This is a genomic window from Calothrix sp. NIES-2100, assembly GCF_963875285.1.
Classification (GTDB): domain Bacteria; phylum Cyanobacteriota; class Cyanobacteriia; order Cyanobacteriales; family Nostocaceae; genus Aulosira.
In genome coordinates this window covers 9,753,219-9,868,561 of record NZ_CAWNLA010000001.1, presented here as the reverse complement: position 1 = coordinate 9,868,561, position 115,343 = coordinate 9,753,219, and the positions used below count along the sequence as shown (strand labels likewise).

96 protein-coding genes and 1 pseudogene (2 of these 97 cut by a window edge) are annotated in these 115,343 nt (G+C 39.9%); 45 read left to right on the top strand and 52 right to left on the bottom strand.

The genetic code is table 11. The features are described 5' to 3' along the window. The 3 genes from AACU32_RS40180 to AACU32_RS40170 all read left to right on the top strand — a co-directional run. A protein-coding gene (locus AACU32_RS40180; RefSeq protein WP_096607764.1) for a hypothetical protein crosses the window boundary here: on the top strand, positions 1 to 1,138 show its 3' portion. Its footprint begins 1,061 nt before the window's first position; the window shows 1,138 of its 2,199 coding nt (coding positions 1,062–2,199); its start codon lies beyond the left edge, outside the window; the stop codon is at positions 1,136 to 1,138. A gap of 12 nt (positions 1,139 to 1,150) precedes the next feature. Further along, positions 1,151 to 3,397: a COG1470 family protein gene (locus AACU32_RS40175; protein WP_096607763.1), complete on the top strand. Its 2,247-nt coding sequence runs from the start codon at positions 1,151 to 1,153 to the stop codon at positions 3,395 to 3,397. Positions 3,398 to 3,465: 68 nt separating this feature from the next. Further along, positions 3,466 to 4,416 (top strand): c-type heme family protein, encoded by a 951-nt coding sequence (locus AACU32_RS40170; RefSeq protein WP_096607762.1) that lies wholly within the window; start codon positions 3,466 to 3,468, stop codon positions 4,414 to 4,416. A gap of 167 nt (positions 4,417 to 4,583) precedes the next feature. On the opposite strand, the gene AACU32_RS40165 is transcribed toward AACU32_RS40170, so the two are convergent. From AACU32_RS40165 to AACU32_RS40125, 9 genes are all read right to left on the bottom strand, one after another. Continuing rightward, the gene (locus tag AACU32_RS40165) at positions 4,584 to 6,344 is read right to left on the bottom strand and encodes a serine/threonine protein kinase (protein ID WP_096607761.1); all 1,761 of its coding nucleotides are present in this window, start codon (positions 6,342 to 6,344) and stop codon (positions 4,584 to 4,586) included. A gap of 357 nt (positions 6,345 to 6,701) precedes the next feature. Next, a complete protein-coding gene (locus tag AACU32_RS40160) occupies positions 6,702 to 8,354 on the bottom strand; it encodes a methylglyoxal synthase (RefSeq protein WP_339378653.1) in 1,653 nt (550 codons plus the stop codon). 48 nt (positions 8,355 to 8,402) lie between these two features. After that, positions 8,403 to 8,555 (bottom strand): DUF6760 family protein, encoded by a 153-nt coding sequence (locus AACU32_RS40155; protein ID WP_339378735.1) that lies wholly within the window; start codon positions 8,553 to 8,555, stop codon positions 8,403 to 8,405. Beyond that, positions 8,552 to 8,932 carry a hypothetical protein gene (locus AACU32_RS40150; RefSeq protein ID WP_096608383.1) on the bottom strand — a complete coding sequence of 127 codons (381 nt, stop codon included), beginning with the start codon at positions 8,930 to 8,932 and terminating at the stop codon, positions 8,552 to 8,554. The genes AACU32_RS40155 and AACU32_RS40150 overlap by 4 nt, the downstream gene beginning before the upstream one ends. A 13-nt stretch (positions 8,933 to 8,945) precedes the next feature. After that, positions 8,946 to 9,293 (bottom strand): hypothetical protein, encoded by a 348-nt coding sequence (locus AACU32_RS40145; protein ID WP_096607759.1) that lies wholly within the window; start codon positions 9,291 to 9,293, stop codon positions 8,946 to 8,948. Between the two features lie 99 nt (positions 9,294 to 9,392). After that, positions 9,393 to 9,920 carry a phage tail protein gene (locus AACU32_RS40140; RefSeq protein ID WP_096607758.1) on the bottom strand — a complete coding sequence of 176 codons (528 nt, stop codon included), beginning with the start codon at positions 9,918 to 9,920 and terminating at the stop codon, positions 9,393 to 9,395. Between the two features lie 82 nt (positions 9,921 to 10,002). Next, positions 10,003 to 10,485 carry a phage tail protein gene (locus AACU32_RS40135; protein WP_096607757.1) on the bottom strand — a complete coding sequence of 161 codons (483 nt, stop codon included), beginning with the start codon at positions 10,483 to 10,485 and terminating at the stop codon, positions 10,003 to 10,005. A 109-nt stretch (positions 10,486 to 10,594) separates the two neighbouring features. After that, on the bottom strand, positions 10,595 to 12,271 hold the full coding sequence (locus AACU32_RS40130) for a phage tail sheath family protein (protein ID WP_096607756.1): 1,677 nt from the start codon (positions 12,269 to 12,271) through the stop codon (positions 10,595 to 10,597). Between the two features lie 160 nt (positions 12,272 to 12,431). Then, a complete protein-coding gene (locus AACU32_RS40125) occupies positions 12,432 to 13,280 on the bottom strand; it encodes a Pvc16 family protein (protein WP_096607755.1) in 849 nt (282 codons plus the stop codon). A 470-nt stretch (positions 13,281 to 13,750) separates the two neighbouring features. Here AACU32_RS40125 and AACU32_RS40120 point away from each other — a divergent pair, with 470 nt between their 5' ends. The 14 genes from AACU32_RS40120 (at position 13,751) to AACU32_RS40055 (ending at position 31,220) form a co-directional block, all read left to right on the top strand. Then, positions 13,751 to 14,893 (top strand): sensor histidine kinase, encoded by a 1,143-nt coding sequence (locus AACU32_RS40120; protein WP_096607754.1) that lies wholly within the window; start codon positions 13,751 to 13,753, stop codon positions 14,891 to 14,893. Positions 14,894 to 14,908: 15 nt separating this feature from the next. Then, on the top strand, positions 14,909 to 15,589 hold the full coding sequence (locus AACU32_RS40115) for a response regulator (RefSeq protein WP_096607753.1): 681 nt from the start codon (positions 14,909 to 14,911) through the stop codon (positions 15,587 to 15,589). Positions 15,590 to 15,646: 57 nt separating this feature from the next. Next, positions 15,647 to 17,764 (top strand): substrate-binding domain-containing protein, encoded by a 2,118-nt coding sequence (locus AACU32_RS40110; RefSeq protein ID WP_096607752.1) that lies wholly within the window; start codon positions 15,647 to 15,649, stop codon positions 17,762 to 17,764. Then, positions 17,742 to 18,356 carry an FHA domain-containing protein gene (locus tag AACU32_RS40105; protein WP_096607751.1) on the top strand — a complete coding sequence of 205 codons (615 nt, stop codon included), beginning with the start codon at positions 17,742 to 17,744 and terminating at the stop codon, positions 18,354 to 18,356. Before AACU32_RS40110 ends, AACU32_RS40105 begins: the two co-directional genes overlap by 23 nt. A 198-nt stretch (positions 18,357 to 18,554) precedes the next feature. After that, positions 18,555 to 18,716, top strand: a complete 162-nt coding sequence (locus tag AACU32_RS40100) for a hypothetical protein (protein WP_339378652.1) — start codon at positions 18,555 to 18,557, stop codon at positions 18,714 to 18,716. 53 nt (positions 18,717 to 18,769) lie between these two features. Beyond that, positions 18,770 to 19,243 (top strand): phage tail protein, encoded by a 474-nt coding sequence (locus tag AACU32_RS40095; RefSeq protein ID WP_339378651.1) that lies wholly within the window; start codon positions 18,770 to 18,772, stop codon positions 19,241 to 19,243. 212 nt (positions 19,244 to 19,455) lie between these two features. Continuing rightward, positions 19,456 to 22,704, top strand: a complete 3,249-nt coding sequence (locus tag AACU32_RS40090; RefSeq protein WP_339378650.1) for a hypothetical protein — start codon at positions 19,456 to 19,458, stop codon at positions 22,702 to 22,704. A gap of 34 nt (positions 22,705 to 22,738) precedes the next feature. Next, entirely contained in the window at positions 22,739 to 23,314 is a 576-nt protein-coding gene (locus tag AACU32_RS40085; RefSeq protein ID WP_096607748.1) for a CIS tube protein, read from the top strand. Between the two features lie 32 nt (positions 23,315 to 23,346). After that, entirely contained in the window at positions 23,347 to 25,338 is a 1,992-nt protein-coding gene (locus AACU32_RS40080) for a VgrG-related protein (RefSeq protein ID WP_096607747.1), read from the top strand. A 12-nt stretch (positions 25,339 to 25,350) separates the two neighbouring features. Further along, on the top strand, positions 25,351 to 26,031 hold the full coding sequence (locus AACU32_RS40075) for a DUF4142 domain-containing protein (RefSeq protein WP_096607746.1): 681 nt from the start codon (positions 25,351 to 25,353) through the stop codon (positions 26,029 to 26,031). Between the two features lie 44 nt (positions 26,032 to 26,075). Further along, positions 26,076 to 26,498, top strand: coding sequence for a GPW/gp25 family protein (locus AACU32_RS40070; RefSeq protein WP_339378649.1), 423 nt, complete (start codon positions 26,076 to 26,078; stop codon positions 26,496 to 26,498). 2 nt (positions 26,499 to 26,500) lie between these two features. Further along, on the top strand, positions 26,501 to 28,723 hold the full coding sequence (locus AACU32_RS40065) for a putative baseplate assembly protein (protein ID WP_096607745.1): 2,223 nt from the start codon (positions 26,501 to 26,503) through the stop codon (positions 28,721 to 28,723). 186 nt (positions 28,724 to 28,909) lie between these two features. After that, positions 28,910 to 29,953: a phage tail protein gene (locus AACU32_RS40060; RefSeq protein WP_096607744.1), complete on the top strand. Its 1,044-nt coding sequence runs from the start codon at positions 28,910 to 28,912 to the stop codon at positions 29,951 to 29,953. 64 nt (positions 29,954 to 30,017) lie between these two features. Beyond that, on the top strand, positions 30,018 to 31,220 hold the full coding sequence (locus AACU32_RS40055) for a DUF4159 domain-containing protein (RefSeq protein ID WP_096607743.1): 1,203 nt from the start codon (positions 30,018 to 30,020) through the stop codon (positions 31,218 to 31,220). Positions 31,221 to 31,477: 257 nt separating this feature from the next. Here AACU32_RS40055 and AACU32_RS40050 read toward each other — a convergent pair whose 3' ends face one another. The 4 genes from AACU32_RS40050 to AACU32_RS40035 form a co-directional block, all read right to left on the bottom strand. Then, positions 31,478 to 31,717, bottom strand: coding sequence for a DUF7219 family protein (locus AACU32_RS40050; protein WP_096607742.1), 240 nt, complete (start codon positions 31,715 to 31,717; stop codon positions 31,478 to 31,480). Between the two features lie 164 nt (positions 31,718 to 31,881). After that, on the bottom strand, positions 31,882 to 33,528 hold the full coding sequence (locus AACU32_RS40045; RefSeq protein WP_096607741.1) for an NB-ARC domain-containing protein: 1,647 nt from the start codon (positions 33,526 to 33,528) through the stop codon (positions 31,882 to 31,884). Between the two features lie 92 nt (positions 33,529 to 33,620). Beyond that, complete coding sequence (locus AACU32_RS40040) at positions 33,621 to 33,887, bottom strand: Mo-dependent nitrogenase C-terminal domain-containing protein (RefSeq protein ID WP_445223247.1); 267 nt, start codon at positions 33,885 to 33,887, stop codon at positions 33,621 to 33,623. Positions 33,888 to 34,058: 171 nt separating this feature from the next. Then, positions 34,059 to 36,503, bottom strand: a complete 2,445-nt coding sequence (locus AACU32_RS40035; protein WP_339378648.1) for a two-partner secretion domain-containing protein — start codon at positions 36,501 to 36,503, stop codon at positions 34,059 to 34,061. A 182-nt stretch (positions 36,504 to 36,685) separates the two neighbouring features. Between AACU32_RS40035 and AACU32_RS40030 the strand changes: the two genes are divergently transcribed. After that, positions 36,686 to 39,406, top strand: coding sequence for a CHAT domain-containing protein (locus AACU32_RS40030; RefSeq protein WP_339378647.1), 2,721 nt, complete (start codon positions 36,686 to 36,688; stop codon positions 39,404 to 39,406). 85 nt (positions 39,407 to 39,491) lie between these two features. Here AACU32_RS40030 and AACU32_RS40025 read toward each other — a convergent pair whose 3' ends face one another. The 15 genes from AACU32_RS40025 to AACU32_RS39955 form a co-directional block, all read right to left on the bottom strand. Next, on the bottom strand, positions 39,492 to 40,247 hold the full coding sequence (locus tag AACU32_RS40025; RefSeq protein WP_096607737.1) for a DUF928 domain-containing protein: 756 nt from the start codon (positions 40,245 to 40,247) through the stop codon (positions 39,492 to 39,494). A 5-nt stretch (positions 40,248 to 40,252) separates the two neighbouring features. After that, complete coding sequence (locus tag AACU32_RS40020; RefSeq protein WP_096607736.1) at positions 40,253 to 42,208, bottom strand: sensor histidine kinase; 1,956 nt, start codon at positions 42,206 to 42,208, stop codon at positions 40,253 to 40,255. 138 nt (positions 42,209 to 42,346) lie between these two features. Next, entirely contained in the window at positions 42,347 to 43,018 is a 672-nt protein-coding gene (locus AACU32_RS40015; protein ID WP_096607735.1) for a response regulator transcription factor, read from the bottom strand. 158 nt (positions 43,019 to 43,176) lie between these two features. Further along, positions 43,177 to 46,269 carry an ATP-binding protein gene (locus tag AACU32_RS40010; protein WP_096607734.1) on the bottom strand — a complete coding sequence of 1,031 codons (3,093 nt, stop codon included), beginning with the start codon at positions 46,267 to 46,269 and terminating at the stop codon, positions 43,177 to 43,179. An 8-nt stretch (positions 46,270 to 46,277) separates the two neighbouring features. Then, the gene (locus tag AACU32_RS40005) at positions 46,278 to 49,922 is read right to left on the bottom strand and encodes an NB-ARC domain-containing protein (RefSeq protein WP_096607733.1); all 3,645 of its coding nucleotides are present in this window, start codon (positions 49,920 to 49,922) and stop codon (positions 46,278 to 46,280) included. A 285-nt stretch (positions 49,923 to 50,207) separates the two neighbouring features. Then, positions 50,208 to 50,591 carry a DUF1634 domain-containing protein gene (locus AACU32_RS40000; RefSeq protein WP_096607732.1) on the bottom strand — a complete coding sequence of 128 codons (384 nt, stop codon included), beginning with the start codon at positions 50,589 to 50,591 and terminating at the stop codon, positions 50,208 to 50,210. Between the two features lies 1 nt (position 50,592). Next, a complete protein-coding gene (locus AACU32_RS39995) occupies positions 50,593 to 51,429 on the bottom strand; it encodes a sulfite exporter TauE/SafE family protein (RefSeq protein WP_096607731.1) in 837 nt (278 codons plus the stop codon). 194 nt (positions 51,430 to 51,623) lie between these two features. Continuing rightward, entirely contained in the window at positions 51,624 to 53,363 is a 1,740-nt protein-coding gene (locus tag AACU32_RS39990; protein ID WP_096607730.1) for an ABC transporter permease, read from the bottom strand. Positions 53,364 to 53,550: 187 nt separating this feature from the next. After that, the gene (locus AACU32_RS39985; protein ID WP_096607729.1) at positions 53,551 to 54,876 is read right to left on the bottom strand and encodes an ABC transporter ATP-binding protein; all 1,326 of its coding nucleotides are present in this window, start codon (positions 54,874 to 54,876) and stop codon (positions 53,551 to 53,553) included. Between the two features lie 72 nt (positions 54,877 to 54,948). Beyond that, positions 54,949 to 55,329 carry a sulfite exporter TauE/SafE family protein gene (locus tag AACU32_RS39980; RefSeq protein ID WP_445223211.1) on the bottom strand — a complete coding sequence of 127 codons (381 nt, stop codon included), beginning with the start codon at positions 55,327 to 55,329 and terminating at the stop codon, positions 54,949 to 54,951. Positions 55,330 to 55,368: 39 nt separating this feature from the next. Further along, on the bottom strand, positions 55,369 to 56,367 hold the full coding sequence (locus tag AACU32_RS39975; RefSeq protein ID WP_096607727.1) for an RpoD/SigA family RNA polymerase sigma factor: 999 nt from the start codon (positions 56,365 to 56,367) through the stop codon (positions 55,369 to 55,371). Between the two features lie 204 nt (positions 56,368 to 56,571). Then, complete coding sequence (gene lepB / locus AACU32_RS39970; protein WP_096607726.1) at positions 56,572 to 57,165, bottom strand: signal peptidase I; 594 nt, start codon at positions 57,163 to 57,165, stop codon at positions 56,572 to 56,574. 22 nt (positions 57,166 to 57,187) lie between these two features. Continuing rightward, complete coding sequence (locus AACU32_RS39965; protein ID WP_096607725.1) at positions 57,188 to 57,688, bottom strand: DUF3172 domain-containing protein; 501 nt, start codon at positions 57,686 to 57,688, stop codon at positions 57,188 to 57,190. Positions 57,689 to 57,734: 46 nt separating this feature from the next. Then, positions 57,735 to 58,493 (bottom strand): hypothetical protein, encoded by a 759-nt coding sequence (locus tag AACU32_RS39960; RefSeq protein ID WP_096607724.1) that lies wholly within the window; start codon positions 58,491 to 58,493, stop codon positions 57,735 to 57,737. Between the two features lie 54 nt (positions 58,494 to 58,547). After that, complete coding sequence (locus AACU32_RS39955) at positions 58,548 to 59,825, bottom strand: HhoA/HhoB/HtrA family serine endopeptidase (RefSeq protein WP_096607723.1); 1,278 nt, start codon at positions 59,823 to 59,825, stop codon at positions 58,548 to 58,550. Between the two features lie 545 nt (positions 59,826 to 60,370). On the opposite strand from AACU32_RS39955, the gene AACU32_RS39950 reads away from it, so the two are divergent. Continuing rightward, entirely contained in the window at positions 60,371 to 61,444 is a 1,074-nt protein-coding gene (locus AACU32_RS39950; protein WP_096607722.1) for a hybrid sensor histidine kinase/response regulator, read from the top strand. 226 nt (positions 61,445 to 61,670) lie between these two features. Beyond that, complete coding sequence (locus AACU32_RS39945; protein WP_096607721.1) at positions 61,671 to 62,153, top strand: hypothetical protein; 483 nt, start codon at positions 61,671 to 61,673, stop codon at positions 62,151 to 62,153. A 411-nt stretch (positions 62,154 to 62,564) separates the two neighbouring features. Here the strand turns inward: AACU32_RS39945 and AACU32_RS39940 are convergent, their stop codons facing one another. From AACU32_RS39940 to AACU32_RS39920, 5 genes are all read right to left on the bottom strand, one after another. Next, on the bottom strand, positions 62,565 to 63,245 hold the full coding sequence (locus tag AACU32_RS39940; RefSeq protein WP_096607719.1) for a TMEM175 family protein: 681 nt from the start codon (positions 63,243 to 63,245) through the stop codon (positions 62,565 to 62,567). A 99-nt stretch (positions 63,246 to 63,344) separates the two neighbouring features. Then, positions 63,345 to 64,466, bottom strand: a complete 1,122-nt coding sequence (locus AACU32_RS39935) for a 1-aminocyclopropane-1-carboxylate deaminase/D-cysteine desulfhydrase (RefSeq protein ID WP_096607718.1) — start codon at positions 64,464 to 64,466, stop codon at positions 63,345 to 63,347. Positions 64,467 to 64,510: 44 nt separating this feature from the next. Beyond that, positions 64,511 to 67,624 (bottom strand): efflux RND transporter permease subunit, encoded by a 3,114-nt coding sequence (locus AACU32_RS39930; RefSeq protein ID WP_096607717.1) that lies wholly within the window; start codon positions 67,622 to 67,624, stop codon positions 64,511 to 64,513. A gap of 120 nt (positions 67,625 to 67,744) precedes the next feature. Then, positions 67,745 to 68,275, bottom strand: coding sequence for an acylphosphatase (locus tag AACU32_RS39925; RefSeq protein ID WP_096607716.1), 531 nt, complete (start codon positions 68,273 to 68,275; stop codon positions 67,745 to 67,747). 18 nt (positions 68,276 to 68,293) lie between these two features. Continuing rightward, positions 68,294 to 69,610, bottom strand: coding sequence for an efflux RND transporter periplasmic adaptor subunit (locus tag AACU32_RS39920; protein WP_096607715.1), 1,317 nt, complete (start codon positions 69,608 to 69,610; stop codon positions 68,294 to 68,296). Positions 69,611 to 69,921: 311 nt separating this feature from the next. Between AACU32_RS39920 and AACU32_RS39915 the strand changes: the two genes are divergently transcribed. Both AACU32_RS39915 and AACU32_RS39910 read left to right on the top strand, forming a co-directional pair. Further along, the gene (locus tag AACU32_RS39915) at positions 69,922 to 70,134 is read left to right on the top strand and encodes a hypothetical protein (protein ID WP_096607714.1); all 213 of its coding nucleotides are present in this window, start codon (positions 69,922 to 69,924) and stop codon (positions 70,132 to 70,134) included. A 380-nt stretch (positions 70,135 to 70,514) separates the two neighbouring features. Next, entirely contained in the window at positions 70,515 to 71,915 is a 1,401-nt protein-coding gene (locus AACU32_RS39910; protein ID WP_096607713.1) for an eCIS core domain-containing protein, read from the top strand. Positions 71,916 to 72,129: 214 nt separating this feature from the next. On the opposite strand, the gene AACU32_RS39905 is transcribed toward AACU32_RS39910, so the two are convergent. The 10 genes from AACU32_RS39905 to AACU32_RS39860 all read right to left on the bottom strand — a co-directional run bounded on the left by AACU32_RS39905 (position 72,130) and on the right by AACU32_RS39860 (position 80,478). After that, positions 72,130 to 73,716 carry a DHA2 family efflux MFS transporter permease subunit gene (locus tag AACU32_RS39905; protein ID WP_096607712.1) on the bottom strand — a complete coding sequence of 529 codons (1,587 nt, stop codon included), beginning with the start codon at positions 73,714 to 73,716 and terminating at the stop codon, positions 72,130 to 72,132. Between the two features lie 184 nt (positions 73,717 to 73,900). Continuing rightward, positions 73,901 to 75,169: a DPP IV N-terminal domain-containing protein gene (locus AACU32_RS39900; protein WP_096607711.1), complete on the bottom strand. Its 1,269-nt coding sequence runs from the start codon at positions 75,167 to 75,169 to the stop codon at positions 73,901 to 73,903. 189 nt (positions 75,170 to 75,358) lie between these two features. Next, complete coding sequence (locus tag AACU32_RS39895) at positions 75,359 to 75,805, bottom strand: peptidoglycan-binding domain-containing protein (RefSeq protein ID WP_096607710.1); 447 nt, start codon at positions 75,803 to 75,805, stop codon at positions 75,359 to 75,361. 312 nt (positions 75,806 to 76,117) lie between these two features. Then, positions 76,118 to 76,549 (bottom strand): hypothetical protein, encoded by a 432-nt coding sequence (locus AACU32_RS39890; RefSeq protein ID WP_096607709.1) that lies wholly within the window; start codon positions 76,547 to 76,549, stop codon positions 76,118 to 76,120. 112 nt (positions 76,550 to 76,661) lie between these two features. Further along, on the bottom strand, positions 76,662 to 77,405 hold the full coding sequence (locus AACU32_RS39885) for a hypothetical protein (RefSeq protein WP_096607708.1): 744 nt from the start codon (positions 77,403 to 77,405) through the stop codon (positions 76,662 to 76,664). Positions 77,406 to 77,491: 86 nt separating this feature from the next. Then, positions 77,492 to 77,794, bottom strand: coding sequence for a Mo-dependent nitrogenase C-terminal domain-containing protein (locus AACU32_RS39880; RefSeq protein WP_096607707.1), 303 nt, complete (start codon positions 77,792 to 77,794; stop codon positions 77,492 to 77,494). Between the two features lie 222 nt (positions 77,795 to 78,016). After that, positions 78,017 to 78,565, bottom strand: coding sequence for an outer membrane beta-barrel protein (locus AACU32_RS39875; RefSeq protein ID WP_096607706.1), 549 nt, complete (start codon positions 78,563 to 78,565; stop codon positions 78,017 to 78,019). A 388-nt stretch (positions 78,566 to 78,953) separates the two neighbouring features. Then, the gene (locus AACU32_RS39870; protein WP_096607705.1) at positions 78,954 to 79,451 is read right to left on the bottom strand and encodes a cupin domain-containing protein; all 498 of its coding nucleotides are present in this window, start codon (positions 79,449 to 79,451) and stop codon (positions 78,954 to 78,956) included. Between the two features lie 136 nt (positions 79,452 to 79,587). Then, complete coding sequence (locus tag AACU32_RS39865) at positions 79,588 to 80,034, bottom strand: hypothetical protein (protein WP_096607704.1); 447 nt, start codon at positions 80,032 to 80,034, stop codon at positions 79,588 to 79,590. Positions 80,035 to 80,202: 168 nt separating this feature from the next. Further along, positions 80,203 to 80,478 (bottom strand): peptidoglycan-binding domain-containing protein, encoded by a 276-nt coding sequence (locus tag AACU32_RS39860; RefSeq protein ID WP_096607703.1) that lies wholly within the window; start codon positions 80,476 to 80,478, stop codon positions 80,203 to 80,205. Between the two features lie 295 nt (positions 80,479 to 80,773). Here AACU32_RS39860 and AACU32_RS39855 point away from each other — a divergent pair. From AACU32_RS39855 to AACU32_RS39830, 6 genes and pseudogenes are all read left to right on the top strand, one after another. Next, positions 80,774 to 81,956: pseudogene (locus AACU32_RS39855) on the top strand (ISH3 family transposase). A gap of 133 nt (positions 81,957 to 82,089) precedes the next feature. Then, positions 82,090 to 82,722 (top strand): glutathione transferase, encoded by a 633-nt coding sequence (gene yfcF / locus AACU32_RS39850; protein ID WP_096607702.1) that lies wholly within the window; start codon positions 82,090 to 82,092, stop codon positions 82,720 to 82,722. Positions 82,723 to 82,796: 74 nt separating this feature from the next. Then, complete coding sequence (locus AACU32_RS39845) at positions 82,797 to 83,279, top strand: hypothetical protein (RefSeq protein WP_339378646.1); 483 nt, start codon at positions 82,797 to 82,799, stop codon at positions 83,277 to 83,279. A 47-nt stretch (positions 83,280 to 83,326) separates the two neighbouring features. Beyond that, on the top strand, positions 83,327 to 83,959 hold the full coding sequence (locus tag AACU32_RS39840) for an ABC transporter permease subunit (RefSeq protein ID WP_339378645.1): 633 nt from the start codon (positions 83,327 to 83,329) through the stop codon (positions 83,957 to 83,959). Between the two features lie 21 nt (positions 83,960 to 83,980). Next, positions 83,981 to 84,247, top strand: a complete 267-nt coding sequence (locus AACU32_RS39835; protein ID WP_096607700.1) for a hypothetical protein — start codon at positions 83,981 to 83,983, stop codon at positions 84,245 to 84,247. Positions 84,248 to 84,309: 62 nt separating this feature from the next. Beyond that, the gene (locus AACU32_RS39830; RefSeq protein ID WP_096607699.1) at positions 84,310 to 84,789 is read left to right on the top strand and encodes a cupin domain-containing protein; all 480 of its coding nucleotides are present in this window, start codon (positions 84,310 to 84,312) and stop codon (positions 84,787 to 84,789) included. An 830-nt stretch (positions 84,790 to 85,619) separates the two neighbouring features. Here AACU32_RS39830 and AACU32_RS39825 read toward each other — a convergent pair. The 4 genes from AACU32_RS39825 to AACU32_RS39810 all read right to left on the bottom strand — a co-directional run bounded on the left by AACU32_RS39825 (position 85,620) and on the right by AACU32_RS39810 (position 89,458). After that, positions 85,620 to 86,411, bottom strand: a complete 792-nt coding sequence (locus tag AACU32_RS39825; RefSeq protein WP_096607698.1) for a pentapeptide repeat-containing protein — start codon at positions 86,409 to 86,411, stop codon at positions 85,620 to 85,622. Positions 86,412 to 86,421: 10 nt separating this feature from the next. After that, positions 86,422 to 87,063, bottom strand: a complete 642-nt coding sequence (locus tag AACU32_RS39820; RefSeq protein ID WP_096607697.1) for a hypothetical protein — start codon at positions 87,061 to 87,063, stop codon at positions 86,422 to 86,424. 105 nt (positions 87,064 to 87,168) lie between these two features. After that, a complete protein-coding gene (locus AACU32_RS39815) occupies positions 87,169 to 87,474 on the bottom strand; it encodes a hypothetical protein (protein WP_339378644.1) in 306 nt (101 codons plus the stop codon). A 634-nt stretch (positions 87,475 to 88,108) separates the two neighbouring features. Then, positions 88,109 to 89,458: a glutamine synthetase family protein gene (locus AACU32_RS39810; RefSeq protein WP_096607695.1), complete on the bottom strand. Its 1,350-nt coding sequence runs from the start codon at positions 89,456 to 89,458 to the stop codon at positions 88,109 to 88,111. A gap of 276 nt (positions 89,459 to 89,734) precedes the next feature. Between AACU32_RS39810 and AACU32_RS39805 the strand changes: the two genes are divergently transcribed. From AACU32_RS39805 to AACU32_RS39785, 5 genes are all read left to right on the top strand, one after another. Beyond that, on the top strand, positions 89,735 to 90,385 hold the full coding sequence (locus AACU32_RS39805; protein ID WP_096607694.1) for a transaldolase family protein: 651 nt from the start codon (positions 89,735 to 89,737) through the stop codon (positions 90,383 to 90,385). Between the two features lie 85 nt (positions 90,386 to 90,470). Continuing rightward, positions 90,471 to 90,677: an antitoxin family protein gene (locus tag AACU32_RS39800; RefSeq protein WP_096607693.1), complete on the top strand. Its 207-nt coding sequence runs from the start codon at positions 90,471 to 90,473 to the stop codon at positions 90,675 to 90,677. Positions 90,678 to 90,693: 16 nt separating this feature from the next. Further along, entirely contained in the window at positions 90,694 to 91,119 is a 426-nt protein-coding gene (locus AACU32_RS39795; protein WP_096607692.1) for a type II toxin-antitoxin system VapC family toxin, read from the top strand. Between the two features lie 328 nt (positions 91,120 to 91,447). Next, on the top strand, positions 91,448 to 92,566 hold the full coding sequence (locus AACU32_RS39790; RefSeq protein WP_096607691.1) for a tetratricopeptide repeat protein: 1,119 nt from the start codon (positions 91,448 to 91,450) through the stop codon (positions 92,564 to 92,566). 288 nt (positions 92,567 to 92,854) lie between these two features. Further along, positions 92,855 to 94,216 carry an NAD(P)/FAD-dependent oxidoreductase gene (locus tag AACU32_RS39785; RefSeq protein ID WP_096607690.1) on the top strand — a complete coding sequence of 454 codons (1,362 nt, stop codon included), beginning with the start codon at positions 92,855 to 92,857 and terminating at the stop codon, positions 94,214 to 94,216. A gap of 363 nt (positions 94,217 to 94,579) precedes the next feature. Here AACU32_RS39785 and AACU32_RS39780 read toward each other — a convergent pair whose 3' ends face one another. Further along, positions 94,580 to 95,713 (bottom strand): hybrid sensor histidine kinase/response regulator, encoded by a 1,134-nt coding sequence (locus tag AACU32_RS39780; protein ID WP_096607689.1) that lies wholly within the window; start codon positions 95,711 to 95,713, stop codon positions 94,580 to 94,582. An 858-nt stretch (positions 95,714 to 96,571) separates the two neighbouring features. Here AACU32_RS39780 and AACU32_RS39775 point away from each other — a divergent pair. The 5 genes from AACU32_RS39775 (at position 96,572) to AACU32_RS39755 (ending at position 103,877) form a co-directional block, all read left to right on the top strand. Continuing rightward, positions 96,572 to 97,858 carry an FAD-binding oxidoreductase gene (locus tag AACU32_RS39775; RefSeq protein WP_096607688.1) on the top strand — a complete coding sequence of 429 codons (1,287 nt, stop codon included), beginning with the start codon at positions 96,572 to 96,574 and terminating at the stop codon, positions 97,856 to 97,858. A gap of 217 nt (positions 97,859 to 98,075) precedes the next feature. Continuing rightward, positions 98,076 to 99,431, top strand: a complete 1,356-nt coding sequence (locus AACU32_RS39770) for a heterodisulfide reductase-related iron-sulfur binding cluster (RefSeq protein WP_096608381.1) — start codon at positions 98,076 to 98,078, stop codon at positions 99,429 to 99,431. Positions 99,432 to 99,854: 423 nt separating this feature from the next. After that, positions 99,855 to 100,898 carry a type I glyceraldehyde-3-phosphate dehydrogenase gene (gene gap / locus AACU32_RS39765; protein ID WP_096607687.1) on the top strand — a complete coding sequence of 348 codons (1,044 nt, stop codon included), beginning with the start codon at positions 99,855 to 99,857 and terminating at the stop codon, positions 100,896 to 100,898. A gap of 285 nt (positions 100,899 to 101,183) precedes the next feature. After that, positions 101,184 to 102,614: a pyruvate kinase gene (gene pyk, locus AACU32_RS39760; RefSeq protein ID WP_096607686.1), complete on the top strand. Its 1,431-nt coding sequence runs from the start codon at positions 101,184 to 101,186 to the stop codon at positions 102,612 to 102,614. Positions 102,615 to 102,869: 255 nt separating this feature from the next. Further along, positions 102,870 to 103,877: a transaldolase gene (locus AACU32_RS39755; protein WP_096607685.1), complete on the top strand. Its 1,008-nt coding sequence runs from the start codon at positions 102,870 to 102,872 to the stop codon at positions 103,875 to 103,877. Between the two features lie 246 nt (positions 103,878 to 104,123). On the opposite strand, the gene AACU32_RS39750 is transcribed toward AACU32_RS39755, so the two are convergent. Next, the gene (locus AACU32_RS39750) at positions 104,124 to 104,525 is read right to left on the bottom strand and encodes a DUF4278 domain-containing protein (RefSeq protein ID WP_096607684.1); all 402 of its coding nucleotides are present in this window, start codon (positions 104,523 to 104,525) and stop codon (positions 104,124 to 104,126) included. Between the two features lie 336 nt (positions 104,526 to 104,861). Further along, positions 104,862 to 105,746, bottom strand: a complete 885-nt coding sequence (locus AACU32_RS39745; RefSeq protein ID WP_096607683.1) for a hypothetical protein — start codon at positions 105,744 to 105,746, stop codon at positions 104,862 to 104,864. A gap of 134 nt (positions 105,747 to 105,880) precedes the next feature. Between AACU32_RS39745 and AACU32_RS39740 the strand changes: the two genes are divergently transcribed. The 3 genes from AACU32_RS39740 (at position 105,881) to AACU32_RS39730 (ending at position 108,645) form a co-directional block, all read left to right on the top strand. Continuing rightward, complete coding sequence (locus tag AACU32_RS39740) at positions 105,881 to 106,795, top strand: metallophosphoesterase family protein (protein WP_096607682.1); 915 nt, start codon at positions 105,881 to 105,883, stop codon at positions 106,793 to 106,795. Between the two features lie 574 nt (positions 106,796 to 107,369). Then, positions 107,370 to 108,347 (top strand): sodium-dependent bicarbonate transport family permease, encoded by a 978-nt coding sequence (locus AACU32_RS39735; RefSeq protein WP_096607681.1) that lies wholly within the window; start codon positions 107,370 to 107,372, stop codon positions 108,345 to 108,347. Between the two features lie 4 nt (positions 108,348 to 108,351). Continuing rightward, positions 108,352 to 108,645 (top strand): P-II family nitrogen regulator, encoded by a 294-nt coding sequence (locus tag AACU32_RS39730; RefSeq protein ID WP_096607680.1) that lies wholly within the window; start codon positions 108,352 to 108,354, stop codon positions 108,643 to 108,645. A gap of 138 nt (positions 108,646 to 108,783) precedes the next feature. Here the strand turns inward: AACU32_RS39730 and AACU32_RS39725 are convergent, their stop codons facing one another. Both AACU32_RS39725 and AACU32_RS39720 read right to left on the bottom strand, forming a co-directional pair. After that, entirely contained in the window at positions 108,784 to 108,942 is a 159-nt protein-coding gene (locus AACU32_RS39725; protein ID WP_339378643.1) for a hypothetical protein, read from the bottom strand. A 1,434-nt stretch (positions 108,943 to 110,376) separates the two neighbouring features. Beyond that, complete coding sequence (locus AACU32_RS39720) at positions 110,377 to 110,868, bottom strand: orange carotenoid protein N-terminal domain-containing protein (RefSeq protein ID WP_096607678.1); 492 nt, start codon at positions 110,866 to 110,868, stop codon at positions 110,377 to 110,379. A 434-nt stretch (positions 110,869 to 111,302) separates the two neighbouring features. Here AACU32_RS39720 and AACU32_RS39715 point away from each other — a divergent pair, with 434 nt between their 5' ends. The 4 genes from AACU32_RS39715 to AACU32_RS39700 all read left to right on the top strand — a co-directional run. Next, the gene (locus AACU32_RS39715; protein WP_096607677.1) at positions 111,303 to 112,847 is read left to right on the top strand and encodes an FAD-dependent oxidoreductase; all 1,545 of its coding nucleotides are present in this window, start codon (positions 111,303 to 111,305) and stop codon (positions 112,845 to 112,847) included. 90 nt (positions 112,848 to 112,937) lie between these two features. Further along, positions 112,938 to 113,642 carry an actin-binding WH2 domain-containing protein gene (locus AACU32_RS39710; protein WP_096607676.1) on the top strand — a complete coding sequence of 235 codons (705 nt, stop codon included), beginning with the start codon at positions 112,938 to 112,940 and terminating at the stop codon, positions 113,640 to 113,642. A 49-nt stretch (positions 113,643 to 113,691) separates the two neighbouring features. Next, complete coding sequence (locus AACU32_RS39705) at positions 113,692 to 114,399, top strand: actin-binding WH2 domain-containing protein (RefSeq protein ID WP_096607675.1); 708 nt, start codon at positions 113,692 to 113,694, stop codon at positions 114,397 to 114,399. Positions 114,400 to 114,688: 289 nt separating this feature from the next. Then, positions 114,689 to 115,343: the 5' end (the start) of an adenylate/guanylate cyclase domain-containing protein gene (locus AACU32_RS39700; RefSeq protein WP_339378642.1), read on the top strand. Its footprint extends 1,751 nt past the window's final position; the window shows 655 of its 2,406 coding nt (coding positions 1–655); it begins with the start codon at positions 114,689 to 114,691; the stop codon falls past the right edge of the window.

The window sequence follows — 115,343 nt, the reverse complement described above, 5'->3', positions numbered from 1 at the left end:
ATTGTGGTTACTTTTGACTTTATTAGCATTATTGGCAGCACTGTTAGCACTTCTGCTCATCCCTGAACCTATTGGACATACTGATATCGTGAACTCTGTTCGCTTTAGCGGCGATGCTTTCTCGGTGGTAAGTGGCTCAGACGACTGTACAATCCGTATTTGGTCAGTTGATGGCAACCGTATAGACCCCAAAGGAATGGCGATCGCTCCTAATGTTGTTGGTTGTAATGGAAAAAAACCAAATCCTCGGGGTTTGTTGGCAATTATTGGTAAACCAGTGAGAACCTTACGATTCATGCCAAAAGATGACGATCGCATTGCGGCTGGTTTAGAAGATGGCGAGATCCAATTTTGGAATGTGCGGACACGCGATCGCGAAAATATTCTGCACGATCCCAACGATCAAACAAGCGATCGCGTTTTTGCTTTGGTTTTTACCGAAAATTCTCTTAACTTATTTAGTGGTCATGGTAGCGGTAAACTCAGGCTGTGGAAAAGACCAGGGCCAGGTACTAACTTTGCATCTAACCCCGAAATTACTGATTTAGGCAAAGACCTGAAATATCCAATACGCGCTTTAGCTTTGAGCGAAGATGAAAATCTTTTGGTGACAGCGGGCAATTTTAAGCGTGTGATTTTAATGAACCCGAACAATCTTGAAGCGAACCAAAGACAACTTTCAACACCAGAGTTAAATGGTGGAGATGGAGACTACATCTGGAGTGTAGATTTTGCTCCAGGTTCCCATATACTAGCAACTTCCGACTCTGATGGTTTTATTTCCTTATGGGATTTAGACAAGTGTCAGACAAATTCACCGCAGACTCAGTCTACAACTAATCTCACTCAACAGCAGTGTCAACTACGCGATCGCTGGCGTGCTACGAAACTTTCAGTACGAAGTATTGCATTCACCATCGATGGTAGCAAACTCATCAGTGCTGGCGACGATGGCAAAATACTCCTTTGGCCGTTAACTAGCGATCAAAAACTAGATCGGACAAAAGCACCCAACGGTGAGGAGATTTATAGAGGTTTTTCTCAAATCAATACTATTGATGTCACTAAAGATGTCCAAGGAACCATAGTTGTCAGTGGTGATGATGCTTTTCGAGTCCAACTTCACCGCTCAACATAAAGGGTCAATAATATGCAAAAGCTCAGTCCTCTTTCAGTGATTATAGACCCACCAGGTATACAATTCGGAATGCCTGGAGAAATCGTTGCAGTCTATGTTGTTGTTAGCAATCAAAGTTCTCAAGGTGCTGTCATTGATGTATTTTTTGATGAAGCCTCCGACACTTTACAGCAGTGGTGTTCTTCTCCTAGAGAACGTTTAGCTTTGGGGCCACAACAAAATAGTGAATTAACCTTTGAGTTTGAAATTCCCATTGATGCTCTACCGGGAACTTATGATTACACCCTAGTCGTAGATGCTCCAGAGCATTTTCCCGAAGATACACCGATACAGTTCCCGCGCCAACTGAAAGTGATGCTAAAAGAGCATACTGCGGTTCGGGTTAACGACCCCACATTTTCCCTAAAACCTGCCACAAATCCTAGAAATCCAGCCATCATTAAACCTAAAGAACCTTTGCAAATAGAAGTGAAGGTTGATAACCGTTCAGATAGAGTTGACCGCTTCCGCCTCACCTGTCCAGATTTAGAAGACCAATGGTACACAATACGTTACGCCGCTACAGGGGTGGAAGGCCCTGGTTTACTATCCGGCTCCAGTGGACTAGAACTAAATCCCAATTCCCAAGAACGTATTTTGGTACAATTTCATCCACCTACAGATACTTTTGCAGGTAATTACTCGCCCACAATTCGCTTATATTCTGCAAACTCTCCTAACTTAGTCCTGCTTGATTTGGTATATATCCAAATTCCTCCAGTACATAAATTAAATGTGGAACTGATTACCTTACGCGGAAAAGTCAGCAATAGTTCTGGTGAATATCAAATCAAATTGACTAATCAAGGTAACACACCGCGAGAATTAAAAATTAGTATAAAAAGCCGAGAAGAAGAACAATTATTTAAATTCAAATGTGAGCCTTCTAAAATAAGATTATTACCTAATAAAAGCTTTAACGTTCATCTCACAGTAAATCCCAAACCTTGGTGGCGAAGACCACTTTTTGGAGCCGGACTTCCACTCAACTTTGTCGTCGTTATTCAAGATAAAGAAGAAATACCTCTACCAGATAAATTACCTGAAGGAACTTTAATTTGGAATGCTCGCCCTTGGTGGCAATTTATTCCCATAATTTTAACGATTTTAGGATGTTTAGGAGAGTTAGCTTTTTTAGTATGGTTATTATTCTTCAAACCTCCAACACCGCCAAAATTAATTTATTTTATATCAGATAGCGTCAATTACATTCAAGGTGACGAAGTACGTCTTGATTGGCAAATTCGTAACTATGAGCAAATTTCTAAAATAGAAATCGATAATACTGGGCCAGTACCTAGCGCACCGCAAAATTTTAATTTTGACAAAGGTATTCCTCCTAAGCTTAAGGAAGAATGCCAAACACAACACAGAATATTATCTTGTTTCAACTACGATACAGGCGTTACACAACCAGGTGATTATACTTTTAACCTACAAGTTTTTGCTCGCGGTCAAGACAAAGCTGCTACTACTGGAAATATTAAAGTTTCAATCAAGGAAAAACCAGATCCTACCATTATCAATTTTCAGCTAGATAAAAGCCAATATATGTCAGGCAATGCCATGAATTTAAGCTGGCAAATTCAAAATTATCAGCAACTATCGCAATTACAAGTTGTCAGCAAAGCAGAGAATGGAACCGAAACTGTTTTAGCAAGCTATACACCTAATCAACTGAAGAAATTATGTCAGCCAGGCAATCAAACTCTCTCTTGTCAAAATGTTCCTTTAAATACTCCCGAACCTGGACAATACACATTTGAATTAAAAGCTTTTTCCTCGAATCCTGGTAAGCAACCTAACACTCAAACAGCCCAGTCTACGATTAATATTTTACCCAAACCACTGAAGATTATCTCTTTCACAATTAACGGTAGCCAGGAACCAAATATAGTTCTTCAGCCTAACCAACCTGTAACTATACAGTGGAAAGTAGAAGGTCAAGATGCTAGCGTTCAACTCGATCCCTTTGGTAATGTCCCCCTTTCAGGTTCAAAAGTGCTGACAGCTAATCAAGCTTTCCCTTCCTCAATTCAACTGTTAGCAACTGATAAGTTTGGTAATAAAGATTCCAGAGGATTTTCTATCAAAGTTAATAATTCTACTCCTGGTTCTGGTTCTAATGGTCTGCCAGTGCCGTTAACACCGAATGTCAATACAAATGGTGCCCCTGCTCCACTAGTACCATTAACACCCAATGTGAATAACAAACGTTAGTAATTTAAGTTAACTTAACGTTCTGATAATTATTGACCAACCACTTTTTATTGAATTAAGTGAATAATATGCTAAACAATCATAAATTAGTTAATCAATTCAAATTACTTTTAGATAACCTGAAGCTAGCTAATAAGTTCACTTTTCTTTTAATGCTAGTTTTTCTGGGAAGTATTGTTATTAGTGGTGCTGTTTTATCCAATATACTCAACCAGAGAGCACAGGCATCTGTAATTACTCAAGCAGATAACTTCTTGCAATCAATGAATTCTGTTAGAAACTACACTACAAACAATATTATTCCTCTGTTGGAATCTAAATTAGATACCAGTCCAGTCTTTATCCCAGAAACAGTAGCATCTTTTTCTGCCAGGGCAGTATTTGAAAATATTCGCATAAATCCCCAATATGAAGACTTTATTTACAAAGAAGCTGCCATTAATCCAACTAATAAGCAGGACTTAGCTGATAGTTTTGAAACACAGCTAATTAATCAATTTAGTAAAGATCCAGACAATTCAATGTCTTCAGGCTTTCGCTCTCTTCCTAAAGGTAGGGCCTTTTACATTGCTAGACGGCTAAATTTAGACGATTCCAGTTGCCTACAATGCCACTCAACTCCAGATAAAGCTCCTAAGAGTCAATTAGCTATTTATGGAGACAAAAATGGTTTTGGCTGGGAACTTAATAAGACTATTTTTGCTCAAATGATTTATGTGCCTGCTGAGAGAATTCTTCGGACTGCTAATCATTACTGGTGGCTAGCAATGGGAGTACAAGCTGCTATATTTGCTTTAGTAATCATCGTTATTAATCTTTTACTGAAGAAAGCGGTGATTAAACCAATTACGAAAATATCCAAGCTGGCTCAAGCAGTTAGTACGGGCAAACTGAATTCTGATTTTGAACAAAAGTCTAATGATGAAATTGGTACACTTGCAGCATCATTTAATAGAATGAAATCCAGCTTAGAAATAGCAATGAGAATTATCGATCAAAAAAATAATACTAAGCCGTAATTTGTACTTTAGGCTTAATTAACAAGTTTTGATGTCGAAACTTATCATAAAGTATAGCAATTACAATAATATTTGCGACACATCAATTATTTGCTAGGGGCGCACAGATATACGCTCCTAGTTATTTGTTAAATTCTTAATAACAATACATATTTAAAGTTTATTAATTATTTGAACATTTGCCGAGAAAATTTATCGGCTTTCTTGATATCAGGAATTTCTCTAGCTAACAAACTCACCAGTTGCTCTGGAGAAATTTGTGGATGAGATGTTAAAACAGCTTGGATAAGTGAACCAGCTATGGGGCCAACAACTTCTGCTAAATTTTCTTCGCATTTACGTAAAAAGCTACTATTAATCGCTGGATTATCCCAGATATATGGATGAGTTGACCAGCTTTGAGTAGGGTTAGAAGCTTTTTGGCTCCAGGCTATTGCTTTTTTCTCAAACTCATTTCGTTGTTTGGGAGAAAGATAAAGAATGAGATTTTCTAAAAGTTCTTGAGTACTATGCGATCGCGGTTTAATCTCTCGGATTAAAGTAGTAGCTATAGGGCCTATAACTTCTGCCAGAATCTCACTGATTGAGTCCGGCTCTAGTGCTAAAATCTCTTTGGCAATGTCCTGCTCAACTGGTCTTAGTGGTCGCCTTACAGTGTTTTCATCAGATTCTACTCTAGCTGGTAATGATTGCTGAATCGTACCATCGTTAAATTCTTGTTTAGCAACCAAAGGTTCTTCAATAGTTTCATCCTTCAATTCTTGCTGAGAAACAAAAGGTTGCTGAATTGTTACGTCATCATAGTTTGGTGGCAAGTTGGATGATTTATTAACAGTTTTATCTTCAGAATTAGCTTGATTATCAAGTGGTCGCTTAACAGTTTTATCTTGGGAAAATTCTTGAAAATTCGATTCTCGTCTAAAAGTTAGATCATTATCACTCTGTGCAATCTTACCTCGATTTTCAGCTATAGTAACGTCAGAATTTTCTACTTGACTAATAGCATTTTGCAGAGCCAGTTTTAACTGCTCTACATTAGCAAAACGCTCATCAGGAGACTTTTGTAAACAGCGCATTACTACTGCTTCAAGTTCTGGTGATAAATTAGATAAACCAAGCCGCGATCGCAGTGGCACTGGAGGCTTAGAAGTATGAGCTAAAGCCCAGGAAATTTCGCTGATTTTTTGAGAATTTAAACCTAACCCAAACGGATCAACACCACTGAGCATTTCATAAATAATAATACCTAAACTATAAATGTCTGCACGTCCATCAATATTTGCTTGCACTTCCAACTGTTCGGGAGCAGCATAGTGATACGTGCCCAAAAACATATTTGTTAATTTAGTATGTTCCGTTGTGTCTTCGCGGATTTTAGCAATACCAAAGTCGAGAATTTTCACTAACTCTCCCAAAGTTGTCGGTACTAAAAAGATATTGTCTGGCTTGAGATCCCGATGAACCACTGTGATATGTTCGCTAATTGTGGCGTTGTTCCTCCAGAGAGTTACACCTTGATGCGCCGCACGTAAGCCGTCACAAACTTGAGTTGTAATGCGGAGTATTCTTTCTAAAGGTAGCTGGCTTTCGCGCCTTAGTAGTTGTCCTAAACTTTGTCCCCGCAGATATTCCATGACGAAGAAAGGATAACCTTCAGATGTAACGCCATAGTCGCTAACTTGCACAATGTGATCGCTTCTGAGTGCTGCACACACCGCTACTTCACGTTCAAAACGCTTTCTCAATTCGCTGGAGTTGGCTAAGTTATCTTTCAGCAGCTTTAGAGCTACTTGCTGACCGAGTAAAGTATCCATTGTCAAGAAAACGTCGCCCATACCGCCTGCGCCTAAACGTTTTTCTAGCCGATAACGCTGGCGATCGCCAATTGCTCGGCCAATCCAACTATCCGATTTAGAATTATTTTTCATTTGATTAGTTGTAATGTTCTAATATGTTCATATTTCAGCTATTAATTCTTTTTGTATGAATAACAAATATCTTTTTTGTTTCACATTTTTCTATATTTTATATAGTAATATTTATTCAATATTTTACTAAAATTTTATCTTTACTGTTAATATATTTGCTCATTATTAGCTTTACTATATATAATAGCTGCAATCTAATATAGGCAAAGATTGCAACCATACAAACATATAGTATTTCAGTCCAATCAAGTATAGACTTAGGGGCACAACAATGTTGTGCCCTAACTATAATATGTAGCTCACTCTGCAATGTTTTTTAATTATGTAAAGTATGTAGATGGGGTTAGTTAGCGCTAACTACAAGGAACTAACCATGTCTTTAATGTAATGTACAATTGCTTCTGCTGTTGCCATATTTGTTGCCACTAAAATTTGATTAACATTACACAATCGCAACAATGCATCCTCATTTGCTTGATTTGATTGAGGAATAAGAAAATCTTTGAAGAGAATAACTGCTAGAGCTTCTCCTGTTCCAATCAATGATGCGACTGTTTGATATCCGCCAACTGGTACTAAGGGAGTTTTTTGACTAGTGGCTAAACCAGTCTGTTGGAATATAGTTTCACTAATTGTAGGTGTTGCAATTGTTAGACACTTAGATAAGAAATCTTGATGTTCTGCAACAAAGTCTACAAGCTCTAATTTTTTGCTATCGTGAGCCATCAGAGCAATGTATTTTTTACTGATAATCTCAAAAGCTTTGCTTGCTGCTTCAGGGGTTTGAGGTGCAATATCAGCCACTACTTCTAATTCCTCAATCTCTTGTGATATTTCTTGCGAAGTTTCATCATTAATGACTTGAGAGTTTGTCACTTCTTCCTCCTTCTGTTCATCCTGAAGATTTGCTTCAGACTCTTCAGCTACTTGTGCGATCGCTTCAAGATTTTCTGTAATATTTTGCAAATAAGGTGTTTCCAAATCGTTACTTTTGCTATCGTCAGACGATTCCTCCACCTCAAAAATTTTGTTCTCTAACGCTTGTTCAGTTGGTATTTCTACATTTGGAGTTGTCGTCATACTATCAAATTCATGATTGCTAGCAGAAATTGAAGTTTCCATTTCTGAATCTTCAGATTCTGCTGGCGAACGTTGAATAGTTGTCAAATCCTGATTTTGTTCATGATTCAAACTTAATTGATTCTCCACTTCAGGATTGTGTTGTACTTCAGACTCCTTACCTTCAAATTGCGGAGGCTGGATAGTAGTTTCTTCTGCTTGAATGATAGTTAATTCTGAAATTTGCTCATCACCTACATTTAACTGACTTTCTACTTCAGAATTTTGTGGTGCTGCGGAATTTTCTATCTCTTGAATATTAGTTAAATCCTGAACTGGGTGCTCGTCAGTGATTAATACATTCCCTGCTTCAGAAGTTGGTTCATCTGGTGAGGATATATCAAATTCTTCAGTAACTTTTACAACTTCACATTCTTGATAAATCTCTTCACTCTTAGCATTTGAAGAATCAGCATCGATATTAATAACTTGCTGAGAAACTACACTTTCTTCCTCTAAAGATTGAGCAAAATTTTCAGAAACTACAATGGCGAGTTCAGGGTGATGGACATTTAAAGCTGCTCGCCAATCTATATTGGCATTGTATACAGTTGCAGCTATTTCCGGCTCTTCTACTTCTTCTTCTAAAACTAGCAAGAATTCTCCAATGCGGACAATGTCTCCTGGCTTCAATAAATAACTGCGATCGCTCTCAGCAAGTATGTTGTTAATTAGAGAGCCATTGATACTATCAAGGTCACAATAGTAATAGTTTCCATCCTGGAGATAAAACTTACCATGCTGGCGACTCACATCATTACTATCGAGAATGAGACCAGACTTAGAAGAACGACCAACTACATACTCTCTGTTATCATTAGTAACGAGGTCAAGGTTAACTTCGTTGATTTTGTCTAGAGTTTCAGCGTTGAGAATTTTGACTTTCATCATAGTTAGTTGCATAAATGATTTTGTGGGTTTATCTGTTAGAGTTTGAGATTAACCTTGTAGTTGTTGGTTAATCTTATTTATCTCTGCAATCCATCTTTTACGAGTGGAGTGTTCTAAATTGAGAATGTCATCCTGCGACCAGTGAAAATGGTAAGCAACAAAAGCTACCTCCTCATATAACTTGTTAGAGGGGTAGCTTATAACTCCCCCGCCAGATCTAACTCAACTACAAACTGATTATTACAATGAGGACATTGAGTAGGAATATGTGCATTCCCTTGTTGATTAACACGGTTATAAAATTCTTTGAGATAGCTGATATCTCGAAGAACAAGAGTTTCTAGTAAATCCAGATTGACAGAATTTAGGCTGCCAATACGAGTGATAACTTGTGAAAGCATTACTAAAAAACTATATGCAGGATTTTCCTGAACACTGCGATGTTTTTGAACTATAATTTCATCTTTTGCAGTGGCTAAACGCATAATTCCTTGACGATGGATTCGGTTTTGAGCATCTACTAAACCTGTAGGTAGAGTAAAAGAATATTCAGTATTTAGATAATTTTTTCGGGTCATAGCATTAAGTAAACTATGTAGCAACAAGAGTTTCAATATCATTGTCTGTCTCTAAAGACAGATGATTTTTGTTTTCCAAACCATTGATATGGCGATAAAAATCTTGAAGATAACTCACATCCTGAGCAAAAAAATTTTCTACTACTATAGGACTAATTTCAGACAAAGCTCCAAGGCGAGTAATTACGCGAGATAGAATAATGATGGTGGCGTAAAATAAATTAGATTTCACACGCGGGTCTCGCATTGGTGCAATTTCATCCATTGCTGTTGCTAGCCGCATAATTCCCTTGCGATGGAGATTACCATCACTGTCTATATACCCTTTAGGAAGTGTAAATTCAAATTCTTTTTGAAACATAATTTTTCTTAGTAGATTGAATTCTAAATTTCAAATTTTATTTTTACAAGCAATGTAAAATAAATATTTTATGTTGCGATCGCGTTAACTATAAATTGCTCAAGAGCCATCTTTGAAGCTGCGCTCTATATCGGGTAGAGGTGCACGCTTCATTCCTTCAAAAGCAATCTCTAATTCTTCAATAGCTAACTCAGTTTTATCAATCTGAATATCAGCTAGTGTATAACTTGTTGGCCAAGCCCCATCTAATTCGTACCTTGCTTGTACTTGTCTACCCATCGCATTATTGCAGATATTTAGAGAAATTACTTGACGTTTTTTAGCCCAATTGCCTTGTTCAATACTGTCGAACCAATCCCAAAATCTTGTAGAGTAAGTTAACCCTCTACGCAGGGTAATATTATTGCTATTATCATTCCCAGGAATTTTAGTTCTAGCTATACGTCCCTTACTTTCTTTCATTCCCCACTTTTGGGGAGTAACTTCACAAATTTGAATCACTTCTTGGGTGCGTTGTAATCCCTGACAATTCATAAATATGCCATCGACTTTATCATTGGAGTTATCTAGACTCAGTTCGATGTAAAAACTACAACTTGTCAGCCAAGCGTAATCTTTGGTAACCATAATTTTTTGTTAATAAAATTGGAAAAGAGAGGTAGCTTGGCAACTTGCGAAGCTACCGTTAAAACTTATCGCTGAATTACTATTAAGCTGCTTGCACCTCGTAATTTGTACCGATGATTTCTACAGTTTCTATTTGAACTTTGCTAGTAGCATCTAGACCCAAATCCTCTTTCCTATAGCTAGTTGGAAATGCGCCACTTAAATGTGATGAATGTCCTGGTTGGTTATCTGTGGTGTATTCAATCCACATCATTTCTTGTTTATTAGCAGCTAACTGACCTGTAGTACATTGGTCATACCATTGACGAACTTTAATATCACCTTGTAAGGTTGCAAACTGTACTGTTATTTTGGTAGCGTCTTGCTGTAAGGCTGGTAATGGTGCTTGTATAGGAATGCCTGGTTGTCCTTGGCTGGAAAATCCTACGTTTAATGGAGTCGTTGGAGTTTCTATTGATTGGTTCGAGACACTCATAGCGTATTGTGTCCCCAAGTTATCTAATGTAACTTTAAACTTACAGCCTTGAACAAATTTTTGAGCTGCGGAATTATCACCTGCGGCCATTTTTATTCTCCTGATTGATTGAGTAAGTTGAAATATGAATTGTGTTTAAATAACAGCGAACAAAGGCAATATGAACAATGAACAAAATCTGCTGAATATAATCGCGTAGTTAGTTAGCAACGCCAGCAGTTTCTGATTCAGCAGGGTCCCATTGACTAATCCGAAAAACGACAAACTCCGCAGGTCTGACAGGGCAAACACCCACCTCGATATACATCCGACCTAACATCCTCGTTTCTGGAGGGTTAATTTCTGCATCACATTTAACGTAATAGGATTGCTTAGCTGTGGCTCCAAACAAAGCTCCTTCACGCCAAATGCGTTCTAAGAAGACGCTGACATTGCGTCGCACACGGGCCCAGGTTTCTGCATCGTTAGGTTCAAAGACGACCCATTGTGTACCCAATTCCAGAGATCTCTCAATGTAGCTCATCAGTCTGCGGACGCTAATGTAACGCCATTCCGTGACATCTGGCTCAACGAGAGTTCTTGCTCCCCAGATGCGGATTCCGCGATTGGGGAAGCTACGAATGCAGTTAATGCCAATAGGGTTCAAAAGTTCTTGCTCTCGGAAATTTACATCATAAGCTAGGCCAATTACGCCTCTAGGCACTTCATTGGCAGGCGCTTTGTGTACTCCCCTGGTTTCATCAATGCGACCCCAAACACCCATCATGTGACCGCAAGGTGGGACAAGAATTGGCCTGCCGGCGTTGCGTGGGTTAGCAACTTTCACCCAAGGGTAGTACAGCGCTGCAAACATGGAACGACGGTTAAAGTTATTTAACCAGTCAACAACCTCTTGGGGTTTAGTGCGATCGGGTGGTGAGTCAAATAAGACCATGCGATTGGGTGGATTAGGAATGTCTCCACTAGTAGAGCCTTCACACATACTAATCATCAGTTCCATAATCCCGTGGACTTGCTCCAAGGTCATGAGTCCAGCTTCGTAAGCTCGCATTAGGTCGGGGCAAGCAATCATTGTGATTTCATCTATTTCAAACAGACCACGTACCCCTGTGCGGTCATCGCGTATCCCTTCTACATCTCTAGCAAAGCGATCGGGCGTAGAGGGAATTATGGGGGGAGCTAGTTCATATTGACCATTGACAGGCCGTCTCGCTAAAGGTCGTCCTGTTTGTGATGCTTCGATCGCAGCGACATACATCGAATTTCTTAATGCTGCGATCGCATATGTTCCTATCTGAGGTGGTACCTCAGAATTCATCGTCAAGTTTTCGTATTGCTCTAGAATTTCCTCCCCCCGGCGAATCTGGATGGTGAAATACTCGCCTGTATTGGCTGGGGGTTCGCCTTCTGTACCTTCTGGTAGTGGGCGCGGTGTACCATCGCTCACTAAAATCTCAATTGACCCACCAATTGCTTGCTCAGGACGTAAATTAAAAATTAGCGATGCCCGATTTCCTCGTCCATTAATTTGGACTGTAGCAGGTTCTAAAGCTGTGGGTTTAGGTGTACCAGGTAATTGAGTCCCAATACTCACAATCCAGCAGCGACCACCACCATTTAAAAAATAGCCATTCACTGCATGAGGTAAATAAGCATTAAAGTCTGTATAGCCATCAGAATTGGGACGGGAAAAATATTTGAGATATTGCGACCAATTGGTGACTAACATGGGTTTAAAAACTTCTGCACCATTGCGTACATCTTCTGTAAAACCCACAAAACCAGCAATTGCAGTGCTGACACCTTCAATCGCTCGGCTACCCCGGTTAACTTCTTCAACATAAACACCAGGGGCAGAATAATCAAGTCTGGTCATGAATGTTTCTCCAAATCAGGATTAAAATTGTGTAGGTTTAGATCGCACATTTTTTGTTAATTTGAGTGTTCATCATTTGCGAATATCTTGATGAAAATTGACAAAAGACAAACTTAAGGTATATTCATAAGACTTGGCTGCATAAAACTGTAGGAAATAACTAACTTTCAGGAGTAAGGGCTACTTCTTTAAAAGTGTAAGTTTTACCATCCACTAATGCATTGCAGGTCTGAGTTACATAACCAGGACAAGTCAGGATTAAAACATAGTTACCGAAGGCAAGATTATCAAACCAAAACAACCCTTCTTGATTACTTTTTACTGACTTTTCAGTTCCCCTTAAAGTTACTGTGGTTTCGCAAAGGGGCACATTTGTGACTGCATTTTTCACAATTCCGGTGATGGAAACCCGATGTTGAGCTAACACTAAATTTTTTGCATTCTGTTGCTGTTGGTTGTAAAGACTGACAATTCTTTCCCAAATTAAGGGGACTGAAGTTTTTTCCGAACCTAAAGGAGCCGTTACTGTTATGTGTACAGCTGGGCGCAAAGGGAGGTTAAGACAACCCCATAAAGAGCCAACCTCAATAGGTGGTGAACTAGCAACTGTCATAGGTAACTGCCCATAACCGCATAGTTCAGGAGCTAAAAATTCCTCTTTTAGAGAGCCATGACGTAGTAGCAAAGATAATGCTTCTGTCAAAAGATGATACTCACCCAACGCTGTACGATCCCAAGCTGTTAACATTAATGAAATATCAAACCAAGTAGGTAATTGAGTGACAGTAGAAGTTGGCAATCCTCCTTCTAAAAACATACGCTCTACCTGCCTACCAGCTTGTTGTAATTGGTTCGACAAACGAATGTCATACAAGTACAAATTGAGCAGAGGTCCTGCATCTCCATTCGCTCTACTACCAGGAAGATTAAAGTCAATTTGCTCCATACTGGTAAGAGATGTTCCTCCAGCTAGAATTTCTGCAAGAGTTTGTAGGAGACTAATAAGCATAGAGCCAGCAGATGAATCTATTTACATATAGATTACAAGCAAACTCTGAATATAGTAATTGGACTTTTGTATCAACTTTCTTCAAAAAAGCAACTAAGAATTGGAGAGAATTAAGTAAATAGTAGAGTGGGTATTAGTTAGCATCAAGTTTGGTTTATTTCTGTATTGTCTTTTGTGTAAATTTTTTATTTATATAACTATATAGCGAAAAGTGTATTAGAAGAATTTTTTTAAGTTCTTGCTTAACAGGCATATCTTGCCTGGTGAAAACTGGCAACTGAGTAAAAATGTAGTTATAGCAATCAACGCAAGCGAGGTTCATTATTTGAAATTAATGCCAATCTAAAAGCTCCTTTGCAACAAATCAATTATTTGTAAGGGTGCAAAGCTTTGCACCCCTGCTTTATTTAATTATCGTGTCCTTCTTTCAAACTGGTAATTTCTTGGCGTTCAAAGTCGTTGACATGAATATGCAGACTACAACAAAAAGTCCAGCTAGAGTTTTAGGTACCTTTACCCAAAACATTAACACTACTTTCTTAGTTTCTAGTTCATCAGAATTATACAGCTTCTGTCAACAACAAATAGAGCATTTAACAGCGCGATATCCTATTTATTGGTCGCGGATTATTTATCACGATCCATCTATAGAAAATCATCAAGAAATTACTCATGAACAGCAAAATAAACCGCTTTGCCGAAAAACATTAGATTATTTGAATTCACAAGAATACTTAGAAAATTTTTATACTAATTTTAGTTTATATGAAATAAATATTACTGCTTTTAATTCATCACTTTGTTATATTTGTCCTTTAGGATATAGAAATCAAAACCCTGAATATATTCTAGTACTTGCTCATGAGCCTCTATCTCTAAATTTGCAACAGGAGGTGAAGCAAACAGCTATGTTAGTTAGCAAGTATTTGGACATGTATTTAGAATGTAGACAGCAAAAATCTGAGATTCAGCTACTCGAACAAGTAATTCAACGTGCTGGACATCAGTTGCGCCATACTTTGGCAACCATTAGTATTTATGCTGAAAATTTATCTCAGGCATTAACAGATAGCCCTTGGCAAGAACAAGCTGCTATTATTCGTGACAGTATTCAGGATTTAGATAGTAACTTAACTGAACTAATTTATTGTAGCCAAAAGACAAAGTTAAGAATTGCGCTGCATGACTTGAAAAGTATATTAAATGAAACTGTTCAGGGATTAAAGCCTTTAATTGAGCAGAAGCAACTCCAAATATATTACCCTGAAACCTCTAATATCTTGCCAATAGACCGCTTACAGATAAAGCAGGTTTTTGATAATTTACTTAGTAATGCAGTTCACTTTAGTCCATTATTTGGAATTATTAGCTGTAGCTGGCAGATATTTCAAAATGAAGTACTAATTTGTATATCTGACCAAGGGAAAGGGCTATCTACAGAAGATATTAATAAAATATTTACTCCTTTTTATTCTCGTCGTTTAGGTGGTACAGGACTTGGTTTAACTATTGCTAAAAAAATTGTGCTTGACCATCGTGGAAGTCTTTGGGCGCAGAATTCTTTACAGGGTGGTGCCCAGTTTTTTATCAGCTTACCCCGCTCTACAAATTGATAGGAGATTTTTGACATGACTATTAATCAGCAGCTACCAGTAATGCTTGTAGATGACGATCAGCGCTTTCGCCAAGGATTAAAAACTCTGCTGAATTTTTATAGTAACAGTGGACAGTTACCTTTAAAAGTTGTGGCTGAAGCTGTATCGACAGATCAAGCTGTCACCCTTGCTCATCAAAAGCAACCTGTTTTAATTCTGCTTGATTTAGAATTAGCTGCAGGTGATGGTATTGCTACTCTTGAGCGCTTAAAACAAATGTCGTTTAAGGGGAAAGTTTTAGTTTTGTCTGCTCACCAAGACGATGATGCAATTTTTCGCGCAATGCAAGCTGGGGCTAAAGGTTACGTGTTTAAAACTCGTGCAACGACACAATTACGAGAGGCGATCGCTACTACACTTCGGTCTGAGATTTATTTACCTACGGAAGTTGCTAGTAGTTTTTTCCGCAGATTTTGGGCTAATTCCGAGGCAGATACTTTAACACGTCAAAAGCTGAATCTGAGCGAAAGAGAACAAGAAGTTTTGTATTGTTTAGTCCGAGGAGATTCTAATGAAGAAATCGCCAAAACTTTATATATTAAAGTGGTGACTGTTAAAGCTCACTTAACAAATATTTTTGAGAAATTGCAGGTTACTAGCCGGACTCAAGCTGTGATAGCTGCTTTTAAGCTGGGGTTAATTCCAGTTCAATAGCAATAACTATGCATAACATCATTCAACTTGAGTTAATTTTTTCAGGGAGTCTTTTCAGTGTCTTTACCTGAGCCTGTTTATCAAGAATACTTTTGTTCGCGTAACGCGCCTTTATCGTGCGATCGCCTTCAGCAAACAACTAAAGAATTTCCTAAAGCTAAATTTTGTTTAGAATGCGGTTTTCCGGCTCTTTTACCGGAAAAAGCTGAAATTAAAGGTAGTCGAGGTAGTTATCAAGTTACTCGTCTTCTTGGTTCTAGGGGTACGGGACGCTTGTATTTGGGGATTCAACTGAGTAATAACCAACCTGTTGTCATCAAGGAATATTTACTACCTGATGGTTGTTTTAATCAAGAAGAAACTCGTCAGCGTCAAGATACTTTTATGCGAGTCGCGGGTGTGAGTCCAGCAGATGGGAAAGTCCAAGACTTTCGCTTAATCAGCCCTTGGGATGCGATCGCCGATCCGCTAGTAGAACGCTGTTACACCGTCACTTTAGGTAATCTAGAAGCTGCTCAAACTTTAAGTGAGTACCTGACACAAAAAGGTGCGATGACTGCGGATCAAGTGCGCCAGGTACTCAATCAAGCCTTACAAACATTACAGTTTCTCCACACTCAAAAACTGCGACTTCCTTCAGGGCAAATCCAGAAGGGTTTGGTTCACAGTAACCTTAGTTTAAATAGTCTATTAATTGTCCAAAATCATCAGCATTACTCTACTATATATCTTTGCGATTTGGCTCTTTGGGAAGGTTTATTTGTTCCACCATCTATTTCCCAAACTGTAATTCCCACTTGCACACAAGACTTAGAAGATTTAGGAAGAGTAGCTTTTTCTCTGTGGACAGGGAGAGCAGAATTTATTGATCCTAGAGATGAGCAGCAATGGCCCAACTCAGATAGTGAGTTAAAGCAGTTTATTTATCGTTTAATGGGAATAGAAATTCCTTTCGAGAGTGCTGAAGCTGCTCGCCAAGCTTTACTACAACTTACCCAAGAAAATCAAGCAATCAGTTCAACAACAGTATTTGCTCCAGAACAGAAAGATAAAGGTTTCCGTAGACTAATATTTTTATTTTTAGGAATTTTTACTTTGCTAATGTTTGGCGGAGGAATATTGTATTTCTTGATGCGTAGCTCAGAAATGCCAGAAGATGCTACGAGTGAATTTTATCATCTTGTACCTGCTTTCTCTGATGTTAATGGTGTTCCCTCTGGAGATTTTACTTATACAGGTGAAAACGATGGCACATGGACTAATATTTTGAAGTTTCGCCCAACCAGTCAAAGTAGTTTAAGAGATTTATTAACTCATCCTAAGCCAGATGTTAACGCTCAATTTAACTATCAGCCTGTAACTTCAACTAATATACAAACTGCTAGTCAACCTTTAGAAGAAATCATCAATAACAAAGCACAGTTTGCCATTACTAGCTTGTTTAATGACGTAACAAATAATTTCAACGATAAAATAGTTGCTTATGATGGCTTACTTGTATATGTAGCTTTTAGCAAGAAAGAGCAAAATCTTCCCAAGGCTCTAAATGGACAAATTAGCTTAGAACAATTACGTCAAATTTATACAGGTCAAATTAACAATTGGCAACAGCTTGGAGGCCCAAATCTGCCTATAAAACCCTATGCACCTACAGAACCGGAAGCAGTGCGTTTATTTCAAAAAATAGTGCTGAAAGACGATCAGCAGCAAATAGCTTTATATCAAGCTAAAGTCACTACACAACCTACCGAACAAACCCAGCAACAAATTATCACTGCATTCGATACAGGACAAGCAGGAATTATTAGTTACGGTATTTTGAGTAAAACTTGGAATCAATGTGCAGGCTATCCTTTAGCGCTAGTTGATGCAGATAAACCAGCTAGCCAAGCTCTTTTTCGGCTTAATGGTTCTCCCATCAGCCCTTCAGATAATATATGTGACAAAAATAACCGTTTAGATGTCCAAACTTTTCGCTCTGGCAGTTATCCATTAGGTTATCCGCTAGTTGTCGTATACCCAAAAGATAACTCGTTGCTACCTGCTGGTAATAAATTTGCTGAGATGCTCAAGACTCGTCAAGGGCAGTGTTTGCTTGATAAAGCAGGAGTCGTTCCCTTAAAACCTATACCCAATCAATACTTAATTTCCAATGACTGTAAATCGTTGTCCTAACCCAAATTGTGATTATTTTAACCGTACTTTGCCCAACAATGCTAAGGTTTGCCCTATGTGTGGCACAGCTTTAGGCAATGTAGTTGTCTCTGCTCCAACTGCTGAGAAACAGCCAGATTTAGCAGAGAAATCGCAAGTGTCTCAACCCTCTGCATCTTCACCAGTCTATGCTCACACTTCCTCTTCATCAGCATTGTCTCAAGTTGTAGATAACCCACCAGCTCCAGTGGTGCATATCCAACCACCTTCTACTCGCCCAATCCTCAAACTCATGCATACTTCTGGAAAAGAATTTCCCTTGCGCGGGGAAGAAGGCTACATCGGTAGAAAAAATCTGGCTACTAAATCTGTACCAGAAATTGACTTAACTGGTATTGCCAATGAAAAGATAGTTTCTCGCTCCCATGCACGAATTTATTGGGATAAATCATCTAACGCATATGTGTTAGTTGATAATAACAGCCGAAATGGAACTTATGTTAATGGTAATTTGATTTCTCCTGGTAATTCTTACAGACTTAATCATAATGATTTATTAGAGCTTGGTCAAGAAAAGCTGATAGGTTTTACAGTGAGCATAACTGAAAAATAAAAATAGCTATAGATTGCTATTTGTCCTGTATTTAATTACCTAAAAATTTGTGAATTGCACAGATAAATTATTAAGTTATTCTCTAGGTTGGTTATATTGTTTAGGCAATAATATGCGTCCATTACAAGATTTATAGAATTTGTATATATGCAAAATAAAATAGTTTAGCGTATTAATTTAAAACCATGCTCATGAGATATGAAAAACACAGACAACAATCAAAAGACTAACTTAAAAAATTGCATTAACGATCAGTGGTTTTTGAAAAAACTGACTGACCGAGTATATGAGATTTTTGTAGAAGATATGCGTCGCCAGCAAGAACGTATTAAAAACTATGGAAAAGACAGGAGACTTTAATGTATCAAAATTCTAATATTGACGATAGGTATACTCAACACAGTTTAAATTTTGTGACTACCAATCGGTTTTATCTAGAGATAGATAGCTCGATAATGGCATCTTTTACCGAATGCTCTGGGCCAAGTATACAAGTTGAAAAAGAGATTTATCATGAAGGAGGCGTTAATAATCAGCAACGTGTTTTTTTAGGACACACAACGTTTTCAGATATAACTTTAAAGCGAGGAATCACAGACGATCAAAGCTTTTTTAATTGGTTATGTGAAATATTCGATGAAGAACAAAGTACTACTCGTTGTAATGTGAACATTCTTGTCTTCAATCAAGCAGGCGATATCATGCAAAGTTGGACTCTCATTGGTGCTATCCCTACAGCCTGGAAAGCATCAGATTTTCAAGCTGATGGAAGTACTGTTGCAATAGAAGAATTAACTATGTCTTATGAAGGATTGAGTATTGGACAAGATGCAGGAGGAGGTAATCGCACAATACGTAATGAGAAACAGTTTTTCCCTAGTTCATGACAAAATTTTCTCACTAGCTTTCTTGATTGGTGATACTTATGCAAGTTATGAAACCTCCACTAGGAATTCATGATCCTCTATGTCCGCTCAGACTTTTAATACAAAAAAAATCAACTTTTTTACCACTGTTACCAAGCCTAATAAAACCCTTAACTTCTATTCAAACGCTTAGTTTGTTTGAAATCACTTTAAGGGATGGCTTTTCAGAATTTTTGTCTACATTTCCAAATAGTTTATTAATAGGCGGAAATATAGATTCACAGCCTATTACTTTTGAACAAGAAACTAGCCGTGAAAATAATTATTTTACTAGTGCGATTGCTCCTACAATAATTAATCAAGCTTCTAGCCAGTTGGTTGTAAAAAAACAGGCTAAATCTCAAACAAATAAAAAACCAAATAAATCTACTAAATCTAAAAAAGCAGCAAAGCCTGGGACTGCACAACTTGAACCTATAAATTCAGTGAATAGTTTTGCTAATAGTGAAACACCGAATCAAGCATCGCTTACAGTTACATCTAAATCCAAGAATTTGAAGAGCGATCGCACCATTGAAACATCATTGCAACAGCCAGTATCACCGAGAGCTAATGTTTCTCAGGCACAGGATTTGAAGAGCGATCGCACTCCTGAAACATCATCACAAAATACGCAAGCTAATACAGCGCCATCAATAGTCAATATCTCTGAGTTTCAGCAATTGAGGAGTGATCACACTAGTGATACATCATTGCAAAGCAAGCAAGCTGATACAGTGCCACCGATAGACAATGTTTCTCATCCGCAGGATTTGGGAAGCGATCGCACTCCTGAAACATCATCACAAAATACGCAAGCTGATACAGCGCCACCGATAGTCAATATTCCTCAGGCGCAGGATTTGAGGAGCGATCGCACTCCTGAAACATCATTGCAAAACACGCAAGCTGGTACAGCGTCATCGATAGACAACTTTTCTCAGCCGCAGGATTTGGGAAGCGATCGCACTAGTGAACCATCATCACAGAACAAGCAAGCTAATACAGCGCCATCGATAGACAACTTTTCTCAGGCACAGGATTTGAGGAGCGATCGCACTAGTGAACCATCATCACAGAATACTCAAGCTGATACACTTACAGTCAATATTTCTCAGCCGCAGGATTTGAGGAGCGATCGCACTAGTGAACCATCATCACAGAATACTCAAGCTGATACACTTACAGTCAATATTTCTCAGCCGCAGGATTTGGGGAGCGATCGCACTAGTGAACCATCATCACAGAACACGCAAGCTAATACAGCGCCACCGATAGACAACTTTTCTCAGGCACAGGATTTGGGGAGCGATCGCACTAGTGAACCATCATCACAGAACACGCAAGCTAATACAGCGCCACCGATAGACAACTTTTCTCAGGCACAGGATTTGGGGAGCGATCGCACTCCTGAAACATCATCACAAAATACGCAAGCTAATACAGCACAATCGATAGACAATGTTTCTCAGGCGCAGGATTTGAGGAGCGATCGCACTCCTGAAACATCATCACAGAATACTCAAGCTAATACAGCGCCATCGATAGACAACTTTTCTCAGCCGCAGGAGATAAGGAGCGATCGCACCATTGAAACATCATCACAACAGCCAGTATTGCCGATAGCTAATGTTGATCAACAACAGGAGTTCAAGAGCGATCGCACTGTTGAACCATCATCACAGAATACTCAAGCTAATACAGCGCCATCGATAGACAACTTTTCTCAGCCGCAGGATTTGAGGAGCGACCGCACTGTTGAACCATCATCACAAAACACGCAAGCTAATACAGCATCACCGATAGACAACTTTTCTCAGGCGGAGAATTTGGGGAGCGATCGCACCATTGAAACATCATCACAGAACAAGCAAGCTAATACAGCGCCATCGATAGACAACTTTTCTCAGGCACAGGATTTGAGGAGCGATCGCACCATTGAAACATCATCACAGAACAAGCAAGCTGATACAGCGCCACCGATAGTCAATGTCTCTGAGTTTCAGCAATTGAGGAGCGATCGCACCATTGAAACATCATCACAACAGCCAGTATCGCCGATAGCTAATGTTGATCAACAACAGGAGTTCAAGAGCGATCGCACTCCTGAAACATCATCACAGAATACGCAAGCTAATACAGCACAATCGATAGACAATGTTTCTCAGGCGCAGGATTTGAGGAGCGATCGCACTCCTGAAACATCATCACAGAATACTCAAGCTAATACAGCGCCATCGATAGACAACTTTTCTCAGCCGCAGGAGATAAGGAGCGATCGCACCATTGAAACATCATCACAACAGCCAGTATCACCGATAGTTAATGTTGATCAACAGCAGGAGATGAAGAGCGATCGCACTAGTGATATATCATCGCATAACACCCAAGCTAGTACAACACAACAATCAGTATCGCCTGAGATTGTAATGAAGCAGTCAGATGTTAGAGCGAATAATTATCTAGTTGTCCAAAGTCCAAATAATATAACAATTGAGAATACTACAAAAATTGCGAAAGAATCTTATCAGACAGAAGTAGAAAAAGACAGTATCTTTGACAATCCACTCCCACCTAAAGGGTATGCTATTGGTGGACAAGTCACAGCTTCTAATAGTATAAATCACCAGCAAATAGCGCCCTCGGATACTGTACCTGCTATGCTTACTCCTGGTGAGTTTGTGATTAATGCTAAAGATGCACAGAAAAACCTCAACTTGCTGAAGCACATCAATAATAACGGTACTATACCAGATTTATCAACAAATAATGTTAACGCAGTAGGCACTTTTGCTCAAGTTAAGACTGCAACAGATAGTGCAGTACAACGACAAAGTTTAGATACTACTAAAATCAAACCATTGGGTTATTTGGTGTCTTCTTCTTTAGGGAAAGAAACAGCAAATCATCACCTTATCACTTTAAGTACTTTACAATTAAAAACTTATGAAAATCAAGCAAATAAGCAGACTAAAAATTCAACTCATTATTCATCGACTCCTTTAATTTTTCGGAAGCCAGTTTCTACCGCCAATACATCATTTAAACCAAATACTCAATCTGCTCAATGGTCGAGTAGTGAAGAATTCATGAGTAGTGAGAAAATTACTAGAGTTTCTAATAATTTTAATCCTGATATTTCGAGTAATGAAGCATTACGACGACAGCAGCCACCTGCTTATACAAAATCAAAAGCACATATAGATACTGCTAGCAATTTAATTCAGCCTAAAAGTTTTGCTAAAGATAAAGAAGCCGTAGTTACTGACAAGACTACAATAACTGAAACTATAGAAAGAAATTCCTCTCAATTGAATCAATCAAGTGAGACTAACTCGGTAGAATTTGAAAAGCTTGCTCGTGATGTATATCAATTATTGCGTCGCCGTTTAGAGAATGAGCAAGAGCGTCATGGTATTTTATCTGGACGATTACCTTGGTAATTTTGTATAAATTTCACATAGGATAAGTCATTCAATGGTCAACACTCAAAAGCAAAAAAATCAAACACAAAATAATCTGGTTAAAGCCAAGCTAGTATGTGTTGATGATAATACCAATACGATTGAATTTATGTTCAATCCAAAAGAGCTTCGTTTTTCTAGAGATAATAATTGGGAATACCAAACTGGTAATCGCGGAACATTACTATTACCTAAAGTTTATTTTGCAGGGCTGAAACCTTTCACATTAGAACTTCATAACCTGATATTTGATACTTATGAAACTAAAAACTTGAGTCAAAAAGGACAAAAATCACTCAATTATTATATTGACTTACTAAGAAAAGGCGTAAGTCCTATCTCTACTGCTAATGAACGTCCACCTGTTTATTATTTGCAGTGGCAAGAAAAATATTTTCATTGCGTGATTACGAGGCTATCTTATACATTCACAATGTTTCGCAGCGATGGTACACCTTTGCGAGCATTAGTAGATTTAGATTTACTAGAAGTTGATCCATCCGATCCACCCAGTGTCATGGAGCAAACTGCTTCTGCAGGTGACTATCGCACAACAGGACAATCTCAAAATTTAGCACCCATAGAATAAACGATCAATTTTTTAAATCTTCAATTATATTTATGCCTACTCAACAAAAACCTGGACTTTATCTTTCTCAGTTACAGCTACAAATTAATGGTACAGATGCTCCCCAAGAATTAATAAATGATGTCTTGGAGGCAACAGTAGAAGAAAGCCTACATTTACCTTCAATGTTTACATTGTTAATAAATAATGCTTATTTGTCAGGTAGTAAAGGAAATTCTCCTTGGCGTTATGATAATTATTTTAAAATTGGTGATAAAGTAAAATTAGGTTTTTCTTGCAGTACGACTTTAGATAAAGACTTCAATATTTATGAAAAACAATATTTAATTGAGTCTGAAATTACAGCAGTTGAAGCGTATTTTCAAGAAACATCCGATGCTCATATTCTGGTTCGGGGATATGATGTTTCTCATAGGTTACATCGTGGTCGCTATAATCGCTCATTTTTAAACCAAACCGACAGCGATATTGTTCGTAAAATAGCATCGGAAGTAAATATACAGCTTGGTAAAGTAGAAGAAAGTGGCGAAACTCACGAATATATTTTTCAAGAAAACCAAACCAATATGGAATTCTTGCAAAAACGAGCAGCCCTTATAGGTTTCTTATTCTATGTTCAAGATAATAAACTCAACTTTCATAAACCAGAGAAAGATGCTTATTTAAACCTAAAATGGTTGATTGATATTAATAGCTTTTATCCTCGTGTTACTACTGCTCAACAAGTAAATAATGTAGAAGTACGCTGTTGGGACTATACGCAAAAAAAACTTATTACCTCAACGGCTAGCACTGAAAAAGTAATTACTGAAACTGGTAGTGGTCAAGGAAGTAGCACAAGTACTGATTTTAATTTGAGTAATCAGCCGCCCAAAATGATTGTTGTAGACCAACCCGTTTACAACGCTAAAGACGCAGAGATGATAGCGCAAGCTCTGTGTAATGAGCTAGGAGGAGAGTTTGTACAAGCAGATGGCAAAGCTAATGGCAATCCAGAGATTCGCGCTGGTAAGGTAATTCAACTGGAGGGAATGGGCGATCGCTACAATGGGGCATATCATATCACTGAAACACGCCATACCTATAAAAACCTGGTTTACACCACGGAATTTATTGTACGAGGGCTACGTGATGGCAGTATGTTCCAAATTTTATCACCACCAACACATTTACAGCCGGGGCAAACTTTTTTAGTGGGTATTGTGACTGATAATCACGACCCGCAAGGTATGGGTAGAATCAAAGTGAAATTTCCTACTCTGACAGAAGAACATAGCAGTTATTGGGCTAGAGTAGTAGGTTTGGGGGCTGCAAATAATCGAGGATTTTATTGTTTACCCGAAATCGATGACGAAGTTTTAGTAGGTTTTGAACACGGCAATATTCATAGACCTTTTATTATTGGAGGTGTTTGGAATGGTAAAGATAAAACACCCGAAAAAATTGAAGACACAATTAACAAAGGTAAAGTCCGGTTACGAGCAATTAGAACTCGTACAGGTCACACTATTGAATTTGTAGAAGATGATCGAGGCGGTAGTAACGAAAATAATAGAAATGATGGCATTTATATCTATACAGCAGGTGGGCATTATATACGCTTGAACGATCAAGATAGTACCCCAGAAGACCAGTTTATAGAAATTGAAACATCTGGCGGTCATAAAATGCGGATGAATGATGTGATGACTGCAAAAGCAATCACAATTACAACTTCTGGTGGTCACCAAGTTAATTTAAATGATAAGCCTCAACAATCTATCGAAGTTCAAACCACCTTTGGTCAGAATTTGACTCTTAATGATGAAGGAATGATTATCTCTCTGCAAACCACTGGTGTAATTAATATTCAAGCAGGGGCGGATGTAAATATTAGCGCAGCAGGTGCTGTGAGTATAGAAGCTACGGCGGATATTAACGTATCTGCTTTTAGCATCACTATGGAAGCAACAGAGATTAATATGGCTGCTGCATCAATTTCTATGGAAGGCTTAGTAACTGCCAATGGCGCACCAGTAGTCTGATATTAGGTTCAAATGAAAAACTACACCCACAAGGGGATGGAGTTTCCTGCCGCTTTCAATAAAGCTCATTCAAATTACTACAATCAAGGAGAAATATATATGTCAAATTTTACTAAACCTACTCAGTTAGGAAGGTTAACATTTCTTGCAGCTTGTAGTGCAATCTTAATAGTAGGTATTAACAATACTAGAGTTCTCAGTACGCCTGGGACAAGTATACATACCCGAAATAGTCAGCAATATGCCCTTAATTCCTTTGATCAACAGTTTGTCACTAAAGTAGCTCAAGGTAATTTAATAGAAGTAGAACTTGCAAAACTAGCATTGCAAAAATCGTCTCAAAATGAGGTAAAACAATTCGCGCAACGTATGATTAATGACCATACCCAAGCATACAATTACCTCAAACAGTTTGCATCGAAAAAGGGAATTAAATTTCCTGAAGGTATCAATAATCAAGATAAGGCTTTAATCAAAGACTTATCTCAGCTTTCTGGTACAAATTTTGATCAAAAATATATGAATCAAATGCTTCAAGCTCACAAAGCAACTAAATCTTTATTTGAGCAGGAGATTCAAGAAGGTCAAGATTCTGATTTAAAAACCTGGGCTAAACAGACTATAACAACAGTTGAAGAGCATTTACAAATGGCAAGTTCAATCATAAATAATAGTCAAGATGCGAAGAAATAAAGGCAACATTAGGAAACTGGCAGATATATTTAGCTCTAGCGTCAATGCTCAAAGCCAATATGGTTAATAGTCAGCAAAGAGATTATTTAGGCAGAGGTTGGGCTTTTCCATTACGCCCAAATGTGCAAGGTGGAATACAGATAAGTGCTGAAGCTCAAAAGGTTAGAGAATCTATTTGGATTATATTACGTACAGGTTTAGGTGAACGGCTATATCGCCCTAATTTTGGGTCACGCTTATCAGAATTAGCCTTTGCACCTATGAATACGGATACTTTAATTCAGATGCGTTTATATGTTTTAGAAGCGTTACAAAGATGGGAACCACGCATCATTATTGATGAAGTTCAAACTGACCCAGATCCTATAAGAGGTCGAGTAGATATCATCATTAATTACCGTCTCAAAGAAGCTCCTGATATTTATAGCTTTGTGTATCCTTTTTACTTAAATTCAATGGTGGAGTAATTGTGGAATTTGACTTTCTACCGAAATTACCTTCCTCTAACTTAGACGATCGCACTTTTGATGAGTTGGTGGAAGAGTGCATTTTGCGAATCCCACGCTACTGTCCAGAGTGGACTGACCACAATCTTAGTGATCCTGGGATTACGCTCATTGAACTATTTGCTTGGTTAACCGATCAAATGTTGTTCAGATTTAACCGAGTTCCCCAGAAAAATTACGTAGCTTTTCTGGAATTACTAGGCATTCGTCTTCAACCTCCAGCGCCAGCCCAGACAGATTTGACTTTTTACTTGAGTAGCGATTTAGAGGAAAGTTATACAATTCCAGCAGGAGTGGAAGTAGCAACAGAGCGAACCGAGACAAGTGAAGCCATTGTCTTTACTAGCGATCGCCCTTTGGTGATTGGTAAACCAAGTCTGCGGAACTTTTTAACCTCTCAAATTCAGGAAGATCATCCTCAGACTTTGCGCGATCGCGTCACTAGTCAGTGGACTCGTCAATCGAATGGTAATTGGGAAGGTCGGGAACAACTACTATTTGAGGAGCAACCCAAACCAGGAAACTGCTTTTATTTGGTATTAAATCCAGAAGAGTCTTTAGAAGGAAATGTTTTGCGAATTACTTTTAGAGGCGCTGCTGCAACATCTACTGGGATTAACCCTAATCGACCGCCTCGGCGCTGGGAAGCTTGGAATGGTGAATCCTGGGAATCTGTACTGCTGCAAGAAACAGATGATGAAACTCGCGGTTTCAGTTTTTATGAAATTGCTCAACAAGGCCGCAATCCGGCTCAAGGCGCAGATATAGTTTTGCATCTTCCGCAAAGCTGGCCTGTAAGCAGCTTTACCACCTACCGAGGACGTTGGTTGCGGTGCGTGTTAACAACTCCAGAGAGCAATCAACCTGGTTACACCTATTCTCCCCGGATTATTGGTTTATCTGTAGGGGCTATTGGTGGGACTGTGAGTGCTAGCCACAGTATTATTATCCGCAATGAACGTTTGGGAATTAGTAACGGCAAACCAGGGCAAACTTTTCAACTCCAAACTGCGCCAATTTTAGGCCGTCAAGAAGATGAGTATATTGTAGTGACTCCTCCTAATGGCTTGCCGCAAAAATGGCAAGAAGTGAGAGATTTTGCAGATTCTAGCCTGAATGACCCTCACTACACCATTGATTCACTCACTGGTAAAATCCAATTTGGCCCATTAATTCGCGAACCTGACGCTCTCAAACGCCAAACACAGATGCGCTCAAGAATACAACAGCCAACGCGAGAAGATTGGCTAGCATATACAAATCTAGAGCTTGAGCCATCGCCAGAGAGCCAGTATGGAGCAGTTCCGCCACCTGGAGCAGAAATTAAGATAGTTGCCTATCGCATTGGTGGTGGTCGAAAAGGTAATGTTCAAAGTGGTACGCTCAGATTTCTCAGGACTGCCATTCCCTATGTGACTAGGGTGACTAACCATCGAGCCGCGCACAATGGTGCGGATGCAGAAACATTAGAAGAAGCAGTTTTAAGAGCGCCGCAAATCTTACGAACTCGCGATCGCGCTGTCACCATTGAAGACTTTGAAAACTTGACTTTACAAGCTAGCTCCGGAGCGATCGCTCGTGTTCGTTGCTTACCACCAGATTCTTCTCGCGCCGCTGGGACAGTACGTTTAATGGTTGTACCAGAGGCCAATATTGATGCGTTGGCGCAACCAGGCGTAGGTATTGCTCAAGGCCTGGGGATAGCACCAGAACAGTTTGTTCTGGAAAATGCACTCAAACAAAAAATCTTGCACTATTTAGATGATAGGCGTTTGTTAGGAGTACAAGTACTACTGAGCGAACCGGAATATATTGGCGTTTCCGTCAGAGCGCAAGTTGCACTTGAACCAGCTTACAACCATCCCAGCGCTCAACAGGATATTCTATTTAACCTGCGCGTTGCTTTATATCGCTATCTCAATCCCTTAACAGGAGGGCCAGAAGGTAAAGGCTGGCCCTTTGGGCGACCAGTTTATCCTTCAGATATCATTGCATTACTTCAACAAACCCCAGGTGTGCGTTATTTAGGCCCAGTCTTGTTATTTGCACTACACAAGCAAGGTCAAACTTGGGTACGCCAAAAAGAGTCAGAACCTTTTATTGACCCTGGGCCGCAAGGTTTAGTTTGTTCTTGGGCTAACCATAATCTACGTTCAGGTCATGATATCACCCTGCTCTCTACTTGAAGCTAGAGATTCACGTTCTCATGGCTGTGTAAGCAGAGGAGGAAGAATCTGATTATCGTTTTCTCTCTCACAATTAAATAATTTAATTGCTGCAATTCCTTTCAAGCTAAAAATCTCAAAACTCTAATTAATTTGAATTTTTTAATTACAAATTACGAACTACGAATTACGAATTAATTCAATGTTATGCTGCAAACTCGCTCTAACACCCCTCTGGTTAGTATTCAACTAACTCCTATGCAAATTCCTGAAGCTTTACCTGTTCAAGACTCAGCTTGGCTAAATTTAAATGGTATAGCCACAGAATCTATTGCTGAAAAGAGCTTACTTGTAAATCCTGGAGAACCGAGTGAAATAGTTGTGCAAGTTAAAAACCTAGCACGACGAACTTTAAAACTGATTTTAAAAGTTGAAGGTGATTTTCCTAGTGAATGGTGTCAAGTTGTCACTGAAGACAGTGAGATTGCACCTGGAGCGCAAATGGATGCCGTATTGTATTTTTCTGTTCCAGCTAATTATTTTGAAGACCAACAAGCTCTCAATCCAAGTAGCAAAGACCGATTGAATCTTAACTTTCGTAGCCGAATTTATGTATATATTGACCCAGAAACAGAGCAAGAAAAAATCCAAGATGAAGAGTTTAATTTATACATTCGCCCTAGTAGTCGGTACATAAGTTTTTTACCAATCCTCTATCGTGAAGTGGACTTTATTGGCCGCTTTATCAAAATATTTGAAGAAGCTATTGAGCCAGTAATTGAAACTTTTAATGTCATGTGGGCTAATCTAGACTCCTTGACAGCACCGCGCGCCTTATTGCCTTTTCTGGCGCATTGGGTAGCTTGGCCTATAGATCCTGTATGGGATATAAATCAACAGCGTCACTTAATTCGCCGTGCTATAGAACTTTATCGCTGGCGGGGAACTCGTAAGGGTCTACGTCTTTATTTACATCTTTATACAGGTTTACCTTTAGATGAACATTTACCTCAAGAAGCTGAGAAACATATTAGTATCACAGAACCTTTTAGTCGAGGTTTTATATTAGATTCAGCCAAATTAGGAGAAGATGCCGTGTTAGGAGGAGGACAGCCTTATCACTTTACTGTACGTTTGCGTTCCCACAGTTCCAAAAGCATAGATGAAACTTTAGTAAGACGAATTATTGAGCAAGAAAAACCAGCATTTAGCACCTATGAATTATTTATTTTAAATTCAGAGCAAAAATAATAATTTCAATGAATTATTATTTTAATTTTTATTTTTTAAAATTTTGAATTCGGAGCGAAGCGACGTGACTCACCCCTTTCCTACACCACCTATTCAACCATTAAATCGCCTTCAGGCTTTAGATGGCTTATTAATTACAGCCGATCGCTGGCGGCGCGCCCATGAATACCATCGTCAACGGCAAAATGCTCACTATCAATCGTTAAATCAACCTGGTATTGTTTGCGGCTTAGGTGTTCGAGCAATTCCTGCACCATCTTCAGTAAAAGCTGAATATCGCGATCATCGTTGGGTAGAAATTCAACCAGGTATTGCGATTGATTTGGCTGGTAATGTGATTGTTGTTCCCAATACCATCCCTTTTCGGATCGCAACAGAAGTACCTGATTCCGAACCTGTGATGATTTATCTTGTAGTTAGTTATGTAGATCCTGAGCAACTGCGTCGTGATGAGCAAAATAATGATTTTGTTGAAGAAACTTTTCGGATAGATGAAAAGCGCCAACGACCAGAACCTACAGAAATAGAACTTTGTCGGATATTTTTACAACCAGGCCCAGTTTCTATTACTTTACCAACTGATGTTTTTTTCCCAGGTTATAACAACTTAGATTTGCGTTATCGCATTCAAGCTCAATCTCGACCACAAGCAATTGTACGTATGGCTTTGGTAAGTCACAAAGATCCTGAGTATGCGCGTACTTTTTTCAATCTCGCATATTTGTTACAAGCTGTAGAAGTTCTCCATCCCTCATTGCGAGGTGCTGATGATGTAGGTCAGGTATCTTTAGAAGAAAATATTCAAGACCATGACTTACTTTATCTCACTGGTAAAGAAGCCATCTCACTTAATAGTCGTGAATTTGAAGCTTTAAAAATTTATTTAGATAAAGGTGGAGTACTTTTAGTTGATGCACCAAATGATGCTACAGCTTTAATTGAAAGTATTCAAATTTTAGCTCAACAGTTAGATTATCCTTTAAAGCCTCTAGAAGAATTGCGGCGTAATCATCCTCTGAGAACAAAGCCTTTTTTATTTGCGGCTTTACCGATGATTCAGCAGCAAGTTATTCAAGTTTCCATCGGAGGAGGAATTATTTTAGTGGTTGGCGATTTAGCATCTGCTTGGGGTGCGGATCAAGATTTAACTTTATCTAGAGTTGTCATTCGCACGGCACAAGAATTAGGCGTTAATATTTTGCAATATGCTTGGAGACGGCGACAGTTATTTGGTTTGCAACAGGAAGATTATTCAGCCCAATGGTAATATTTTAGAAGGTTATGTATAGGGCTTATGTATTTTGCAAATTTGGGAGTTTCAGGTTTTGATTAATCAATTATTTGATGGTAAATAGAATCACAATAAAGAGAGTTTAGCACTGCCAAACCCCTACATTAAGCATATTTTTCTAGAATCATATTTGGTATTTGTTGTTAATGCGTAGGTCATAATATAGAGGCACAAGTGAATAAAATTGTAGGGGCACATAGCTGTATGCCCCTACAAGAAAAAAATTAGGATAGCTATATATCTTTGTCAATTCCTAGTAAAGAATGGCTACGCTCCAACTGTTCCCATAGAGCATTAATTTGCTGGTAAGCATTGTCTGGTGAGAGCTTACCATTAGTTTGCAAATTACAGATATAGCTAACTCTGGTTGCAAATTCTTGAAGGTTAGCGTTAAATACTAAAGCTTCTGGCTTAAAGTGACCGTGATAGCGTTTCCAGGAATAGATAAAGTTGTTTTGATTTGATTCTTCCATGAGGGGTAATACAAATTTGTAATTTGTAGTTCGTAATTAAAAACCAAATCTGAGGTAGATTTATAGGGTTGTGTATTTTGCCGAATTTTAGATATTTGTTATAGCTTTTCAAAACTATAGTCATTGATAGAGAAACAATTCAAACTGCAAATTCTAAAATTCATTTACACGGCTTTCACTTGGTTAAGGTAGAGAAAATTTACACGACGCAAATTTTTCTTGGTTTTAGAAGCTTGCTGAATATTCAAATTTGCAAATTCATAAGATGTGATATCTAGTTGGAGGTGATGGCAAAGATGAATTAAGTTGCTAACACCATAACCAGATAACCTGAAATTTTCAGTGTGCAGTAATTCCCAGATTTGCTGAATTTGCTGTGCGATTTCTTTTTCCGAATGAAAATTAGTATTCAGGAAGTCAGCAATGGGCTGTAAAATTAACTTAATGCCTGCGGCTGTGGTTTTTATCAAAGCATAGCGAATCAAAAAAGACAGCTTTTTAGTTTTTAATTCAGTTGTAATTTGTTTAGTAAGTTGTTCTGTGACATACTCCATAAGTAATGGCTGTAGAGTATAGCGGCTAGACTGCGTTGCAATTAGTCTAGATTCTTCACGCCAGCTAGCTTTTTCAATTAGCGATCGCCTATTTAATCCTTCTAAGGCTGCTAATAAGTCTGCATTGGTAATAGCGGGGATAATATCGTTGCGTAAGTCTGCGATGCTTGTCCATTCCCGATTAATTGCTAGCCAGTACATAATGGACTGTTCCCAGTCTGAGAGGCGATGGAATTGCTCATCTAATAGGCGACGAATACCATTGAAAATTAAGGTGTTTTGCTGGAGAAATTCACCAATGTCGCCGTCAAATAAATCACAAATGGAAGCGGCGGCGATTTTTAATATCTGCGGGTTTTTACCATAGCGATCGCATAATTCTTGCTTTTGCTCTTTAGTTCCTACGAGTCCTTTTGACTCAAGCAAAGCTAAAGCTGCTTCTGGAGAACCACCTAATTTTAAGGAACGTACAGATAATTCAGTTCCTTCAGCGGCGGCGATTTCGGCTGGTTTTTCACGACTTGTTAAAATTAAACAGCTTTTATGTGTAGTTTCTCCCACTAGCCGCAGTAATTCCCCATATCCCTCATAACCGCAGCGATAATTACCAGCACAATCGGCATCTAAAACCGATTCCATCTTATCTAAAATTAATAAACACCGATAATTCCGCAGATAATGTAGAAGTTTGACAATATCACCTTGATTTTCCTGCTGATTTGATAACAAATAGACCAAATCAGCTATGAGAGTCTCAACAGCGGGAGCCTGAGAGAGCGATCGCCAAATTATATAATCAAACTCATGCTGAACTTGTTGAGCAAACTTCACTGCAATACTAGTCTTCCCAATTCCACCCATTCCCACGATTGCAATTGAGCGACAGCGTTCTTTTAATACCCACTGTTGCAACTGCTCTAATTCTTCATTACGTCCATTGAATGTAGAAACGTCTATTGCTTCGCCCCAATCAACTGTTTCAGTTTTGCCAGGTCGGGTATAATCATTTTTGTCTAACTCTAAGCCGAAAGCGCGAAAGCAGTATTCTAGCGAGATTTTGTCTACTCCTTCTACCCTGCCGATAATGCGGGACATGGTATGCAACGATAGATTAGTGCGATCGCTCAGTTCCTCTAAAGTGTAGCGGCTACCATTATTATCTTGGCACTCAAATTTGCGTTTAAATTTCTGAAACTTATCCCAACCTTGGGCAGATAAAATGACACCACGCTTGCGGGTTGTTTTTGTAGTAGACATAAACCTCTAGCACTCCTATTTAATTTGCGAATTTATTTGTAGAATATGGAAGATGAAAGCAGCCTCATCTCAAATGAAATACAATTTTTCAATCAACAATATCGGGTGACATCCTCACCACATTCATTAGCAAGATAGGATAAAGCTTTGAAGCGAAGGCTAACCAATTGCTCGTAAATGGGGTTGAGTTTACACAGGGATGGAATGCGAAATAAGCTGTAGCGAAAAAGTTTAATTTCTTGCTCAAAAGGGCAACGAGCCGGGATTATTTGACATAAGAATTGTGCCACATAAGGATTGTGAAACTCTATGGCATCAATCCATTTATTAACTAGTTTTTGTAGACTAACAAGTTTCATCATGGCGATCGCTCCTTGTAATCCAGTTGATGAATATTTAAATTCTTGAGTTCATTGAAATCTTGTAGCTGTGCTTTTCCTTGGCGGCTTGATTTATAGTTTAGAGCGATCGCTATGATGAATACATCGACTTGTCACGCAAATTGCTTTCCAAGTTCGGAAACCTAAATTTCAAGATTTGGCACAGGAGCGCCCTAAGACAATTTCTCCATTTGATAATTGATAAATTCCATCAGGCTCAGATAGAGGTTCTATTTGCTGTAGGGAAGTGTTGTTTTGGGAATTTCTCGTGGTGGGGACTAACTCATAAGTGGGAAAAGGAGAGTTAGCCAAATCATCAGGTAAAGTTGGTAAGCCTCCAGAACCCGTAATAATAAATCTGCTTTGGCGAGGATTGCGGATTATGCAGCTATTAGCAATCAGTGCATTGGTATCTGCCAAAATAGGAAGAAATTCCACTAATCCATTATTGGGGGTAATATTTTCAACATTGATTTGCACAGTACCATTTAAGGTAGAATTTCCGCCTGTGGCGCTGATGTTACTTAAGAAGGTATTTTGTAAGGTGGATTGAAAGCCAAAAATGCCATTGGTATTAATATTGACATTGCCGCCGCGAGCATTCACAGAATTGGCGCTAATATCGCTATTTTCTTGAGGAACGGCGACGAGTAAGGGAGTATTAATATTGATGTTGCCACCATTGCCAGTGCCGCTAGCTGAGGCAGTAATTTCACTGTTACGGCGCATTAACAGCAAATCCCTCACCTGAAGTTGAATATTGCCCCCTTCACCAGATGCGGTTGCTGATGTAATTGCCCCGTTAGTGTCTAGAAAAATAGATTGGGCATTAATTTGGAGATTTCCTGCATTGCCTAGCCCTTGATTGCTAACTTCGATGCTGCCACCATTTGTTACGCTCAAATTTTGGGTATTAATGGTAACATTCCCAGAAGAACCGCTAGGCACTGGCGATAGTTGATAAGCCTGTCTTAGTTGCTCATTGGGAATTGGAGCAGATGCACGCACACTACTAGGAAGTCCAGAGTTTAAACCTGTACCTGCGATCGCTACAGATTCTTGAGCATTAATCGACACACTGCCGCCATTACCAGTAGCTACAGTAGAAGAATTAACAGTGCCTCCATTTTGCAATATCAGCCTTGCTGTATTGATGGTGATTTTCCCGCCATTGCCAGAACCCAGAGTGGGAGCAGACAAACTACTAAACTGGAAAATATCTCTCACTCCTAGTAATTCTACTGAATCTAGAGCATTAATTGTTAACTCTCCTGCGTCACCACTTCCTAAAGTCGAAACTGCTACAGAGCCGCCATCTTGCACAGTTAATTGCCTCGTTGACAGGCTAATATCGCCCGCATCCCCAGAACTTAGGGCAACAGTACCAATGCTACTGGTTCGCAACAAATCAAAGGGCGAGAATCCCAATATTTGCACTGAATCAGCAGCATCCACAGTCACACTGCCTGCCTTACCACTGCCAAAGGAACGGGCGCTGACGGCTGCACCACCCTGAACAATTAACTGCTGTGTAGAAATGGCGATATGTGCACCTGCTCCACTTCCCACAGTTTGAGCATCCAAACCACTACGCAGCCTACCATCTGGGCTTGTGGAACTCATAGATAAAGATTGAGCAGCATTGACGTTAATGCTTCCCCTTGGCTGTTCACCTTGGTTTTGAATCAAAATCTGTGAGGCATCAGTTAAAGATATCTGATTTCCTTGCACCTGAATGAAACCGCCGCCACTAGCATCAGCTAAAGCCTGCTGAGATAAACTTATATCCCCGAAAAGTTTTACACCTTGATAGTTGAGAGCAAAGCCTTGAGGAATAAAACTGAATATAACCTGTTGTCCATCACCTACACTCCCTAACTCAATGCGTCCTTGCTCGGCTTTCAGCGTACCACCCTGTATATTTACATTACCCCCAAGCAATACCAAACTTTCCCCAGGTAATACCTGCAAGCCTGTGACAGCATTACCTCTAATTGTTAGCGATCGGATTGGCTCTTGAACAGATAAATCGTAGCCTGTACCTTGTACAGTAATACTTCCTGAATTTTGCCCAAATTGCAAGCCAATAGGAACATTGATTGTTAATAACGGTTCTGTTTGGGGATTGGTGGCGCTAAACTTCACGCCATCAGCAAAGTTGATACTATCAGCTGTACTGGCTAAAAATGAGCCACCAATATTTAAGCGGGCATTAGCACCAAAAATAATGCCATTGGGATTAATTAAAAATAGATTTGCTGTACCATTAGCTCGAATTACGCCATCAATGTTAGATATGGATCTGCCTGTAACTCGACTAAAAATATTTTCGATATTCGCGGCATTATTAAAATAGACTTCCCCACTTGTAGGTACAGAAAACTCCCGGAAACTATGAAATAGATTACTGCCGCGAATTGCACCCCCATCAATTTGAAAATTGCGATCGCCTAATACTTGCGTTCTTTCTTGTGTTGATAATGTTTCATCGGCTATAACCTGAGATAGTGCAACTTTCCCCATAGCTAACAAGTTAGACAAAATTAAGCTACTTGTTGCCGTTAGCCACTTGCCAAGATAGTTTCTCGCAATCATGGGTGTTGCTTCCCCAGGCACATCTGTTCTTTTGAACCTGATACAAAAAAACTATCGGATTGGGCAATTATTGTCAAAACTTATCAGACTAAAGATAGATTTTTCAGTCAGGGCGTACAGCAGTGCGCCCCGACAACAGATAATTGGTGTTTGGCAAAGATTTCTTGAATTGGTATCACTTTTTGCTAAAGTATCTCAATTTCTGGATTGTATTACGCCGTGGCTTGCAAACTCGTCACCTGCTGAAGGTTTTATTTCTCAGTAGCCTCACATTTTGCTTGTGTTTGAGTCAGGTTTCTCTCTTATTTAGGCAGGTGCAACTGGGTGAAGTCGTTACCGCCCAAGAGACTGACTCGAAACAAGTCATACAGCAAGGGTTAACGCGTTATCAAACAGGAGATTTTCTTGGTGCAATTTCGTTATGGGAAGCAGCTATCAGCACTGATTCTCAATCTGAAGACAGGGTAGTAGTTTTAAAGTATTTGGTACGTGGTTATCAACAAGTCGGCCAAATTGAACGAGCGATCGCAATTCTCAATCAACTTATCACCTATTATCAACAAGTTGGCGATCGCCTTCAGCAAGGAAGAATACTCACCGAACTGGCGCAAGCATACAGCAACCAGGGGCAGCAACGTCAAGCGATCGCGCTATTATGTGGGGAAAATCAGCAAGAGCCAAACTGTAGCCCAGAAAGTGCTTTGAACATCGCCCGCAAATATACAGATAGCCTGGGAGAAGTCACGGCTTTAGGTAGTTTGGGTAATGCCCATCGTCTGCAAGGTGATTACGAGTCAGCGCTGAAATATTTTAAAATTCTGTTGACAAAAGTAGATAAAAATCAAGGTCAACTCTACGTTATTTCGGCCTTGAATGGTTTAGGAAATACTTACACCAACCTCGCACAAAGAGACTATCAGCGACTTGAGTTTGCTCAACAAGCAGCCGATAAAATAGCAATTGCAAAATTTGCTCGTAATGCTCGTCAATCAGATAGTAAAGCTATTAGCTATTTTGAAGAAAGCCTGAGTCTTGCAAGGAAATACAACGATCAGGTGAATGAACTGCGATCGCTCCTTAATTTATTCATTCCTTATCATCGTAGCCGCACAGATATATCCGTAGGCAATGCTCTTCAGCAAGCACTGAGTATATTCCAGAACATACCAGATTCTCGCGATAAAGCTTATGCAGCAATTCGGCTTGCCAGTTTATATCAATTGCTGAGATTACCTCCAGCATCTTTTAATCCTGAGTTAGCAAATCGCTGTGTAAGTAAAGATATACCTGTGGAAACTGTAGAATTATTTAAGCAAGCAATTGCGATCGCCCAACGTCTTAAAGATAAACAATCTGCATCCATTGGATTTGGGCGTTTGGGACATATTTATGAATGTCGCCAAGACTATCAGCAAGCCTTGAAACTGACGCAACAAGCCCAATTCATTGCGGGAATGCAAGAAAGCCGCTATTTGTGGGATTGGCAAGCTGGGCGGATTTTACAGGCGCAGAACAAAACTACTGAGGCGATCGCATCCTATGAAAGTGCAGTGAAAATTTTAAAAGAAATTCGCGGAGATTTAGCCAGCGCCAAGCGCGATTTCCAATTAGATTTTCGTGACACGGTTGAACCAGTATATCGTGAATTAACTCAATTGTATCTTGAGCAAGCACAAGAATCAAAAGATAAAAATCATCCAAAATCGATGGAGTCTGCTCTAGAAACTCTTGATAGTTTGCGTTTGGCAGAGTTAGAAAATTATCTAGGTGATGATTGTGCTTTACAAGTCATAGCTAAACCAGTAACAATAATCAATGAAAAAACTGCTGTTATCAGTACTATGATTCTGCGGAATCGAGTTGCTATTATCCTCAGTTTGCTCAATAAACATAGAAAATTTCAATCACAAATTTATTGGGTAAATACCAAAACCCTGGATGTAATTACAACTATAAATGAGCTACGTCTACAACTAGAAAAGCGCTCAGATTTAGCAAATAGCTATCAAGAAAAAGCCCAGCAAGTTTATGACTGGCTAATCAGTCCCTTTGCCGAACAGTTGCAAGATTCACAGATTGATACTTTAGTCTTCATTCAAGATGGAATTTTCCGGACTATTCCAATGGCGGCGCTTTATGATGGTAAGCAATTTTTAATTGAGCAGTATGCTATTGCTAGTACACTTAGTCTCAACTTAGTCGATCCGGCTCAACTTAATAGAAAGTCTCTGCGGGTTTTGGGTTTTGGTTTAACAAAACCTTCCGTAGTTGAGGGTCCAATATTTTTTGAACCATTAAACTATGTCAAAACAGAAATTGAGAAAATCACAACTATTTTTCCAGGGAGTCAAGGATTAATTGATGATGCTTTTAGCTTAGAACGCCTAAAAACAGAACTTACACAAAATGCATTTCCGATTATTCATTTAGCAACTCACGGAAAATTTGGCATTGATTCCCAGGATACCTATTTAGTAACTGGCAAGCAAATTGGGGAACAAGGAGAGTTAAGTGAAAACTCGAAAATGCAAACTTATAGGTATAACGAAAAGTTGACGATGAATCAGCTTTATCAGATGATTCGGGAAGTTCATCAAGGTCAAGCGCTAGAGTTACTCACACTTACAGCTTGTGAAACAGCAGCCGGAAGCGATCGCGATGCTTTGGGTATTGCGGGAATTTCTCTGCAAGCTGGCGCACGTAGCGTTGTCGCTTCTCTGTGGCAAGTGGATGATGAGTCTACAGCCCAACTGATTACCCAATTTTACCAAAATCTCCAGCAGGGAATGAGCCGAGCCAAAGCACTGCAATCGGCGCAAACAAAATGGCTGCAACAAAATCCAGGCGATCGCAATCATCCTGGTTATTGGGCAGCACTGATTCTTGTAGGAAATTGGTTGTAAAGACGCACATCTATCGCCCTTTGAACTCCCCAATCCAAAATCCAAAATCTAAAATTTAGAAATTTACCCTCCAACTCGCATTAATCTAGCGTTGCAAAGAATGAATTTCACTACCTCGTAACACCTCTTTCTCAGCATCATCTGTAGCAACTTGATCGAGTAAAGATACTCGTAAGTCTTTCAACCCAATTTCATCACTAGGAGAGGCGAAAGCTTCGCCGAAAGCGTCATACCAAAGATTTGCCTGTGCATATAACTTAGCCTGAGTCAGGCGATCGCTTGTACTTTCTACTTGTTTTTTTAAATTTGCTGGGATCGGTACAACTTCAATTTCCGACTCTGCAAAGAGATTACCGGAAGGACGGCTAGGATCGCAAACTAGTTCAACTTGCCAACGATAGCGCTTGCCAACCGTCAATTCTGGGATAGAGTTAGAAGGCGAAAGCAGCATAATCCCTGGAAAAGTTTTAAAGTTGTCGTCTTTGATTTCTTTAAGTAGTTTATAGCGATTATTTTCCTGCTCATATAGCCGAAATTCCATTGCCACAGCAGCCGCATCACGCACAAACCAGGCAAATGTGGGACGAGTAGAAATTGTTTTTCCAGAGTAGCTTGAGGGTGCAAGTAAAATCAGTGCTGGCACATTTGAGGGTGCTGGTTGTGTTGTTGTCCCGCATCCCCTACCTCCAGAGGATCTGCCTGTAGGGGGCGCTTTGTCGTCGGGCGGTGCTTTATCCTCTGCTATGACTGCTATAGGTAGCAGCGAAATTCCTACTAAAATAGCCGCGATCAATTTGTTAGCCATTAGTTTGGGTAAAATTTGCACAATTTGCTGAATCATGGCTGTTAAGGGGTAATTTTATGTTTAGCTAAAGGATTTTTGCGGACAAGAAATTGCCACCAAGGTTTGATTTCTCGCCATGTGAGTTCACAAATGACTCCTTGGGGTTGGGTTGGCGTAGTATCTACTATCGAGTATTGCGCCCCTAGATTGTGAGTTCGGCGTTGAAATCTACCGCCTAAGGATCTCGCTAAATCTCTGGCCTGATCTGTGCCTCGTCCATGTTGATGATGTTTAAATAAGAGGTTACCAACGCCGTTATCAATAATTTGCAGACTACACAAGTTTTTTTGGCGTGTACAAACTACATCCAAACGAGTAGCACCAATAGCGTGTTTACCTACATTACACAATGCTTCTTCTAGAAATCTGCACAAACCTTGCTTTTGATCGGCAGTAAGGTTGCAATCTTTTAGCGGTCTGAAATCAGGGGGAATGTAAGTTTTTATGGAGTCAAACCCTGGTAAATCTCGCATTAATGTATTCTCATAAACCTCATACAGCAATTCCACAATGGGAGTATACACATAGCGATTTTCGCCTGTGACAAGTTCTTGATTCATCGACTCGTAAACCGATCGCAATTCCTGATTGAGTGCTTGTAGTTGCGATCGCAATTTACTGGGTGAAACATCTTCATCCAGACTTCTCAGCATGGCGGCGATTGTTTGTAACGGGCCATTGTGAACAGCATCGTAAGTACGCTTGAGTGTCAAACTGCGCTGTTCGAGCAAAATTCTCGAATCTCGGTCAAAAAATGAGGTGGTTAATCCCGCTGCACACAATGCCAATAGTGCTGGCACCATAGGCACCCACCAGCTGAGAATTATTAGACCATAACAGATTGCCATCAGGCATATACTGCACAAAGCTAGACTAAAAAGCGTTTTCCAAGGAGATTGGAGTATTAAACCCAAGGCGATCCCCAGCAATCCCCATAGTAAAATCCAGAAATATTCCCAACCCTCTAGCCATGTGTGCAATAGTGGTCTGTGGTGAAGTACGGCGTTGATAATTTGACTGGTAGCGTGTGCTTGATACTCTACCCCATAAATTAATTGATACTGCTCTGTATCACCTAAGCCATCAGTTAGGACAGTATTTTTCGTTGCCGATGTCATAAATGTATCATTGACGCTAGCGGCAGTCATGCCAATAATCACAATGCGATCGCGCATCAATTCTGGTTTAACTTTACCTGTTAAAACATCTGTGAGCGAGACTATGGGGAAGGGATGAGGGTTACTGCGAAAATTAATTAATATTTGATTACCCCCTGCTTTTGCACCGACGTAGCTACCAGTATTTGTAGTAAAGCGGGGTAATTTAGTGTTACCAAACCAAATCGGATAATCAGCACGATTACCATGCTTGAGGGAAATCCCCTGCGATCGCAAGTATATTTTGGCTAAAAGCAAGGATAAAGAGTATTTAATTTCGCCAGAATCAACTCTTGTTGCTAACAAACAGCGCCGTAATTTCCCATCTGGATCGAGGATAGCATTAGCAATAGCGACACGATTCGTGGGTAATTCTGGGGGTGGTTTTACACTGAGAATAGATTGAGTATTAGAAGTTTCAATACCTACTAAATTAGAACTAGTTCGCAAAATTCTGCTGAATTCATCTCTATCTGAACCAACAGACAGATCCCGAAAAATATCTAAACCAATAGCTCTTGGTTGGTAACTTTGAATAATACTTAACATTTGAGCCAGATTGCGATCAGGGATCGGGTACTGCCCAACTAATTTAATATCATTTTCGTTAATGCCAATAATTACAATCTCTGGATCTACTGCTTCCTCTGGACGCAAGCGCAAAAAGTTATCAAACGCTATCCATTCTAAAAGTTGCACAGAACCAGTTAGCCGCGCGATCGCTACACAGCCAATCACTACCAATCCAGGTAGCGCAGCTGTACGCCAAATTTTCGCTTGCTGCTTGATTGTGTTCCACATTAGGAGGTCGGCAAAATTAAAGATAACTGGCTAGGTTTGTCATTTGTCATTTGTCATTTGTCATTTGTCATTGGTAAAGATTTCAAGCCTATTTAAGTTTAGTAATATAGTTTGGTTGATTTCTAGCGACTTAGTTAGCTAGTTAATTAATCCTAGTTTTCTGGCAGCAATTTCTATTTGAATTCGTAGTTCTTTATCGGGTTCATCGCAGACACCTAAAGCATCTTGAAGTCTAATCCAATAATTGCGGATAGTGCGATCGCTGACTTGCATTCGTTCGGCGATCGCTTTATCAGTTAGCCCTTCCTGAAACTTTAACATCAAAACTTCTAACCATTTGCGGTCAAATTCTGCACGGGAACGCAATTGAGGTGGTAAATAGATAGAACCTCGCAGCGCCAAATCAACCAACCGTACCATTTCCTTGATGGGTAACGATTTGTCCATTGCAGCGAAGCCACCTTCGTAAGCATTAATCATCGGTTTGAGCTGGACTAATGGCTTAATATTAGTGCTCAGTACCAGAATATTTGGAGCTAACTTACTTTCAATTAAAGCCTTGAGAAAATACATCCCTATTTCCGGGCTAGCAGGGGCATAAGGCTTATCTGGTAAGCTTAAGTCAATGACAACCAGTGTCGGATGATAAGATTCTATTTGCGTCCTGGCAGTTTGTACATCCTGCGCCGTGAGAATTTCAGCCGTTGGGTAAGTACGCTTTAAAGCTGGGACTGTACCTTCAAGAATTGCCTCATGATCGTCAATCACCAAAAAGAGTTGTTTGTCGGTATCGATTGCAGTTAGGCTCATAACTTATCACCCCCTTGACAAGGCTGCTTGATTAACTAGGGATAACCTTAGCGTATAGCGATCGCGTAAAAAATTCATTCCTTCTCAATGCAAGTTGATTTCCAAATTTGGCAAATCACACGCCAGACTTGGAACAGGGATACAGAGCGTTTTCGCCATCATCCCGGTTTTTCTGGAAGATATTTCGCAATTTCTGCAACTAGCTCCTTCAAACTTACAGGTTTTGCCATGTAGCTATCTACACCAACAGCTAAGATTTGTTCTCTATCCGATCGCATGGCAAAGGAAGTCAAAGCAATAATCGGGATTTGAGCAATATTAATATCGGCGCGAATTTGGCGAGTTGCTTCTAAGCCATCCATTTCTGGCATTTGTACATCCATCAAAATTAAATTTGGTCGTTGTGCTTTGGCGATCGCAACTGCTTCTACACCATTATTGGCTAGTACAATCCGGTAGCCGTAAGCCTGTAAATATTGAGTAATAGTTAGCACATTGGCTTCATTGTCTTCAGCGAGGAGAATTAAGGGTTGAGAAGATGCGGGGTGATTTCTCGTCTCTGTCGCGGCTTCTGTCTCCATCTCAACTTCTGCGATTTTCTGTACCTCACTCTCTTTCCACGGAAGTGTAATTGTAAAACGGCTACCTTTACCAACTTCGCTCTCAACAGCTATACTGCCGCCATGTAGTTCTGCAATCCGCCTTACTAGAGATAAACCTAAGCCAGTACCAGCATAACGCCGAGTATAAGAACTTTCTACTTGAACAAAGGGTTGAAATAAATTGGCTAAATTTTCCGGTGAAATTCCAATCCCAGTATCTACAACGTGAAATTGAATTGTCTGAATTTGATTGTTGGTTGCATCTGTTTGGGTTTGCACTTCTAGGTAAACTTCGCCACCATCGGGAGTAAATTTCACGGCGTTACTGAGCAAATTAATCAGTAATTCCCGGAATCGGCGTTCATCAACAACAATTTCGCCAATATTTTCCGGTATTCGCGCATTCAGCTTGATATTTTTCTTGAATGCTTGTTGTTTGACAAAGGTAAGACTATATTCACACAATCCACGCACAGAGCTAGAAGATAATTCTAGTTCCATCTTCCCTGATTCAATTTTGGCCAGGTCGAGGATATCGTTAATCAGTTCTAATAAGTGTTTACCGCTACGTTCTAGTGTATTTAATGACTTTATCTGTTCTGCTGTTAGCGGCCCGCATACCTCATCTTGCAGGGCTTCTGTAATCCCTAAAATAGCGTTGAGGGGAGTCCGCAATTCGTGGCTCATATTCGCCAAGAAAGTACTTTTGGCAAGGTTAGCAACTTCCGCAGCTTCTTTGGCTTGGCGTAAAGCCACTTCAGCACGTTGGCGATCGCATACTTCCAAGGTTAAGGCGACAAAGTCTGTAATTGACCCAGCAAAGTTTTGTTCGCTGAGTTTCCATTGACGCTGAATACCAACCTGTTCGTGAAACACCATTCCCACGACTTCACCGCCAACCCAAATCGGCGCATCCATCAAAGAAACAATGTTTTCGGGTTCTAGGAATTCCTGCCAAAATTCTTGGACTCGTGGATCGTTGCGAGTGTCATGAACAGTTAAAGTTCTGGCGCTGGCGAGTGCTTGGAAATATACAGGATAATTTGCTCGGTTGCGTTCTAAACCTGCGGAATGTCTATTTTTACTATTTTCGTAGAGGTCGAGACATTGTAATTTAGTGCGATCGCTACTATAAAGCCAAATGCTAACTCGTTCTACTTCTAAAGCTTGGGCGGCTTTCTCTGTAATCAGTTGACATGCAGTTGTCAAATCTCCTTCCGAAATTGCCCTATGATTTGCCAATTCTGCCAAAGCGCGACTATGTTGGCGCAATTGCTGCTCATTTTGGATACGTTCTTGAATTTCCTGCTGTAATTCTTGAGTTCGCTGTTCAACTCGCAATTCCAATTCTTCAAAAGATGCTCGTAACTGCTGAGACATCTGGTTAAAAGAATGAGCTAAAATTTCTAATTCTGTAATTCCTTCGACGATCACTGTTGATTCTTCCTCATGAGGAAAATCGGCGTTGCTGGCTGTGTCAGCTAAAGCTTGAGCCGCACGACTCAAGCGCAGCACAGGTTGAGCAATCCAGCGAGTTGTGAGAATTCCTAGGGCTGTAGCTAATGTGAAAGCTCCGAAGCATAGCAGAATAGTAATTTGGGTATGGCGATTGATTTGCCCCATAAAGTCGGCTTCGGGGACAACCACCGCAATTAACCAGTCGATATTGGCTTGACTGTGAAACGGCTCGATTTCGAGAAACTGCCGTTTACCTGCGAAAGAAAATTCTAATTCCTGTAAACTATTGATTTGATTCAGGTTGCCAAATTTACTGGCTAAATATTTTGATGTAGCTTGAGTTAAGGAATTACTACTCTGGGATGCGGCTAGTCTTACGGTTCGACCACCTTTGAGTATAAAGGGTTGTTCCCCTGTGGAAGCTGCTACTAATAGTCCCGATCGCTCCAAAATAAAAATCTGTCCCGATTTACCTACCTTGATGTTTTGTAAGTGCTTACCAAGTTGGGATATTTGCGCCAGTGTACTGTTAACACCCAGTAATTTACCTTGGGAATTGTAGATGGGTACAGATGCACTGATGCGTAGTGTTTTTTCTGTAATCGGGGCGTAGATGTGACTAAAGCTGAATTTGCCTTGCTTAACTGCTGTTTGATAAAAAGGATGCGATCGCGGATCGAAATTTTTCACTACTTCTGGTAATTGAGTGCGCTGACCTTTACTATTAATTTTGTAAAAATATAGGTTGTAATTGCTTAATTTTCCTGACTTTTTGACTAAAAATTCATGATTATTTAGCTTTTCTACCGATAAATGTTCTCGCTGTTCATTACTAATAGCAACGGCGACAGCAGGCGGAAAAATTTCCAATTGCTGCATTAAATATGGTTCCCAAGCACTGATATCTTGCATATTTAATAGCCCAAAGTGCAAGGCATTTTGGTTAGCATCCAGTACTTGATGGGGAGTAGCTAAAAAATTTTGCAAGTCTTGTTTTACTCGGTTAGCGATTCCCTGGCGTAACTCGCTAGCTACCTCATTGACAGCCCTTTGCCCATTACGGAAAGATAAATACCCTGTCAATCCTACCGCCAAGGAGATTTGCAAAACAAAGGGCACCACAAGAACTCGACTGAGGGGTACGCTTTTTACCAGGCTTGAAAGTCTACCCTTCCAGGAATTTTGGCTCATCAGCTGACTTAACTCCCGTTTTCAATTCCTCCTAGTGCTTTGATTGTCGCTCGTTCTGCCTCTGTTAAGCCAGCTATTCCCGTAATATTTAGACTTTCGTATGGTCTATTTGCTCGCAAAATTTGTAGACAATCACCAGTATTCACACTCCACAGCCGCAAAGTTTCATCCGCACTGCTACTTGCTAAGGTTTGCCCATTTGGGCTAAAAGCTACAGATAACACTTGGCTGGTATGCGCGCGCCATGTCTTAAGACATTTACCTGTATTCACAGCCCAAAGTTTGATGGTTTGATCGGCACTGCTACTAGCAAGAATTTGCCCATCTGGGGTGAAACTTAGCGATAAAACTTGATTAGTATGTTCTTGCAGAGTTTTTAAACATTTTCCTGTTTTTAAATCCCAAATTCTGATGGTTTGATCGGCACTAGCAGTGGCGAGAATTTGCTCAACGGGACTGAAAGCCACAGCTAAAACTGCATTACTGTGTCCTTGAAGAATTTGCAGACATTCCCCAGTTCTCAAATCCCAAATTCTGATGGTTTGATCGGTACTAGCAGTAGCGAGAATTTGCTCAACAGGACTGAAAGCTACAGCTAAAACTGCATTATTATGTCCTTGGAGAACATCGATACACTCTCCTGTTTCACTATCCCAAATTCTCGCGGTTTGATCTGCGCCACCGCTAGCCAATAACTGCCCACTGGGGCTAAAAGCCACTGAACAGATTGTTTCTTGGTGTTCTGTTAATGTTTTACTACATTGCCCAGTTTCGATATCCCAAAGTTTGATGGTGTGGTCAGCACTACTACTGGCTAAGATCCCCCCAACCCCCCTTAAAAAGGGGGGCAGGGGATGAAATGCGATCGCTAAAATATGATTTGTATGCCCAGCTAATGTTTTAATACATTGCCCAGTTTCAATATCCCAAAGCCGAATTAACTGGTCATGGCTACCACTGGCCAGAATTTGCGGATTAGTGGTAAAAGTAACAGCTGCTATCTGATTGGTATAGCCCTGCAATGTCCTCATACATTGCCCAGTAGCTGTATCCCATAGCCGGATTAACTGGTCATCTCCACCACTGGCAAGCACTGCACTATCAGCATTAAATACTACTGTCCGCACCCAATTTTCATGACCTGACAAAACCCTCAAACATTGCCCTGTATTAACATCCCATAACCTGATAGTTTGATCGGCGCTACTGCTAGCAATCATTAATCCATCTGTACTAAAACTCAGCGATAAAACTGGGCGGTTGTGTCCTTGTAATGTATTAATGCACTGCGCTGTTTTGATGTCCCAAAGTTTCACTGTACAGTCATCACTACCACTGGCTAAGATATTACCTGGGCTAAACGCAAGACACTGGATAGCTTGGCGATGTCCATATAAAGTTTGTAGACATTTTCCGGTTTGTGTATCCCACAATCTGATGGGTTCATCTATACCCGTGGTTGCCAAGAGTTCGCCATCAGCACTCAGTGCAACAACTGGAATTTGATTGCTTTCCTCTTGTAGGGTTACTAAAGATTTCCCTGTGGTCATATCCCACAAACTAATGCTTTGATTTCTACCCCGAATGACAAGAATATTACCTGCGGCGGTACAAGCGATCGCCAAAACTTGGCTAGTATACCGTTGTAAAGTTCTCACAGCTTGACCAGTCTTCACATTCCAAAACTTAATTGTCTGGTCTTTACTATGAGTAATTAAAGTTTGACCATCATCACTGAAACACAAAGATTTTACAGGCAGCGTATGACCTTTCAAACTCAAGTGCAATTGAGCATTAGCAATCCGCCACAGATGCACCTCACCATTATCATCACCCGTCGCTAAAATTTCCCCATCTGGGCTAAATGCTGCTGATAAAACGCTGCCAAAAATTTGCGTAAACACTGATTTCGAGAAGTTTGCATGAGCAAAATTGACGCGGTATAGTGTTACGCCTCTCAGGTCAGCTTGCCAAATCGGTAAATGGGAAAAATCGTAATCAGTTAAATCAGCACCTAAATGATGCAACAAATTGAGGATATTTCCAGCTAAATAGCCAGATTCTAGGGATGCTTGCTCGCGCTGGGTATTCAAAATATGCATTAATTGTTGTGCGATCGCTTTTTTGCTGCCCAATTGCCGCAACAATTCTGCGATTACTAGCTTGACAATTAATCTAATTTGTGCATCTCGAATGTAATCTTTCGCCGTCGCCTTCAGAAAGGCGTGGGTTATGAGAAAAGTAGCACGGCTGTGCGCCCCGGTAATAATTTCCGCAGACACCTGTTCCACAAACTTCTCTGTTACATACTCCATAATCACAGGTTGTTGCGTAAACCCGCTCGGGCTTTGTTCCATCAAGGAACGCCGGAGTATGGATTCCACCGCTTCTAAAAGTTGGTGTTTGAGTAGCTTCGGATAAATATCATCTTCCAGTTCATACAGCAATGCGCCTTCGCGGTTAATTGCTAGCCAGTACATGACACTTTTTTCAATTTCAGTTAGGCGTGCAAACTGCTGATTTAATAAGGCGCGAATGCTATTGAAACTAGAAATACCAGCTGCGAGAAATGCTGTAACATCACCAGCAAACAAATCTTTAATTGCAGTAGCGACGATTTTTAAGGCTAGGGGATTTCCACTGTATAAATCTATTAATTGCCGACTTTCTTGCTCAGAGACAGACAAGCCCTTAATTGTGAGAATTTCCTGAGCTTCTGTATTTAGCCCTGTTAATTGGAGCGATCGCACAGGTAAAATTTCTCCAGATAAGGCCGCAATTTCATCAGGCTTTTCGCGACTAGTAACCAGCAAACAACTACGGTGGGAAACTTCGCCTACACGCCGCAGCAATTCGCCATACCCTTCATACTCTGGCTGAAAACTCCCTGCATAAGTACCATCTTGCATCAAAGTTTCCAGATTATCTAAAACCAACAAACAGCGATGCTGACGGAGATATTCTATTAACTTAGAAAGCCTACCTGCTGTTGTTCCTGGTAATTCAGCCGCCTGCTGTGAAGATAAAAATTTGAGTAAATCATCTAGCAACTCTGATAAAGGAGGCGCATTGCGTAAACTTCGCCACACCAAAAACTCAAACTGGTCTTGAATTTCCTCCGCCAGCTTAGTTACCAATGTTGTTTTACCAATCCCACCGCTACCTAAAAGCGCCACTAACCGACACTTATCATTCAGTACCCATTGCTGTAGCGTCGCCACTTCTGCCGAACGTCCACAGAACAAAGTTACATCAACAGCTTCACCCCAATCAGAGTGGAGTGCTGAATTCTCAGTTCTTAGTTCTGAGTCGGAAGATAAGGCGGGAAGTGTTTCGCTTGTGCCTCTGTTATCCTGATCCGTTGGGCTGATTTCTAGAACTCGCCTTGCACCTGTGTAGTCTTCCAGCTCTAGTTGTAAATTTACAGCTTTAAACACCAGAGCGATGGAATCTTTATCAACGCCCTGACATCGTAGAATTTTGCGAATTGTGGCTGGGTGTAAACCTTGTCCTTCAACTAATTGAGAACGCCGTACCAATTCTTGAACGGCATAGCGCTCAATTTCTAGCTGAAGTATCCGATTTTGCAGTTTTGCTTGTCCTGTGGGACTCAGGACTACACCTCGACTTCGTTGTCCTGTGGGCAAATCCATTGCTGATATTCGGTCGGGTCAACTGCAATATATCACTTCTAGTGTTGTTGTAGGAGTGTATGGTCAGGGCGTACAGCTGTACGCCCCTATAGTATTTCATTACAGATTCAGATAATCTAATTTTGGTATTGCTGAATTATGGGATGAAATTTAACGTATTGAAATTTAAAACTCCTTATTCTTTGTGCGTCTGTGCGTGTTAGGGTAGCCCGATAAATCATCCCGCATTTATGCAACGCCATAATTTTTTATTTCTCCCCCTGCTCCTTGCCTAATCTAAGTTCCTTAATTCCCACTCAAGCTGATGAGTAAGCCTATCAAGACAATTACGGTCACAACAATATAGGTGGTATCTCGCTGTCGCATAAAAGCTAATAATGAAAAGCCGACTCTCGCAACCGGAGTAAGGATTAATAATAGTAATCCTAGTTGAATGATGCCGCGACGACGACCGAGAAAAGCCGCCTCCGCGACTGCTCCAGGGCTGCGAAAAGCAGGAGGTTCACCGTGAAAAATTTGATAATTAGGAGTCTCACTACCATGACGAATTAAGTACAAAACTCCACCAATAAAAACTATAGCAGTAGCAATAATTACGCCATATCTTAAAAGGTTGCCAACTAATATTTCAAATTGCCTTTCGCTAAAGTTTTGTCTATGGGCTGGCATATTAAATTCCCCCAGTTATACCGTTATAAATCATTTGAATTCCTAAAAGCGAAATCACGATACTAAAAATAATTCTTAAAATTCCTACTTTCACTCTGACTAATACTTTTGCTCCTAACAATGCACCTAAAAGTACACCCAACATTACGGGCATTGCTAAACCTGGATCGATATAACCTCGTTTTAAATAAACTCCGGCACTAGCGGCGGCTGTCACCCCAATCATAAAATTGCTGGTGGTGGTAGAAACCTTAAATGGAATCCGCATAAATTGATCCATTGCTAATACTTTCAGTGCGCCGGAACCAATACCCAATAAACCAGAAAGGATACCTGCACCAAACATCAGACTAAAACCAGTTCTGACAGCACGGACGTTATAAGCTTGTTCGCCTTCAGGTGTTGGGTAAGTGCTATTTAAGCGCAAACGAGTTGCTAAGGGGTCAGGAGGTTGATTTTCTTGTCGTTCTGAGTGGGGTAGACGTGAGAGGTAGGCGCTGTAAAGTAAGATAATGCCAAATACCACAGCTAATATTCTAGTAGGAGTATAGGCGGCAATAATTGCTCCTGCGATCGCACCAAATGTAGTTGCAACTTCCAAAAACATCCCCAACCGAAGATTTGTATAACCTTCTTTCACATAAGCAGAAGCAGCGCCGGAAGATGTGGCAATTACAGATACTAAAGAAGCACCAATTGCATAATGAATATTAACGTGAAAAATCAAAGTTAATAAGGGAACTAATACTACTCCACCCCCTAAGCCTGTCAATGCTCCTAAAAACCCGGCAGTGGTAGAACCAAGCCACACCAATAAAGTAAATTCTAGAATATTCAAGTAATATCACCTTCCCTATTAATCAGAATCGCTTTTTATGAACAATTTCTCTACTTTTCCCAATTCCTTCTTAACTTATGAACAAAAATTGCAAGTTCTGGGAACTAAATCAAAATATTGACGATAAATAGACTAAAAATTCTTTCTAGTGACAAATGACAGCCGTAGCCTATCTCTTTAATTGCACCGCCTACTCATACCAATAATTGATATTTTTCTTGAGCAAGATTGTAGAGAGGTCGCCAAATCAAACGATTGGTTAATACTACTAACAGGGACATGATGATAGTTGAAGCTAACAGCAGAGAAAAATTGCCTGTAGCTGTTGCATGAGAAATTGTTGCACCTAATCCATCAGTACTAATTACTCGCCCTTGAAATGTGACATATTCGCTCACAATACTGGCATTCCAAGCACCACCAACAGCAGTAATAATGCCTGTAATTAAATAGGGAAAAATGGCAGGTAAAATTAAAGTTTGCCAGCGTTGTAGAGGGGACAGTTTATATACCCAAGCGGCTTCAATCAGGTCTGAGGGAATAGACTGCGCCCCAGCAATGACATTAAATAGGATATACCACATTGTTCCTAACATCATCAGCGCGATCGCACCAATCTGCAAACCGCCAGCAATACGGGTTAAACCTAATAGCAGCACGGGAAATAAAGCTGTAGCCGGGACAGAGGCGGCGATTTGTACCAATGGTTGCAATACTTGCGCTAACCGTCGATTGCGTCCTATGGCGACTCCCACAGGTACAGTCCACAATAGGGATAAGATTAAAGCAACGATTACCCGCAAGGCTGTCAAGGCTGCACCTTTAATTACCTGTAGCCAATCACCCCAACCTAAAGTCCGTAACAGTAGTACAGCTTCCCAAGTACCCCACAGAACAATTAAGGTAAAACCACTTACAAATATCCAATTGAAAAAATTTGGTAGATTCAGACGACCTTTAGCATTGACAGGTACAGGACGCACGGGAAATGAGCGAATTAAACTGTCGTCTATAGCTGATTGTAATGGCTGAACAACCTTTTCGCTAATTGCGCGTAAAGTAGGCGATCGCCTGATCGTATCTAATACCCACGATTGGGGTGCATTTTCTGTCTCCACCATCTCTAACTTAAATTTTTCTGCCCAAGCAATCAAAGGTCGCCAGACAAAAAAATCAGTGGCGACAATCACCCCAATTAGCACTACCAAGCCCCAAAATATAGCAATAAAATCTCCCTTGTTGGCGGCTGTACCTAAAAAAGAGCCTAAGCCAGGTAAACGAAAATCTTTATTACCTAAAGTAAATGACTCAATTGCAATTAAAAAAAACCACCCTCCAGCCACCGACATCACACTATTCCAAACTAAACCAATCGCGCCAGATGGTAACTCTAATTTCCAAAAACGTTGCCAAAGATTAAGCCGATATACCTCTGCTGCTTCTAATAATTCTCGCGGAATACTTTGAAGAGACTGGTAAAAACTAAAAGTCATATTCCAAGTCATTCCCGTAAAAATTAGTAAAATTGCTGCCATTTCTACACCAATTCTTTGCCCTGGAAATAAGGAAATTAAAGCCAATACTACACCCGGTAAAAAAGATAATACTGGAATTGATTGCAGAATATCTAACATTGGAATTAAAATCCGTTCAGCAACTCGGGAGCGATAAGCAGTATAGGCATAGATGAGGGTAAAAATTAGGGAGAAAAAGTAAGCTAGTCCCATCCGAATTAAGGTTTGGCTTGTATATCCAGGTAAAGCATTAATATTTGTAGAAATTGTCAGTTCAGGTTGAAAAGCACCGCTAAATTGAGCGCTAGTTCTGATAATTAGCACAATCAAGGAAATAATCGCTAGAATCAGCAATCCATCTTGCCAAGTCCAATTGTTACGTCCCGGAGTTTTGTTAGCAGGAGTGAGAGGTCGAGTCATGTCGCTTTGCTCCGAATTCAAAATTCAAAATTCAAAATTCAAAATTAGACTCCCCATAAATTTAGGGGCTTGTACATCAAGGAATAATTGGTCATAAAATTTCCCAGTGGGAAATGCAGGGATGAAAAGTAGCGCCGGAGCAACTGGAGGTAGGGTAGCAGAAAAACAAATGACAAATGACCATTGACTATTGACTAACAGCAACCTGCTCTAGAAATATTTGTCCAGATGGCTCATCGTAGCCGTAGATTTCGGCATAACGACCCCAATCAACAGCAGTTTTTAATTGATGCTGTGCTTCTTCTGGGCTAAAGTGAGTTTCTAGGATATCTAAAATTAATTCTTCGGGAATGCGTTGATTATTTTTCGCTTCTAATAGACGGTAAATTTGTTGTACTAAGCGAATATGAGTTAAAAGTTGCGATCGCACAATTTGTTTGCGTTCATCAATACCGCCATTAATAAATTCTTGAGCGATTGCTGTCAGACTAATATCACCTTCTGCCAGTTCTACAAAATCCATTAATTTTGCAGCTTCGACAATTGGTAAAATATCATCTACCTCTAGTTGTAATTCTTGAGCAAGTCGATATAAATCTTTTTCTTGACGGTCTTCTAATAATTCCAATAACCCAGCAATCGAACCAATTCGCACTGCTGGTAAAGACTGGTATTTTGGCTGTTGTGTCGCAGCTTCTACAGAGGGAGTTGCAGGTGTTTCAATTTTATCTAGATCGGGGTTAGTGATGATTGTATACACTTGATCTACCAAGGCTTGAAAGCTTGGGTGTTTGCGATCGCGGTAATGAGGTAAACTCACAGCTAAATCAGCACGGATTCTCCCAGGATTGCGTCCCAAAACAATAATCCGATCCGCCAAAATTACCGCTTCCTCAATCCCATGTGTCACAATCAGGACGGCTTTGGTAGGTATGCGACGTTCTAACCACAAATCCAATAATTCAAACCGCAAGTTTTCTGCTGTCAATACATCCAAAGCTGAAAATGGCTCATCCATACATAACAATTCTGGTTCTACAGCCAAAGCCCTAGCAAACCCCACACGCTGACGCATTCCCCCAGAAAGTTCTTTTGGATAGGCATTTTCAAATCCATCCAACCCGATAATATCAATCATCTGTAGCGCCTTGGTTCGCCGAGAATCTGGCGGTTCTCCTTTAGCTTTTAAACCGAGTTCCACATTCTCTAATACAGTTAACCAAGGATAAAGAGCAAAGCTTTGAAACACAATTGCTACCCCAGGATTTAAACCGACAAGAAGGCGATTATGATACAAAACTTCACCTTGACTGGGAGCAATTAACCCAGCAATTATCCGCATTAAAGTAGATTTTCCTGAACCCGAAGGCCCTAGCAAAGCTACTATTTCTCCTGGACGCAACTCAAGATTGATTTTTTCCAAAATGACTATTTGCTGTCCGTTGGGTTGCTGATAAGATTTTCTGACATTTTTCAGAGCAATTAGGTTTTCGGTTGCTTTATTAACTACCACGATGCTTATGGTGAGGAACTAATTAAATAGAATCTCATGCTGAGGTTATCTTCAAGTTAAAACATTTAGCTATTACAGTGCTTCTGGATGCGATAGGAATAGTATCCTCATGGCACTGAGCAGTAATAACAACGCAAAAGCTTTGTTTAAAATTTCATTAGGTAAACTTATGCCAATTTTCGCACCTAACCAGCTACCTAAAATAAAACCCAAACATAAAATGGTGGCTACTTTAATATCTACATCACCCTGTTTATAGTAAGTCCATGCCGCTAATAAATCTACTGGTGGCACTAGCACAGCTAGGGTAGTTCCTTGTGCTAAATGTTGAGAAAAACCTAATAAAAACATTAAAGCTGGCAAAATTATGATACCGCCGCCGATACCTGTCATCCCGCTAATCATGCCTGCTACTAATCCTAAAATCAGACACAGAACAATATGATTCATCATCAGCCATCTCCTTGAAATTTTAAACAATAAATATTGCAACTAACTAGCGATATAAATACTGATATCTGCCTTATTTTGTCTGAGAATTTTGAGAGCTTTTTGCTCTATTTGTCTTACTCGTTCTTGACTTACACCTAGACGTTGACCAATTTTTGCTAAAGACAGTTCATGTCCATCTTTTAAACCAAAGCGCAGAGTTAATACTTCTCGTTGTTGCGGAGAAAGTTTTGTTAACATCTTTTGCAAGTCATGTTGTAGAGATTCTTGCACAACATAGTCTTCTGGAGAATGTCCAGCATCTTCCAAAATCTCTTGTAATTCTGAATCTTGATTTGGCCCAATTCTGTTTTCTAGAGACATGGGTCTGCGGTTAAATTGCAAATATTCTCTAACTTGGCTAGGTGTTAAAGATAAAGCTAAGGCGATTTCATTTGTATGAGGAGTACGTCCTAATTGTTGTGATAACTCACGTTGTACTCGCTTAATGTTATTTAATTTTTCAAATATGTGAATGGGTAATCTAATGGTACGACTTTGCTGTGCGATCGCGCGCGTAATTCCTTGCCGAATCCACCAATAAGCGTAGGTAGAAAGTTTATAACCGCGATTGGGGTCAAATTTCTCAATTCCTCGTTCTAAAGCTAAATTACCTTCTTGAATTAAATCTAAAAACTCCATATTTCTATGTTGATATTTTTTCGCTATTGCAACCACTAACCGCAGATTAGCGGCAATCATCTTCTGCTTGGCTTGTTTACCCCAGTGAATTGTTTGTTGCAATAATTTAATATCTATTTGCAAATGTTCAGCTAATTCTTGTAATGTTGGCTCATGCTCTAACTGCAAAGTCAGTTCTTCTTTAACTGCTATAACATTCATCATCTCTTGAACTTGTCTAGCAAACAGTATTTCTTGCTCGTGAGTTAATAGGGGTACACGACCAATTTCTTGTAGATAAGTACGCAAGTGATCGTTGGAATTTAGAACTTGTTTATTGATTTTCTCAGTTTCGTAGTCAGCAAAATTTACAGTATTCATGGTTGCTCAATCCTTGTATTTTCAATTTATTAATTGCTTAAAATACTGCGATCGCACTAAAAATTACGCAGCATAATCTTCGTTAATTATGAGTTTATCTTTGAGTTCACAAGGCTCAAAAATAAACCACTACCCAATAGCAAGCAAGTTATAAACAAAAACTCAAACAGCGCAATTATGGTTAGTATCATATTCTGCAATTCCTTAACTATGTTGAGAACTTGAAACGTAAATCGGTCTATTAAATTCACCGATGCTATTGAAGGGGAAGAAACGGAAAACAGCTTTACCAATGATGTTATGACGAGGAACGAAACCCCAATAATGGCTATCATAACTATCATTGCGATTGTCACCTAAAACGAGATAAGAGTTAGCTGGGACAATCACAGGCCCCCATTGATAGTTTGGGGTAGCTTCGATATAATTCTCTTTTAAAGGTGAATCATTGATATACACTCGTCCATTCTTTACCTCTACTTTTTCTCCAGGTAAACCAATTACACGCTTAATAAACGCTTCGTTATAGTGTTCTGAACGCAGTATTTTTGTAGGATTAAATACTACTATATCTCCTCGATTTGGATTGCTAAAATCATAGCTAATCTTATCGATAATTAAGCGGTCATTTGGCTGAATAGTTGGTTCCATCGAACCAGAAGGAACATAACGCGCTTCGGCAACAAAAGTGCGAATACCTAAAGCTAAAACTAAACTTAAACCTAGAGTTGTGATTCCTTCAATCCAAATATTTTCTTTACGAGATGAACTATGATTTTGTTGGTTAAGCTTTGACATAAGTTACCAAGCCTGAAATTCATTATTGTGGTGTTGTACCAACTGCTGAGTGAGAGGCAAATAAATTACCAGCAGCGTCATTTTGATAAACACAAGCAACCTGTGGCGAATTTTCTAGCTTGCCAGTGTAAGCGAAAGTATTCAAACTACTTTTGCAATTACTGATTTGTTGGGATGTTACTAGATTTCTTTGCTGTAAAATCGCCCAATCGCTAGTACGCAAAACGCATCCAGGTTGCATACGCGGTTGCGTAACATAAACTTTAAAGGGGTTGAGAGTAAGATAAATGCGAGTATCCGTAACAATTGCACTTGCACCATATTGTACGCAAACATTAGCATCAGGTGCGGCACTATCAATATAGACACTGCTATTGATATTTTCTGGATTAGAATTGGCAAGACTGGTTAAACTTACACCGATGACAATTCCTAAGAGTAAAGCAGCGCTGATGATTGCTAATATCATTGTATTCAAACGGAAAGGTTTAGCTTTATTACTTAATTGCGGGTTAGGCGGCATAAATTCAACCTGCTATTTAAATTAGAAAAATTGAAGTTGTAGAGAATTACTTCTGAATAGAAGCAGATGAAGATAATATTTGTGTTCGCTTATTTAGGTGGTAAGCTATGATTTCATTGACAGCATCCTGATCAGTTACAGGAATCACCAACCGCCAATAGGATCTAACAAGGAAGAAACTGGGATCAAAACCAACTATCAGTACATTATTTCCCGATTTTTCCCATCTATAGGATCTAAGTTTTTCCCATTTCAAGAGTGAAAACATATAGCATATTCCGTTCTCTCTAAACTCCAGCCTACTAAAACCGCGAGAAATTAATAAAATTACGGTAGTCCAGAGAATGATTGCACCAGTGAAATAACTATTATGAACATTGTCATGAAGGGAGACTCCGCTTAAAGCTGCATCAATAAATAGAGTCGAGTAAAAAGCTGCCAGCGCCATAGTAATTAAACTCAACCAAACTAAGCGCTTATTCCTTAAAACGAAGCCAGAATCTAATAGTAAATAACCCGCTTGCTGTTTACGCCAATTCCATGTGAGGAGATATATCAAGGAAATTGCTAAAAAAACTGCGTAAACAATCAGAAAACTCAATGATTCATAATTAATCAATCGCGAAACAAAAAATCCCAGGATGAAATAAACTAAAAACCACGGGAGAGCGTAGAGTAATTCTATGCTAGCATTTTGATAACCTACCGCACGGGTAGTTGCTATATATCTCATTCCTAGCAAGATGGCTAACAGAATTAGCGGGGAAATTACAGAAGTAAGAGAAATATTTTCAAAAATGTTCATGATTTACTTATCTGTTTGAGTGAGGAGTAAACAGTTGATGACAATAAGTTGAGTCTATTTCGCGTTTGCAGGGAGTAATTTTGTTTGGATATTCAGATTTAAAGTCTGTCCATGCCGCAAAACTTGCAGTTGTAAATTATTACCAGCAGGAGTATTTTCTACAGCTTGTTGCAATTCTTCAGCATTAGTAATGGCTTGATTATTGGCTTTAATAATCACATCACCTGCGCGCAGTCCGCCTGTATTAGCTGGGGAGTTCCGCGCCACTTTAATTATTAGTACACCTTGAGATTCTTCAACAGTAATGGGAGAGTTGGGATCGCTATTAAGTTGCTCTTTTACCTCTGGTGTTAATGTGAGCATTTGAATCCCCAAGTAAGGATGATTAACCTTTCCTGTAGCGATTAATTGTGAGGCAATTTTCTTGGCAGTATTAATGGGAATTGCAAAGCCTAAACCTTGGCTATTTTGAATAATTGCTGTGTTAATCCCAATTACTTCACCAGACGCATTCAGTAAGGGGCCTCCAGAGTTACCAGGATTGATGGGTGCATCGGTTTGGATGTAATTAACACGTTCATTCGGCATTCCTACTTGAGAACTAGAGCGACCTGTGGCGCTAATAATGCCGTGAGTTACTGTATTATCTAAACCAAGGGGATTACCGATCGCGATCGCCCATGCACCAGGTTGCAATTGATCGGAATTGCCTAATATCACCGTTGGTAAGTTATTCGCTGGAATTCTCACCACCGCAACATCTGTCACCGGATCGCTACCCATAACTTTACCTTTAAAAGTCCGTCCATCTTTGAGGGTGACTGTTACCGTATCCGCACCATTGACGACATGAGCATTCGTGAGAATTTCACCATGAGAATCAATAATGAAGCCAGAACCAATACCCCGTTCAATTTCCTGGGATGGTACTTTTGGTAACTCATCACCAAAAAACTGTTGAATTAGCGGATCGTTAAAAATACCAGCATTGGGATTCTTGATGGTACGTGTAGAATCAATTCGGACTACCGCAGGCCCCACTTGATGCACAACTGCAGTAATAAAGTTAGGATTTTTATCGAGTGCGAAGTTAGCAGATGTTTGATTGGCTGTAGTTTGTGCAGAAGGTTGCAGTGCTGGGGGTAAAGTTTGGGGATGGTGTAACAAGCGCAGGCTGATAATCGTAGCACCTGCACCCGCTAAAATGAGCCAAGCTAGGGGCTGTTTCCAGTTATTTTGTTTTGGTTGCTCAATTTCTGGTGCTGATGAATTAGCTTCAACATCAGCTAATGGATGAGGATGTTCTTCAAAATCGTGATTTACTGTCTTCATAACCCAAAACTCTTTGTAAATTGATATTTTTCGTTGCTCTTGGTTACAAGTTTCGGGTTTTCACAAAGGCTTGTGGGTGAAGATAGATAAGTTAGCGAGAACTTAGGGTTTCCAAATAAAAAAATATCCTATGGCTGTGTAAGCAGAGGAGGAAGAATGACGATTGACTTTAGGGGATTACAGCTTTAAGCCGCTACCAAGGTATCTGTTAGAAACATTATGTGAATTGGTATTATTAGCCTGATTAAGGGAGTAAAAAGCCTCGTTCGCGGAGTTCGATTAGCTTCCTATCTCGCCCAGCGCTCAAAATTTCGGGCTATTAGCCTAAATCTGCTCATATGGGCTGTAATTAGTCACATAATATAGCTTAGTCTTCAATCTTAAAGGTTTCCTGGCATTTGCGTTACTTCACACCTATGCCATGTACAAATATTACAGCGATTATTTTATTGAGCGATCGCTCCGGTGGGCTACGCCAATTTTCTCCCTGTATTATTGATGATCGCACTCTTGGATACAAGTAAAGTACTTAATTCATAACTTCTATGGAACGCAAACAGTCTGTGTGGGTAGTAGACGACGAACCAAATGGATTTGAAGTGATTGAATTGCTATTGCGACGGGAAGGATACAATCTTACCTACTGCAATAGTGGCACGGAAATATTGTGTCGTCTGGAATCGAGTTTACCTGATGTCATCTTATTAGATGTGATGATGCCAGAAATTGATGGAATTGAAACTTGTCGCCGCATCAAAGCCAATTCCAACTGGAAACCAATTCCCATCATTATTGTGACAGCTTTAGATTCTAAAGAAGACCTAGCGCGATCGCTCACAGCTGGTGCTGATGATTTTCTCAGCAAGCCTATAAACGGTGTGGAATTACGCGCCCGCGTGCGTTCTATGCTGCGAATTAAGCAACAATATGATGCATTGCAAGCTAGCGTTAATCTGCGGCGAGATTTATCTAAACTTGTGGTGGAAGATATTCGTCAGCCAATGTCTACTGTGTTACTGGGGAGTCACTTACTACTGCAAAGTAACCTGGAAGCCAAAGACAAAGAACGTGCAGAAATGGTACACGCAGCCGGACTAGAAATTGATGGGATTATTAACGGTTTGCTGCGACTAGCAAAGATGGAATCTGGCAGATTGGTGTTAAATACCGTAGAGGTAGATTTTAACGAACTAGCAGAAATAGTAGTAGAAAATTTTCAGCCTATTGCAGATTCTAAACAAATTCAATTTATCAGTAAATTACCAAAACAAGGAAGTTGGTTAGCTATTGATCCGGAGTTATTTCATCGGTTGCTTGATAATCTAATTGCCAATGCAATTCAATCATCTCCTGCAAATAGCACAATTACTCTGGAAATTAATTATCCAGAGGCATCTGTGAGAAAAGTAATAATTCGCGTTACTGATGAAGGTACAGGAATCAATAAAGATTTGCAGCAATCTATTTTCACTCAATATGAATCAGGAACTTTAATCAGTGGTTTATCTCAAATTGGGTTGAGTTTGGCATTTTGCAAAATTGTTGCTGAAGCGCACGGTGGCATCATTAACATTGAGATTAATCAACCCCAGGGTACAGTTATAACTGTGGAAATTTGAACAGCTAAACTACATTTTTTGCATTGATAAATTATTTATAAATCTTATGGTGTGGGGCAGACAGCCAAGCTCACTATGCGGTTAATGTTGTATCAATTTTAAATCACCATAAATTATAGTTTAACTTTTTAATAACTTATCTATCTTCATCCCCTATATACTTTTTCTACCCGACACTAGAAATGAAAGTCAACTCGTCAAGCTATTTATAGCTCAATTCAAAATTATGCTCACCCGTAAAATTAGCGCACTTGGTCTGTTAACCGGATTACTGACAGTTTCTTTAGGTCATAGCATTGCTTTAGCCGATACTCCTGGTCATCATCCTGCTTATCTTCATGCGCGCAGTGATTTGCGTAAAGCTGAGTTACTGTTGCAAACTCCTGATGAATTTAATGTCACACAAGAAGCGAGAATTGCCGCGCAAAAAGTTCATAATGCTATCAAAGATATTGATGTTGCAGGAGTTTTAGATGGTAAAAATCTTGATAACAATCCACAAGTAGATACTTCATTAAACCATCGCGATAAATTTGAGGCTATTTATAAACTGTTGCGTAGCGCCGATAAAGATTTATCAGGCAAAGAAGATAATCACTTTGTTCTCAGTTGGCGTAATCGCGCCGAAGCTGAGATTAATCAAGCCAAACATTATACTGCGATCGCAGCTGGTACAGATATATTTGATGATTTAACTGGTAGTTACTAAAGCTGTTGTTTTAACCTTCACCTTGTTTTGAGGTACTCGGTGTTTTGACATCTGAAGTTCAAAATTTGAGTTCGGAAGGGGAAGCTTCAGGTTTTGCAGTCGAAATTTCGAGTTCAAAGGCTCAACGTTGCTGTTCAAAATAAGAAGTTTCGAGTTCAGAAGGTGAAGTTTCAAGCTTTTTGCTCGGATGTTGCTGTTCTGAGGTCGGAATTTCTTGTTCTGAAGTGCAAGTTTCGAGTTCAGAGTTTGAAAGTTGAGGCTTTGATGTTCAATGATGGTGATTGCAAGGACAATTATCTCACCAATTACCCAATTATTGAGTTATTTTCCGCCAATGTTGCACCTTGAAACTGAAATTTTTCAGATTGACAGGCGCAACATGGCTTAATTTTGACAACTAATACATAATTTTTACATCTTCACTAACTTTTTTGCCAAAATTGGCGTGAAAGGCAGAAGTAAAAAAGGCAACTGCGACCATCTGGGACTAAAAAATGACCAAATAATTGACCAAGCAATTAAAGCAAAGTTGAGTAAACTTTCTTTATTGCCTATGCGTTTGCGCCATAAGGGATTAATTCCCGGTTCGATAAACTTACGATTAATAGCGTAGTAACGATTTAACAGAAATAATAAATTTAATAATAAAAGATGCCCATCAAAAAATAGTACAGAAATTTGCTGCTCGCCATAATCGGCTACTAAAGAGGCAGAAAAGGGAATTAAAGTAATAAACATGAGAATTATTAAATTAATCCATAGCAAAGTACGGTTAACATTACGAATGTAATGGAATTGTTGATGGCTAATTAGCCACAGAGAACCCAGCACTAGAAAACTTACTAAATAATCATGTAAACGACTGCTTAATCCCAGTATCACTGCTGGCAAAATATCAGCAACTTTAGCGGCTGGAATATCAGGTAATTTGACATTTAACACTAGCAAAGTCATGGCGATAGAGTAAACACAGTCGCTCAAAGCTTCCAAGCGTCTAGTACTGGGGAGTAAGGAGTTGGGTTGAGAATTTGAGGTGTGCATATTGCTGATAGGTAGCTCAAAATTACCTGGCTGTAGGATGTAAAGATGCATACTCCTACTTTTAGATTTATTTATTGATGAGAAAATTCATGCGATCGCTCTCAAAATGCCAATACTGAAGCGTGAAACTGGGCATTGAATTTTGAGAATTTAAAAATTGTGCTTAGGAGATAATTTCTCTTGGTCTAAAGGCTGAACGTTCTCAACAAAATAACGATGGAAAGATTGAGGAAGACGATGAAAGTCTTCATAATTAAAAGCTCTTGGTAATTTTCTAGAGTTATAGGTGTGCCAAAAAAGAATTACTTTGTGTTTGATATCTTCTTTATAAATATCGTGCATTAAAGCGGCGAATGTTTTGCTAGTGTATGTGCCATCTAAAGGAATATGCTCGTAATCATGCATCTCAGCAATAGCTTTCACGCCTGACTCTGTAAAATAAGCATAGTCTTTACCAAAAAAATCATGGCGAATACGAAAATCATTTTCTGTGATTTCTAAATCTGGGAAAGTTGAGTCTAACGAATGTAAAAGTGAGTTGGTTTGATGAAACAATCTGACTATTTTTTCTTCATTGACAAACTGCGCTGCAACGACTCTCACACCGATGACTTGCGACTTGAGACCAACTGCTTTTAAGCCGAGTAAAAGTCCTACAGCAGTACCCATAGTTCCCAATGGTAGATAAATAAAGTCTGGTTCAGGTATCTGTCCTTGGGTAATTTGCTCTTTGAGTTCAAATGCGGCATTCACATAAGCGATCGCACCCAATGGTGAAGACCCACCAGGAGCAATAATGTAAGGTAGATGGGCTTCTTTTAAGGTGTAGCGAATAAATTGGTATGCTGTATTAATAAAAAGTGCAAATTGGCTCTGGTTTTGATGAATATCTCCCCCATAATCATAACTCGTCAGCAGATTTTGCCTGACATAGTGAGCATTGATTTGGGGCATTAGCATCGAAGTAGTGCTGATACCAAGCGAATGACCATAAATTGCCGTCGCCAGGGCATGATTAGAACCAGCAAAACCAAATGTTATGACTCGTTTTGCTTGTCTATTTAGAGCTTCTCCCAACAGAAATTCTAATTTACGAATCTTGTTACCACCATAAATTAACCCGCTCAGATCATCTCGCTTAATATACAGTTGTTCTGCATTTAGCTTTTTTTCTAAGTTATTAAGCTTATGTACCGGAGTTGGTAATTCTGCTAAAGATACATAAGGAAGCTTGGCTTTTAATTGTGGATAAGCTTTAAATAGAGAAAGCATTTTTCTATCTTCCAAGACATAAGAAAACAAGTAACGAGGAAGCTTTACAATGTTTGTAAATTATTCTCATGGTTGCTGTTTTCCAACCTTCTGCGTAGCGCTTCCATGTAGGTGTAGAAAACAGGAGTAATATAGAGTGTCAGCAATTGGGAAAATAGCAAACCTCCCACTACAGCCATTCCCAAAGGTCGGCGTGACTCTGCACCAGCACCCAAACCAAGGGCAATGGGCAATGTTCCCATCAAAGCTGCCATTGTGGTCATCATAATTGGGCGGAAGCGGACTAAACAGGCTTCGTAAATGGCATCACGGGGGGATTTATCTGTGTGGCGTTGGGTTTCCATTGCAAAGTCAATCATCATAATGCCGTTTTTCTTGACAATCCCCACTAGCAAGATGATGCCAATAAAGGCGTAAACATTGAGATCAATATGAAACAGCATCAATGTGAGTAGTGCGCCAAAGCCAGCAGAAGGCAAGCTGGATAAAATTGTCAGGGGGTGGATGTAGTCTTCATAGAGAATCCCCAGCACAATGTAAATTACCAAAATTGCTACTAGCAACAGCAACCCCAATCCAGCAATTGAAGATTGAAAAGCTTGGGCTGACCCCTGAAAGCTGGTGCTAATGGTTGCAGGTAGGGTATCACGGGCTACTTGTTGGATTTTTCCTGTCACATCTCCTAGAGATACACCGAGTTTGAGGTTAAAGGAGATGGTTGTGGCTGGGAGTTGTCCCTGGTGGTTGACAGTTAATGAACCCACACCTTTAGTTAAGGTAGCGACTGCATTTAAGGGGACAAGTTGACCATTAGGAGAATGAATCGCCAGTAAATTCAACGCATCTGGGTCTTGCTGATACTGGGGTAAAAGTCCGAGGATGACTTCATACTCGTTATCTGGGGCGTAAATTGTAGAAACTTGCAAAGTACCATAAGCATCACCCAAGGCGGTTTCAATTTGCTGGGCAGTTAAACCAAGGGCATTGGCGCGATCGCGGTTAATCTCGACATTCACTTGGGGATTATCAATTTGCAAATCGCTGTTGACATCCAGCAATCCCGAAATTTTGCTCAGTTTATCTTGCAAAATGGGCGTATATTTATACAGGTCTTGTAAGTTGGTACTTTCTAAGGTGAATTGATATTGAGCGTTGCTTTGTTTCCCACCAATGTTAATCGGTGGCGGATTGATTAAAAAGGTTTTAATTCCTGGTTCTTTTCTGACTTTTGGTTGCAATTCCTCAATTACTCGATCGGCGTTGAGATGTCGTTGAGATGTTGGTTTGAGGCGGATAACGATAATTCCGGTGTTATTTCCTGCTGTGCCTGTCACTGATGACCCAACAATTGAGTTGAGAACATCTACATTGGGATCGCTGCGAATAATCTTCGCTACTGCTTCTTGGTGCTTAATCATGTCGCCAAAGGAAATATCCTGCGCTGCTTGGGTTTGCGCCAGAATTAATCCGTTATCATCACTAGGAAGAAAGCCTTTAGGAACCACAACAAATAAACAAATTGTTGCTAGTAAAATTGCGCCAGAAAGAATCATGGTTGTGCGGTGATATTTCAGCGACTTTCGCAGACTCCAAGCGTAGAAACGGAGATAAAAGTCTTGCTTTTGGTCGTTAATTTCTGTCTCTTCCCCGGCTTGGTAATGTTGTGATTGCAAAAATCGGCTGCATAACATCGGCGTTAAGCTGAGGGAAAGCAAACCAGAAACTAATATGGCGGCGGCAATGGTAACGGCGAATTCATGAAATAATCTTCCCAAGATACCTGGCATAAATAACATGGGAATGAAGACAGCTACCAGGGATAAAGTCATGGAAATAATTGTGCCGCCAATTTCCGTGGAACCGTTGATAGCTGCTTGCAAACGACTTTCGCCCATTTCCATGTGACGGACAATATTTTCTAACACCACCACTGCGTCATCGACGACGAAACCCACGCTTAAAGTTAACGCCATCAAAGAAAGGGTATCGAGGGAAAACCCCAGCAGTAACATAACGGCAAAGGTAGCGACTAAAGATAGAGGTACAGTGACGCTAGGAATTAAGGTGGCGCGGAGATTTCGCAGAAATAGGAAGATGACCAATACCACCAAACAAATTGTCAGTAATAAGGTGAATTTGACATCATTCACAGAGTCGCGGATATTTTGAGAGCGATCATAGAAAATATCCATATTTACAGATGTAGGAATCTGCGATCGCAAACTGGGCAACAATGCCTTGACTGCATCAACAATCTCGATAGTGTTGGTTCCTGGCTGACGTTGAATTGCCAAAATAATCGAACGTTTGGGAATCTGTTCCTGATTGGCAAAAAACCAACTAGCAATTTTATCATTCTGCACGCTGTCTACTACTTGACCCAAATCGCCTAAGCGCACTGGTGCGCCGTTGTTATAGGCGACAGTCAAGCCGCGATAGTCATTTGCATTGAGCAGTTGACCATTAGCTTGCACAGTATAATTTTTATGAGCGCCGTAGAGATTTCCAGTAGGTAAATCAGCATTATTTTGTGCGATCGCTTTAGCAACATCATCAATCCCTAAGCCTTTTGCTTTCAACGATTGGGGATCAACTTCAATCCGCACTGCATATTTCTGGGAACCGTAAACTAAAACCTGCGCTACCCCATCCACCATTGACAACCGTTCTGCTAATGTCTCCTCGGCATATTTATCTATGTCAGAAAGTGGGACTAAATCGGAACTGAGAGTAATGTAAAGAATTGGTTGCTGTGCCGGGTTCACCTTTTTATATGATGGGGGACTGGGCATATCGCTAGGCAATTGTTTAGTTGCTTGGGCGATCGCCGCTTGTACATCTTGGGCTGCGCCATCAATATCTCGACTCAAATCAAATTGCAGCACGATTTGGCTACTTCCCTTAGAACTGGTGGAGTTCATTGAATCTAAGCCGGCAATTGTGGAAAATTGCTGTTCTAAAGGCGTTGCTACCGATGCCGCCATTGTTTCCGGACTCGCTCCTGGTAAACTAGCAGACACAGCGATTGTCGGGAAATCCATACTCGGTAAGTCGCTGACAGGCAATATAAAGTAACTCATCAGCCCAAAAACTAGAATCGCCAGCATCACCAAAGAGGTCATAATGGGGCGGCGAATAAAGAGAGAAGGAATATTCATGGCTAGCGGGGTTATACCATTTTGGATTTTAGATTTTGGATTTTAGATTTGGGATTGGGAATAGCTTTTTGTGTCTCGCTTGTGGGAATCCATCTGTTGCATTCTTTTTTCAAATTGGTGTTACTTACCCCTAATTATTGGGCGAATAATTGTTTTGTAAGTTTTTTGTGCTGCCTTTGCAGAGATGATGCTATTGTCATCACGCAGCTTGAAGGTGAGGTCAGTGGGTTTAAAATAATGACGGCTAACAGAAGTCCAACCCCGAACCACAAAAGTATTTTGTTTGGGAATCACAGGTATTGATTTCGTCAACACCCGATCCACAATTGCTTTTTTATTACCTGTAGGAATTTGCGCTACTGCTTGCTCAATTCGAGATTTTTGTCCTTGCCAAACGAATTCCACAGTACCATCGCTGAGGTTTTGATCCCAGCCAGCTAAGTTGTACTGAATCGCCAGCTTGAACAGAAAAGCCCGGAATCCTACCTGTTGTACCTTGCCTGTAACTATTCCTTGAACTGCAACAACAGTATCTTGAATTGGTAAGCCATCGGCTAAAACGACATTTTGCGAAGTAAATAAGGCGATCGCGCAAACGATGATTACCGTCGATATTTGTTTGAGATAATGCTTGAAAATATATGTAATCATGCTTCGATAAAAGTTTAATTATGATTGGTTAATCGCAACAGAAACACCAGGCGCAAGATTGAATTGCCCATCAGTAACAACTTGTTCGCCTGGTTGCAATCCTTGATTAATCACCGTTTGATTGCCTACACTATCCCCAACTTTCACCGGACGGGCTGCTACTGTTTTGTCAGGGTTTACAACATACACATATTGTCCGTTTTGTCCAGTTTGTAATGCTGGGGAAGGAACAACGATCGCATGAGGTAACTGAGTTAGTTTCAACACCACATCGACAAATTCCCCCGGTGATAACTGTCCTTGGGTATTGCTAAAGGTGGCTTTGAGTTGAATAGTGCCAGTTGTCGCATCCAAGGTATTATCAACAAAGCTGAGTTCTCCCTTTATTGGCTGTGCAGAATTATTTGGCACTAACGCATCTACTTCTAGCTTCCCTGTAGCCAGATATTTTTTCAGTGTGGGTAATTGCTGCTGGGGAATGGAGAAAGAAACGTAAGTAGGATGAGTTTGATTAATAACGACCAATCCACTAGTATCGTTAGCCTTGACTAAGTTACCTTGATTAACTTGTAAATTACCAGTTTGCCCGTCAATGGGAGCATAGATAGTGGTGTAAGCCAGTTGAGTTTTTGCACTTTTAACAGCCGCATCAGCAGCTTTAAGATTTGCTTGAGCATTTTGCACATTTGCTTTAGCCGAACCCACAGAGGCGATCGCTTCTCGAATTGCACTTTGATCGGCAGATACAGTGGCTTCATCTGCATCTGCACTGGTGCGATATTGTTGGGATTGTTCTTGAGTAACTGCACCCTGCTGGAATAAATGGGTATAGCGTTGTGCTTCCATCTCAGCATTGTGTGCTTGCGCTGCATCTCTTCGTTGGGCGGCTTTGGCTTGGGTTACTTGATCCTTAGCTTGTTGGAGATTGGCGATCGCTTGTTTAACCTGCGCCTGTGCTTGTACCTGTTTGGCGATCGCTTGATCTAAATCTGCTTGAAAAGGTGTGGGGTCAATTTTAAATAATAGCTGTCCTTTCTTGACTTGCTGTCCTTGTTGAAAGTAAACCCCCATCAATTGCCCATCAACCAATGATTTAATTGATACAGTGGAGTATGCTTCAACGGTTCCCGTACTGCGAATTTCTAGAGGTACGGTTGCTTGCATAACTTTCGCTACATCTACAGGTACAGCTTTGTGATGATTTATTTGGGTTTGTGTGGGGCGTTTACCTAAAATCGCCCAACTAGAAAAGCAAATCACTCCTAATAATAGGAGACCCAAACTGCTCTTTTGTAGAGGTGTGAATTTTGGTGGAGGTTTTTGTATTATGTTCATAACTTGATTAATAAAAAGCTTATCCTCAGCAATTTTGTACTCATCTGTGTTAGCAAAATTTTGTCTAACATCAGTTTCCGTTGCTAGCCAAGCTTGAGGGGTGAAGATAAATAACTTAGGAAAAAGTTAGAGATAATTTAACAATTATTTTTACTCAGCACTATTTATATAATTAGATTTTTGAGACTTCATTCTTAAGTTTCCCTTAACTTATCTATCTTCATCCCGTTAAACATCATTACAGTTCAATATTGAAGATATAAGCCGAAATTCAAGGCGTTGTTCACAGTTAATTAACAGGAAATTTGATTATGAAACGCATCTTTACTGGTCTCTTACTTGCTCTACCAGTTGCTATGGCCGCCCTACCATCCAAAGCATCTGCTGAAGAGGTAATTGTAGTACCTGCTGCTCACAGAACAATTGTAGTTGAGCAACGATTCCACCACGAGTTTTCTCCTCGGCATTGGGCAAGAATACGGCATGAAGAACATTTATTGCGTGCTGAGTTGGGTAGATTTTAATCTATCTCCTCAGCTTAAACGTAAGCTTGCATTGTTTATCTGAATGTCAATACCTCAACTTTCATGGAACTCCAATTCCGGCTAATACTGTTAGTCGGATTTACTTATTTGAACTGACATTTTAAACATCTTCGCCGCCAAGACTGTTAATAATTTTAGTTTATACCTTTGGATAATAGCCATTTATGCCAGAGCTTTGTAGTATGTTCGCAGGGCTAAAGAATGCCCTCACTTGCAGGAAATTATAATTAGGGATGAATAATATTTCGTCCCTAAATTTATTCACATCTACCTAAAAGCGCGAAAATTTAAGCTTGGGTAATATCATCAATATTCTGGATCAATAAACAATAGACTTTCAATCAACTTGGGCAATAATTATGCACCAAAAAATCAAAAAAAACCTCAAAGGCTCTGCAATTCAGAAGAAACAATCTCAAATTACGCCACCTGCTATTAATGAACAAGTACAAACAAACTCTACATCGTCACTCAGGCTAACAACTTCTAGTATTCCAGAAAAAGCCCAGAGAGATGCTATTAGAAGAAAAACCTTTGGCAGAAACACACCACAAATTCAGACCAAGCTGACAATTGGAGAACCAGGAGATAAGTATGAGCAAGAAGCAGATCGGGTTGCTGCACAAGTAGTCAGCCAGATAAATTCCCCAGCTTCAGTACAGACAGCAAAAAATAATCAGTTGCAAATGAAACCAATGGTGCAACGTGCATCCAATCACGGAATGACTGCATCACATGATTTAGAAACATCAATACAACAGGCACGAGGGAGTGGACAACCACTAGCTGATAGTATCAAATCACCGATGGAAGAAGCGTTTGGCGCAGATTTTAGTGGAGTAAAAATTCACACAAATACTCAAGCTGACCAGTTGAATCAATCGATACAGGCAAAAGCGTTTACTACAGGAGAGGATGTGTTCTTTCGCCAGGGAGAATATAACCCAGCAAGTCGCACCGGACAACAGTTAATTGCCCATGAGTTGACTCATGTAGTACAGCAGAATGGAGGATCTGTACAGCGATCGCCTTTTGTGCAAAGAGTAGAGAGACAAACAACCATATATACAAAACAAGGTGATAACTGGCAAAAGAATATGCAAATAATAGACTCAAACAGTGCTTCTGATTATGTGCATGTCTCCCGCAGTACAAACACTGATCCGGAAAGCATTAATAAGAGTTTAGTACCTAAAGATCTTGTATATTCAGGAGGCCGAAGGGAAAGGGTAGAAATCGGTACTGACAGTAAACCAAACTTTGACCGTACCAAATATACAGCAGCAAACAATGTACACATTACACTTGAAGGCAGGTATATGCAGGTAATGTACGCATTGGCGACACAAATGTTAGATGATCGGGACAGCATTAAAAACGGCCCTCCAGTTCTTGAGTTTGGGAATCTGAACTTTGGAGCCTTGAAATTTTCCGATCCAAGTCAGCAGAACCTGGACTTTAGAACCTGGAAAAGCCAAGGACAGCAACAGGTTTCCAATTATTCAATTCAGCAATGGATCGAAATAGCGGCGGAGGATACGGAAGACTTTATTTTGACTAATACTGTTGACGAATGGGATCGAGAACGAATACCAGAGCTAATAAAAGTTGTTAGAGAAGTAAGAGATTCAACCCTGAATTTTACTAACCACCTGATTGCTTCAACGCCAGAGCTGAAATTTCTGGAACAGAATAACAGGCTAGTTCATTATAATGGAACTTCGTGGGCGAGAACTCTTGCCGAGAAATATAAGAAATAGAAAGAGATATCTAAATAAGCAGGTAAAGTTTAGCACCGAATTTTAATCGTTATACCGGATATACTGTGCTTTACCCTCAATCATTTTTGAGCAAGCTTTTCAATAATAAATACCAATTTTAAAAATGCTATGGGCACAATAATTTTGTGCCCATACTCATATATTTTTCGTCTTATTTTTGCAAACAAGTATGAGTAGAAGGATAAAAATCAGTTTAGTGTACAGCGACATTCCCGGAAGCTTTCACCTTCTTTAAAAAGATTACAGCCAGTCCACTTAGGAGCAATGCACAAGCCAGGAAATAAAAGCAATCATTAAATGCCAGAACATAGGCTTCCCGGCGAACAATATTATCAATAGCCGCCAAAGCTTGCTCTTTTGCTGTTGCTAAATCAGCGCCGAGATTGACAAAATATTGAGTCATTTGGCTTAAGCGCTGTTGTGTTTCTAAACTGTAGAGTGAAATGTTTTCTCCTAAACGTTCAGAGTGAAATTGTTCTCGATTAGTTAAAAGTGTGGCTAATGTCGCAGTACCAATAGAGCCACCAAGGTTACGCATCATGTTATATAAACTAGAGGCAGAACCCGCCTGTTCTTTGGGTATGCCACCAGTGGCAGTAGTGGAAAGGGGTATCATAATCAAAGGTTGTCCCATTGCTCGGACAAATTGCGAGACACGCAACTGAGCCATACCTGTGTCATGGGTCATGTGGGAATTCATGAAACAACTGATCGCAAATATACTAACTCCTGCTGCAATCATTAATCGCGTATCTACTATTTGCATTAATTTCGGTACACAAGGAATCAGAAATAATTGCGGTAAGCCAGCCCACATCATAACTTCGCCAATTTGCATAGCATCGTATCCCTGAATTTCGCTGAGGTAGAGGGGCAAAATGTACAGAGAACCAAACATCCCCAATCCTAAGCAAACATTGATGATACTAGCGAAAGTAAAATTACGCCTAACAAATAAACGCAGGTTAATAAAAGGCTGCTTGCGGGTGAGTTCAATTAATAAAAAGAGAATGATAAACAAGCAAGCGATCGCAGTGAAGCAAACAATCAAGCTAGAATCAAACCAATCTTTGCGACTACCTTCTTCTAAAACTATTTGCAACGAGCCAAACCCAATCGCCATTGCACCAATTCCCCACCAATCTCCGTGTTTCAGCAAGTTCAGCCGCATCGGTTGGGGAGCGATCGCATAAGCGACGGCTGCTAGGACAATGATTCCAGGTACTATATTTAAATAAAAGATGTATTGCCAACTAAAGTTATCTGTTAACCAACCGCCAAGGGTAGGGCCGATAGATGGTGCAAAAGTTGCGGTGACAGAATACAACGCCATCCCCATTGGTAGCATTGAAGGTGGTAAAGAAGTGAGCAAAACAGTAAACGCCATCGGAATTAAAATACCCCCAGTGAATCCCTGTCCGGCGCGAAATACAATCATTGAAGGTAAATCCCAAGCGTGGGCGCAACCAATAGAAAACCCAATGAATAAAACGACATTCACCATCAGATAACGGCGGGTAGAAAATATCTCTGGTAGCCAACTGGTGAGAGGAATGACAATCATCTCTGCAACCAAATAAGAGCTAGAAATCCAGGAACCTTCATCTAAAGAAGCACCCAAAGCTGCTTGAATATCTTTGAGAGAAGCATTTGTAATTTGAATATCCAGCACAGCCATAAATGCGCCTATAATTGTACCGAATACTCCTATCCAAGTTTTCAGAGGAATAGATGTAGAATTTGGTTGTTGTTTTTTAGATAAGGCAATTGCTTTCGCCATAAAGTTCTTCCTGAAAATTATTTCTTGTTTCTCATCTTCCCTATATGTAGAGTTTGGTGGGGTGAAGATGGATAACTTAAAAAGAACTTACAGCTTTTTTAGTCCATTAAATTATATAGGTAAGGGCGTACATATGTACGCCCTTACAATGATCTGTGCCTCACGAAAATACCTCTTTTTATTCCTAAGGTTTCCAAGCCGGCTCAGAAGTAAATAAATCTTCACTTCCTGATAATCGCATCAATTTTGAACCATCTCGATTAACAACATATAGAATACTCTGGTTATCAGGTTTCTGGTTGGTTTTCTGTTCTTTTACAAAAGCAATTTTTTGACTATCAAGAGACCAAGATAAGTCGTCAATTCTAGATGCTGGTAGTGTAGAAGCTATTTGCATAGATTTTGAGTTACTAATATCCATAACGTAAAGATTTTTATGAGAAAAATCTCCATCCGCAAAGGCAATTTGTTTTCCATCTGGTGACCATATTAAGTTACTATATTCCCCTGATTTATGGGTCAGCTTTCTTACCCTCCCATTATTAATATCAAGTAAATATATATCTAACTGACTACCAGGAGGATTCTTATCGCTTGTCGTATGATAGTAAGCAAGCTGATTGCCGTTAGGCGACCATGAAAAAATGCCATCATACGGCTCTTTGTGTGGTTCATTTGTCAGATTTTTTAGAGTTTTATTCTGTAGATCCAGTAGATAGATTTGTTGATGCGGATATTTACCAGCAGAAAAAGCAATTGGTTTACCATTAGGTGACCAAGTAAGTTGAGCAGGATACTCATCTGGTGCATTACTGAGCTTGATTAATCCAGAGCCATCAGTATTCATTTTGTAGATATTTTTATCTTTAAAAAACACCACCTCTTTTCCATTTGGTGATAAGTATAAAAGTGATAAAATATCTGACTTGGCTGGCATTGCTCTTGAGAGCCATCTTTTAATTAGCTTAGTTCCTTTGATGCCAGTTGTATCACTAACATACAGAGATGTACTGCCTGGGGCATCAGAAGTCTGACCATCGCAACTTCTCGTAATCGCAAGTTTATGGCTACTTGATACCCAAGTCATACCAAAATTAGCAGCTTTGCAATCAGAGTCAGACAATACTTGAGTGAGTTTAGAACCATCTGCATTAACTACATAAATATCAGTATCATTGCTTACAAAAGCAAGTTTTTGACCATTTGTTGACCAAACTACTGTTGGAGATACACTCAACTTTTGAGAAAGCTGACGACGAGATAAACCATTAGCTTGGATAGTATATAAATTGAAATGATCGCTGCTACGTTTAAGGGCGAGGAATGCTAGTGTATGAGTTTTTTGTGCAGTAAATGCCGGAGTGTCTTTTTGAGTAAATACAAAGCTAAGAATCGCAGTCGAGAATAAACCTATTAATGCAAGTTTTGAAAATCTAATCCAAAGCATATTCATAAAGTTTATATTCTAGTAGTAGGACAAAATTAGTTTGGCATTTTTCTCTAATAATGGCAAAAATTTTATTTAATATTTGCCATTATTAGCCTTTCCATAACCTTCAGTCACTAATCCAGAAAGGCGTACAATTGTAGATTGTACAGATATACGCCTCTGCTGGGAGCTTAACATCAGTTAGTTATGGTGTTAAGCAATAGGAGTTGCTGTTTTATTGAATTGAGTAGTTTTTGTTGAGTTATTCTTGACTATTGTGTATAGCTGCTCGCGAACTGTCAAACTAGCAAGACCATCAAATGGATTCGTATAATTTCTTTGAAATTGCTGAACTGTGTTGATAGTTAGCTGTCCATAAAAAGGCTGGTCTTGGCTAATGCTTGTTCCTAGTAATTGGTTTAATTCTTGATGAATACTGTTCATTTCCTCTTGCATTTTGTTATTTGTTTCTGAACCTACAATGCCATCAACTGTTAGGTCATAATCAACTTGAAATTTCTTAATTGCCTTTTGAGTTGCTTGATCGGTCAAGTCAGACTCATCTTGAGAAATCGGAAAGTTAGGATCGTTGCTATTGATACGACTTCTATAACCTAAACCATTCAAAATACTGCGGATTTCAGAATTTTTGTAGTTCATGATGTTTGGAAAACCTCAAACTCATTCGGTTGACATTTTAATTTTCCCTTTTAGCAAGAGGTTTATGGGTGAAGTTAGATAAGTTAAGAGATAAGATAAAAAGTCAATAAACAAATTAAACAATGTAAATTTCACTATATACAGATATATAGTTAATCTACAATAGACTACTCCAATTTCAGTGTAGGCATACCTATATTTGCTTACATTATTGCTGTATTGTCATATCAATATAATTACTAAAAAAGAGAACACTAATACAAAAGTGTTCTCCTTTAATAGATTTTTTAATAAATATGAGAAATTAACCCCTTAGTAAACGTAAACAGCCCCATTACGATTAATAGCAATTGAGCCATCACCAGGTGTATCGCTAGCAATCTGCCGAACTTTTACAATAGTTGTGTTGCCTGCTTTAGTAACATCATACTTCAAAGAAGCCTCTTGCCGAGAAGGATAAATCAAAACATCTGTGGGAGCGGAAATATAACTGATGTTCGTCATATTCCCTGGAAGTAAGGTTTTAGCTGTATCAGTTGTCAAGCTATATTGCAAAGGTATATTAGTCTGGTTAATTACCTCTACTTCTAATGGTTTGTGGGGGTTGATTCGTGCTACAGGTTGCCAAAAGCCAGGGTGAAAAGTTCTGGCTACTTTAAGTTCAGCAGCGCGAACTGGTAGAGAAATAGCTAGGCTAGCAGCAGTCATGCTTCCTAGCAAGATAGCAAGGAATTTGTATTGCATATATCTCCGGTAAGGATATTTTTGGTAATTGAATAGTTGTGAGTCTGTTACTGAAGCGATCGCCTTTTATAGGCACTGCATATATACTGTTAGGATCGCAAGGCTTCTATCCCTACTGAATCGCTACAGTCAAGGTGTAGTTGATTGGGTAGGGTTTGGGGTTATCTACCTGAATATGATAATCTTCTGTCTTTAGCAAACGTCCATGCCAATATTGAGCGCCAGACATATTACCGTTTTCGAGTACTGTACCATCAACTCCATAAAGCGTGAGCCAAGAAGTATTTGCTCCTGGTGAATTGACATTCACTGACATTAACTGTCCTGCTCTGGCATTTGCAAAATAGGAGCGGGAAGAGTGAGCCGGAAGACTACCGCTAATCACCTCGGAAGTAGTACCGGGAGCAAATTTAATCCGTTGTCCATTAATTTGTGGAGTATTAGGTGCGATCGCAATTCTTAAGTTATAGTCAACGTTAGCTGGTTTTAGTGCCTCTATGTAATAATCCTGCGTTTTTGGTAAGCGTCCACGCCAATGTGTGAGGTTTTCTGGTGCAACAATTAAGCGTGTGCCATCAGCACCAGACATTGTTAGAAATACAGGAGATTTGGATGAATCTGCTTCGATATTCATCAATTGATTGGCATTGGCTCTAATTACATAACGAACTGGATAATAGTTTTTGTTGTGATATACCACAGTTGAAGTTGCACCGGGTGCAAACTCGATACGTTCTGTTTGATATCCTGCTGGTACAGTACGAGCAGTCGCGGCGCGGTTTGGTACTAACATTGTACCAAGCATTCCTAAACCAATCATGCCACAGCCAATCAAACTTTTAATTGTACCTTTCATAATATTCTCCTTGGTTTTGAAAGTTCGCGATTCAATAGAAATACTTGTTTAAACAAGTATTTGATAGTGCAAACGGCTGTAAAATTCTACTTAATCCAGATAAAAGCAAGTGCATTGTTTGTTAATTCATTAGTTGTTTGCTCTTCGCATTCGGCAAGATAACAGAGAGCGCGAAATCGCAATCCCATCAACTGCTCATATAAAGGATTGAGCTTACATAAAGGCGGAATCTGAGCAATTACATGATTGAAAAATTTAATTTCTCTAGCAAAAGGGCAACTAGCTGGAATGAGTCTGCATAATAATTCTGCTTGCTTGGAATTAGAAATTTCGATATTATCCAGCCTTGTTTTGATTGGTTGTAGTAAATCAAATGTATGTAGTGTCATAGTCAGTTTCCTTCAATGATTGAATTTGTTTTTCTTCGTTAATTAAATCTTCTCTCGGTATACTGCTTGAGTGGGTGAAGATGAATAAGTTAGCAAGAAGTTAAAGAGAACTTTATTGCAAATCTACTCTTACAGTTATTTGATGCATTTAAAATTTTCATGCTCTTGCTCCATTTGCCTAATTAGTAAAAAATAATTCAAGCCAATTACAGATGATGCTTTTTAGAAGCGATAGCCAACACCAAATTGCAAACTAACAGCATCGGCATCACTATTTTCATAACTATTAAAACCATATTTAGCATCACCAAAGGCAACCACATTCTTACTCAGTGCAGTTTCTAAACCACTATCTAATATGAATGAATTACGATTACCTATAGGAGTATCAGCTCCTTGTTTACCAATGAAAGAGTAACCAGCGCCTGCATATAAATTAGTATTTTTTGCAATTGGGATATCGTAAGTAATTGTTGGTATAGTTGCAGTTGTTTTATCGTCAAAGAGAAATGAGCCACGAACCGAAAGAGGTGTATGAGGAATAGCAACACGTCCTTGAATATCACCACCCAATTGAGCATCATCTCCACCATGTCCACCATTAGTAACACCTGGTGCAATACCAATACCAATATAGCTACCTGTCATACCTTGTGAAGCTGAAGCTGCAGCCGCAGATTTTGCAAATGAGAGCGTCATTGCGCCAGCAATACCAAGGGAAAACATACCAGTTAGTAAAGCTAATTTTGGATATTGAATTAAATTTTTCATTTTCTTTACTCCTCATTTTTGAGTATTGGGATAACCGGAAAAGTTAATTTTGTATAATTACAGTTTCTAGTTTTCTCTCAAGTATGCGGGTGAAGAAAGATAAGTTAGTAATTAAGTTAAAAACAAGTTAATTTCGCAAAGCTTAATACACCATACTGCAATTTATTGAGGTATAGATAATTGTAAGGACACACACCTGTGTACTTTATTTACCTGAAAAAATGTGTAAATAGGAGCGTACTTTTGTATGCTCATAAAAAAAATATTGCTGATAACAAGTATTGCTATAATCACCAAATAGGCAGAATTTCAACTATAATTTCATCTCACCAAATACCTGATACATACGTAAGGGCATACATCTGTATGCCCTTACCGAACTTAGCATCTAGGCAACATTTTCAGCAGGTGGAGGTAGAATTTCAATGCCATACTTGGGTGCTGTAGCCAGGATTCTTTCCAAGTCTGTAGGGCTTAAAGATGGTGCAGAAATTACAGAATTTGCAGCTTTACCAACATCTGCAATAAACTTCTCAAATCCCGCTGGAGTCACCCAAACTAGCATCTTTGCAGGTAAATAACTTTTATTAGTAAATTGATGTAGTTGTCCTTTAGGAGATTGGAGAAACATACCAGGTGTGGCTATAATGATTTGCCCATCCAGATTAAACTCTAATTCTCCTTCTTGGATGTAGAACGATTCATTCTCCCGCAAATGGCGATGTAGTGGTGTACCACCTCCTTCTGGCGCTACTACAACTTCGCAGAGTGCGTAAGCTTGTCCTGTTTCTGCACCCACTGCTTTAAAGGTATAAAGATCCTGAGCAAACCAATAAGAAGTACCTTCACCAGGCAATTGCATCAAACCTGTTTGTTGAATAGTCATTATAATTCTCCCGAGCAATTTTTGTTTTGTGGGTATTTAACATCTGTCACAGTTACTTTTTTACCTAATAACAATTAGAGGAAAAATGTGCCAGAAGTCGTGCTTATAGTTTTACAAGTTATCTGTTTGCTATATTTCAAAAATTGACGAATGGTGTGCGCTGTTGATGAGATGGCAAGATTGTCAAATTTAAACGATAGGGATTGGGAACTCCTGTGTCATTTGTGACCCTAATGAAGTAATCTTCAGAAGCTGGTAACTGACCAGTCCAATTTTGACCGTTATTAGTAAGACGAGTTCCATCCACGCCCAACACTGATAGAGAGAGCAATTGCCCAGTTATGGATCTAACGGAAATTAATGCTTTTTGTCCAGCATTGGCTTTAAACACATAACTATTTAAAGCGTCTGGTTGCAGATAGCCCCTCAAAGACTGGCCATCAGCACCGGGAGGAAACTGAATACGCTGTGCTGGCAATGCGATTGCTGCCGCAGGTCTTGTTGGTAAAGTTAGTAAAGTTGTGCCTACTACGCCTGTAGCTAATAGACTTGTTAGTAATACATTCTTCAGAATACCTTTCATGTTTTTTCACCTTTTAGATTGTTGAAAAATTCAATGCTGATGTCGAGAATTATTCAATTTATAAATCTTTGCGACATATTGATGATTTGTCGGGGCGAACAGCTGTTCGCCCTCATCAAGATATTTATTTGTCGCTCACAACAGGATTAAATAATCCTGAGAAATTAGTTAGGAATTAGGCACTAACGCCGCCCAAGTATTTGCACCAACTACGCCATCGGGAGAAAGCCCTAACGCTTGTTGGAAGTTTTTCACAGCAGTAGTTGTTTCATCGAGAAAATTGCCAGTTATAGGTAAGGTTGTGCCATCCGGTAAAGTACCGTAGCCTTCTAAGATGAGAAGCTGCTGTAAAATAGCAACTGTCAAACTAGAGTAAATAGGTTGCTGAAGCTGTAGCAAATCGTCAGAGAGATTTGCGATCGCAGTTTTAGTTGCCTTAGTCATGAGTGTTTTTCTCTGTTTTATGAATGTTTGGTTATGAGTAGCTGAGTGACTCAGCACCACTAATATTGAGTTTCCTACTTGCAAACTTATTTGAGGGTGAAGAAAGATAAGTTAGCAGATAAGATTGCTTCAATCAGTAAACCAAAAAGTTTTTCCCCAAAGAGCGATCGCTAATCACTCTTACGTAGAACAAAGTAGTGTATACTACTAAATACATAATTAATGCTTATACTGCTCTTTTGGGGTTCAAAAAATGAAATGATGAAAGTAGTGTGTAGCATATTGGCTCTTAAAATTGACTGTTTCATCAGAAGAACTGGTTTTAACAGACTCAGAAACCCTTGAAGAGGTTATTGAGTGTTTAGTAGAAAATTTTTCCATTGAAACTCAGGGGGGATGTGACCAACAAACTTTATTTGAGATTCTTATAAAAGCAGCCAGCAGTGGAGATAGTATTGAGAATACAGCCAAATTATTAAAAAATGTTCCTACAGCTAATGATATTAGATATCATCTTAATAAAATCAACAATTTTGAGGAGTTAGAGACACGAATTAATCAAGCATTGAAAAGTCGAATTCCTTTAGGTTTAAAAAAAGGATGTTTAAAAATAGCGATTGATTTAAATTTAATTTGTTATTATGGTAAGCCAACATTCTTGGAATTACCATACATATATAAAAGTGAAGCTAAATCTGGTACTCATTCATTTTTGACGGCTGCAACTTTATATGTGATTAACAAAAACAAGCGTGTAACTCTAGCCGTCAGAGGTGTTCGCCGACTAGATACTAGTGTAGCGATAATTACTTATTTATTGGCGGAACTTGAATCCCTTAAAATAAATGTAAAAAAACTCTATTTAGATAGGGGATTTTTTAATACTCCTGTAATAAGATGGTTGCAAGCATTAGATATTCCATTTATGATGCCTGCTATCAAGACAGGAAAAAAGGGAGGAATTAAACAGTTTTTGAAGGGAAGAAAAAGCTATAAAACTACCCATACTATTACAAGAGACAAAGATGACTCAGTCACCTTTGACTTATGGATTGTTTGTAAATATAGAAAAGGAAAGCGTAAAAAATATGGGGTGCAATACCTTGCTTATGTTACTTATAAAATCCAAACTAATTTAGATTATATATATCAGGATTATCGAAAAAGATTTGGCATCGAAAGTAGTTATCGGCTGCAAAATCTTTGTCGAATTAGAACAAATAATAAAAATCCCGCATTAAGATTACTATTCGTTGGTATATCTTTTCTTTTAGTTAATATTTGGGTTAACCTCCTCTGGCTTAGAATAAGTCGGAAAAGGCTCATGTTGCCGATTAATTTACCGGACACTTTTCGTACTTAAACAGATGTTAGCCTTTTTATCTCAAGCCCTACAGCGTAAATATCAAGTAGTAGAAAGCATTTATATTCCACGACTGTTAGCACCAACAAATTATCAATCAGCTAATCATAAGTAATCATTATCCATACTATGTCTGCTGGTTAAAGGAGCGAGTATTAAAAAGTATCGTAGGCTACAAAATATTTAGCGATCGCTCTTTGGGGAAAAACTTTTTGGTTTACTGTTATTAGCCCCCATAGGAGAATACATTGTCATCTACATCTCTTCTTCTCTATGTCGATTCGCAGTACGTCAGCCCCTATGCGTTTTCGGCTTTCGTATCTCTGCATGAAAAAGCATTGCCATTCGATATCCAGACTGTTGATTTGGCTGCTAATGCCCAAAACGAGCCAGATTTTGCAGCCAAGTCTTTAACGCGCCGCGTACCAACTTTGATTCATGACGGATTCGCCTTGTCTGAATCCTCTGCGATCGCAGAATACATCGATGAGGTGTTTCCCGGTACTCCGTTATACCCAAAAGAACCACAGAGTCGAGCCAGAGCGCGTCAGGTACAAGCATGGCTCCGCAGCGACCTCACGCCCATCAAACAAGAACGCTCCTTTGAGCTTGTCTTCTACGGTGTCAAAAAGCCACCGCTTTCTCTAGAGGGAAAAAAAGCCGCTGAGAAATTATTCTCTGCTGCTGAGTTCCTGCTTGCTAACAACACCGAAAACCTCTTCGGTCAATGGTCTATTGCTGATGTCGATTTGGCATTAATACTCCATCGCCTGATTCTGAACGGCGACCCAGTACCCGATAAATTGGTTGCTTACGCTAAACATCAATGGCAAAGGCCATCTGTTCAGCTATGGGTTAATCAAAAACGCCCGCCACTGTAAATCAATTTTAGATTTTAGATTTACCCATCAGTCGCCAATATAGATTTTCCCCAAGATATTTAGAGAGAAAAATAATGATTAAGAGTCCAGAGAAACTAACAGAGAACACCTTCAAGTTTACGACCCCTGTAAAAGCTAACTCGCCGGAACTCCAGCAGCTTTTTGACTTTATTGCTCTGGGTGCTTCGGAACGCGATCGCGATCGCATTCTGCCTTTTGATATTATCGAACTACTCAGGCGCTCGCGCTTGGGTGCATTGCGAGTCCCTGTGGCTGAAGGTGGCGGTGGTAGCAGTTTACGCGAACTGTTTGAAGTCATAATTCGCCTGGGAGATGCTGACCCCAACGTTGCTCACATTATCCGCAATCATTTCGTTGTGATTGAGCGAATTTTGCGTTCTGAACGCAGCGAAAGAAATCGTCGCTGGCTGAAGGCGTTTGTTGATGGTGCATTCTTCGGATTTGCTGGTAGCGAACTAGAAGTTAAACGAGCTGGTAGCGGCACAGTATTGAATACAAAACTAACATACCCACAGGAGCCTTTTTCTAGGCGCTGATGTGAGCGATCGCACTGCCAACTTCATTATCGCGATCGCTCACCGGGTTGACTATAGGCGGTAGCATCGGTCTAATTTTAGGTTTATTTGCGGGTTTGTGGCGAATTGGCGAAGAAATTTTCGATGCGCCACTGCAAATGCTGCGGACAATTCCATTTATCGCCCTTGTAGCACTGTTTATCACCTGGTTTGGCATCGATGAGACAGCCAAGATTATTGTGATTACTGTTGCTACTATATTTCCTATTTATCTGAATACCTATGCAGGGGTTCGCGGTGTCGATCCCAAACTCTTAGAAGCTGCCACTGTTTTTGGACTTTCGCGTCAGGAGACAGTGCGTCACGTTATTATGCCGATGGCGTTACCTTCTATTCTGATTGGTTTGCGCTTCTCTGCGGGTACATCATTACTAGCGCTAGTGGTAGCCGAACAAATCAATGCGCGATCGGGTATTGGCTATATCCTCAACAATGCCAACGCTAACCAACGCTCTGACATCATTATTGCCGGCATGATCGTCTATGCAGTGCTGGGAATTACCAATGATGTAGTGATGCGTCTGATTGAGCATCTAGCTCTACCTTGGAGGCCGAACATTGTCAGTAGACCGAAAACTTCTGCGATCGCACACAGAAAGATACCCATAAACCTGCTCATTGTCAAAAAACCGTATTCTTAGATATGAGGCTTTAGATTAATCATGAATATTCAAACCTCCATATCCCTGATTGCATTGCTATTGGCGATTGGGGGAAATATCACTTGGCTGTTTTTCACCTACGGCAACTCTGAAAAGAGAAAATTAGCAGCAGAGCGAGATTTTAACCACTTGCGGAACAATCAGCAAAACATCTCTGATGGCATAGCGCATGGGTTTGACGAAATCGAGGACAAGCTTGACGCTCTAGCCCGTGACCTGCTGGAAATCAAAGTCTGGTTTATGCGCAATTTCAAAGAACGCGATTAGTTCACTGGGGATTCCCTATAATAAATAATTAGCTAGCCGTCATCCCGTTTTTGAAGGCATGTATGTCAGAACAAACAAAGCCAATCGCCGTCAATGCAGCTGAAGCACCAGCACGGACTAAGCCCAGCAACTATCCTGAACCATTTGCTTCGCAGATGCTGGGGAGGGAGAAGCGTCCACTTGGCGACTTGTTTGGCTTAACGAATTTTGGTGTCAATCTCACACGCTTGGCTCCTAATGCAGTTTCGTCTCTCCGTCACGCCCATAGCAAACAAGACGAGTTCATCTATATTTTGCATGGGTATCCAACGCTACAGACAGACGAAGGTCGCACCGTGCTTTCACCAGGAATGTGCGCGGGCTTCAAAGCTGGTACTGGTAATGCTCACCATTTGAGCAACGAAACCGCTGACGATGTAGTATACCTGGAAGTGGGTGACAGAACTGCGGGTGATGAAGGACAATATCCCGATGACGATATCCAGGCTTTGCTTGTGGAAGGGAAGTGGAAGTTCACCCACAAAGACGGAACGCCATACTGATAGCTGTATTTGAAAGCGCTAATCAGGGTTACAGCAATTGTTAGGTATATAGACCACGCTCTACGGGCACAGCACTGCTGTGCCCCTACAATAGATATGGTTTAAATATGTGAAAACTGCTGTAAGAGGTTGTTTTAAAAGTTCTCTGGTTGGTAGCACAACGTTTAGATCCCCCTAAATCCCCCTTAAAAATGGGAGGCAGTGCGTTGGGCGGGTTTCCCGACTTGAAGCAACTGCCGTGGACTTTCAGAGGTTTTTGCCCCCCTTTCCAAGGCAGGGCTGTTTCATTCCCTCAAAGGCTCATAATGTCAAGGGTTATGTTTCGCAATCACGCGAGTTTTCTAGGCGAAAATTTGATTTTACTGGGTTGAAATGTAGGTTTTCTCTCACTTCTATACCAAAAAAACATCGCCAATGATATTGACAAATCACGCCTCATTATCGAATGAAACAGCCCTGCCCTTTCCAAGGGGGGTTGGGGGGATCAACAAGTGCGAAGATACAGCCAACCACTTTTCAAACATCCTCTAATAAATTTGTAGTGGGAGCATCTTGCTCCCATTGGTCAAGTCTACAAAAAAGCATCTTGCTCCCATTGATCAAGTATACAAAAAATCAATTTACACATTTGAAATGCTCCTGTAAAAAGAGCGATCGCGCAATTTTAAACCTACACACAAAATTTGCGATCGTTGGTTCAAAAAATGAACACTTTCGTGAACAACGGGTACTCCTTCGTTAACAATGGGTACTCTTTCGTGAACAACGGGTACTCTTTCGTTAACAATGGGTACTCTTTCGTTCAGAAAACGAGTGCATTGCTATTGCAATTATTCTTCAGATATGGTATTATCCATAATTGCCTGTTGGAGATTTGCGCCGTCAAGTTTAGCTCCCTTCAGGTTAGCGCCTTTGAGATTTGCGCCGGCGAGGTTAGCACCTTTAAGGTTAGCCCATGACAAGTTTGCACCGCGCAAATCCGCTTCACTCAGGTTAGCGCGAAATAGATACGCACAAGTTAGGTGAGCCTTGCTAAGATTAGCTTTATAGAGGTGAGCTTTGTAAAGGTAAGCCCCGATAATTTCTGCTGCGTGTAAATTAGCTTCGCCCAAATCAGCCGCAATCAAGTTAGTCTCAATCAGGTTGGCAAAACTCAGGTTAGCGCGGATCAGTTTTGCTGTACCTAAGTCAGCCTCTTTTAAGTCAGCAGCACTCAAGTCAGCACCTATAAGATTAGCATCTGCGATCGCCGCACCTCGAAGATTTGCCCCCCTCAAGTCACAGCCAATCAGGTTAGCATGGCACAGATCCGCCTGTGTCAGGATAGCACCGCTCAAGTTAGCAACACTGAAGTTAGCTGTACTCAAATTAGCTTCAATCAGTTTGGCATTGTGGAGATTCGCACTACTCAAGTCAGCACCACTAAGATTTGCGCGTACAAGTAAAGCATTACTTAAATCTGCTTTAGTTAAATTCACCCCTTGGAGGTTTGCACCTCTGAGGTTATCTCCAGAGAGATTTGCGGTACTGATATCTGGTTCAATCTGGGGATTTTGATTTCTCCACTCAATCCATTGGACTGCACCAGCTTTCAGTAAAGCCAGATGCGCTTGATTGGCCATTGTCTCTCCTTTACTCCTGACGACCACTCTGGGGATTTGCCCGACCTGTAACATTTTCAATTGCTGTTAACGCGCCAGCTGCACCTGCAAGAATATCTCGTTCTTGTCCACCTAAATATAGCCGTCCAAAGCTACCTACCGCTTGTACTTCCAAAATATTAATCGAAGCTGCTTTTTCTGCTTCGTTTGCAGCTAGTGCCGCATAAGCAGCAGGCTCAACTTCTAAAACATACAAAGTTTGCCCGGCTAATAATAACTGTCCCCGGCGCGTGCGATTAATTAGTTGTGTTTGGTAAGCATCAATATTGCGGATAATCTGACTAGAAACAACTCTTGGTTTGATACATTCTTCTCTTTTAACACCTAATGCTGCCAAAATAGCTTGACCAGCCGATCGCGTTTCCCCTTGGGAGCTAGAATGAACTTCTAATAGACCGTAAAGTCGTTCAACTACCTGTACCCCCGGACGCACAGAAGCCGATTTCAAAGCAATATCTGTAATTTTATTGATTTCAATTCCCGGAGAAATTTCAATCCACAGGGATGTATCCCCTGGTAAGGGCAAGAAACCTTGAGCTACGGTTCCCATATATGCTGCATGTTGAGGTTGCAGGTTGTCGAGAAATACGAAACTGCGTAGTTCTATTCCCAAGGTATTATTCTCCAATCATCGGGCTAAACGTGATCTGTTGCAATATATGAGTGTACCCGATAGTCAGTGGTTATTTGTCATTGGTCATTGGTCATTGGTCTTTTGTTATTTGTTTCCCTTGTCTACTGTGCGGTCATGTCGATTCCCAGACAAGGTAAATACAGCACTCACCAAAACCGAAACAGCGATGATTGAATACCACAGAGAAAGCAGCTTACTCATACTCCAGCCGGGTTTCATCATATCGCCACTGTTGGCACCATGATACCAGCGATCGGGAAAAAAGAAATCAATAATGACATTTGACCAGATGCAATAATAAATATTATTGACCACAAAATGCTGCCAAAGCACAGCGGAAACAACCATGCAGCACAAAAAGACAAATAAGAATTTGAGTACAGAAGACATAGAATTGATAGTTATTAAGGGAAGTATTCGATGTTGTAGCTTTTAACATCAATTGCAATTTTTGGTTTTCCGGTATATGACTGGTGTACATAAAGAATTTTCTCTATGCACTACTGCTGTAAGAAAAATTTGAAGTGACAGATGGGTAGCTTGGCTTGAGGAACGAAACCCAACATTTGGCGGGTTTTGTTGGGTTTTGCTTGCGCCTCAACCCAAGCTAAAATTCTCTGCTGCTGTCAGAAAAATTTGAAGTGACAGCACCGCGTTCAAAAGTTCTGGCAATTTGGCAGCACAAGTTTCTGTTTTGCGGTTTAAATAAGATTACCAACAAAACGCAACAGCGCAAAATCGCCAGTTGTTGACCCAAAGCTGTAGAATAACACATCAGCAAACTTACAGCGCTCGGTCATCGCTTCACTACAACTGGCTAGTAATTTACTAGAAAACAAATAGTTAATGTGCGATCACTCTCAGAATTAGGGCGATCGCAACTACAAATTTTTCAGTAAAATTAAGGAATTTCCAAATAAAAAAATATTCCAATTATTAACTTACCAAACCCGCAAATCGTAGTAGGGGCGGGGTTACCCCGCCCCTACAATTTGGCATAATTTATTTTTTGGAGTTCCCTAAACTAATATCTCTCCAATAACAACTTAACTTCTGCTTCCAAGTCCCAATCTTTCATTGCTTGCCATTCTGCTTGGCGTACTGCTAAAAAAGCTTTAGATAACTGGGGATTTAAAGCATTTAATAAAACATGGTTCTGTCTAAGATGGTCGATCGCTTCTCCAAGATTACTCGGTAAAGAGTGAATACCATTGGCTAAACGTTGCTCAATTGGCAAATTTCCGGGGTCTTCTGTGACTGGATTGGGTGGTTCTAAACCTCGCTGTACACCATCTAATCCAGCAGCAATTATCGCACCTAAAGCCAAGAAAGGATTCGCTGATGCATCGACGGTTTTTACCTCGAAATGACTAGAACTGCTTAACCCCGGATCGCTAGGTACTCTAACAGCAGCTTCCCGATTATCTGGTCCCCAACAACGGAAAGCACCACTCCAAGTGTGAGGACGGATGCGGCGGTAAGAGTTAACACTAGGGGTAGTTAATGCCATCAGTGCTGGCAGATGCTCCAGGATGCCAGCAATAAACGCTCTACCAGTCTGGGAAAGACCACAGACACCTTGAGCATCAGGGAGGAGGTTTTGCCCGTCACGCCAAAGGCTGAGATGGATGTGACAACCGCTACTTGCAGCTTCAGGGAAGATTTTTGGTAAGAAAGAAGCTGTAAGATTGTGTTGACGAGCGATCGCACTTACTGTTTCGCGAAAACCAATCTGCCAGTTAGCAGCCTGTAAAGCATCGGTATATCGCACAGAAATTTCCTGCTGACCAGGGCCTGATTCTGGGTAATACTGCTCTACAGGAATGCCTTGAGCAATGAGTGCATCGGCTATAGCATCAATCACTTCCCGATTGATATCCATTGATTGTGTTGCCCCAAACACCGTAGAATCTGTAGGCACAATTCCCGCATCTGTTTGTCGTAGTAAGTAAAACTCGTTTTCAAATGCGGCTTGAATGTCCAATCCCTGACTTTTCGCTGCGGCGATCATCTGCATGAGAAAATTTCGCGGACAGAAAGCCCAAGGTTGCCCATCAAGTATCATGTTACCTAGAACACGAGCATGACCAGGGGCATAGGGTAAAGGCGTAAGGCTAGACCAATCTGGTACTAAGCGAATCTCACCCACTGGTGCAACACCACTATCAGGAGCGATCGCATCATACATTACAGGTATTCCCTGTTCCCCGGCAGATATGCCCACACCATGTTCAAAATAGTGAGACAACATTTTTAAATGAACAGCTTTCCCACGAATGATATTGGCATTATCGCACCAAAGAATGCGGACAAATTTTACCCCAGCCTCGTGAAGAGATTTTTTGATTTTTTTAAAAGTATATTGTTCACCCATCGCTCATCCCATCCTGTGGTTGAGTTGATGGGACAATTTTCCCACGCTTGTCAATTTTCTTGATAATTAGATTGTGATGAGGGAGTGTGGGGAGTGTGGGGAGTGTGGGGAGTTTGGGGAGTTTGGGGAGACAAACAATTCACGCATTCGCTCATTAAGATTTTTTTTTGACTTTTGACTTTTGACTTTTGACTTCCCCGAAGGGGTAGTCCAATGCCCAATGACACCCTCTGCACAGTAAAATGACAGCGACACCACCTTTTAGAGGAGAAACTCGTGAGCATTTATCTTGATTCGGCAATTATCGCTGAAGCCCAGGCTGCGAAGGAATTGGGTTGGGTAAAAGGCATCACGACCAACCCAACTCTTTTGGCGAAAAGCGATTTACCAGTAGAGACTACTCTCAAACGACTGGCACAGTTAACTCAAGGCCCTGTATTTTACCAGCTGATGTCCTCAGATTTTGATGAAATGCTAGCAGAAGGGCGGGCAGCTTTTGGAATCATTGGTAACCAAACTGTACTGAAAATTCCCGCATCGTTGGTAGGATTTCAGGTAGTTGCAGCATTGGAAGGGGAAATTTCCTGTGCGGTAACAGGAATATATAGTGCTTCCCAAGCAGCGATAGCAAAGGAAGCGGGTGCAAAATATGCGATCGCTTATGTTAATCGAGCGACTAAACTTTTAGGTGATGGTATCGCCTTGTTACAGCAGATGTCCAGCGTTGTAGCAGGTAGCAGTACAGAAATTATGGCAGCAAGTATCAAATCCCCAGAAGAAGCAGTAGCATCTCTCCAAGCAGGCGCCCAACATCTCACCTTACCTTTAGGGATGTTGCAAGCGATGACTACTCATGAACTCTCACTGCAAACTATTGATGAATTCACCAAAAATGGGCGTGGCATTTGGGTATCTTGTAAACTCTGACACTAGTCAACAGTCAACAGTCAACAGTCATTAATTCTCCCCTCATCTGCCTCATCCCATGCCCCATGCCCCTAAATAAAAAATAATGACAGAAAAAATCACAGCTGTATTTGATGGCAAAGTGTTCTATCCTAGTGAACCCCTAGCTTTACCAGCCAATACCCGTGTGCGGTTGAGTATAGAAGTTTTACCACCAGAAAAGCAGGAAAGTGTATCATTTTTAATGACCGCGCGATCGCTCAAACTAAAAGCGCCAGCTGATTGGTCTACCAACATTGATAAATATTTGTAAGTTCTAAAAATTCAGCATGAAGTCTGAAATTTTTCTTGATACAACATTTGCGATCGCCTTATCTGCACCGCAAGATAACTTACATCAGCGCGCTGTTCAACTAGCTGAACTTTTAGAAACAGCAGGTACACGCTTAGTCACAACACAAGCAGTGATGTTAGAAATTGGCAATATTTTATCTAAACAACCATTACGTCATGGGGCAGTCATGTTATTAACCGCCTTAGCAGCAGATTCTAAGGTAGCAATTGTACCTTTATCTCCAGAACTCTATGACAGAGCTTTTCAGCTATATTGCGATCGCTCTGAGAAAGAATGGAAATTTACAGATTGCGTATCTTTTATAGTCATGCAATATAGTGGAATCACAGAAGCTTTAACTGCCAATGAACATTTTCAACAGGCTGGTTTTCGGGCTTTGTTGCGAGAAGAAAAAAATTAAATAACCTGTTCCAACTTTTTAGGACTTCCAAATAAAAAAATATTCCATTGTTATTGTTCAGAGTCAACAATCAACAGTCAACCGTCAACCGTCAACCACTTTCGCCGTCAAGTAAATGCCCTGACTCAACGTTTAAAATCTCGCTGGTCAGATTTTTTAGACAAGAGCATTGGTTGAGAACCAACGATGTTTCTGTATTTAATATTAAAGAAGGTGAATTTGTGACAGGAGACAAAATAACTAAGTAGCAATGAGGTGATTCACCAATTGTTTGAAAGCAACCACAACAACTCTCAACTCGGATTGAACATAAGAGGAATTGACAAATATGAGTTTATCCGGTGAACAGCGCAAACAATTACAATCGGCTTTTATTGATGCTTTTCCTAACACAGAATCCCTAGAACAGATGTTGTCGTTTGGATTAAATATAAATCTAAGAACAATTGCAGGCGAAGGGAGTTTACAAGATATTGTCTTTAAACTGATACAAACAGCAGAAGCACAGGGATGGATTGAAGACTTAATCCGTGCAGCGTGTAGTAAAAACCCTGGAAATCCAAATTTACAAGCTATTGCCCAAACACTTGAACCGACTTCTAAAATCAGGCATAAAGATTCGTTTCCTCAACAACCAATAACAAATAATATATATAAACTACCTTTTAATCAACTTGTTAAAAACAAATTAATTACAGGTGGTACAATTCTTCTAATTGGATTAGCAGGGTTTGGCTTATATTATAGCCAGAAAAGCAACTCGCTTAATGCTCCCTTTTATTACTATTCTCAAGGGCTTGCTCACAAAGAAAAGAACGAATGGGACGAAGCAATAAAGGATTTTACTGAAGCTATCAACTTGAAACCTAATTATCCTGATGCTTACTATAATCGGGGGCTTGCTCACAAAGAAAAGAACGAATGGGACGAAGCAATAAAGGATTTTACTGAAGCTATCAACTTGAAATCTAATTATCCTGATGCTTACTATAATCGGGGGCTTGCTCACAAAGAAAAGAACGAATGGGACGAAGCAATAAAGGATTTTACTGAAGCTATCAACTTGAAACCTAATTATCCCGATGCTTACTATAATCGGGGGCTTGCTCACAAGGGAAAGAACGAATGGGACGAAGCAATAAAGGATTTTACTGAAGCTATCAACTTGAAACCTAATTATCCCGATCCCAATGTTTACTATAACCGAGGGCTTGCTTACAGGGGAAAGAACGAATGGGACGAAGCAATAAAGGATTTTACTGAAGCTATCAACTTGAAACCTAATTATCCCGATGCTTACTATAATCGAGGGCTTGCCTACAAAGATAAAGGTAGTAAAAACGAAGCAGTAAAAGATTTCAATAAAACTCTGACTTTAACAGATAATGTATTTTTAAAACAAAAGGCCATACAACGACTTCAAGAGTTGGATCTCACCACAAAATGACCAGTATAACCGTTTATCTGTCCAAAAAGTTTTAAGTCTATTACTATAATTTATCAAAAAACTAAGAAAAACCAATGTCGCGCAAGGAAATTGCTCGGTCGAAGCTAGAGCATAGAAAATTAGGCATAGAAAAGAGTCCACCAATGCCCAATGCCCCATTAATAATGTAACTTTGCTCACTTTAATAATTTTTTCATCTGTGCAAGGCGAACAGAAAGAATTTTGCCAAGTTTGTTACATTTTTATTAAGAATAGTTACAACAGTCGTAACATAAGGAAACATTTATCATGGAAAATTCATGCTTAGATCAACCACCCCATCAAGTGGTGATTGTTGGTGGTGGTTTTGGTGGCTTGTATGCGGCAAAAGCACTTGCTAAAGCACCAGTCAATGTTACGCTCATTGATAAACGCAACTTTCATTTATTTCAACCACTGCTATACCAAGTTGCTACAGGTAATTTATCACCCGCTGATATTTCTTCACCCTTGCGATCGGTGCTGAGTAAAAACAAAAATACTCAAGTATTGTTGGGATCTGTGAATAATATCGATCCCCAAGGACAGAAAGTCATACTGGGTGATGAAGCAATACCTTATGATACATTGATTGTGGCTACAGGTGCTAAACATTCCTACTTTGGGAAAGACGAATGGGAAGAATTTGCGCCCGGTTTAAAAACTGTAGAAGATGCTATAGAAATGCGTCGGCGAATTTTTACAGCCTTTGAAGCCGCAGAAAAAGAAACTGATCCAGTAAAACGTCGTGCTTGGTTAACCTTTGTGATTGTGGGTGGTGGCCCTACAGGGGTAGAATTAGCAGGTGCGATCGCAGAGCTAGCATACCAAACCCTCAAAGAAGATTTTCGCAAGATAGACACATCAGAAGCCAGAATTCTTTTATTAGAAGGTATGGATCGTATCCTGCCACCTTTTTCCCCTGATTTATCACAAACAGCAGAAAAATCTCTTAAAGAATTGGGCGTTATTGTGCAAACAAAAACCTTGGTAACCAACATTGAAAATGATATTGTTACCATTAAACAAGGGGATGGAGTTAGAGAAATTGCCTCAAAAACAATATTGTGGGCAGCAGGTGTAAAAGCATCTCCAATGGGGAAAGTCTTAGCAGAAAGCACAAACGTTGAACTTGATCGCGCAGGCAGAGTTATTGTAGAATCAGACTTAAGTATTAAAGGATATTCTAATATTTTTGTAATTGGCGACTTAGCAAATTTTTCCCATCAAGACGGCAAACCTTTACCTGGTGTTGCACCAGTTGCCAAGCAAGAAGGAGAATATGTTGCCACACTAATTGAACAGAAGTTAAAAGGCAATATTCTGCCAGCATTTAATTACATCAGTCGAGGTAGTTTAGCAATTATCGGGCGAAATTTGGCTGTTGTCGATTTAGGTTTGATCAAGCTTAGAGGTTTCTTTGCATGGCTATTTTGGCTATTAGTGCATATCTACTTTTTAATTGAATTTAAAAACAAATTAATAGTAATCATTCAGTGGGCATGGAACTATGCTACCCATAATCGTGGCGCTAGATTGATTACAGGAGAAGAGTTACCAACTCCAACTAAACTTGACGATAGTCATACTTATTATGACTCCCCAAACAGTAGGCAACCAGTTAAAGTTTAGTAATCTGTATGGCAATACAGTTCAGTTAGAGCCAAAAACCTGATTCTTGCAATATTCTTAACTGAACCGTATTGATATATATGGGTGGAGTTTTTCCGCCCATCACCACGTAAAAATAGGTTAGGGCTAACTCTGGGAATTCAAAGAAGGAATAAGTTTAAGAGGATGTTTGAAAAGTCATCTTGTCGGTATCAAAAGTTTTAGATCCCTCTAAATCTCCCTTAAAAAGGGAGACTTTGATTCCGGTTCCCCCTTTTTAAGGGGGGTTAGGGGGGATCTGAATGTACTTAAAGTCATAGCAAAAAACTTTTCAAACACACTCTAAGAACAAATGACTAATGACTAATGACTAATGACTAATGACTAATTATTACCAACTGGTAAATTAACAATAAAAGTCGTACCTGTTCCTAATTTACTGGCAAAAGAGATATCTCCACCATGCAAATCTACATAATGTTTCACAATTGCCAGTCCTAAACCATTACCTGGGATATTACCTACATTACTACCCCTTTGAAAACAGGTGAATAAATTTTCTTGATCGGCATCGGGAATTCCAATACCTTCATCTTGGATACGGAAAATTACCTCTCCCGGCATATAAAAAAGCTCAAAGCTGACTGTACCACCTTCAGGGGAATATTTCACAGCATTGTTCAGCAAGTTAATGAGGATATGGCGTACCATTTTTTCATCCAAGCTGATCAATTGTGGATTTTTTGGATTGATAGAAGGTTGTGTAAGGACGTTTATTCCGATTTTTTTAAAGATAACATTGTGGGTTTTGTTAGCGGTAAGCTGAATATCTGCTACTAAATTTTGGCAGAATTTTTCTAAATCTAATGGTTCGGGATTAAACTGATTTTTTACTGTTTCTGCTTTGCCTATCAACAAAACATCATTCAATAAATGTTCAAGATGTTGTACAGATTTTTGAATGTAATTGAGATATTCATCTTTTTTCGACTCATTTAATTGATGACTATGATCTGTGAGTAATTCAGTACAAGTTAAAATATTACTTAAGGGATTACGAAACTCATGACTGAGCATTGAAAAAAATTGGCTTTTAATTTTTTGGCGTTCTTTTTCTTCCTCTAAAGCTTCGCGCATCATCACTTCTGTTTGATGCTTGTTTAAGGCAATTTCAATAGTAGTAATTAATTGCATTTCTGCAAATGGTTTAAGTATATAGCCAAATGGCTGGGTAGTTTTTACTTTTTCTAAGTTGCTATGGTCAGTGTAAGCAGTCAAATAAACTACTGGTATATTAAAACGATTTCCAATTTCAGCAGCGGCTTCTATTCCACTTATCTTACCTTTCAATATCACATCCATCAAAACTAAATCTGGATGTAATTCTGCTGCTTTTGTAATTGCTTGTTCTCCATAAGCAGTCATTGCAGGAACAGTGTATCCTGCTTTCTCTAGACAAGCTTTAATATCATAAGCAATAATCATTTCATTTTCAACAACCAGGATTTTTGCTTTCATTTTTTATCAGGCTCCTAGTTTGGCTTGCTGAAAGTAATTGTAAATATATTTCCTCAAAATTATTGCTATTAATCATGCTTTCTAATTGTTATAATCTATTATCAAATAATTGACATATAGTGAATATTTGTTATATTGATATATACAAAATAACAAAAATGCAAGAGCATAAATAATATTTTCTATTTCATTTTTAGGTGATATTTATTTTCTAAACAAGCATATTTGGCTAAGGTGAAAAGTGGCTCATTAATCATCAAGTTATTGGAAATAGCACTCTCAATTTTTAGGGAGTTTTGATTAATCTAAAAATTATTACCTTGTAAAAATCAATTCCTCAGATACTTGATTAATGGGTTTTGCTGACTCTTCCTCAGCGATCGCTCTCCAAGGCTGTACAATTTCTCCATTGCGGATTTTTCCCCATTTGTTTCTGGGTAACTTAATTTTATAGTTTATTATTTATACTTCAGTGGTCATGGCAATTTCAAGTATAATTGCTTATGCAAAAATATCTTTGTATATAAATATATGTACTGTAGTAAAACAGACTTAGCTGATGCTAGGTGGTAATAGATTGATGACATTGCTACCCCGATCAAACAAATATCTAGCTGATACTGATAATTTACTGTAGATAGCTTAAGTCATAATTAATATTATTTCTTCAGTACTAGTGCTTAAAAGATATTACTGAGTATAAAGTTACATTAAAAACATATGGCTGATTGAAATCAATAAGAAGGTAGTACCAATGCCAAAATTTTTATTCCCATGTATGAAAATAGGCATGGAGCATTCCAGTCAGCCTTATGCCTTTCTTAGGTAAATTAGAAGTAAGGCGTAAAAAATAAACTGATGAACGCGATCGCTTCTTGTCTAGCATCTATCGTCAATGAAGAAAATGCTATCTATCCTTGGGAAAATCTGGAACCCACCCGTAAAGAATCTATCCAAAAGGCAATGGCTGCGGGAAAATACCCCAGTTGTATCGTTTATCCCCGCACCCAAGAACAACTAGCAGCCACTATTGCAGAGGCACATCGTCAAAATTTGCGTGTCCTCCCCTGCGGTAGTACTAGTAAACTTAGCTGGGGCGGTTTAGCTCAGAACATTGATGTGGTAGTTAGCACAGAACGCATCAATCGACTCATTGAACACGCCGTAGGTGATTTGACTGTTACAGTAGAAGCGGGCATGAGATTTTCTCATCTCCAAGGGATGTTGGCTAATTATCGCCAATTTCTTGCCCTTGACCCCACCGCACCAGAGTTGGCAACAATTGGCGGTATAGTAGCTACAGCGAATACAGGTTCCCTGAGACAGCGTTATGGTAGCGTGCGGGATCAGTTGCTAGGTATTAGCTTTGTGCGTGCTGATGGCGAAATTGCCAAAGCTGGGGGACGAGTGGTCAAAAATGTCGCCGGCTATGATTTGATGAAGTTATTTACCGGGTCTTACGGTTCATTAGGGATTATCACTCAAGTGACATTCCGAGTTTACCCGCAGCAAGAAGCATCAGCAACGGTGGTACTCACAGGCGCAGCGGAGATGATATCTAATGCAGCGGCGACTTTGCGAGGTTCGGCGTTAACCCCAACCCAAGCTGATTTACTATCTACTAAACTGGTATCTAGCCTCGATCTAGGTGAAGGATTAGGATTAATCGCGCGGTTTCAAAGTATTAGTGAGAGTGTGAACGAACAAGCAAACCGATTGTGGGATGTCGGGCAAGAGTTGGGATTAAAGGGGACAATTTATCAAGCAGAGGATGAAGCTAGTCTATGGCAGAGATTGCCAGAAAAAATGGATTCTGTCGCTACAGATTTTCCCATAACCTGCAAAATAGGAGTATTACCGACTGCTGCTTTAGAGATTTTAACTCAAGTAGAAATGGGAATTATTCATATTAGTAGTGGATTGGGACTATTGTGTTTAAATAGCCAAAAAGAAGCTTTGAAAATGCGCGAAATTTGCCAAGTTAATAGTGGTTTTCTCTCTATCTTGGAAGCACCAAATACAGTAAAAGAAAAATTTGATGTCTGGGGATATCGGGGTAATGCATTGGAATTAATGCGGCGGATTAAATCACAGTTTGATAGCAAAAATATTTTAAGTCCTGGTCGATTTGTGGGCGGGATTTGAAGACAGCAGCGCCTCTCTTCTCCTAAGGGGAGACGCTGCGCGAACGAGACGCTCCGCGTAGCTTGCTTCCCGTAGGGTACGACTCCGCTCGGCGACCGGGGCGCAGAGGGGATGAGGGGGACAAGGAGGACAAGGAGGACAAGGAGGACAAGGGGAGAATAAAAATTTGCCCAATGCCCAATGACAAATGACAAATGACAAATGACAAATGACAAATATGCAAATTTCCGAAAATTCTGTGAATAATACGGCGAGTTTGAAGAATTTACAGGGGTTTGATGAAAATCATCCACCCGATCCAAAGTTAATTGATAGTTGTGTCCATTGTGGATTTTGTCTTTCAACTTGTCCTAGTTATCGGGTACTCGGTAAGGAGATGGATTCCCCTAGGGGACGTATCTATTTAATGGATGCAATTAATGAGGGTGAAATTGCACTAAATACCGCAACGGTAGAACATTTTGATTCTTGTTTGGGGTGTCTGGCTTGTGTGACAACTTGTCCTTCTGGAGTGCAGTATGACAAGTTAATTTCTGCAACTCGTCACCAAGTTGAACGTAATTATTCGCGCAGTTTACCAGATACGTTGGTGAGGAAAATGATATTTTCCCTATTTCCCAACCCCGATATTTTGAGAATATTACTTGTGCCGTTGATGGTTTATCAAAAGTTGGGTTTTTCTAAACTGATTCGCGCTACGGGTTTACTCAAGAGTATATCTCCCAGGTTGGCAGCAATGGAATCAATTCTGCCAGAAATTACTTTGAAAACTTTTCAAAATAATTTACCGACGGTTATCCCCGCCAAAGGTGAGAAGCGCTACCGAGTCGGGATGATTTTGGGATGTGTACAACGGCTGTTTTTCTCTCCTGTGAATGAAGCCACGGTGCGGGTATTAACTGCAAATGGTTGTGAAGTTGTGATTCCCCAATCGCAAGGTTGTTGTGCAGCACTTCCCGAACACCAAGGACAAACAGAACAAGCGAAGGCTTTAGCCAGACAGATGATTGATAGTTTTGCTAATACTAATGTAGATTTTGTGATTATCAATGCTGCTGGTTGCGGACATACATTGAAAGAATACGGTCATATTTTAGCAGATGACCCAGAATATCGGGAAAAAGCGCAACAATTTGCTGCTAAGGTGAAAGATGCGCAAGAATTTTTGGCAAATGTGGGTTTAACAGCGAAACTTTTGCCAATTACAGATAAGCCGGTGAATTTGGTTTATCAAGATGCTTGTCATTTATTACATGGACAAAAAATTAGCGTCCAACCGCGTCAGTTGTTGCGACAAATTCCTGGGGTGAAGTTAAAAGAACCCTTAGATGCAGCTTTGTGTTGTGGTAGTGCTGGTGTTTATAATATGCTGCAACCAGAAGTGGCGGAAGAATTGGGTCAGCAAAAAGTACAGAATTTACTCAATACTGGGGCAAATTTAATTGCTTCTGCTAACCCTGGCTGTACATTGCAGATTACCAAGCATTTGCATTCGCAAGGTAAGAAAATCTCTGTGATTCACCCAATGGAATTGTTGGATTACTCAATTCGGGGAGAGAAGTTGGTGATTTAATTTGCCTATATAGTTTCCTAGATCCCCGACTTCTTCAAGGATACTGCTGGCGAATTAGGGTTAATATCCCTCGCTGATCCCGCAATCCCGCCGTCACCCTATAAGGGTGCGGCTAATCTAACAAAGCCCACCTACCCTTCGGGAACGACTCCGTCGTACGTGGGCTGAATTCTTTAGCCCACGAAGGTGGGCTTTGTAGGGATAGCCCCAAGCTTCCAGCCTGTGGGCGTTATTTCGGGTATGCGAGAGAACTTTTTTATCTAAATTGAGGGGTCAAAACCTTAAAAGATGCCAAGAAAATAGGCTTTAGTCCTCTGTTGGCTGTAACGATCAGCTAAGTCAGACCAAAACTATCCAAGCTGAATGCAGCGTTGAAGATAGGATAATAGCCTGAGTTTGGGCGATCGCAACAGGAGGTTAATTTTGACGAAGTTGAAAGTTGGCATTAATGGATTTGGTCGTATCGGGCGGCTTGTGCTTCGCGCTGGCATTAATAACCCCAATATTGAATTTCTGGGGATTAACGACCTAGTACCACCAGATAATTTGGCTTATCTGTTTAAATACGATTCAACTCACGGTAAATTTAAAGGTGAGGTACAAGCTCGCGAAGATGGCATCGTCATTGATGGACATTTCATCCCTTGTGTGTCGGTTCGCAATCCGGCTGAGTTGCCTTGGGGTACATTGGGTGTAGATTATGTTGTGGAAGCTACAGGTCTTTTTACTGGCCAAGAGGGAGCAACAAATCATCTGAAAGCTGGTGCAAAGCGGGTAGTAATTTCGGCTCCTACCAAAGATCCAGAACTGGTTCCTACCTTGCTGATGGGTGTTAATCATCACCTATTTGACCCCAGTAAGGATACTATTGTTTCCAATGCCAGCTGTACCACCAACTGTCTGGCTCCCGTAGCTAAGGTGATCAATGACAATTTTGGCTTGACTGAAGGGTTGATGACCACAGTTCACGCCATGACTGCTACCCAGCCAACTGTAGACGGGCCGAGTAAGAAAGACTGGCGGGGTGGTCGGGGTGCAGCCCAAAATATTATTCCTTCTTCCACAGGCGCAGCTAAAGCCGTGGCGCTGGTTTTGCCAGAATTAAAGGGTAAGTTGACGGGTATGGCTTTCCGAGTGCCCACTCCCGATGTTTCTGTAGTTGATTTAACATTTAAGACAGCCAAAGCCACTAGTTACAAAGAAATTTGTGCGGCGATGAAAGCAGCGGCTGAAGGTGAGCTAAAAGGAATACTTGGCTATACTGACGAAGAAGTAGTATCTACAGATTTTCAGGGTGATACTCATTCCAGTATCTTCGACGCAGGAGCTGGGATTGAACTGAACTCCAACTTCTTCAAGGTGGTTGCTTGGTACGACAACGAGTGGGGCTACTCCAATCGTGTAGTTGACCTAATGTTATCTATGGCACAGAAAGAAAAACTTGCCTCAGCAGTAGCTTTGGCTTGATGAGTCAATGGTCAATGGTCAATGGTCATTTGTCATTGGTCATTGGTCATTGGTCATTTGTTAATGGTCAAGAAAATCTAGACTGTTGACTGTTGACTGTTGACTGTTGATTTTGGACTTTTGGGATTGGTAAAACGACGCATAATTTTGATAGCAAAACTGGATTAAAAAGTGATTTTACTGAGCAGGAAAGTGATATGAAGCACTTGTGAATTTGGGCGCGTTAGCTGTCCAGGTCGCAGGTTATGGAGAAAACCCCAGGCTATTCCTCAACCCTTAATCCCTATGCGTCGAACCAAAATTATCTGTACTGTTGGACCTGCTACATCTGCTCCTGAGCGGCTACAAGCGTTGGTAGAAGCTGGGATGAATGTGGCACGGCTGAATTTTTCTCACGGGGCTTATGAATTTCATGCCCAGACGGCTCGCTATTTGAGGCAGATTAGTAGTCAGCAGCGAAAGCCGATCGCAATTATGCAAGACCTTTGTGGCCCGAAGATTCGCTTGGGAAAATTGCCACCGGAAGGGCTAATGGTGGAAGCTGGTAGTGATGTCACTTTTGTTTTACAAGATAAGGGTGAAAGTACTGACGAACTACCTTTGCCATTGCCGACTTTGTTTGCAATGGTACGACCAGGTGAACCAATTTCGATTAATGATGGTCGTGTAAAATTAGTTGTGAGCGATCGCGATGCCGATCGCATTCGCGCCCATGTCAAAATTGGTGGCTTAATTTCCACCCACAAAGGGGTAAACCTACCAGAAACTCGTCTCCCCGTCAGTTCCATCACCGAAAAAGATTTGCAGGATTTACGGTTTGGTATTCAGTTGGGTGTGGATTGGGTAGCAGTCTCCTTTGTCCAATCAGCCCAAGACCTCGAACCAGCCCAAAGAATGATTGAAGCTGCGGGAGCAAAAATTCGGGTAATCGCCAAAATCGAACGCCCAGAAGCGATCAAAAACTTTGATAGCATCCTCGCAGCCGCCGACGCTATTATGATTGCCCGTGGTGATTTAGGCGTAGAAATGCCGATTCACGAAGTTCCCCACATTCAAAAAGATATTATTCGCCGTTGCAATCGCGCTGGCAAACCAGTCATTACCGCCACGCAAATGCTGGAATCGATGATTAGCGCCCCCGATCCTACCCGTGCCGAAGCAACCGATGTTGCCAACTCCATCTGGGATGGTACGGATGCTGTCATGCTGTCTGGGGAAACGGCTGTGGGTGAATATCCCGTCGGTGCTGTCCAGATTATGCATAATATCGCCATGCGCACAGAACAGTCGTTAGAAGAAGGTGGTAAGCATTCTTGGTGTCATGAAGCAGGTAGTCTCAGTGTCACCGAATCTGTAGCCGAAGCAGTCTGTCGAATTGCCTATGAAATCGGCGCAAAGGCAATTCTCTGTAACACTTCTTCGGGGAGTACAGCGCAACTGGTTTCTAAATACCGCCCATCAACACCAATTATTGCCCTTACCCCCGAAGAAACTGTTTACCGCCAGCTAGCACTTTCTTGGGGTGTAATACCCTTGCTAATTCCGCCAGTACATAATGCAGAAGAAATGTTTATGAATGTGGTGAACACAGTCGTAGACATGGGTTTGGCAAAAGACGGTGAGCAAGTAGTGATTACCTCTGGTGTTCCAATTGGTAAATCAGGAACAACTAGTTTAATTAAAGTGCATTCTATTGGACAGCCGATTTTGGCATAAGGCATCTACAATGGAGCCGAGGCTCAAGACAGTAAGAATACTTGTTTGGGCAAAAATTAAGAAAAGTTGCCAGAATCAGAATTGAAGCCACAGCAAAGAGTGTAAACACGAGGGAAAAAAGTTATCTGAAGGATGAAGGATGAAGTATGAAGTATGAAAGTAAGCACCTATAAAGAGAAGAGTAAGTTTTTTCATCATTTATATTTCCGCCTTTACACTTCAGGTAAATCCTAAACAAGAATCACGGAGCAATTTATGTCTAAAAATTTACTAGAACAACTGCGCACCATGACTGTTGTGGTTGCGGATACCGGCGATATCCAAGCCATTGAAAAGTTCAAACCCCAAGACGCTACCACCAATCCTTCCTTGATTACTGCGGCTGCACAAATGCCAGAGTATCAGGAAATAGTCGATCAGACTTTACTCCAAGCGAAGAAAGATGCAGGCGCAGGTGCAACCCAAGCGCAAATTGTGACTATCGCTTTTGACCGTTTGGCGGTAGCTTTTGGGCTGAAAATTTTACAAATCATCCCCGGTCGGGTATCGACAGAAGTAGATGCGCGGTTGTCCTTCGATACCGAAGCCACTGTTACCAAAGCTAGAGAATTAATTGCCCAATACAAAGCTGCGGGAGTTTCCCGCGATCGCGTTTTAATTAAAATCGCCACCACTTGGGAAGGTATCCGGGCTGCGGAAATCCTAGAGAAAGAAGGTATTCATTGTAACCTAACATTACTATTTGGATTGCACCAAGCGATCGCCTGTGCCGAAGCTGGTGTGACCCTGATTTCTCCCTTCGTCGGTCGGATTCTCGACTGGTACAAAAAAGATACCGGACGGGACAGCTACCCCGCCGCAGAAGACCCAGGTGTATTGTCTGTAACCACGATTTACAACTATTACAAGAAATTCGGCTACAAAACCGAAGTTATGGGCGCTAGCTTCCGTAACATTGGCGAAATTACCGAATTAGCAGGTAGCGATTTGCTCACCATTTCCCCATCACTGTTAGCGGAATTGCAAGCAACCATTGGCGAACTACCCCGCAAACTCGACCCCGCTAATGCAGCCAGCTTGGAAATTGAAAAAATCTCCATCGACAAAGCCACCTTTGACAAAATGCACGCCAGCGATCGCATGGCTACTGACAAACTAGCAGAAGGTATTCAAGGATTCACCAAAGCTTTAGAAGACCTCGAAAAACTGTTAGCTAACAGACTGGCTACCCTAGAAGCTAAATCTACTACTTCTGTAGCTTAGTATTCGTTGCATTAATATTGATGCGTTACAAGATCCCCGACTTCTTCAAGAAGTCGGGGATCTTAGACTATCGATTTTGACAAATCAAATAGGACTGCTATATATATTTTTTTGCCACATGCACAGACACAAAGAATAACGTAAATCAGACAAGCCAGCACAATAGAACGTTTTTTGACAGTTGATGTCTACCTGAACTTGAGTTATTAGCAACAGATGAGATGATTCCTGCGTTCAAAATTATTACTACAGGAATATTGCACTTATTGCCTTAATAAAGCGCGATAGCGAGAAATTGAAATTGAAGAAGCTAGGAATTCGATTGTGATTATGGGAATCGGTGATTAGGGTAGATTTTGGTTTCATTGCGGGGACGCAATTCACAGGTTGAGAGAATGTTGTAGAAACTTCTCCTGTATGCGTTCTCTCCACACAATAGACGATTCCTCGATACATTAATTGATAAGCTACTGTTGGTGCTTGAACTTGCCTAGGCTCAATATTAGGGTCAACACGGTAGGTTAGCCCACGATAAGTCAAGTTATAAGCAGAACCTTTATGGCGAACTGGCTCAAATGGTTTTGTTACTTTTTTAGCTGCTTCTGAGGAATTATATTCGTAAGTAAGGCCGCGATAGTAGAGTTTCATTTTTTTGTGGATGCTTGCTGGTTTCTACAGGTAATGCCATACATGTTTAGTGTTTAGCAATCCCTTATTTTTCAAGTCAAAGTCAGATATATGGCAGACATAGAATCACCAGAACTTGACTAGGTTCATTGGTATATTATTTATCTGCAACTCGCTGAAGTTTGATACTTATATTTTTGCACTTAGTCTTATCTAAGACATCGGTATAATTTTCAATATTTATTTTAAGGTATTGTAAAGCGCTTAAACGAAGAAAATATAACTTAAACGCAGTAAGTCTTTTACCCCCTGGACTCTACCTCTACCCCCAGCTTTAACCCAACAATAATTTTTACGTCAACTTACTGATTTTTTTTCGACGACTGGTATTATTCGCCGCTTAAAAATAATCATTTCATTGCCCACAACTGGATTTCGCGCTACCAGGCGATCTTGAAAATCAACCACCTCTAAATGAGTGAAATCAAGTTCTTGAGAGCGTTGTAGAATATCGGCTGCGAGTTTATCCTGTTGAGATTCTGTGAGACTGTACCAATCGTCACTAATTTTAATAGTTAAATTACTAGTACGAAAATTGGCTTGAATGGATTTTATCAGACCAGAGGCAATGCGATCGCTAATTTGGGCTACTTGATTTTCGATAGCTGCTATTAAAACTTGTTCTGGCGTCAATTGCACAGCTGGCGTTGGTTCTGGTGTTGGTTCTGGTGTTGGTTGCGGTGTTGGTGTCGGTTCTATTTCTGGTGACGGCGTAATTTCTTCTGGTGCTGGCGGTTCTGGCGTTGCTAACTCTGGCGTAGGTGGAGTAGTTATTGTTGGTGTGGGTATTGGCGTTGGCGCAGGAATCTCCTCAACCGGGGGAACCCTTCGACTACCATCAGGCTGAACCGTTGCTACCTCAGCCGGCTTATTAGTGAACAAGCTTGTAGTTGTCCAAACTAAAATCACAGCAATACTAGCAATAATCCCTGTTAAAGCTGTATCTGACAACTTTGCAGACAAATTTGCTGGTAAAACAGCGCGGATTTTAGCTAGCAATCCACCCCAAAAGCCAGGAGTTTCCTCAGTTCCCGGTGGCGGTGCTGTTTCCAGCTTCACCACCGTAGTCTCTAACAGCCTAATTGTCCCTCTGAGAAATTGGATAATAGTAGACTTCCAAATTGGCTGGTTTCTCTGATCGGGTTTTCGGGGACGTTGTCGATTTTGATTGTCTTGCGACATGGAACTTTCACCAAGAGCAACGAATCAAATAAAAATCAAATACATTGTTAGCAATGCAGCTACTTCTGCCTTAATGTATCACTTCATTGCCCATTGCTCAGGCTAAACTAACTAATTGTTGAACTTAATCATTTATGAACCTAAAACGCCGCAAATTTTTATTTTTAACTAGCCTTGGTTTGATTGGTACAGGATTAACCGGGATATTAACTCGGCAAAATAGGCAAAGTGCTGATTTTGCGCAATCAAACAAAGCGATCGCCGCCAATCCCCCCAAAAAAGACTTACTACTACGTTTTGTGTCAGTTGCAGACACAGGTACAGGTGCTAAAGGACAGTATGCTGTAGCTAGAGCGATGACTCTTTATCATCAACAAAATCCTTACGATTTAGTAGTGTTAGCCGGAGATAACATTTATAACAACGGTGAAATTGAAAAAATTGGCGATGTATTTGAACGTCCTTATCAAGATTTACTCAAGCAAGGTGTGAAATTTCAAGCTTGTTTAGGTAATCATGATATTCGCACTGCCAACGGCGATTTGGAAGTTAAATATCCCGGCTTTAATATGAAGGGACGCTACTATACATTTAGTCGGGGTAATGTACAATTTTTTGCCTTAGATACTAACGGTAATGCTGACTGGGAAAATCAGCTAACTTGGTTAAAAAAAGAATTAAGTCTTAGCAAAGCTGCATGGAAAGTAGTATTTGGACATCATCCAATTTATGCATCGGGAGTCTATGGTAGTAATCCCGAATTCATTAAAACTTTCACTCCTCTATTTCAAAAATACGGCGTACAACTTTATATCAACGGTCATGAACACCATTATGAACGCACCCGTTCCATTAATGGCACAACTTATTTAATATGTGGCGCAGGTGCAGGTCATCGTCCTGTAGGTAAAAATGAGTGGACAGAATACTCTACTAGCGATTTAAGTTTTGCTGCCTATGAAGTCTATGCAGATAGAATAGAATTAAGCGGCATTGGCACTGATAACCGCGTTTTTGATCGGGGATTTATTCAGTTTAAATCAGCTTAATCCCTGGCTATATAATTAGATGTAAGGTAGGCACTGCCCAGCAAATAAATTACATACAGCGTTATTAACATTTGCTCATTCCAGATCCCCGACTTTTTAAAGAAGTCGGGGATCTAAGTTCTCAGGAATGATTTAGGAATGCTATATCCTCCAGCAATATATTTGTAAACTTTTATAATGAAAGCTGAAGTTTAGTCTCTAAAATGGCTATTACAGGAACAGCGATCGCCCAAACAATCCCTTCAACCCTAGGCGATCGCATTTAGTCAGAGAGATTGTAGTAATTATTAAAATATCAGCAATTTTACAGTGAATATACTTACAAAATAACTGATTATTTATCGGCAAATCATCATCCAAAGCCTTATCAATAAAACTCTGTGTGGTTTAATCACATAAAAACACAAGATTTTCAGCCTTAGTCACAACTTTGACAAGTAATTGTCACTGGCTGTTCATAACATTGAAATATAGTCCTGAAAAGACTTAACAATCAGCAACAATAATTAATTAATCTTTTACGCTCTCACATCTTGTCAGCAAGTCATCTCTTTTCAACTTAGGGTTATCACCAATGAATTCTAGCCTCATATTAACTAACATACTCAATCCACCAGTATTGTTTTTCTTCCTGGGAATGCTAGTTATTTTGTTTAAATCTGATTTAGAAGTTCCCCAGCCTTTACCTAAGTTGTTTTCTTTGTATCTTCTACTCGCAATTGGATTTAAGGGAGGATATGAACTTGAGGAGAGTGGAATTAGTCCACAAATAGCAATAACACTGATTGCAGCTATTTTAATGGCTTGTGTCGTGCCTATATATTCATTTTTTATCCTCAAAATCAAACTAGATGCATACAATGCAGCAGCTATTGCTGCAACTTACGGATCTATTAGTGCAGTGACCTTTATTACTGCTCAGTCTTTCCTCAAAGTTATAAGTCTTCCCTCTGATGGATATATGGTTGCAGCTTTAGCGCTGATGGAATCTCCCGCAATTGTTGTGGGAATTTTATTAGTGAGAATATTTGCTCAAACTGGTGAAAAAGAAAAAGGAGAATTTTCTTGGGGTGAAGTGCTGCGAGAAGCTTTTCTCAATGGTTCTGTATTTCTTTTAGTTGGTAGTGTTATTATCGGCATCCTCACAGGAGAAAAAGGATGGGAGAAGCTGCAACCATTTACGCAACAAATTTTTTATGGGGTTTTATCATTCTTTTTACTTGACATGGGGATAGTAGCTGCTAGAAGAATTAAAGACCTGAGTAAAACCGGGTCTTTTTTAATAGCATTTTCTATATTTATGCCTGTAGCAAATGCCATTGTAGGAATCATCATCGCTAAATGCATTGGCATTTCTCAAGGAAATGCGCTTTTATTTGCTGTTTTGTGCGCCAGTGCTTCTTACATTGCAGTACCAGCAGCGATGAGAATGACAGTTCCTGAAGCCAATCCCAGCTTATATGTTTCTATGGCATTGGCACTAACTTTTCCTTTCAACATTATTGTCGGAATTCCTTTATATATGAACATCATCAAAAGTATGGGAGTTTAACAAAATGGAAAGTGTAAAAAGGTTAGAAATTATTACCAATTCCCTAGAAATTCCCCAAGTTATCAAGATTTTAGACAAGATAGGCGTTTCCGGCTACACCATTATTAAAGATGTAACGGGTAAAGGCGATAGAGGTAGCATCATTGACGATTTAGAAATCCAAGCCCTCACAAATGCATATGTATTAAGCATTTGCACAGAAGAACAAGAGTACCAGGTAGTAGACGCAATTACACCTATCTTGAAAAAATTTGGCGGTGTATGTATTGTTTCTGATGCCAAGTGGATTGCACATTAAATAAATTTGCTAGAGACACTTGTAGAGAAATAAGACAAGAACAAAGATCCCTGACTTCTTTGAGAAGTCGGGGATCTAATTTTTTACAAAGAATAAGATGCTAACTTCATCCTATTTAGCCCAAAAATCTGGATTGAACTATAATCCTCTATCTGATGCTAATTTTCGCAATCTTTGTACTAATTCTCTGCCATTACCTAGCTGATGTTTAGTCCCTAAGTCTATCAATTCACGTTCAATTTGTTGTCTATCAATAGCATCTCCATCTAAGTAAAATCCAAAAACTATATCTACCATTGCATCTGTATTTTTGTTAGTTAAGTGTATCAAATTTTCTATCATTCCTGCTCTCCAGAATTACTTGTGACAAGCCTGGAGTAGGTAAAAAAGCTTAATCATAGGTATACCTTGCCCAGACCTTTATTATCTTTCCCGTGATTTTACCTAAAGTCACAAGGCATGTGTTAAGAAATATTCAGAGATTGAAAATCACTCACACTGTAACGAAAAATTCAGTAAACTCATGTAATATTTCTTTAAACTTACTTTCAGGCAATATAAAACCCTGAGTAACCCCAGGGCAGGCTAAAAAGTAATATACCAGCAATATTTATTATCAAACTGCTGACCGTAAAATGCTTTCGTCCATTGGGTATATTTTGCTATCTATCCAAAGACTTAAATATTCAGTAACAAAAAGTCGTAGTAATTAATACATGTAAATATTAAGTTTTATCAGTAAGTAGGCGCAATTAAAGCGAACTATGTAAAGTTTTGTAGGAAGGGGAAAACCTTTCCCCCCTTTCCCTTTACCCTTTCCCCTTCTTAAGATGCTTATGTTTATTTCGATTAATCTAATTACCTATTGTCTTCTTGTTTAATAACCAGCGTAGTGAGTAAATCTAATCTCTCAATTTTTTTAATTAATGCTTTAGGTAGATATTCAATTGACTTGCTAATTCTAAACTCATGTTTGGTAGGACACTTATGTAACGACTCACACGTATTTTCCTCACATTAATATGTGGGGATTTTATTTTTTAGTACAAAATAACTATGAAATACTTTTCTCACAATTATCTAGTGATAATTGTGATTTTTTCCGGAAATTTAACTAAAACATAACCCAAAATTAGCCAGTTCATGAGTAAATAAAATTCTTGTGGATCAAGTGTAATTTTCTTAATTTAGAAAATTTGCAATTTTAATATTAAGAGATTGTTTGTAAAGTATTTTTGGTAACACTTAAGCCGCAAAAACTTAACCCCCCCTTCCCTTGTAGGGAAGGGGGGGGGATTTTAAAACCTCTCCCTACAAGGGGAGAGGTTTCTAGTAAACTTTGCCACTTTTCAAACATTCTCTAAGGGACTTACAAATAAAAAAATATTCCAATCATTACCTTACCAAACCCGCAACTCGTAGGGGCGGGGTTACCCATTGGTGTCAACTTAACGTGAAACCCTTGCCTGGATATGATTTGATACAAAATCACGTACCACCAAGATCCGCGCTACCCCACCCCAGTTTTGCTGACGCAAAACGTCCCCTCCCCGTTTACGGGGAGGGGATTGAGGGGTGGGGTAAAATGCCTGTGGAATAAGCGTTTTGACTTAAGTTGACACCAATGGGGGTTACCCCGCCCCTACAATTTGGCATAATTTATTTTTTGGAGTTCTCTAAGCTTCCTATAGCTTTAAGCCATAGGAAGCAAGTTTGGCAGAAGTTCAAATTTTAAATTTCAGCACCAGCTTTTGCTTCAGCACCCATTGGTGCAACGTAATCGCGGAAAAGAGTAATCTGTTGCTCAAAAGCTAATCCTTTAATTTTACCTAAAAGAGCTTGAGATTCTGAGGGAAGTTGATAATCGTCAGGTACAGGGATGATAGTGCCGTTATCCATACCCTGAGATAAACGATACCAAAATAGTAGCTTGGTGGTATCACCAAGGGAACCATATTCGCGGGAAATTTGAGTATCAACTTTGTTAATTAAATCCCGCTGAACTTGTAGTTGTTCTTCATGAGATAGTTCTTTGACTTGATTGAACAAACCTTCTGCAATCTCTGGAGAAACTGTGCTAGCACCTGGTGCTGCTGGTGTAATTGCTTTACCCATTTCTTTGTAGATGAACCAAAACAAAGCGAGTTGTTGATCCACATCCAATTTTTGCCAAGCTTGAACATGTTCTCGAATGGTTTGGTCGCCAGTTTGGGTGTATGTCATTACAAACTCCGCTGATAATTAATTCTTCGATGTCACAAATAACCGTAACAAAGTTAGATCTGTGCTTTAACCCTACTGAAGACAGATGTATAAAGATTAAGTAAAAGACTGCTCGTAAATTCACACAAATACAGATGGGGCAAGGATTACAGATGGGTAAATCTACTTTTAAAGATTAAATTGAGCAATCAAAAGTATCAGATAAAATTAAATTTTTTACCTGACTGAAGACAGATGTATATGAACTTAAAATCTAAAAGAGAATGGCAATTTTGAATGGTCATTGGTCATTGGTTATCAGACTAAGAACAACTGACTATTAACTTTAGACTATTGACTTTGGACTAATAAGTTGAACAAGGCGATCGCATTTACCCTCTATGCTGAAAGTGGTCTAGCCTATTAAGCACAAGAATTAGAGAGGGTTTTTCAATATGAGCATCACCGAAGATATTCTCTCCCAACTACCAGGCGATGCGATCGCTAACTTACGCCGGAGCGATCGCATGTTAACATCACTGCGGGAAGATACAGCACCGATCCCCACGGTAGTCAAAGAGAACAATCAACTTTTAGATAGCGTAGAGTGGGATGTGATTGTCTGCGGTGGGACTTTGGGTATTTTAATTGGTTGCGCTTTGGCTGTGCAAGGACTCAAAGTCGGGTTAATTGAACGGGGGATTCTCCGTGGTAGAGAACAAGAGTGGAATATCTCCCGTACAGAGTTAGAAGTGTTTTTGGAATTAAATCTGCTGACAAATGCAGAATTAGAACAAGCGATCGCCACTAAATATAACCCAGCCAGAGTCAGCTTTCAAGGTGGTACAGAAGTTTGGGTAGAGGATGTTCTCAATATAGGTGTAGATCCTGTGTATCTACTGGCGACATTGAAAACCAAATTTTTGGCTGCGGGTGGTGAGTTGTGGGAAAACACACCTTTGAGTGAAGCCGTAGTTCATCCCAACGGGGTGATGGTAAACAACCAACTCAAAACCCGGTTATTAATTGATGCGATGGGACATTTTTCGGCGATCGCCCAGCAAGCACGTCAAGGACAAAAACCAGATGCTTTATGCTTAGTTGTGGGAAGTTGTGCTTCTGGTTTTCCGGAAAATAACACTGGTGACTTGTTGTTATCATTTACATCCTTGCACAATCAGTGCCAGTACTTCTGGGAAGCTTTCCCAGCTAGGGATGGAAGAACCACCTACTTGTTTACCTACATGGATGCGCACCCACAACGCTTAGGTTTAGAAGCTTTGTTTGATGAATATCTCCGTCTTCTACCAGAATATCAGGGTGTAGAATTGAGTAACTTAAAGTTTCAACGGGCACTCTTTGGCTTCTTTCCCACATATCGCCAAAGTCCCCTCAAAACCCCTTGGAATCGGATTTTACCAGTTGGAGATAGTAGCGGTAGCCAATCACCTTTAAGTTTTGGTGGTTTTGGTGCGATGGTGCGTCACCTCAAACGTTTAACTTTTGGTATTCAAGAAGCACTGCAAACCGATCAATTATCTCCAACAGCGCTGGCTTTGTTGCAACCCTATCAACCAAGTTTAGCTGTTACCTGGCTGTTTCAAAAAGCGATGAGTGTGGGTGTAGATCAAAATATTCCTCCAGAGCAAATTAACCAACTGCTTTCAGTAGTGTTTCAGGAAATGCAAAAGCTGGGTACAAGCGTACTCAAGCCATTTTTGCAAGATATAGTGCAGTTTAAAGCCTTAACGCAAACACTTTTAAAAACTGCTTTGGCAAATCCCGGATTAATTGCCAAAATAATTCCCCAAGTAGGTTTAATTAATTTATTGGATTGGGTGGTACATTACATTAACTTAGGTGTTTATACTGCCTTATTTTGGTTGAGTACAATGTTAGAAACATTAGTTAAGTATCTGCCAAACCAACAACAATATTATTGGCATCGTTTGGTTGATGCTTGGAAGTATGGTTCTGGCAGTGATTATCTAGACGGTTAACTTAACAGCTAACTTGACAAAATTTATAGACGCGATGATCGTCAATATGATTAATCGCGTTTCTTGCAAAAACCTGGTGTGAGGATTAAGATGATTGAACGGCAATCTTCGGGGATAAAATACTTTACAGTCCTGATTGGCTTACTGCGCGATCGCCAAGCTTTTTTAGAAGAAATTACTCAAAGTGTCAGATTACCTAATAAAATCATTTCGTTATTGGTTTGCAGTTCCTTATTTCTGGCTATTTATGGCGGTATTATTGGCGCATATCATAGCTGGATGCAAGCTTTATCTTCTGCGGTTAAGCTACCAGCACTCTATTTAATTACGCTGCTAATTTGTTTACCAACGCTGTACTTCTCTAATATTATTTTTGGTTCTAAACGCAGTTTTGGGCAGCATTTCGCCCTAGTATTGACTGCGGTTTCTGTAACGAGTGTGTTGTTATTTAGCTTTGCACCCATTACACTCTTTTTCTTAATTACTACCAATAATTATCAATTTTTAATCTTACTGAATGTGTTGATATTTTCTTTTACCGGATTTATCGGCATTTCTTCTTTATACCAAGCCACAAGTGTGGTGTTAGAGCAAGATAATGAAGGTAGCAACACACGCCGCAAAATTATCCTTTCGTGGCTGTTTTTGTATGCTTTTGTAGGCAGTCAATTGGGATGGACTCTCAGACCTTTTTTTGGTACACCCGGTTCTATATTTCAACTATTTAGAGATAGAGAAGGTAGTTTTTACCTCAGTGTTTTACAAGCTATTGGCTATCTCTTAGGACTTCGTTAGGGGTTAGGTAATTTTTTCTTTTTCATTACTAGTTAATACATTCATCAATATGCTTGAGAAGCCATCTTACAAAAATAAACAGTTTGGAATCCTCATCAGTTTACTTCGCGATCGCCAAGGTTTCTTAGAGGAAATTAGCCAAGGAGTCAGGTTACAAAGTAAAATCAGTGCTTTGTTTGTTTCCAGTTCCATTTGTTTTGCTATCTACGGTGCAATTATCGGTGCATCCCACAGTTGGGCGCAAGCGTTATCTGGTGCTATCAAACTTCCCGCGTTTTATTTATTAACACTGATTATTTGTTTTCCCACTCTATTCTTTTTTAATGTTTTATTTGGTTCCCGGAGCAGTATTCAACAGCATTTTGTGGTTTTGCTCACTGCTGTATCAGTAATTGGTGTGCTGTTATTTAGCTTGGCTCCCGTCACGCTATTTTTTATGATCACCGCTCCCAATTCTTACCAATTTTTTAAACTGTTGAATGTGTTAATTTTTGGCATCACAGGTATATTTGGGATCAAATTTCTCTATGAAGGAATGCAGTTACTTTCAAAACAAGATGAGGTAGGCAAAAAAACCCGCACTAGTATTTTAAGATCCTGGTTATTTTTATACGCTTTTGTAGGTATGCAATTAGGATGGTTTTTAAGACCATTTTTTGGCGCTCCTGGCTCTAAATTTGAACTATTTCGTGCCGTGAGTGGTAATTTTTATCTTGATATTGTCGCCGCAGTCTCGGAGATATTGGGTTTTCGTTAGTAAAATATCTTGTAAAAATCAGTAGCTTTCAGATCCCCGACTTCTTTAAAAAGTCGGGGATCTTGTTGTATGGGAAGAGTTGATGATTACTATATATTTAACAAAGTTATAATATTTAGTTTATTGCAGACAGAACAATCATCAGTAGAGCAAATGTATTAATTTTTGTATATATAACAAATATTGGAAAAAATCGCTTACAAAATTGTCAGTGGTGGTAATCTGTGAATGGTGAAACCTGAATGTTGAGTACTGAGTTCTCAGTTGTCACTCTTCGTAACGGGGATATATGTCCCTAATTTATGCTGAGTTTTCATTCAGTTATAACTGGAAAGCTTATTCCCTCACTACTATGAAATACCAGGTATTAGAGCGGATTTTTAATAAACCTTCTTTTCAACGGAAATTTGAACGTTTGGAACTGGATGAGAATTTACGTATTTTAGATATGTCTGAGGAAGTACAAAGGTTTGCCGCTCAGCCTGAAGAGGTAATACTAGGGAAAGATGTCCGCCTAAGTTTTCCTGAATTCATCGGATTGGAGGATATTTTAGCATCTATTCTCAAAGGAGAACAAGAATTATTTGAACTCGCAGGAATTAGACGAGACTCAGAGCATACATCGTCAATCTACATAGATATATATATTATCAATGAGCAACTTGAGTCATACGCGGAAAATAGATTAATTGTTTTGATTGAGGAGGTGACAGAAAGGTTAGCTATAGAGCATAAATTAGCACAAAAATATCATGAAGCTAGCCTCCTTTCAACGACTTTAATAGCCTACAAGAATTACATGGAACAAGTTATCAATTCAATGGCAGATGCCTTGTTGGTAACAAGTCGTTTAGGAATCATAAAAAAAATAAATTTTGCTACAGAAAAATTATTTGGTTACAGTAAATCAGAATTAATTGGGCAGCCAATATCTTTAATAATTG

Excerpts from the sequence above, each read along its gene's own strand:
- AACU32_RS40160 (WP_339378653.1), bottom strand. The coding sequence starts at position 8,354 with ATGATGAAAGTCAAAATTCTCAACGCTGAAACTCTAGACAAAATCAAC.
- AACU32_RS39810 (WP_096607695.1), bottom strand. The coding sequence starts at position 89,458 with ATGGGTGAACAATATACTTTTAAAAAAATCAAAAAATCTCTTCACGAG.
- AACU32_RS40135 (WP_096607757.1), bottom strand. The coding sequence starts at position 10,485 with ATGGCCGCAGGTGATAATTCCGCAGCTCAAAAATTTGTTCAAGGCTGT.
- AACU32_RS39915 (WP_096607714.1), top strand. The coding sequence starts at position 69,922 with ATGAAACGCATCTTTACTGGTCTCTTACTTGCTCTACCAGTTGCTATG.
- AACU32_RS39745 (WP_096607683.1), bottom strand. The coding sequence starts at position 105,746 with ATGTCGCAAGACAATCAAAATCGACAACGTCCCCGAAAACCCGATCAG.
- AACU32_RS39885 (WP_096607708.1), bottom strand. The coding sequence starts at position 77,405 with ATGAAAGGTACAATTAAAAGTTTGATTGGCTGTGGCATGATTGGTTTA.
- AACU32_RS39725 (WP_339378643.1), bottom strand. The coding sequence starts at position 108,942 with ATGGTAGATATAGTTTTTGGATTTTACTTAGATGGAGATGCTATTGAT.
- AACU32_RS39860 (WP_096607703.1), bottom strand. The coding sequence starts at position 80,478 with ATGACTAAGGCAACTAAAACTGCGATCGCAAATCTCTCTGACGATTTG.
- AACU32_RS40060 (WP_096607744.1), top strand. The coding sequence starts at position 28,910 with ATGCTGCAAACTCGCTCTAACACCCCTCTGGTTAGTATTCAACTAACT.
- AACU32_RS40005 (WP_096607733.1), bottom strand. The coding sequence starts at position 49,922 with ATGGATTTGCCCACAGGACAACGAAGTCGAGGTGTAGTCCTGAGTCCC.
- AACU32_RS39715 (WP_096607677.1), top strand. The coding sequence starts at position 111,303 with ATGAGCATCACCGAAGATATTCTCTCCCAACTACCAGGCGATGCGATC.
- AACU32_RS40015 (WP_096607735.1), bottom strand. The coding sequence starts at position 43,018 with ATGAGCCTAACTGCAATCGATACCGACAAACAACTCTTTTTGGTGATT.
- AACU32_RS39975 (WP_096607727.1), bottom strand. The coding sequence starts at position 56,367 with ATGAATACTGTAAATTTTGCTGACTACGAAACTGAGAAAATCAATAAA.
- AACU32_RS40145 (WP_096607759.1), bottom strand. The coding sequence starts at position 9,293 with ATGTTTCAAAAAGAATTTGAATTTACACTTCCTAAAGGGTATATAGAC.
- AACU32_RS39835 (WP_096607700.1), top strand. The coding sequence starts at position 83,981 with ATGAATATTCAAACCTCCATATCCCTGATTGCATTGCTATTGGCGATT.
- AACU32_RS40130 (WP_096607756.1), bottom strand. The coding sequence starts at position 12,271 with ATGACCAGACTTGATTATTCTGCCCCTGGTGTTTATGTTGAAGAAGTT.
- AACU32_RS39825 (WP_096607698.1), bottom strand. The coding sequence starts at position 86,411 with ATGGCCAATCAAGCGCATCTGGCTTTACTGAAAGCTGGTGCAGTCCAA.
- AACU32_RS39740 (WP_096607682.1), top strand. The coding sequence starts at position 105,881 with ATGAACCTAAAACGCCGCAAATTTTTATTTTTAACTAGCCTTGGTTTG.
- AACU32_RS39980 (WP_445223211.1), bottom strand. The coding sequence starts at position 55,329 with ATGATGAATCATATTGTTCTGTGTCTGATTTTAGGATTAGTAGCAGGC.
- AACU32_RS39925 (WP_096607716.1), bottom strand. The coding sequence starts at position 68,275 with ATGATTACATATATTTTCAAGCATTATCTCAAACAAATATCGACGGTA.
- AACU32_RS40080 (WP_096607747.1), top strand. The coding sequence starts at position 23,347 with ATGCCTACTCAACAAAAACCTGGACTTTATCTTTCTCAGTTACAGCTA.
- AACU32_RS40040 (WP_445223247.1), bottom strand. The coding sequence starts at position 33,887 with ATGAAACTTGTTAGTCTACAAAAACTAGTTAATAAATGGATTGATGCC.
- AACU32_RS39880 (WP_096607707.1), bottom strand. The coding sequence starts at position 77,794 with ATGACACTACATACATTTGATTTACTACAACCAATCAAAACAAGGCTG.
- AACU32_RS40035 (WP_339378648.1), bottom strand. The coding sequence starts at position 36,503 with ATGATTGCGAGAAACTATCTTGGCAAGTGGCTAACGGCAACAAGTAGC.
- AACU32_RS39735 (WP_096607681.1), top strand. The coding sequence starts at position 107,370 with ATGAATTCTAGCCTCATATTAACTAACATACTCAATCCACCAGTATTG.
- AACU32_RS39830 (WP_096607699.1), top strand. The coding sequence starts at position 84,310 with ATGTCAGAACAAACAAAGCCAATCGCCGTCAATGCAGCTGAAGCACCA.
- AACU32_RS39920 (WP_096607715.1), bottom strand. The coding sequence starts at position 69,610 with ATGAACATAATACAAAAACCTCCACCAAAATTCACACCTCTACAAAAG.
- AACU32_RS40115 (WP_096607753.1), top strand. The coding sequence starts at position 14,909 with ATGACTATTAATCAGCAGCTACCAGTAATGCTTGTAGATGACGATCAG.
- AACU32_RS39960 (WP_096607724.1), bottom strand. The coding sequence starts at position 58,493 with ATGAACATTTTTGAAAATATTTCTCTTACTTCTGTAATTTCCCCGCTA.
- AACU32_RS39945 (WP_096607721.1), top strand. The coding sequence starts at position 61,671 with ATGCTCACCCGTAAAATTAGCGCACTTGGTCTGTTAACCGGATTACTG.
- AACU32_RS40020 (WP_096607736.1), bottom strand. The coding sequence starts at position 42,208 with ATGTGGAACACAATCAAGCAGCAAGCGAAAATTTGGCGTACAGCTGCG.
- AACU32_RS39870 (WP_096607705.1), bottom strand. The coding sequence starts at position 79,451 with ATGACTATTCAACAAACAGGTTTGATGCAATTGCCTGGTGAAGGTACT.
- AACU32_RS40075 (WP_096607746.1), top strand. The coding sequence starts at position 25,351 with ATGAAAAACTACACCCACAAGGGGATGGAGTTTCCTGCCGCTTTCAAT.
- AACU32_RS39900 (WP_096607711.1), bottom strand. The coding sequence starts at position 75,169 with ATGAATATGCTTTGGATTAGATTTTCAAAACTTGCATTAATAGGTTTA.
- AACU32_RS40050 (WP_096607742.1), bottom strand. The coding sequence starts at position 31,717 with ATGGAAGAATCAAATCAAAACAACTTTATCTATTCCTGGAAACGCTAT.
- AACU32_RS39790 (WP_096607691.1), top strand. The coding sequence starts at position 91,448 with ATGAGTTTATCCGGTGAACAGCGCAAACAATTACAATCGGCTTTTATT.
- AACU32_RS39845 (WP_339378646.1), top strand. The coding sequence starts at position 82,797 with ATGATTAAGAGTCCAGAGAAACTAACAGAGAACACCTTCAAGTTTACG.
- AACU32_RS39890 (WP_096607709.1), bottom strand. The coding sequence starts at position 76,549 with ATGCAATACAAATTCCTTGCTATCTTGCTAGGAAGCATGACTGCTGCT.
- AACU32_RS39990 (WP_096607730.1), bottom strand. The coding sequence starts at position 53,363 with ATGACTCGACCTCTCACTCCTGCTAACAAAACTCCGGGACGTAACAAT.
- pyk (WP_096607686.1), top strand. The coding sequence starts at position 101,184 with ATGCGTCGAACCAAAATTATCTGTACTGTTGGACCTGCTACATCTGCT.
- AACU32_RS39730 (WP_096607680.1), top strand. The coding sequence starts at position 108,352 with ATGGAAAGTGTAAAAAGGTTAGAAATTATTACCAATTCCCTAGAAATT.
- AACU32_RS39705 (WP_096607675.1), top strand. The coding sequence starts at position 113,692 with ATGCTTGAGAAGCCATCTTACAAAAATAAACAGTTTGGAATCCTCATC.
- AACU32_RS39750 (WP_096607684.1), bottom strand. The coding sequence starts at position 104,525 with ATGAAACTCTACTATCGCGGCCTTACTTACGAATATAATTCCTCAGAA.
- AACU32_RS39950 (WP_096607722.1), top strand. The coding sequence starts at position 60,371 with ATGGAACGCAAACAGTCTGTGTGGGTAGTAGACGACGAACCAAATGGA.
- AACU32_RS40045 (WP_096607741.1), bottom strand. The coding sequence starts at position 33,528 with ATGTCTACTACAAAAACAACCCGCAAGCGTGGTGTCATTTTATCTGCC.
- AACU32_RS40100 (WP_339378652.1), top strand. The coding sequence starts at position 18,555 with ATGAAAAACACAGACAACAATCAAAAGACTAACTTAAAAAATTGCATT.
- AACU32_RS39895 (WP_096607710.1), bottom strand. The coding sequence starts at position 75,805 with ATGAACTACAAAAATTCTGAAATCCGCAGTATTTTGAATGGTTTAGGT.
- AACU32_RS40010 (WP_096607734.1), bottom strand. The coding sequence starts at position 46,269 with ATGAGCCAAAATTCCTGGAAGGGTAGACTTTCAAGCCTGGTAAAAAGC.
- AACU32_RS40170 (WP_096607762.1), top strand. The coding sequence starts at position 3,466 with ATGCTAAACAATCATAAATTAGTTAATCAATTCAAATTACTTTTAGAT.
- AACU32_RS40175 (WP_096607763.1), top strand. The coding sequence starts at position 1,151 with ATGCAAAAGCTCAGTCCTCTTTCAGTGATTATAGACCCACCAGGTATA.
- lepB (WP_096607726.1), bottom strand. The coding sequence starts at position 57,165 with ATGTCAAAGCTTAACCAACAAAATCATAGTTCATCTCGTAAAGAAAAT.
- AACU32_RS40150 (WP_096608383.1), bottom strand. The coding sequence starts at position 8,932 with ATGACCCGAAAAAATTATCTAAATACTGAATATTCTTTTACTCTACCT.
- AACU32_RS39755 (WP_096607685.1), top strand. The coding sequence starts at position 102,870 with ATGTCTAAAAATTTACTAGAACAACTGCGCACCATGACTGTTGTGGTT.
- AACU32_RS39815 (WP_339378644.1), bottom strand. The coding sequence starts at position 87,474 with ATGTCTTCTGTACTCAAATTCTTATTTGTCTTTTTGTGCTGCATGGTT.
- AACU32_RS40165 (WP_096607761.1), bottom strand. The coding sequence starts at position 6,344 with ATGAAAAATAATTCTAAATCGGATAGTTGGATTGGCCGAGCAATTGGC.
- AACU32_RS39795 (WP_096607692.1), top strand. The coding sequence starts at position 90,694 with ATGAAGTCTGAAATTTTTCTTGATACAACATTTGCGATCGCCTTATCT.
- AACU32_RS39940 (WP_096607719.1), bottom strand. The coding sequence starts at position 63,245 with ATGCATCTTTACATCCTACAGCCAGGTAATTTTGAGCTACCTATCAGC.
- AACU32_RS39800 (WP_096607693.1), top strand. The coding sequence starts at position 90,471 with ATGACAGAAAAAATCACAGCTGTATTTGATGGCAAAGTGTTCTATCCT.
- AACU32_RS40140 (WP_096607758.1), bottom strand. The coding sequence starts at position 9,920 with ATGGTTACCAAAGATTACGCTTGGCTGACAAGTTGTAGTTTTTACATC.
- AACU32_RS39875 (WP_096607706.1), bottom strand. The coding sequence starts at position 78,565 with ATGAAAAATTTAATTCAATATCCAAAATTAGCTTTACTAACTGGTATG.
- AACU32_RS39785 (WP_096607690.1), top strand. The coding sequence starts at position 92,855 with ATGGAAAATTCATGCTTAGATCAACCACCCCATCAAGTGGTGATTGTT.
- AACU32_RS40000 (WP_096607732.1), bottom strand. The coding sequence starts at position 50,591 with ATGCCAGCCCATAGACAAAACTTTAGCGAAAGGCAATTTGAAATATTA.
- AACU32_RS39780 (WP_096607689.1), bottom strand. The coding sequence starts at position 95,713 with ATGAAAGCAAAAATCCTGGTTGTTGAAAATGAAATGATTATTGCTTAT.
- AACU32_RS40120 (WP_096607754.1), top strand. The coding sequence starts at position 13,751 with ATGCAGACTACAACAAAAAGTCCAGCTAGAGTTTTAGGTACCTTTACC.
- AACU32_RS39710 (WP_096607676.1), top strand. The coding sequence starts at position 112,938 with ATGATTGAACGGCAATCTTCGGGGATAAAATACTTTACAGTCCTGATT.
- AACU32_RS40105 (WP_096607751.1), top strand. The coding sequence starts at position 17,742 with ATGACTGTAAATCGTTGTCCTAACCCAAATTGTGATTATTTTAACCGT.
- AACU32_RS39955 (WP_096607723.1), bottom strand. The coding sequence starts at position 59,825 with ATGAAGACAGTAAATCACGATTTTGAAGAACATCCTCATCCATTAGCT.
- AACU32_RS39930 (WP_096607717.1), bottom strand. The coding sequence starts at position 67,624 with ATGAATATTCCTTCTCTCTTTATTCGCCGCCCCATTATGACCTCTTTG.
- AACU32_RS39910 (WP_096607713.1), top strand. The coding sequence starts at position 70,515 with ATGCACCAAAAAATCAAAAAAAACCTCAAAGGCTCTGCAATTCAGAAG.
- AACU32_RS39965 (WP_096607725.1), bottom strand. The coding sequence starts at position 57,688 with ATGCCGCCTAACCCGCAATTAAGTAATAAAGCTAAACCTTTCCGTTTG.
- AACU32_RS39865 (WP_096607704.1), bottom strand. The coding sequence starts at position 80,034 with ATGAAAGGTATTCTGAAGAATGTATTACTAACAAGTCTATTAGCTACA.
- AACU32_RS39720 (WP_096607678.1), bottom strand. The coding sequence starts at position 110,868 with ATGACATACACCCAAACTGGCGACCAAACCATTCGAGAACATGTTCAA.
- AACU32_RS40070 (WP_339378649.1), top strand. The coding sequence starts at position 26,076 with ATGCTCAAAGCCAATATGGTTAATAGTCAGCAAAGAGATTATTTAGGC.
- AACU32_RS40085 (WP_096607748.1), top strand. The coding sequence starts at position 22,739 with ATGGTCAACACTCAAAAGCAAAAAAATCAAACACAAAATAATCTGGTT.
- AACU32_RS40025 (WP_096607737.1), bottom strand. The coding sequence starts at position 40,247 with ATGATTCAGCAAATTGTGCAAATTTTACCCAAACTAATGGCTAACAAA.
- AACU32_RS40125 (WP_096607755.1), bottom strand. The coding sequence starts at position 13,280 with ATGCTTATTAGTCTCCTACAAACTCTTGCAGAAATTCTAGCTGGAGGA.
- AACU32_RS39905 (WP_096607712.1), bottom strand. The coding sequence starts at position 73,716 with ATGGCGAAAGCAATTGCCTTATCTAAAAAACAACAACCAAATTCTACA.
- AACU32_RS39775 (WP_096607688.1), top strand. The coding sequence starts at position 96,572 with ATGAACGCGATCGCTTCTTGTCTAGCATCTATCGTCAATGAAGAAAAT.
- AACU32_RS39770 (WP_096608381.1), top strand. The coding sequence starts at position 98,076 with ATGCAAATTTCCGAAAATTCTGTGAATAATACGGCGAGTTTGAAGAAT.
- AACU32_RS39935 (WP_096607718.1), bottom strand. The coding sequence starts at position 64,466 with ATGCTTTCTCTATTTAAAGCTTATCCACAATTAAAAGCCAAGCTTCCT.